The organism is Sphingomonas sp. UYP23 (genome assembly GCF_054059235.1).
On sequence record NZ_JBSSBX010000001.1, the window covers coordinates 672,216 to 785,010 of the forward strand.

A 112,795-nucleotide genomic window follows, 5' to 3' on the forward strand; every position below is an offset into this window, starting at 1 on the left:
AAGAGCTTCCAGAGCGGGAGCTGGACGTGGAAGAGCTACACGGCGTGGCCGGCGGCGGGTGCCAGGCCGACCGACCTGTATCTGCGCGCCGACGGCTCGCTCTCCTTCACCGCCCCCGCAACGGGCGAGGCGTGCCGCGATTATGTGTCGGACCCGGCCAACCCTGTGCCGTTCCGCGCGCGGCCGATGTCGGGGACCTATCTCTCGCCCGACTGGGCGTGGTGGGAGGCGGCCGACCAGCGCTTCCTCGGCGGGCGGCCCGACGTGCTGAGCTATAGCAGTGCGCCGTTAGAGAAGGATCTGACCGTGACGGGGCATGTGCTGGCGCAGCTCGCCGCCTCGACCAGCGGGACCGACAGCGACTTCGTCGTCAAGCTGATCGACGTCTATCCCGACACGCAGGTGCAGAACGCGGAATCGCCCAAGCCCGGCGACTATGCCAAGTCGCTCAACGGCTATCAGCTGCCGATCGCGATGGACGTCCGGCGGGGGCGTTTCCTTGCGAGCGACACCGCGCCGCAGCCGCTCGTACCGGGCAAGGTGACACGCTGGGAGGTGCCGCTGCGCGAGCACGATCACGTGTTTTTGAAGGGACACCGGCTGATGGTACAGGTCCAGTCGAGCTGGTTCCCGGTAATCGACCGCAACCCGCAGACCTTCGTGCCCAATATCGCACGGGCGAAGGCTGCAGATTTCGTCAAGGCGACGCAGAAGGTGTGTGCGGGGTCGAAAATCGTATTGCCGGTGATGCCCTGAAATCCCTCTCCCTTCGGGAGAGGCAGGGAGGCGCGAAGCGACGGAAGGGTGCGGACAGTCTACGCCGCCGCGCCGCACTGCCCTCACCCTTCCCACGCCCTTTGGGCGCGGGCCCCTTCCCTCTCTCAACGGGAGAGGGAGTTTAGTTCTTCATTCGCCAGCCGGTCTTGAAGATCCAGGAAATCGCCCCGAGACACACGACCAGGAACAGCGCCGTCACCCCTAGGCTCAAGCCTACCGACACGTCGCCCTTGTCGAAGAACGCCCAGCGGAAGCCGCTCACCAGATACACGACAGGGTTGAACAGGCTCACCGTCCGCCACGGCTGCGGCAGCATCTCGATCGAGTAGAACGCGCCGCCGAGGAAGGTCAGCGGGGTGATCAGCAGCGCGGGAATGAAGTTCAGCTGTTCGAAGCCGTTCGCCCATACCCCGATGATGAAGCCGAGCAGACTGAAGGTCACGCTCGTCAGCACGAGGAAGGCGAGCATCGCGAACGGGTGGACGATGCCGAGCGGTACGAACAGCGACGCGGTGGCGAGGATGATCAGCCCAAGCACGATCGACTTGGTCGCGGCCGCGCCGACATAGCCGATCACCATCTCCATCGCCGAGACCGGCGCCGAAAGCAGTTCGTACACCGTGCCGGTGAATTTCGGGAAATAGATCCCGATCGAGGCATTCGAGATGCTCTGCGTCAGCAGCGACAGCATGATCAGCCCAGGCACGATGAAGCTGCCATAGCCGACCCCGCCGACCGTGCTGATCTTCGACCCGATCGCCCCGCCGAACACGACGAAATAGAGCGAGGTGGTGATGACGGGGGTGACGAGGCTCTGCCACAAGGTGCGCAAAGCGCGGGCCATCTCGAAGCGATAGATCGCCCAGATGCCGTGAAAGTTGATCGCCGGGGCCTTGGTTGCGCCGCTCATGCCGCGTCCTTCTTCTCGACCAGGTCGACGAAAATGTCCTCGAGCGAGCTCTTGTGCGTCTCGAGGTCCTTGTAGCCAATGCCCTGCGCGCCGAGCGCGGCGAGGAGATCGGGAATACGCTCGTCCTCGGCGTCGAAGGCGTAGATCAGCCGCCCGTCATCGGCGATCTTGAGCGGCCAAGCCGCGAGCGTCGCCGGGACTGCCGACAGCGGATCGGACAAAGTGATCCGCAACTCGCGCTTGCCGAGCTTACGCATCAAGGCGGCCTTCTGTTCGACCAGGATGATCCGCCCCTTGTCGATCACACCGACCCGGTCGGCCATCTCCTCGGCCTCCTCGATGTAATGCGTCGTCAGGATGATCGTGGTGCCGCCGGCGCGCAGCTTGTGGACCAGCTTCCACATGTCGCGGCGCAAGGCCACGTCGACGCCGGCGGTCGGCTCGTCGAGGAACAGGATTTCGGGCTCGTGGCTCAGCGCCTTGGCGATCAGCACGCGGCGCTTCATCCCGCCCGACAGCTCGCGGATCTTGGCATCGCGCTTGTCCCACAGCGACAGGTCGCGCAGCACTTGCTCGATATGCGCGTCGTCGGGGGCCTTGCCGAACAGGCGGCGGCTGAACTTGACCGTGGCGAGCACCGTCTCGAACATGTCGACCGACAATTCCTGCGGCACCAGGCCGATCGCGCGGCGCGCGCTGCGGAAATCGGTCTGCGCGTCATGGCCCAGCACGGTGATCGTGCCGGTCGAGGGCGTGACGATGCCACAGATGATCGAAATGAGCGTCGTCTTGCCCGCGCCATTCGGCCCGAGCAATGCGAAGATCTCGCCCCGCGCGATGTCGAGATCGACCGGCTCGAGCGCGCGATGTCCCGAGGCGTATGTCTTCGACACGCCTGCGACCGATAGAATGGTGTCCATGCTGCCCCCGTTTCTGCTGGCGCAGATAGGGCGGCAGCGCCGAGATAACAACCGGGCGGTATAAAACTGCTGCCGTCACCCCGGCCTTGTGCCGGGGCCCACCGTGATGCGCGTACTGCGGACGAAACTCTCGCGGCACGGTAGGCCCCGGCACAAGGCCGGGGTGACGGAGGGTTACTTCGTCGCCGCCGCGCGCGCCTCGGCGATCGCCTTCTGCAATTCCTCGAGCGGGAGCGCCGAGGAGACGATCTTGTTGCCGATCACCCAGCTCGGCGTCCCCGTCATCCCGAGCGCGCGCGCGATCGTCTCGTTCGAGGTGATCTCGGCCTCGGCGCGCGGCGCATAGGCCGCCGCGCGGGCGGCATCGACCCCGGCGGTCCTTGCTGCCGTCGCGATGCTCTGCACGCTGACCGGGCCGCCGGCGTAGAGCGCGTCGTGGAACGCCTGGAACTTGCCCTGCTCGGCCGCCGCCAGGCTCATCCGCGCGGCATCGACGCTGCTCTGCGCGAGGATCGGGAAGTCGCGATAGACGATGCGCACCTTCGGGTCGCTCTTCAGCAATGCCACGATCGTCGGCAGGCTGGCCCGGCAATACCCGCAATTGTAATCGAAATATTCGACCACGGTTACATCCGGTGTGGCATTCCCCGCCCAGGCGCTGCCGACCGGCGTGTAGATCGCGCTGCGGTTCGCTGCGATCGTCTCGGCATGGCCACGGTCGCGCAACGCGTCCATCGCCGCGGGAAGGATCTCGGGATGCGCCATCAAATAATCGTGCACCACGCTTTCGACCCGCGCGCGCTCACCCCCGCTCGCGGGGATCAGCCGTTCGAGGCTGGCAAAACCGGCCGCGCCGATCAGCCCCGCGACGAGCGCGAGGGTTATGGAATTCCAGGCCGGGCGCATCAGCGTTTCTTCTTATATTTCTTCGGGTTGTCGTCGATCTCGTTCTGCGCGGCGAGTGCGATGTCCTGCGCGCGGATCCAGTCGACGCCGTTGGGCGGCAGCCCCTGCATCGCGCCGCGTGCGCTATAGGCGGCGAGGCGGACCTTGCCTGTCAGGCTCGCTTGCTCGGCGCTGGCGAGCAACGCGCGCGGCTGGTCGCCCATCGCCTCGTAGACGGTGCCCAGTTGATACCAGGCAAAGGGATTCTCGTCGTCGCGGGCCACCGCCTGGCGCAGCACCTTGATCGCCTCGGGGTAATTGGCCTTGTCCTCGGTCGCGATCAGCGCGTGGCCGAAGGTCGTCGCGATCAGCGGCGCGTTGCGCGACAGGTCGGTCGCTTCGCGTAAAGGGGCCAGCGCCTGGAGCGGCTTGCCCGCCTCGAGCAGGATCTGGCCCTGGATCTCGAGGAAATAGGGGTCGTGCGGCGCGGCCTTGATCAGCGCGGCGGCCTCGGCATCGGCCTTCTCGGGATAGGCCGATTTGTGCCAAGCATAGGCGCGCGCATAATGTGCGTAGAGGCTCTGGTCCGAGTCCGGATAGGTGTTGAGCGTGGTCTTGGGGTCGGCGACATAGCCGAGCAGCTTGGCCTTCACGCGCTTGAACTGTTCCTCGAGCCCCTGGTCGGGTTTCTTGCCATAGGCCGGCGAAGCGATGACGTCGGCGGTGAGGCTGGCGATGCGCTCGCCCGACAGCGGGTGGCTTTGCGCGAACGGGTCGATGTTCTTCAGGCCGTACGCATATTCCTCGTTCTGCAGCTTCTTGAAGAAGGTCAACATGCCCTTGCCGGTGACGCCGGCCTCGCGCAGGAATTTCGCGCCGGTGGCATCCGCGGTCGATTCCTGGACGCGGCTGAAGGCAAGGAACTTGCCCTGCGCCGCGGTCGTGCCGGCCGAGAGGATCCCCGCCCCTGCTTCCGGCGCGCCCGCCGCGATCGCCGCGACGCCGAGCACCATGCTGAGGATCGAAGCGCCGAGCGCTGGCCGGACGCCGGCATCCATCAGCACGACGTGCCCGTCGGCGACGTGGCCGAGCTCGTGCGCGATCACGCCCTGCACCTGGTTGGCGTTGTCGGCGGCCTGGATCAGCCCCGAATGGACGTAGATCGTCTGTCCGCCGGCGGTGAAGGCGTTGATCGAATCGTCGTTGATCAGGACGACCTTGACGTTGTTGGGCGAGAGGCCGGCCGCGAGGATCAGCGGGCGCGACATCTCGTTGAACATCGCCTCGGTCTCGGCGTCGCGCAGGATCGACTGCGCTGCCGCCGGTTGCGCCCAGGCGAGAAGGGAGAGCGCGCACGCCGCGAAGAGTCGCTTCATGCGCGTGGTATCGCCGAGATTGACCAACGGGGCAACGGGGATGCGATGCTACGCCATGCCGAACGGGACGACGTGATTGCCCGCATCATGCCCGATCTCGGCGCGGCCAAGATAGCGCACGCCCATCTCGCCGCACCAGCGCGCGATCATTGTCTCGAGGCTCTCGCCCCAGGCCGGGGTATTGGGCTGGACGTCGGTGACATGGCCGAGCCGCACGCCGGCGATCCCCTTCAGCTGCGTCGCCTGCGCCAGGGTGAAGAGCATCCGGTCGATGCGGTAGAGCGGTTCGGACACTTCCTCGATCAGCAGCACGTGATCGGTGAGATCGGGCAGCCATGGCGTGCCGATCAGCGCGGTCAGGATCGCGAGGTTGAACGCGGCGGCGGGGTGGCCGTCGAGCCCGGGCTCGAGCACCGCGCGGTCCTTGTTCGCGAGCCAGCGAAGCCCGCGCGCGAAGGCGAAGCCGCCGTCGCCGCGCTGTGCGTCGGACACCATCGGGCCGTGGACCGGCCGTCCGATCTTGGCGGCGTAAAGCGCGCCGAGCAGGAAGCCCATGTCGGAGAAGCCGAGATAGGTCTTCCGGCGCGCAGCCTCGCCGAGCTGCGGCATCACGGTGTGGAGAATGCGGTTCGAGCCATAGCCGCCACGCGCGAACCAGACCGCGTCGAAAGCGGGATCGTTGGCGACCTCGACGAACGCCGCCGCACGCGCCGCGTCGGGGCCAGCGAAATGGCCGTCGGAGAGGAAGCATTGCGGATGGAAGACGAGATCGACCGTCGGCATCGCCACCGCCGCCAGACCGAGCGCACGCGCCGCGAGCGCTTCATCGATCCCCTTGGCGGGGGCCACGATCCCAATTCGCATGCTCAGCTCCGTTGCGCTCCGTCGCCACCCGCGATAGCCCGCTGCGATGAACAACGGCAAATCATACTTCTTCGTAGGGATAGGCGGCAGCGGCATGATGCCGCTCGCGATGATCCTGGCCGGACGCGGTGCGACCGTCGCAGGGTCGGACCGTTCGCTTGACCGCGGCGCTTTGCCCGCCAAGTTCGCCGACCTCGCCGCCAAGGGCGTGACGCTGTTCCCGCAGGACGGGTCGGGCGTGACGTCGGCCGAGCAGATCGTCGTCGCTTCGGCGGCGGTGGAAGCGTCGGTGGCGGACATCGTCGCTGCCGATCGGGTGGGCGCGCAGCGTCTAAGTCGTCCCGAATTGCTCGCATCGCTGTTCAATGCGAGCGCGCTGCCGATCGGCGTGGCGGGGACGAGCGGCAAATCGACCGTGACGGGGATGATCGGCTGGATCCTCCACGCCTGTGGCCGCGACCCGACCGTGATGAACGGCGCGGTGATGAAGAACTTTGCCAGCCCCGATGCGCCGTTCGCGAGCGCGCTGGTCGGCGCGGGCGAGGCGTTCGTCAGCGAAGTCGACGAGAGCGACGGGTCGATCGCGCTCTATGCGCCAAAGATCGCGGTGCTCAACAATGTCAGCCTCGACCACAAGTCGCTCGAGGAATTGCGCGCGCTGTTCGGCGATTTTGCAGCCAAGGCGCAGGCGACCGTGCTCAACATCGGCGATGCCGAAACCGCCGCTTTGGCGGAAACGCTTGATCAGACAAAGCTGATAACCTTCGCCATCGATGCCGACGCCGACCTGAGCTCCCGCAATCTCGCCCCAGCGCCGTTCGCGATCGGCTTCGATCTCATCGCTGGTGGCCAGACCCACGCCGTCCACCTCGCCGTGCCGGGGCGGCACAACGTTTCGAACGCGCTTGCCGCCCTCGGCGCGGCACGCGCAGCAGGCGTGCCGCTAACCGAGGCGATCGCCGCGATTGCGGGCTTTACCGGCCTCAAGCGCCGCTTCGAACGCGTTGGCGAGGCTGCCGGCGTCAGCGTGATCGACGATTTCGGGCACAACCCCGACAAGATCGCCGCGACGCTGGCGACGCTGCACGCCTTTCCCGGGCGGCTGCTCGTGCTGTTCCAGCCGCACGGCTACGGGCCGCTCAAGGTGATGCGGCGCGAGCTCGTCGCGATGTTCCGCGAAGCGCTCGGCGCCGACGACCACCTCGTCCTGCCCGATCCGGTCTATCAGGGCGGCACCGTCGCACGCGAGGTGACCAGCGCCGACATCGTCGCCGACATCGGCGCGCGGGCGCACCACATCGCCGATCGCGCCGATGCCGCCGCGTGGATCGTCGAGCAGGCGCGACCTGGCGACCGGATCGTGGTAATGGGGGCGCGAGACGATACGCTGAGCCAGCTTGCCGCCGACATGTTGCCACAGATCGCGTCCAGACTGGCCTGAACACCCTGACCATTAGGAGACGCCCATGTTTCGCCGCCTCTTCCTCGATCACCCCGCCTCGGTCGGCGAGACCTTTGGCGAGCATTTCCTCGTCGCCTCGCGCTTTGGCATGACGATGATCGCCGGCGGGCTCGCCGGTGTGGTGCATGCGTTCCTGCCGTTTGCGTTCAAGACGACCGGCAGCCGCACGGTGATGCGGCTCAATGCGCAGATCGTCGCGAAGCGCGCCGCGGCGAGCGCGGATGAATTGCAGCGGCGTACGGTCGAGTACGTGATCTGACGCCCTAATCCTCCCCCGGGGAACCGGGGGGGGAACCCTGAGCATTCAGCGAAGGGTGGAAGGGGTGACCTCTCCGCGGGCGCTGCACTTGCGGTGAGGCCCCCTCCACCCCTCGGCTGAAGGAGCCGAGCGGTTCCACTCCCCCGCTGCGCGAGGGAGGATTAAGGGCGGCAGTTCCCGAACGCGCCCTTCCCCGCTACAGCAGCGCGATGCTCCGCATCACCGAACTCAAGCTCCCGCTGCACCATGCCGACGAGGAACTGACCGCCGCGATCCGCAACCGGTTGCGCATCACCCCGCGCGATCTCGTCCGCTTCTCGATCGCGCGCCGCGCGCACGATGCGCGGATCAAGAGCGACATCCAGCTCGTCTATTCGGTCGATGTCACGCTGCGCAACGAAGCCCCGGTGCTCGCGCGCTTCAAGAAGGACCGCCACGTCCAGCCGACGCCGAACACGAGCTACAAATTCGTCGCCCAGGCCCCCGTCGACTATGCCGGCCCGCGCCCGGTGGTGATCGGCACCGGCCCGTGCGGCCTGTTCGCCGGGCTGATCCTCGCGCAGATGGGCTACAAGCCGATCATCGTCGATCGCGGCAAGGTCGTGCGCGAACGCACCAAGGACACCTGGGGCCTGTGGCGCAAAAGCGTGCTCAACCCCGAATCGAACGTCCAGTTCGGCGAGGGTGGCGCTGGCACCTTTTCCGACGGCAAGCTCTACAGCCGGATCAAGGACGCGCTGCATCTCGACCGCAAGGTGCTGATCGAATTCGTCAAGGCTGGCGCCCCGCCGGAAATCCTGACCGAAGCGCATCCGCACATCGGCACCTTCCGCCTCGTCACGATGGTCGAGAGCATGCGCGCGACGATCGAGGCGCTCGGCGGCGAGTATCGCTTCGAGACGCGGGTCGACGGGATCGACGTCGCGACGGCCGCCGACGGCACGCGCAAGGTGCGTGGGCTGCAGCTCCACACCGGGGAGTATCTCGAGGCCGAACAGGTCGTGCTGGCGGTCGGCCACAGCGCGCGCGATACGTTCGCGATGCTCCACGCCGAGGGCGTATACCTGGAAGCCAAGCCCTTCTCGCTCGGCGTGCGGATCGAGCATCCGCAATCGTGGATCGACGATGCGCGCTTCGGCCCCAATGCCGGCAACCCGATCCTCGGCGCGGCCGATTACGCGCTGTCGCACCACGCCAAGAACGGCCGCACCGCCTACAGCTTCTGCATGTGCCCCGGCGGCACGGTGGTCGCGGCGACCTCGGAAGAAGGCCGCGTCGCGACCAACGGGATGAGCCAATATTCGCGCAACGAGCGCAACGCCAATTCGGGGCTCGTCGTCGGGATCGACCCGGCGCGCGACTATCCGGGCGATCCGCTCGCCGGCATCGCACTGCAACGCCATTGGGAATCGCGCGCTTTCGTCGCGGGTGGATCGACCTATGCCGCGCCGGCGCAGTTGCTCGGCGATTTCCTCGCCGGCCGCGCGTCGACCAAACTTGGCAGCGTCGTGCCGTCGTACAAGCCCGGCGTGTACATGACCGATCTCGCGGAATGCCTGCCCGAGTTCGCGGTGACCGCGATGCGCGAGGCGCTCGTCCAGTTCGGCCGCGAGATCCCCGGCTACGACCATCCCGACGCGGTGCTGACCGGCGTCGAGACGCGCACCTCTTCGCCGGTCCGCATCACGCGCGGCGACGATTTCCAGAGCATCAACACCGCCGGGCTGTTCCCGGCGGGCGAAGGGGCTGGGTATGCCGGGGGGATTTTGTCGGCCGCGGTCGACGGGATCAAGGTCGCCGAGGCGGTCGCGCGGTCGATGGCGCCCTAGCCCGACGCTATCAAGCTCGCTTGACAGACAAGCGACCTTGACTGTAAAGCTTCCTTCACAAATGTGAAAGCGAGCTTTCCATGTCGCGCACCGTTGCCGCCCGCCGCTATCAAGTCCGCACGATCTGGCTGGCGCTGCTCTACGCCGCCGCGTTGCTCGGCGCGGTCTATGCCTTCAAGCATCAGCTCGTTGCCGGCCCCGGCGCCTGGATCGTCGCGGTGCTGCCGGCACTGCCGATCATCGGCGTGTTCGTCGCGATCGGGCGCTATCTGGTCGAGGAGCAGGACGAATATCTGCGCATGCTGATGGTCCGCCAGACACTGTGGGCAAGCGGCTTCGCGCTGAGCGCGGCGACGCTGTGGGGGTTTCTCGAGGCGTTCGACCTCGTCGGCCATGTCGAACCCTATTATGTCGCATTGCTGTGGTTCGGCGGACTGGGTCTGGGCAACTGCGCCGATCGCCTCACGGGCGCGGACGCCGCGCTGTGAGCCGCCGGATCGACCCCGCCGACCGCGCCTATCTGCGTCGTTTCGTCCCCGCGATGGCGCTCTATGTCGTGCTGGTCTGGGTATCGCCCTTCCTGATCCGCGCGTTGCACGCCGAGGGACCACTCCTGTGGCTGATCGCTTTGCTCCCCGCCTTCCCGCTGAGCGCGGTGTTCTGGATCATCGGGCGCTATCTCGTCGACCTGCGAGACGAATATCGGCGCATGCTCGAAGTGCGCAAAGCGCTGGTCGCAACGGGCTTTGCGATGACGCTGGCGACCGGCTGGGGGGTCCTCGAAGTCTACGCACACGCCCCGCACGTGCCGCTGTTCTTCGTGCCGATCGCGTGGTTCGCCGGGCTCGGACTCGGCTCGGCGGTCAACGCCGTGATCGAGCGGCGCGGCGGCGACGCGGCATGATCAACCGCCTCAAGGTGCTCCGCGCCGAACGCGGCTGGAGCCAGGGCGATCTCGCCGAGCGGCTCGACGTGTCGCGGCAGAGTGTCAACGCGATCGAGACCGGGCGCTACGATCCCTCGCTCCCGCTCGCCTTCCGCATCGCCGAACTGTTCGAGCTTCCGATCGAAGCGATATTCGTCAGCCCCTCCAAAGGAGATGCATCGTGAAGCCTGCCTTCAAAGCCTGGCTGATCGCCGCGCTGGCACTGCTCCCCGCCACGCCCGCGCTCTCGGCACCGGTCGCGGCGACGGCTGAAGTGCGACTGCCGCATATTTCGATCGTGACGATGGGCACGGGCAGCCCGGTAATCCTGATCCCCGGCCTCGCCTCGCCGCGCGCGGTGTGGGACGGCGTCGCCCCCACGCTTGCGGCGGAGCACCGCGTCATCGTGGTGCAGGTCAACGGGTTTGGCGGCGACGATCCGGGGGCCAATCTCAAGCCCGACGTGCTCGATGGGATCGTCGCCGATCTCGATGGCTATATCGCGGCCGAGAAGCTGAAGGACGTGCTGGTCGTCGGCCATTCGATGGGCGGGCTGGTCGGGATGATGCTGGCAAAGGCGCATCCGACCGACCTGTCGCGGCTGATGATCGTCGACTCGCTCCCCTTCTTCGCAGTGGTGATGGCGCCGCCGGGGATCCATGTCACCCCGGCGATGGTCGCGCCACAGGCCGCGAAGATGCGCGACGGAATCATCGCCAGCTATGGCAAGCCGCTCAGCGACGCGATGGCGGCGGCGCAGACGCGCGGGCTCGCGCTCAAGCCGGAAAGCATCGTCACGATGACGCGCTGGGCGAAAGCGGCCGACCCGCGCGTCACCGGCGAGGCGATGTACGAGGATCTGACGACCGACCTGCGGCCTTCGCTCGCCGCGATCGCCACGCCGATCACGATGCTGTACCCCTGGACCGCCGCGACCCGCCCAAAGGCGCTGACCGACGCCTTTTATCGCAAGCAATACGCCGATGCGCCACATATCGGGTTCGTCGATATCGAGGACAGTGGGCATATGGTGATGCTCGACCAGCCAGACGCGTTCAAGGCCGCGGTGGTCGCGTTCGTGGAGGCGAAGTAACAGGCCCACTCGTCCCTGTTCCCCGGCGAAGGCCGGGACCCAGTAGCGAGGCGCGAGCCGGCCGAGCGCAGTGCTTACCTGGAGCGGCCCGCGACTGGGCCCCGGCCTTCGCCGGGGAACGGGAGGCTGAGAAAGACGCGATTTCCCCTCCCGCGTTCTTGCGCTAAGCCCCGGCGCCATGACCGACACGCTCCCCACCACCCCCGCCCGCCCCGCGCTCGCCTATCATCTGACCGAGGGCACCGGCCCGACGATCGTCTTCCTGCCGGGCTATGGCTCGGACATGGAGGGCAGCAAGGCGCTCGCGCTCGAGGCGTGGGCGAAGCGCACCGGCCGCGCCTATCTGCGCTTCGATTATGGCGGCTGCGGCAGCAGCGAGGGCGATTTCGAGGAGCAGACGCTCGCCGGCTGGCGCGACGACGTGGTGGCGATGCTCGACGCAGCCGCAGGCGGGCCCGCGGTGCTGGTCGGGTCGTCGATGGGTGGCTGGCTGATGCTGCTCGTCGCGCGCGATCATCCCGAGAAGGTGGCGGCATTGGTCGGGATCGCCGCGGCGCCCGATTTCACCGACTGGGGCTTCACCGTCGAACAGAAGCTCGCGATCCTGTCCGAAGGTCGGCTCGAAAAGGTTGGGCGCTATGCCGACCTGCCGATGGTCTATACCCGCGCCTTCTGGCAGTCGGGCGAGGCCAATCGCGTGCTGTTCGCAGGTCTCGCGATCGATGTGCCGGTGCGCCTGCTCCACGGCATGGCCGATACCGAGGTGCCCGCCAACCGCTCGATCCACCTGGTCGAGCAGCTCCGTTCAGCCGATGTGCAGCTTACTTTGGTGAAGGGAGGCGACCACCGCCTGTCGCGCGACGCCGACCTCGCGTTGCTCGAGGCGACGCTCGAAAGTGTGATGGCTGATCTATGACCCTGTTGCTGCTCGCTCCGCTGTTGTTCGCGCAGGCCACCGCGCCGGTCGGCTCGCCCGCGCCGCCACCGTCGCAGCGCTACGAAAAGTGCCTCGATTTGGCGACAAACAACCCGACCCTGGCGGAAGCCGAAGCCGGGCAGTGGCAGCTCGCCGGCGGCGGGTTCCTCGCGGGGCAATGCCTCGGCATGGCCTATGCCAATGAGCAGCGCTGGCCCGCCGCCGCGACCGCCTTCGACGCCGCCGCACGGGCGGCCGAGAAGGCCGGAGACGGTCGCGCGGTCAATTACTGGGCGCAAGCGGGCAATGCCTGGCTCGCTTCGGGCGATGCGCCCAAGGCGCGCGCCGCGCTCGATGCCGCGCTGGCCGGCGGGTCGCTGACCGGCCTGCCACTCGGCGAGGCGCATCTCGACCGCGCGCGCGCGATGGTCGCGGGCCACGATCTCGACGGCGCGCGCGACGACCTCGACCGCGCGCTCGCCGAGGCGCCTGAGGATCCGCTCGCCTGGCTGCTCTCGGCGACACTCGCGCGACGCCAGCGCCAGATCGTCCGCGCCCAGCACGATATCGCCGAGGCGCTGCGGCTGGGCAGCGACGATCCTGCGGTGCAGCTCGAAGCAGGCAATATCGCGGCGTTCGCCAAGGACGAGGCGGGAGCCCGCGCCGCCTGGCAGCAGGCGGTTACGCTGCGCCCCGAGAGCGCGGCAGGTAAATCCGCCGCCGCCGCGTTGCTGCAGTTCAACGCCAAGCCCTGACGCTTTTTCGGGGCGCGACAGGGTGGCGTAGCCCCTTGCGCGCCCCTATCTCGGCGCAAAGCACAATGGAGCGCGCCGATGAAATATCTCCACACCATGATCCGCGTCAGCGATCCCGACGCGACGATCGCGTTCTTCAACCTGCTCGGGCTCGAGGAAGTGCGACGCATGGACAGCGAGAAGGGCCGTTTCACGCTGATCTTCCTCGCCGCCCCCGGCGATCATGACGCGCAGGTCGAACTGACGCACAATTGGGATCCCGAGCCGTATACCGGCGGTCGCAATTTCGGGCATCTCGCCTACCGCGTCGAGAATATCTACGAGACCTGCCAGCGGCTCCATGATGGCGGCGTGACGATCAACCGCCCGCCGCGCGACGGCCACATGGCGTTCGTCCGCACGCCCGACAACATCTCGATCGAACTGCTCCAGGAAGGCGGCGCGCTGGCGCCGGCCGAGCCGTGGGCGTCGATGCCCAACACCGGCGAATGGTGATGGTAGGCGCGCTCGAGATCGTTCGTATCCCGGCGCTCAGCGACAATTATGTGTGGCTGATGCACGATCCCGTCTCCGACGAAACCGTGGTGGTCGATCCGAGCGACGCCGCCCCCGTGCTGGCCGCCGCCACGGCGCGCGATTGGACGATCTCGCAAATCTGGAACACGCACTGGCATCCCGATCACACCGGCGGCAATGCCGAGATCAAGGCGCTCGGCGCAGTGGTCAGTGGCCCGGCGGCCGAGGCCGGCAAGATCCCGACGCTCGATTACGGCCTTCGTGACGGGGATTCAGTCCGCATCGGTGCGCATGTCGCGCGGGTGATCGAGACGCCGGGGCATACCGCCGGCCACATCGTCTTCTACATGGCCGACGACGCTGCGCTGTTCAGCGGCGACACCCTGTTCGCGATGGGTTGCGGGCGCCTGTTCGAGGGCGATGCCGCGCAAATGTATGGCAACATGCAGCGCCTCGCCGCGCTCCCCCCTGAGACGACCGTCTATTGCGCACACGAATATACGCAGTCGAACGGCCGCTATGCCGCCACCGCAGAGCCCGACAACAGCGCGATTCGCGAGCGGATGGTCACGGTCGATGCGCAGCGCGCTGCCGGCGAGCCGACCGTCCCTACGACGATCGCGCTCGAGCTGGCGACCAACCCGTTTCTGCGCGCGAGCTCGGCTTCACAATTGGCGGACCGGCGTGCGGCCAAGGATGCTTTTCGCGCGTAACTGACGTATAAGACCGCCTGGGGGCGCAGCGTTTTGAAAAGGGCCAATCGCATGTTCCGCTTCATTCTTCCGCTCGTCGTCCTCGCTGGTGCGAGCGCGGCGCTTTCCGCCGACTCCAAAGAATATCGCGCACGCGAGGCGGCGCGCGATCAGGTCGAGCTCGACAAGCAGCTTGCCGGGCTTGTGCCGGGCAAGCCGCAGAGCTGCATCGACACCTTCCGGTACCGCGATTCGACGCGCGTCGGCGACAAGATCCTCTACAAGAATGGCCGCAACGACGTGATGGTCAACGATACCGGCGGAGGCTGTTTCGGGCTGCGGCGTGGCGACGCGATCATCACCAAGACCTATGCCAGCCAGTTCTGCCGCGGTGATATCGTCCGCACTGCCGATCTCGTAACCAGCACGCCAAGCGGCAGCTGCAGCTTCGGCGACTTCGTTCCCTATCGCAAACCGTGATCCGCGGGCTTCTCGTCGTCGCCGCGCTTGGCGGCGTGATCGGCGCTGACGATGACAAGGACCTCGCCAAGGCGCTGGCCGGACGCGTGCCGGGCAAGGCCGAAACCTGCGTTTCGCCCAGCCGCGTCGGCAGTCCGCAGATTTTTGGGGATCGCGTCCTGCTGTACCGCGACGGCGCGCGCGTGTGGCGGAACGACTTGCCCGAGGCCTGCCCCGGCCTCGATGCCGACCCCGTCGTCGTCACCGAGGTGTATGGGAGCCAGGTGTGCCGCAACGATCAATTCTATACGCTCCAGCGCGGTGGCAGCAGCATCCCGGGCCCGCGGTGCCGGCTGGGCAATTTCGTGCCCTGGACTAAGGCGCAGTAAGACCGCGAGCGACCCGGCGCGCTGCCCAAACCGCCGCGCGCCCCTCGGCAGTCACCCCAGGGCCTCAAATCCTGCCCGCCGGAGCACGTCGGAAGACGGTGCCTCGATACGAAGCCGCGGTGACCGGGTCAGGGTAAGATCAAGCCGTACCCCCCGGCGCTACAGTACGAACCGGCTAAGGTCGGTATTGCGCGCGATGCTCGCCAGATGCGTCTCGACATAGGCGGCATCGACCACCACCGTCTCGCCACCGCGGTCCTCGGCGTTGAAGCTGACGTCCTCGAGCAGCTTTTCCATCACCGTCTGCAATCGCCGCGCGCCGATATTCTCGATCTCGCCATTCACCTCGGCCGCGATCCGCGCCACCGCGCGAATACCGTCCGCGGTAAACTCGACCCCAACGCCCTCGGTCGCGATCAGCGCGACATATTGCTGCGTCAGCGACGCCTTGGTGTCGGACAGGATCGCGACGAAATCGTCCTCGGTCAGCGCCTTCAATTCGACGCGGATCGGCAGGCGCCCCTGCAACTCGGGCAGCAGGTCGGACGGCTTGGCGACGTGGAATGCCCCGCTCGCGATGAAGAGCACATGGTCGGTCTTCATCGGCCCGTATTTGGTCGCGACGGTCGTTCCCTCGATCAGCGGCAGCAGATCGCGCTGGACGCCTTCGCGGCTGACCGAGCCGCCGCGCACGTCGCTCACCGCGATCTTGTCGATCTCGTCGAGAAAGACGATACCGTTCGCCTCGGCGTCGGCAATCGCCGCACGACTCAGCTCGTCCTGGTCGAGGCGTTTGTCGGCTTCTTCCTCGACGAGCTTGTCCCATGCGGCCGGCACGCTCAGCTTGCGGCGCTTGAGCTGGCCGCCGCCGAACGCCTTGCCCATCATCTCGGACAGGTTGATCATCTGCGCGCCGCCGCCGGGCACATCGAACGGCATTGCGGGCGCCGCCTCGAGTTCGATCTCGATCTCGGTGTCGCGCAGATGGCCGTCGTGGAGGCGTTGCCGGAAGGCTTCGCGCGTCGCCTCGCTCGCACCCTTGCCGGTCAGCGCGTCGAGCAGGCGCGCCATCGCGGCTTCCTCGGCCTTGTCCTTGACGGCGCCACGACGACGCTCCTTCTCGAGCCGGATCGCTTCCTCGACCAGGTCGCGCGCGATCTGCTCGACGTCGCGGCCGACATAGCCGACTTCGGTGAACTTGGTCGCCTCGACCTTGATGAACGGCGCGTCGGCAAGCTTGGCCAGCCGCCGGCTGATCTCGGTCTTGCCGCAGCCGGTCGGCCCGATCATCAGGATGTTCTTGGGGCTGACCTCGTCGCGAAGATCGGGTGCGAGCTGCTGGCGGCGCCAGCGGTTGCGCATCGCGACCGCGACCGCGCGCTTGGCGTCGGCCTGGCCGATGATGTGGGCGTCGAGCGCCGCGACGATGGCTTTGGGGGTGAGGTCCTGGTTCATCTTGTCTCTTCTTCTCTCCTCCCGCTCGCGGGAGGGGTCGGGGGAGGGCATGTCGCGGACGGCGCTCGGGAGGACAGCCCCTCCCCTAACCCCTCCCGCAAGCGGGAGGGGGATCAGGCCGCGCTCGTGTCGAGCCCTTCGACGGTCAGCCGGTCGTTGGTGTAGACGCAGAGCTCGCCCGCGATCGCCATCGCCTTGCGCGCGATCGTCTCGGCATCGGCCTCGTAATCCGCGAGCGCGCGCGCCGCGGCGAGCGCGAAATTGCCGCCCGATCCGATCCCGGCGATCCCCGCCTCTGGCTCGAGCACGTCGCCATTGCCGGTGAGGATCAGCGTCACGTCCTTGTCGGCGACGATCATCATCGCCTCGAGGTTGCGCAGATATTTGTCGGTCCGCCAGTCCTTGGCGAGCTCGACCGCGCTGCGCAGCAACTGCCCGTGATGCTGTTCGAGCTTGCGCTCGAGCCGCTCGAACAGCGTGAAGGCGTCGGCGGTCGCGCCGGCGAAACCGCCGATCACCGATCCGTCGCCAAGCCGCCGCACCTTCTTGGCATTGGGTTTCATCACCGTCTGGCCCTGCGTCACCTGGCCGTCTCCAGCGACGATGACGCGACCATTCTTGCGCACGGAAAGGATCGTGGTGCCGTGCCACACAACTTTGTTCTCGCTCATGCTGGGCGATATGGGATGCGGGATCGCGCTGTGCAATCCGGCTTGCGTGCGTGCGGCGTACTCGGCGATACGGGTGCCAGGGGGAATGTACGCCTATGAGTGACCAGCACGGCCATGCAGGGCCCGATCACCCGCTCGAGCGGCTGATCTTCTTTTCGGACGCGGTGTTCGCGATCGCGATCACGCTGCTGATCATCGAGGTCCATCCGCCGCACCTGCCGCACGGCGCGCCGTGGCAGGCCTATACCACCGCCCTGCTCGACCTCACGCCGGCCTTTTTCGGCTTCTTCGTCAGCTTTTTCGTGATCGGCGCCTTCTGGTCGGGGCATCACCGCGCGTTCGGGCTCGCCGGGCACTATTCCGACCGACTCGTCGCGCCCAATCTGCAGATGCTTTGCGCGATTGTGTTCATGCCGTTCGCCACCGCGTTCATGAGCGCGAACCTCGGGACGCTCGTCCCGTCGCTGCTCTACGCGCTGACGCTGATCGTGACGGGGTTCCTCAGCATGCGGCTGACACGGCTGACCACCAGCCCCGGCATCGTGCGCGCCGACGCGCCAGCGGCCGACATCGCGCTTGCCCGCGCACGCGGCGGCGGCGTGGTGCTCGGTGCGCTCGTCGCGCTGGGGATGGCCTTCATCATCCCGCCGCTCAGCCAGATGGGGCTGATCACCATCCCGCTGTGGCAATGGCTGCTGCGGCGGCGGGTCCTGCGGCGCCTCGCCCGCACGCCGGCCTGAACCGACCTGCGGGCGACGCGTCGCGCGGCGGTCAGTTCGCCGGCGCGGTCATCGCATTCATCGACCCGTTCGACGCGGTGATCGACGGCTTGCCGACCGGCGGGCGCAGCGCCTCGCGCTCGGCGGCGGTCATCACCGCATCCATGTCGGGCCGGAAATCGGCGACCGCGCGGTCATCGGCGTTGCGGGTGGGATCGAGCAGGTCGGTCGGGACATGCCCCTCGGCGGTCCCCGACGCTTTGGCGAGCGCACTCGCGATCCGCCCGCGCGTCAGGAACGCGGCGAGCCCGGCACCCGCCGCGACGACGACAGCGCCGATCGACCAAGCGGTGGTAGCGCTGATCGCCGACTTGGTGTTCGCTGCCGTGTGCGCAGGGCCGTTCTTGGCGGGCGGACGCTTGGCAGGGGCTTTGGGGTCGGGGGTCTTGGCCATGTCGAATCTCATTCTTCAAAATCGGGCGCGCGACGACCCGGGTCGCCGCGCGCGAGAGTATTAGCGGCAGCGCGCGTCGCGCGTGCTGTCCTTGTCGATCGCCTGGCCGGCCAGCGCGCCGCCGGCCGCACCGAGCAGCGCACCGAGCACGCCCGAGCCACCCGGCGCAATCGCCGCACCAAGCGCACCGCCCGCGATCCCGCCGACGACAAGGCCGGTCGTGCCATCGCTGTGGCGGCAATAATAACGCCCGTCGCTGCCACGATAGACGCGGTCGTTGTTGCTGAGGCGGCGCTCCGAATAGCGGCGGTTGTCGTCGCGATAGTAACGCGACGCATCGTAGCCGTTATACGCCGGATCGGGGCGATCGTAATCATATTGCGAATAGCCGCCGCCATAGCCGCGGCGCGGACCGTCGCCATATTCGTCACAGCCAGCGATGAGCGTCGTCGCGGCCAGTAAGCCGAGCGTAAGTGCGCGCATGAGGATCCTCCTGTTATGGTATCCTGGGGAAATGCACGGGCAGCGATAAGGTTGCTGTCGAGCCGCTGGCTGCCCCTGCCCCCCGTAGTTTCCGAAGGTCCGCCCCCCACGCCTCGACCAGACTGCCGGCGGCGGCGCTCGCGGCCTCGTCGCGCCGCGGCCGCGATCATCGTGCCGCGCGCGCGATCCGGACATTGCATCGCGGGGCACAATGCGCCGATAGTGGCGCCGCGCCGCCGGGAGCGGGGGCGCCGGACACGGGACGCGACGGGGGCCGCGAGCCCAGCGTCGGCACGGCAAGCCGGGGGGCCACAGCCATGAGTCCATTCGAGTTGGTGTTCGCGATGTTCGGCCTGCTGCTCGGTCTCGCGTTGGCCGAAGTGCTCGGCGGCTTTTCGCGCGCGCTGAAACTGAAGCGCGGCACGCGGCCGGTGCGGGTCGGCTGGCTGACGCCGTTGCTCGGGCTCGCGGTGATGCTCGATCTGACGAGCTTCTGGCTGCTCGCCTTCGACGCGCGCGCGCAGATCGGCGCGAATTACGTCACGCTGGTCGGGGTGCTGGCGATGGTCGGCGTCTATTATCTGGCGGCGACGCTGATCTTTCCCGACCGGCCCGAGGACTGGCCCGATTTCGACGAATGGTACGACAAGCAGAACCGGCTGGTGATCGGCGGGCTGCTCGCCGCCAATGTCGCGAGCTGGCTCGGCTCGATCGCGCTCGACGCGGCGCACCCGCTGCCCGAGGTGGCGGCGCCGGTGGGGAATGGATGGCTCGTGCTGGTGTATCTGGCGAGCGGGTTCGGGGTGCTGGGGCTGTTGATCGCGCTGCTGCTGGTGAGCGGGCGGCGGGCGAATGTGGCGATGCTGGCGGGGGTTTGTGCGTTGTTGCTGGTGAGTGGGGTGGTCGAGCCGTGGGTGTAGCCGCGCGGCCAAGGCTTTAGCGAAGCTAAAGCCGAGCGCTCAGGCGCGGCTCGGCCGGCGGCGCTACAGCGCCGACCGACGGCCGGGTCCCCACAAAGTATGACTTTGTGGGGTGCCCGACGCGGCTTTGCCGCGGCGCTCCTCGCATAGTCAGCGCTTGACGGAACCGTACCGCTAAAACACTCTCGCGACCAATGGCACAAAACTTCATAGAGCCCAGAGGCTTGCGGCACACGGTCGAGACGATCGACGGGGTCGAGCGCTTGCGCATCCCGATCCGACGGCAATGGTTCATGGTCCTCTTCCTGCCGTTATGGCTGGTCGGCTGGGGCTTCGGCTGGTTTTCGGCGGCTATGCAGATTTCGCAGCATTTCGACACCTTCCTTGCCGTGTGGCTGTGCGCCTGGACCGTCGGCGGAATTTTCGCAGGCGGGATCCTGTTCGGCCAGCTTTTCGGCGCCGAACTGGTCAGCGTCGTCGGTCGCGACCTGCAGGTGCAGGTTGGCGTGGGCCCACTGAAACGCATCTGGCGCTATCGCGGCGACCGGATCGAACATCTGATCGGCTGGACCGCGGTCGAAGACATGTTCGGGATGCGATCGATGCAGCGCCCATTCTGGCTGCGGCCCAAGTCAGGCGCGGTGAAATTCGATTATGGCGCCGACAGCGTGTTTCTGGCGCCCGGCGTGGACGAACCCGAAGGGCGCGTGATCGCGGCGTGGCTGGCCAAGCGTCTGCCGCGGAGCGCGAGTGCGATGCCGGAGTGAGGGCGATCTCGGCATCGCCGCCCGCGAGCGCCGCCGCTGCTGAGCGCGGCGTGGCGAAGCGTCAAGTGACGCTGCGGCTCGACCCCGACGTGATCGACCGCTCCCGCGGGCTTTGTTGCAAAACTGATGGCGGGGATTCACGCAGGGAATCGAGCGGTATAGATAGGCGTAATGCCCAAACCTGCCGCACCTGTGTATCGTACGACGAACTGGCCTGAGTATAATGCGGCGCTGAAGCGGCGTGGGTCGCTGGAAATATGGTTTGATCCGGAGATGCACTGGCTTTCGAAGCCGTGTGGTCGCCCTGGTCGCCCGATGCGGTTTTCAGACAGCGCGATAGAGCTGTGCCTGACGCTGAAGACGCTGTTCAACCTGCCTTTGCGGCAAGTGACGGGGTTGGTTTCGAGCCTGATCAAAATGGCGGGGCTGGATTGGTCGGTGCCGGATTATACGACGCTGTGCCGACGGCAGAAGACGTTGAAGGTCAACCTCGGCGGGCGGATCAGCTCGGGCGGACTGCACCTGCTGGTCGACAGCACCGGGATCAAAATGACGGGAGAAGGCGAGTGGAAGACGCGCAAACACGGACCGTCCTACCGTCGCCAGTGGCGCAAGGTGCATCTCGGGATTGATGCTGGGACGCTGGATATCCGGGCCATTGAGGTCACGACGAATGCCATTGGTGACGCACCGACGCTGCCCGTTCTCCTGGCGCAAATTCCCGGAGACGAGCGGATACTCAGCGTCGGCGGAGATGGCGCTTATGATACCAGGGACTGCCATGCCGCTATTGCCGGGCGCGGTGCCGATGCGGTCATCCCGGTCCGCCGCAACGGGCAACCATGGGCAGAAGGCGGTCCCGGCGTCGATGCACGCAGTGGAGCGCTACGCGCGACAAAGCGGCTTGGTCGCGCAATCTGGAAAAAGTGGAGCGGCTATCATCGCCGCAGTCTGGTCGAGACCAAAATGCACTGCTTCAAACTCCTGGGCCAGCGCGTTGTCGCCCGCACCTTCGATCGTCAGATTACCGAGCTCAAAGTCCGTGCTGCAATTCTCAATCGGTTCTCCGAAATAGGAACGCCGGTGACCGTCCGCATCCAATAACATCTTCAAGTAAAACGTCGGTCATGCTCTCGCGTAATTATGCAACAAAGCCGTTTAAAACACAGTCTTTTTTTACGCGAACTCGGGAAGCTTGCGAACACAAACTTCGCAAAAGGATTAGAGAGAACAAAGGCGTCAGATCCCCAAATTTTCTTTCAATGTTCCTACCCTTGGGAATAGATGAAAACACTTTAGACGATCAATTTCTCACGGACCTAAGCACCTTCGGGTCGCAACGTGGCGAGGTAGTCCACAAAGCATTACGATCAATAATAAACCTGCCCGATCCAAAAGAGGAAAAGGATCTCGTGGAGCGCATCATACGTGGTTTGAATGCATTTGAGATAGCACTGTCCAGTGTAGTGCACCACGAATAGTCTGTATATACCTGCTATTTGTCATTCACGGAAGATCGGACTAACAACGGCGCCAAATAATTCCCAGTAAACGACCCCTTCGCCTTCGCCACAACCTCAGGCGTCCCCTGCGCGACGATCTCGCCGCCCTTCACGCCCCCCTCAGGCCCAAGGTCGAGCACCCAATCCGCGGTCTTGATGACGTCGAGGTTATGCTCGATCACCACGACCGTATTCCCCTGCTCGACCAACTGGTGGAGCACTTCGAGCAGCTTGCGCACGTCCTCGAAATGCAGCCCCGTCGTCGGCTCATCCAGAATATACAGCGTCTGCCCGGTGGCGCGGCGCGACAGTTCCTTGGCGAGCTTGACGCGCTGCGCCTCGCCGCCCGAGAGCGTCGTCGCCTGCTGGCCGACCTTGACGTAGCCGAGGCCGACTTCCTGCAGCATCGCCATCTTGTCGCGGATCGGCGGGACGGCCTTGAAGAATTCGACCGCATCCTCGACCGTCATGTCGAGCACGTCGGCGATGCTCTTGCCCTTAAACTTCACCTCGAGCGTCTCGCGATTGTAGCGCTCGCCGTGGCAGACGTCGCACGTCACATAGACGTCGGGGAGGAAGTGCATCTCGATCTTGAGCAGCCCGTCGCCCTGGCACGCCTCGCAGCGGCCGCCCTTGACGTTGAAGCTGAAGCGCCCGGGCTTGTAGCCACGGGCGAGGCTTTCGGGGAGGCCGGCGAACCAGTCGCGGATCTGGGTGAAGCTGCCGGTATAGGTCGCCGGGTTGCTGCGCGGGGTGCGGCCGATCGGCGACTGATCGATGTCGATGACCTTGTCGAGATATTGCAGGCCGGTGATCTTGTCGTGCTTGCCCTGGACGATGCGCGCGCCGTTGAGCGTGCGCGAGGCGGCGGCGAACAGCGTGTCGATCGTGAAGCTCGACTTGCCCGACCCCGAGACGCCGGTGATGCAGGTGAAGGTGCCGAGCGGGAGGCTCGCGGTGACCCCTTTCAAATTGTTGGCGGTGGCGTTGTGGACGGTGATCTTCTTGCCGTTGCCTTTCCGACGCGTCTTGGGGACGGCGACTTCGCGGCGGCCCGAAAGATAGTCGGCGGTGATGCTGTTCTCGTTGGCGAGCACTTCCTCGAAGGTGCCCTGCGCAACGATATGGCCGCCGTGGACGCCGGCGCCCGGCCCCATGTCGATGACATAGTCGGCGGTGCGGATCGCGTCCTCGTCATGCTCGACGACGAGCACGGTGTTGCCGAGATCGCGTAAGCGCCGCAGCGTCTTGAGCAGCATGTCGTTGTCGCGCTGGTGCAGGCCGATCGAGGGCTCGTCGAGCACGTAGAGCACGCCCGACAGGCCGCTGCCGATCTGCGACGCGAGGCGGATGCGTTGTGACTCGCCGCCGGACAGGGTGCCGGAGGTGCGGTCGAGGTTGAGGTAATCGAGCCCGACATTGTTTAGGAAGCCGATCCGCTCGAGGATTTCCTTGAGGATGCGCTCGGCGATCGCGTTCTGCTGGTCGCCGAGCTGGCTCGGGACCTGTTCGAACCAGGCGAGCGCGTCGACCACCGACAGGCGCGTGACGCTCGAGATGTCGCGCATGCCGATCTTGACCGCGAGCGCCTCGGGCTTGAGGCGCGCGCCCTTGCAGACCTCGCACGCGGCGGAGGATTGATACTTGCTCAGTTCCTCGCGCATCCACGCGCTCTCGGTCGAGAGCATGCGGCGGTTGAGGTTGCCGATCACGCCCTCGAACGGCTTCTTGACGTCGTACGACTTCTTGCCGTCGATGAAGGTCAGCGTGACCGCCTTGCCCTTGGTGCCGTAGAGGATCGTGTCGCGCGCGGTTTCGGGCAGGTCTTCCCACGGCGTGTCGAGCTCGAACTTATACTCGCGCGCGAGGCTGCCGAGCACCTGCATGTAGTACGGCGATGGCGGGTTGGACTTGGCCCAGGGCACGACCGCGCCCTTCTTGATGCTGAGCGCGTGGTTGGGGACGACGAGCTCCTCGTCGAACAGCATCTTTTCGCCGAGGCCATCGCACGCCGGGCACGCACCCTGCGGCGCGTTGAAGCTGAACAGGCGGGGCTCGATCTCGGCGATGGTGAAGCCGGAGACCGGGCAGGCGAATTTCTCGCTGAACACGATGCGGCCGGGGGGCGCGTTGTCGCCGAGCACTTCGTTCTTGGGGGTGTGCGGCTCGACCGGATCGGCCGGGTCGACATAAGCGAGCCCGTCGGCGAGCTTCAGCGCGGCCTCGAAGCTTTCGGCGAGGCGCGTCGCGATGTCGGGGCCGATGACGAGGCGGTCGACCACCACCTCGAGGTCATGCTTGTACTTCTTGTCGATCGCGGGGGCTTCGTCGATCTCGTGGATCTCGCCATCGATGCGGACGCGGGTGAAGCCCGCTTTCTGCCATTCGAGCAGTTCCTTCTTATACTCGCCCTTGCGGCCGCGCACGACGGGGGCGAGCAGATAGAGCCGCGTGCCCTCGGGCAGCGCCATCACGCGGTCGACCATCTGGCTGACGGTCTGCGCGGCGATCGGCTCGCCGGTCGCGGGCGAGTATGGGATGCCGACGCGCGCCCAGAGCAGGCGCATGTAATCGTAGATTTCGGTGACGGTCGCGACGGTCGAGCGCGGGTTGCGGCTGGTGGTCTTCTGCTCGATCGAGATTGCGGGGCTGAGGCCCTCGATATGGTCGACATCGGGCTTCTGCATCAGCTCAAGGAACTGGCGGGCATAGGCCGACAGGGATTCTACATAGCGCCGCTGGCCTTCTGCATAGATCGTGTCGAACGCGAGGCTCGACTTGCCGCTGCCCGACAAGCCGGTGATGACCGTCAGCGTGTCGCGCGGGATGTCGACCGAGACGTCCTTGAGGTTGTGCTCGCGCGCGCCGCGCACGGAAATATGAGTCAGCATGGGAGCAGTCTGTTCCAGATTTGTTCGGGTGGCGCAAGCGACCGGTTGCAGAGGCGAGATGGGGCGTTAAACCCGCAACGACAAGGTTTGGGGGCAAGCGATGACCATGATGCTAGCTGCGGCGCTGCTCACGGTAAGTGCAGCGTCCCCGCCGATCGCGCCGTTGCAGCCGACCGCCAAATGGGCGGTCGACTATGCCGACACGCAGTGCGTCCTGTCCCGGCCTTATGAGACCGGCGCCGGACCGTTGACCTTCGGTGTTCGCACTTGGCCTGTCTCCGGCTGGATCGACATCATCCTGATCGAGCCGCACCCCAGCTCTGCCAATACGCAATCGGGCCGGGCCAAGTTCGTCATGGGTCCGACCGTTGCCGCAATCGACACGTCCTACACCAGCGCCGTCGCCGCTAAAGACCAGCCGCGGATAACGACACTCACCATTCCGGAAGAGGCGCTCGCCACGCTTGCCGATGCGCCTTCGGTCGATCTCGTTTTCTCGGGCAAAGCCCGCGTTTCAGTCGCCTTGCTGCTTATGAAGCCCGCGTTGCACGCGCTCTCGACATGCAACGCCGATCTGCTGCGCACATGGCATATCGATCCCGCCGAGCGGACGTTGGCCGTTACCAAGGCCAAAGCGATCGGCCCTGAGCGATGGATCACGAACGCCGACGTTCCATCGCAGGTGCTCGACCCGACACCACAAGGCGCGGTCATGCTCGTTTGGCTGATCGACACGGACGGCCGCGTGAAGAACTGCAGCGTGGTGATACCCAGCGGCGAGCCGTCCGCCGATGCTGCCGCTTGCGCCGCGATCACCCAGCACGGCCGGTATCGCCCCGCGCTGGACAAGGACGGCACCCCCCTTGCGACCCACTCCGGCCGCCGAATCTTCTGGAATGATGTCCGTTAAGACCTGCCATAGGCCGGCAATGCCAGCCGCCACCGGATCGCCGCCGCCCGCAGCGCAAAACCAGCGCTTGCGGCAATCGGCGCGGCGAACGCCGAAGGCAGGCCCGCGCTGACCAGTACAACATATGATCCCGACGCCAGCGCCGCCGCGGTCACATACAATTCCGGTCGCATCAGGATCGACGGCTCGCCCGCGAGCACGTCGCGGATGACCCCGCCGATGCATGCCGTCACCACGCCCATCAGCGCGGTCGGCACGGGCGGAATGCCGAACGCGAGCGCCTTGGCCGCGCCGAACACGGCGTAGGCGGCAAGGCCGACCGCATCGAGCCAGTCGAGCGCAGTCCCTTTCCACCACCGCTCGGGCGTCGTCCACACCAGCACCGCGACCGCAAGGCAGGTGCCCGCGACGAAACGGTCGTGCACCCAGAACACCGGCGCGCCGATCAGCAGATCGCGGACCGACCCGCCCCCAACGCCGGTGACCAGCGCGAAGAAGGTGGCGGTGACGAGCGTCTGGCGGTGGCGGATCGCGGCGAGCGCGCCGGTGATCGCGAACACGGCGATCCCGAACAGATCGAGCCAGGGCAGCGCGGAGCCGAATTGCCAGGGGAATTGCGAGGGCATTCCCGCGCTCTACCCGGCGAATGCGCGCGAGGGAATGCGGCGCGCGACACGGGGCCGCGCGCCGGGGAAATCAGCGGACCGCCGCTGCGTCGTTGGCGACGACTTCGCCGCGCTGTTCGGGCGTCATCGCGCTCGCGTCGACATCGGCGGCGCGGATCGCGTCGGCGCGGTCTTCGCCGGTCTTGCGCTCGGCCTTGGCCTGCGCCTCGAGGTCCTTGGCATTGGCCTCCATCGCGTCGGCACGGTTGTCGGCGGCCTTCTCGACCTGCTTGGCGAGCTTGCCGTCGCCATTGCCGCCGCACGCGGCAAGCGGGAGGGCGACCAACGCCAGCGCCGCGATCATTGTCTTCTTCATCGGTAACCCCTGTTGGACACGTACCGTCCTGGTACGCGCGAGAAAACCGCCGTGCGCGTCGATCGTTCCGCCTGCGCAGCGAGCCCGACGCTGGCATCGCCGCGACGCATCGGGCATGATCGCGCGATGCGACAGTATCAGCGCTCCACCCTCCTCTTCGCGGCGTGCCTCACCGGGCTGGCGGGGTTCGTCGATGCGCTGGCCTATTCGAGCATGGGCGGCTTTTTCGCCTCGTTCATGAGCGGCAACACGACGCGGCTCGGCGTTTCGCTCGCGACGGGGGCGAGCAGCGATGCGCGGATCGGCGCCGGACTGATCCTGAGCTTCGTCAGCGGCGTGATCGCGGCGACGATCGTGGCGCGGGCGCGTCCGCGCCACCAGCGCGTCGCGGTTATGGCGCTGGTCACCCTGCTGCTTGGTGGGGCGGCGCTGTTCGCGCCCTATCATCCTGCGATCGTCCCGCTCCTGCTGCTCGCGACCGCGATGGGGGCGGAGAATGGCGTGTTCACGCGCGACGGTGCAGTCAGCATCGGGCTGACCTATATGACGGGCGCGCTGGTGCGGATCGGCCAGGGGCTGGCGGGCGCGCTGATGGGCGATGGACCCCGCTGGGAATGGGCACGGCATCTGGCGCTGTGGGTGGGGTTCGGCGCCGGGGTGATTGCTGGCGCACGGTGTTATGGGGCTTATGGGATTGGCGCGCTATGGATCGCGGCCGGCGCGGCGGCGGTGCTGACGGTGGCGGCGCGCGCGACGCAGCGCGATCCGGCTTAGGGGCGGCACCCCTACCGAGCAGATGTAACCGAGCAGATCCCCGGCGAAGGCTGGGGCCCAGTCGTGCTGGCGGTGCCGATCAAGCGACACCGCTCGCTTATATCCGCCCTTGCTACTGGCCCCGGCCTTTCGCCGGGGAACGGGGTGTGGTCTGTTGGCTTCCTTGCGGGCAGCGGCGTGGCAAAGCCACGCCGTCGGTCGGCGCTTTGAGCGCCACCGGCCGGTCTGATCGCGGCGGGGCCTCGCCGTAGCTTGCGCTACGGCTTGGCGCGATCAGACGTGGATCGCCTTCCCGCGCACCGCCATCGCGGCCTCCTTCATCGCCTCGCTATGCGTCGGGTGCGCATGGCAGGTGTAGGCGATGTCCTCGCTCGTCGCGCCCATCTCCATGCCCAAAGCGGCCTCGGCGATCATCGTGCCCGCGGGCACTGCGATCGCCCAGACTCCGAGCACGCGGTCGGACTTGGCATCGGCGATGATCTTCACGAAGCCGTCGGGCTCGTGGTTGGTCTTGGCGCGGCTGTTGCCCGCCATCGGGAACTTGCCGACCTTGATCTCGCCGCCGTTCTTGGTGGCCTGCTCGCGCGCGACTTCCTCGGTGAGGCCGACGCCGGCGATTTCGGGCCAGGTGTAGACGACGCTCGGGATGACCGCGTGGTTCACGATGCCGGTCTGGCCGGCGATGTTCTCGGCAACCGCGATGCCTTCGTCCTCGGCCTTGTGCGCGAGCATCGGGCCGGGGATGACGTCGCCGATCGCCCACACGCCGGGGACAGCCGTCTGGAAGCGATGGTCGGTGTCGATCTGCCCGCGCGCGTTGGTCGCGAGACCGGCCTTTTCAAGCGCGAGACCGTCGGTGTTGGGACGACGGCCGATCGACACGAGCACGCAATCCGCCTCGATCGTCTCGGCTGGGCCGCCTGCCGACGGCTCGACCGTCAGCGTGGCATTGTCGCCGTTGACGGTGACGCCCGTCACCTTGGTCGAGAGCTTGAATTCGATGCCCTGCTTCTTGAAGATCTTGTTCGATTCCTTGCGGATATCGCCGTCGAAGCCGGGGAGGATCTGGTCAAGATATTCGACGCAGGTGACCTTGGCGCCGAGCCGGCGCCACACGCTGCCGAGCTCGAGCCCGATCACGCCGCCGCCGATCACGACCATATGCTCTGGCACCTTGTCGAGCTCGAGCGCGCCGGTCGAATCGACGACGACCTTCTGGTCGACGGTGACACCGGGGAGCGGGGTGACCGACGAGCCCGTCGCGATCACGATATCCTTGGCGGTGACGGTCTGCTCGCCGACCTGAACGGTGTGCGCATCGACGAACGCGCCGCGGCCCTTGAGCCAGGTCACCTTGTTCTTCTTGAACAGGAAGGCAATGCCGCCGGTCAGCTGGTTGATCGCGTCGATGCGCTGCGCGTGCATCTGCGGCAGGTCGAGCTCGGGCGTGACCTTGATACCCAGCTTGGCCATCGTGCCGTTGGCGGCAGCGTCGAAATATTCCGACGCGTGGAGCAGCGCCTTGGACGGGATGCAGCCGACGTTGAGGCAGGTGCCGCCGAGCGTCTCGCGCGATTCGACGCAGGCGGTGCGCAGGCCGAGCTGGGCTGCACGGATGGCGGCGACATAGCCGCCGGGGCCCGAACCGATGATGAGGACGTCGTAATCGTAGTCAGCCATGTGTCACTCCGTTCGCCCCGAGCTTGCCGAGGGGCTGCCTTCTCTTCCGTCCGACAGACAAGGACAGTGCTTCGGCAAGCTCAGCACGAACGGAATATGGGTAGATGCGATCCGATATTACAGGTCGATCAGGATCCGGGTCGGATCTTCGATCGCATTTTTCAGCGCGACGAGGAACGTCACCGCTTCGCGACCGTCGATCAGGCGGTGATCGTAGCTGAGCGCCAGATACATCATCGGGCGGATCACGATCTGGCCGTTGACCACCACCGCGCGGTCCTCGATGCGGTGCAGGCCGAGCACGGCGGCCTGCGGCGGGTTGATGATCGGGGTCGACATCAGCGAGCCGAACACGCCGCCGTTCGAGATGGTGAAGGTACCGCCCTTCATCTCGTCCATCTTGAGCGTGCCGTCCTTGGCGCGCTTGCCGAAATCGCCGATCGTCTTTTCGACCTGCGCGACCGACATCTGGTCGGCATCGCGCACCACCGGCACGACGAGACCGCCCGGCGACGACACCGCGACCGAGATATCGGCATAATCGTGATAGACGATCTCATCGCCCTCAATCGAGGCGTTGACGCTCGGGATGTCCTTGAGCGCGAGGCACGCGGCCTTCACGAAGAAGCCCATGAAGCCGAGGCGGACGCCGTGCTTCTTCTCGAACAGGTCCTTGTACTTGGCGCGTGCTTCGATGACCGCGGTCATGTCGACGTCGTTGAAGGTCGTCAGCAGCGCGGCGGTATTCTGCGCTTCCTTGAGGCGCTTGGCGATCGTCTGGCGCAGGCGCGTCATGCGGACGCGCTCTTCCTTCCGGCCCGAGGCGGCGGCAACCGAAGCGGCGACCGGGATCGGCGCTGCTGCGGGTGCAGGTGCCGGCGCGGGGGTCGAGGCGGCAGCGGCCGCGACGTCGTCCTTGGTCAGGCGGCCGTCCTTGCCGGTGCCCTTGACGGTCGCGGGGTCGACACCGTGCTCGAGCACCGCGCGGCGGACCGACGGCGAGAGCGCGGCGGGCGTGTCGCGCGGGTCTGAGGCAGGCGCCTGCTGGCCGGCGGTCGTGGCGGGCGATGCCTGCGCCTCAGCAGCTGGCGACTGGAGCACGGCGGGCTGCGGCGCGGCGGCGGCGGCGGGAGCGCCCTCACCTGCATCGATCGTCGCGATCATGGCGCCGACAAGCACGGTGTCACCGACCTGCACCGCGTGCTGCCCCATCACGCCGGCGACCGGCGACGGGACTTCGACCGAGACCTTGTCGGTCTCGAGGCTCGCGATCGGCTCGTCGACCGCGACCTTGTCGCCAGGCTGCTTGAGCCATTCGCCGAGCGTCGCTTCGGTGATCGATTCACCGAGTACCGGGACTGTTACTTCGGTTGCCATATCCGCCTCTTTTTCTCTTCCCCGGCGGAAGCCGGGGCCCAGGTGCGCAGCGTCTGCTGATCAGCCGCTCCGCGAAGTTACACAGGCCCGGCTGCTCGCGCAGCCGGGGTAAACATCAAACCTTGCGCGTACGGCGAATTTCTTCGCGAACGCTGTGGCCGAGCGCATCGGCGACGAGTGCCGCCTGCTCGGTCTGGTGCCGCTTCATCAGGCCGGTCGCTGGCGATGCCGAGGCCGCACGGCCGGCATAGCGCGCACGCTGCACCGTGCCGCCCGCTTCGACCAGGCAGTCCTCGATGAACGGGTCGACGAAGGTCCACGCGCCGTTGTTCTTCGGCTCTTCCTGCGCCCACACCACCGTCTCGAGGTTGGGCATGCGCTTCAGACGTTCGACCAGCGGCTCGCCCGGGAAGGGATAGAGCTGCTCGACGCGGACGATCGACGTGTTCTGGTCGCCAGCGGCATCGCGCGCTTCCATCAGGTCGTAGGCGACCTTGCCGGTGCACAGCACGAGGCGCTTCACGTCCGCATCGGCCGGGGCCGAAGGATCGCTCAGCATCCGCTGGAAGTGGCTGTCGCCGGTGAAGTCGGCGGTTTTCGAGACGGCCAGCTTGTGCCGCAGCAGCGACTTGGGCGTGAAGATCACCAGCGGCTTGCGGAACGAGCGGTGCATCTGCCGGCGCAGCAGGTGGAAGTAATTGGCCGGCGTGGTGCAGTTTGCGACCTGGATATTGTCCTGCGCGCAGAGCTGCAAGAAGCGCTCGACGCGGGCCGACGAATGCTCCGGCCCCTGCCCTTCATAGCCGTGCGGCAGCAGCATCACGAGGCCGTTGGCGCGCAGCCACTTGGCCTCGCCCGACGCGATGAACTGGTCGATCATGATCTGCGCGCCGTTCATGAAGTCGCCGAACTGCGCCTCCCACAGCACCAGCGTCTTCGGATCGGCAAGCGCGTAGCCATATTCGAAACCGAGCACGCCGTACTCGCTGAGCGGCGAATCGAGCACTTCGAAACGGCCATGCTCGACGGTCGAGAGCGGGCGATACTTGTGCTCGTCGGTCTGATCGACCCACACCGCGTGACGCTGCGAGAAGGTGCCGCGACCCGAATCCTGGCCCGACAGACGGACGCCATAGCCTTCCGAGAGCAGCGAGCCGAACGCCAGCGCTTCGCCGGTCGCCCAGTCGAAATTCTCGCCGGTCTTGAACATCTGCCGCTTGGCGTCGAGCACGCGGTTGAGCGTCTTGTGGACGGTCAGCCCCTCGGGGATCGTCGTCAGCGTGCGGCCGAGCGAGTCGAACAGCTTCTGCTCGATGCTCGTCTCGACGTTGCGGCGTGCGCTCTCCGAATCGGCGGGCGAATGCAGCCCCGACCAACGCCCGGCAAACCAGTCGGCCTTGTTGGGCTTGTAGGTCGCGCCGGCCTCGAACTCGCCCTCGAGCAAGGTCGTGAACTGCGTGATGTTGGCGTCGATCCAGGCGCGGTCGATCACCTTCTGCTCGATCAGCTTCTGGCCGTAGACCTCGCTGACCGGCGGATGCTTGCGGATGATGTCGTACATCAGCGGCTGCGTGAAGGAGGGCTCGTCGCCCTCGTTGTGACCGTTGCGGCGATAGCACCACATGTCGATCACCACGTCGCGGTGGAACTTCTGGCGGTATTCGATCGCCATCTTGGTGGCGAAGGTCACGGCCTCGGGATCATCACCGTTGACGTGGAAGATCGGCGCCTGGACGCCCTTGGCGACGTCCGACGGGTAAGGCGACGAGCGCGCGAACTGCGGCGACGTCGTGAAGCCGACCTGGTTGTTGATGATGAAGTGGACGCAGCCCCCGGTGTTGTAGCCGCGGATGCCCGAGAAGCCGAGGCACTCCCAGACGATCCCCTGCCCCGCGAACGCCGCGTCGCCGTGGATCAGCACGGGGAGCGACGCCTTATGCTCGTCGAGATCGCCCGCGATCGTCTGGATCGCGCGGGTCTTGCCGAGCACGACCGGGTCTTCCGCCTCGAGGTGCGACGGGTTGGCGACCAGCGACATATGGACGCTGATCCCGTCGAACTCACGGTCGGTCGAGGTGCCGAGGTGATACTTCACGTCGCCCGAACCCGCGACGTCGTCGGGATTGTCCGATCCGCCGCCGAATTCGTGGAAGATGATGCGGAAGGGCTTGGCCATCACGTTGGTGAGGACGTTGAGGCGGCCACGATGCGCCATGCCGAAGACGATCTCGTTGACGCCGAGCGACCCGCCATACTTGATGACCGACTCGAGCGCCGGGATCATGCTCTCGCCGCCGTCGAGGCCGAAGCGCTTGGTGCCGACGTACTTCTTGCCGCAGAATCGCTCCCACTGCTCGGCTTCGATCACCTTGTTGAGGATCGCCTTCTTGCCGAGGTCGGTGAACTCGATCGCCTTGTCCTTGCCTTCCATGCGCTCCTGCAGGAAGCGACGCTCTTCGACGTCGGCGATGTGCATATATTCGAGGCCGACATTGCCGCAGTAGTTTGCACGCAGGATGTCGACGACTTCGCGGATCGTCGCCCATTGCAGGCCCATCGTGCCGCCGAGGTACACCTTGCGGTCGATGTCGGCGTCGGAGAAGCCGTGATATTCGGTCTTGAGATCGTCGGGCATCTCGCGCTGCGACAGGCCGAGCGGATCGAGATTGGCGGCGAGATGGCCGCGGACGCGATAGGTGCGGATGAGCAGCATCGCGCGGATCGAGTCGCTCGCGGCGCGGAGGATGTCGTCCTGCGAGGGGGCCGGAGCAGCCGGCGCTGCGGGAGCAGGCTTGGCGCCGCCGCACGCGGGCTTGGGCGCGGGCTCCATCTGGGTCGGGTCGAGCGCCGAGGTGAGATCGTCGGTCGACGAGAGCGGCCAGTTCGCCTGCTGCCACGACGCGCCTTCGGTCGAGCCTTCGAGGCCTTCGAACCAGTCGCGCCACGATGGCTCGATGCTCTCGGGCGACGCCTTGAAGCGTGCGTAGAGCGACTCGATGAAGGCGGGGCTTACGCTGCCCGCAACATCCGCGAAATCCTGGCCTTCAATGCCCATGTGCCTTCACCTCTACTTCCCCTCTCCCAGCGGGAGAGGGAGGGGCCCACCCGCGACAGCGGGTGGGAGGGTGAGGGCAGCCCAATCTGCTAGCCTGCCCTCATCCGGCCCTGACGGGCCACCTTCTCCCACAGGGAGAAGGATTTGTCGTTCAACCGTTCAGCACTGCCAGCAAGGTCGTGCCCAGTTCCGAGGGGCTATCCGCAACGCGGATACCCGCAGCTTCCATCGCCGCGATCTTGTCCTCGGCGCCGCCCTGGCCGCCCGAGACGATCGCCCCTGCGTGGCCCATGCGACGCCCCGGAGGTGCCGTGCGCCCCGCGATGAAGCCGGCCATCGGCTTGCTGCGACCGCGCTTGGCTTCGTCGCGCAGGAACTGCGCCGCTTCCTCTTCGGCCGACCCGCCGATTTCACCGATCATGATGATCGACTTGGTCTCGTCGTCGGCGAGGAACAGCTCGAGCACGTCGATGAAGTTCGTGCCGTTGACCGGATCGCCACCGATGCCGACCGCGGTCGTCTGACCGAGGCCCGCGTTCGACGTCTGGAACACCGCCTCATAGGTGAGCGTGCCTGAACGGCTGACAACGCCGACCGAACCCTTGCGGAAGATGCTGCCGGGCATGATGCCGATCTTGCACTCGCCGGGCGTCAGCACGCCTGGGCAGTTCGGGCCAATGAGGCGCGACTTCGAACCCGACAGCGCGCGCTTGACGCGGACCATGTCGAGCACCGGAATGCCCTCAGTGATCGTGACGATCAGCGGAACCTGCGCGTCGATCGCCTCGAGGATCGAGTCGGCCGCGAAGGGGGGCGGAACGTAGATGACGCTTGCGGTCGCGCCGGTCTTGGCGACGGCCTCGGCGACGGTGTCGTACACCGGGAGATCGAGGTGGGTGGTGCCGCCCTTGCCGGGCGTCACGCCGCCAACCATCTGCGTGCCGTATTCCAGCGCCGCTTTGGTGTGGAAGCTGCCGGTCTCACCGGTCATGCCCTGGGTGATGACCTTGGTGTTCTTGTCGACGAGAATGCTCATGCAGCGTTCTTCCTGTTGGGAGAAAGCGGTGGTGCGATCAGCGCACCACCGGCAGAAAAATCAGTTGAGCGACCCGTCGATCGCCTTGCACGCGACCAGCAGTTCCTTGACCGCGTCGACCGAGACCGAGAGGTTGCCCTTGGCTTCGTCGTCGAGTGCGATCTCGACGATCTGCTCGACGCCGCCCGCACCGATCACCACCGGCACGCCGACATAGAGATTGTCGATGCCGTACTGGCCGGTGAGGTGCGCCGCTGCCGGCAGGACGCGCTTCTGGTCGTAGAGATAGGCTTCGGCCATCGCGATGCCGCTGGTGGCGGGCGCATAGTAAGCCGAACCGGTCTTGAGCAGAGCGACGATCTCGCCGCCGCCGCCGCGCGTGCGCTTAACGATCGCGTCGATCTTCTCCTGGGTCGAACGACCCATCGCGATCAGATCGGGGACCGGGATGCCCGAGACGGTCGAATACTGGATCACCGGGACCATCGTGTCGCCATGTCCGCCGAGCACGAAGCTGGTGACGTCCTTGACCGAGACCTCGAATTCCTCGGCGAGGAAGTGGCTGAAGCGCGCCGAATCGAGCACTCCGGCCATGCCGACCACCATGTGATGCGGCAGCCCCGAGAATTCGCGCAGCGCCCACACCATCGCGTCGAGCGGGTTGGTGATGCAGATCACGAACGCGTCGGGCGCGTTGGCGGCGATGCCCTCGCCGACGGCCTTCATGACCTTGAGGTTGATGCCGAGCAGATCGTCGCGGCTCATGCCGGGCTTGCGCGCGACCCCTGCCGTGACGATGATCACGTCGGCGCCGGCGATGTCCTTGTAATCGTTGGTGCCGGTGACCTTGGCGTCGAAGCCCTCGACCGGCGAGCACTGGCTGAGATCGAGCGCCTTGCCCTGCGGTACGCCGTCGACCACGTCGAACAGCACGACATCGCCAAGGCCCTTGAGCGCTGCGAGGTGCGCGAGCGTGCCACCGATGTTACCGGCGCCGATCAGCGCGATCTTCTTGCGAGCCATCTGGGATCCTTCCGACTATCGCCCGTACCGGGCGTTGTGATTGGGGCCGCGGACGCGCGGCGGGGCAGATGGCGCGCGGCTTAGGCCGGTTTGCGAGTCGGGGCAACCGTAAAGGCAACGACGTTAACAACCAGTATTGCGAATAATTCGCAAGTGCAATTAGGAAAGGTAGCGCCCGTGTGCTACCGCAACGCCGCGGCGCTCACTCGGTGCCATGCCCTTGCGCAAGATACGCTTCGGAACGCATTTCTTCCAGTCGGCTGATCGTCCGCTCGAACTCGAATCGGCCATCGCCCGCCTCATACAGCTGCGCGGGCTCGGCATCGGCGGCGGCAAGCAGTTTGACCTTATGTTCGTACAGCGCGTCGATCAACGCGACGAATCGCGCCGCTTCGTTGCGCATGTCGGGGCCGAGCTTGGGGATGCCGACGAGGATCACGGTATGGAAACGCCGCGCGATCGCGATGTAATCGGCCGCCCCCCTCGCCTCGCCGCAGAGCCGCTTGAAGCTGAACACCGCGACACCCTTGATCGCCTTGGGCACGTGGAGCGTGCGGCCCTGGACGATCATCTCCTCGGACGGCACGTGCGCGCGGTCCTCGACCGGGAAATCGGTGAGGCGGAAGAAGTCGCCCGACAGCATCGCGGTCGCCTGCGGGCCGTTGGGGACGAGCCAGGTGTCGACCTGCCCGAGGCGATCGCGGCGATAATCGGTCGGGCCGTTGAGCGCGAGCACGTCCAGTTTTTGCTCGATCAGCGCGATGAACGGCAGGAAGTGCTCGCGGTTGAGCCCGTTCTTGTAGAGATCGGCGGGCGGGCGGTTCGACGTCGTCACCACCGTCACACCCTCGTCGAGCAGATGCGTGAACAGCCGCGACAGGATCATCGCGTCGGGGCTGTTGGTGACCATCATCTCGTCGAACGCGAGCAGCCGCGTTTCCTCGGCAAAGGCCTTGGCGAGCGGCGGGATCGGGTCGCCCAATTCCTTGGCGCGTTCGGCGGCGAGGCGCTGGTGCACCTCGAGCATGAATTCGGCAAAATGGACGCGGCGCTTGCGGCGGATGTCGAGCGAGTCGAAGAACAGGTCCATCAGCATCGACTTGCCGCGCCCCACCCCGCCCCAGATGTAGAGCCCGCGGGGCGGCTCAGGCTTGCGGCCGAGCACGCGCCAGAGCGTCGAGCCGCGCTTGGGGGTGGCTTGCAGCGCGGCGGCAAGGTGCGCGAGGCGCTGCGCGGCGGCGGCTTGCTCGGGATCGGATTTCAACTCGCCCGAAGCGAGCAGCGCGGCGTAGCGCTTGAGGATATCGGTCATTCCGTAACGCACCTCACATGGATAGCCACGGAGTTGCCGTTACCGCGAGGCGATCCCTCAAATCCTTCTCCCTGTGGGAGACTGTGGCGCGAAGCGCCGGATGAGGGAGATGCGCACGCGCGCCTATGTCCACCCTCACCCATCCCACGCCTGTGGCGCAGGGCCCTTCCCTCTCCCCGTGGGAGCGGGAGATCCATCAAACGACGCGTTCGACTTCCATCTTCTTGATCTCGGCGATCGCCTTGGCCGGGTTCAGCCCCTTGGGGCAGACGTTGGCGCAGTTCATGATCGTGTGGCAGCGATACAGGCGGAACGGATCCTCGAGCTCGTCCAAGCGCTCGCCGGTCATCTCGTCGCGGCTGTCGGCGAGCCAGCGATAGGCTTGCAACAGGATCGCCGGGCCGAGGAACTTGTCCGAATTCCACCAATAGCTCGGGCACGCGGTCGAACAGCAGGCGCAGAGAATGCACTCGTACAGCCCATCGAGCTTCTCGCGCTCGGCGGGCGACTGGAGCCGCTCCTTGCCCGAGGGCGGCGGGGTAACGGTCTGCAGCCACGGCTTGATCGAGCTGTACTGCGCGTAGAAGTGCGTGAAATCGGGGACGAGATCCTTGATCACTTCCATGTGCGGCAGCGGCGTGATGCGCACCTCGCCCTTCACGTCCTCGATCGCCTTGGTGCAGGCGAGCGTGTTGGTGCCGTCGATGTTCATCGCGCACGAGCCGCAAATGCCCTCGCGGCACGAGCGGCGGAAGGTGAGCGACGAATCCTGCTCGGACTTCATCTTGATCAGCGCGTCGAGCACCATCGGGCCGCACGAGTCGAGATCGACCTCGAACGTGTCGTAATGCGGGTTCTGGCCGGCATCAGGATCGTAACGATAGATCTTGAAGTTCTTGATCCGCGTGGCTTCCGGCGCCGCTTTATGGACCGTGCCGCTCTTCTTGATCTTCGAATTGGCGGGAAGGGAGAATTCGGCCATCGCTGTCTCGTTTCCGTGATGCGTAGCGCCCAAGAGCGCCGGGTTTGCGACCGCTCGTACACAGACTGAGCGCGCCCCGCAAACCCTAGCTCTGCATTGCAGCATGCAATCTGCGGCGGGTAGGCAATTTGTCGAGGCCGTGGCGTAGCACATCCCCTCCCTGAAAGGGAGGGGAGGACCATCAGATCACGTCGAGAACCAAGCCCAGGTCGCGCGCTTCCTCAGCCTCGATATACCAATTGGCCGGCGCCTTCTCGCGCAGCTCCTCGAAGTCGACGCTGCTGTCCTTGACGATCGCGCGAAAGCCCTCTTCCTCGATTTCGATCGAATGCTCGACTTCGTGCAGCGCCGCCTTGATCGAGGCGACCACCATCCGCAGCGGGCCGTCGAGCGTGATCGTCTTCGAGATCTTGCGCTCGTGGATCATCAGCCGCGTGTGCCGCGTCAGGAACCGGCGCCCCACGGGGAACGCCGCCATGAAGGTTGCGCCGGCCGAATAGACCGCGACCTTGCCGAGGAACAGGATCTCGCGCCCGTCATGCTCCTCGAGCAAGCGGATATCGTCCGCCATCGTCCGCGCGACCTCGGGATCGCCGCCGAGCGTCGTCAGCGCGATCACGATCGCGCCTTCGGCCGGGCAGTTTTCGAGCTGCTGGCGGAAATTGGTGTACATCAGCTGGTCGACCGGACCCGACAGGCGGATGTGCGGATTGGCGAGCAAGGGGTAACGTGTGGCTGTCATGCCCGCGCTAACCGGCGAAGCGGCGGCTGGTTCCGAGGCCAGGCGGAATGTTCGCGGCGGATCTCAAATCTTCGCCTTGATCCCCGCCTGCTTCAGGATCGCATCAGCGGTGAAGCGTTTGCGCACACCCGCGTCGACGGTACAGGTCAGCTCGGTAATTGGGCTAAACATATCTCGTGATCGCCTTGCCGTTGCGCACGAAACGACACCCATGCGCCCGCAAAATGCGCTTGAGGTCGCGCCCGTAAGAGCTGACCGTCAGGCCGCGACTGATATGGTGCTTTCGGGAAACGCTACGAGTCTGAGACCGTGCGGACCATTCCGCCGGTCGGGATCAATCAGACGAGCATTCTCTAGGATCAATTCGGGCATGACCGCCGCAGCGCGGTCCCGCAGCTGTTCAAGCGTATCACCCTCGGTGATCAGGCCGGGCACATCGCAGTCGAGCGTTTACCACACCTGTGCTTCCGGGTCGTATCCAGCGTGACGAGTCCACAGCGCCATCGGTGCCTCCATCGCCGTTAGGATACGAATTGCACCGTTGAGGGGCAAGGTCGCCCTTGCCCCTCCGTCCGATCAGTAAACGCGCTTCTTCGGCTTGATGTACTCGGCCTCTTCGGTGAGCGTATAGTCGTGGACCGGGCGATAGCCGATCTCGACCTTGCCGCCGACGCCGCCCCAGCCGGTGAAGGTCGCGGTGGTGTGCTTCATCCAGTTCGCGTCGTCGCGATCGGGATGATCCTCATTGACGTGCGCGCCGCGCGATTCCTTGCGGTTCTCGGCCGACTGCATCGTCACCATCGCCTGCGCGAGCAGATTGTCGAGCTCGAGCGTCTCGACCAGATCGGTGTTCCAGATCAGCGAGCGGTCCTTGACCGCGACATCCGCCAGCTTGGCGTAGGTCGCCTTGATCTGCGCGACGCCCTCGGTCAGCAGTTCGTTGTCGCGGAACACCGCGCAGTTCTTCTGCATCGTGCGCTGCATCTCGACACGGATCTCCGCGGTCGGGATCGTGCCGGTCGCATTGCGGAACCGGTCGAGCCGCGCAAGCGACAGCTCTTCCGAACCCTTGGGCAGCGGCTGGTGCGGCGTGTTGGGCTTCAACGTGTCCTTGATGCGCAGGCCGGTCGCGCGGCCGAACACCACGAGATCGATCAGCGAGTTCGAGCCGAGGCGGTTCGCGCCGTGGACCGAGACGCACGCCGCCTCACCGACCGCGAACAGGCCGGGGACGACCGCATCGGGGTTGCCGTCCTTCAGATGAACGACTTCGCCGTGATAGTTCGTCGGGATACCGCCCATGTTGTAATGCACCGTCGGGGTGACCGGCAGCGGCTGACGCGTCAGGTCGACGCCGGCGAAGATCTTGCCGGTCTCGGTGATGCCCGGCAGGCGCTCGGCGAGCACCTTGGGGTCGATATGGTCGAGATGGAGCCAGATATGGTCGCCATTCTTGCCGACGCCGCGGCCCTCGCGCATTTCGAGCGCCATCGAGCGCGACACGACGTCCCGCGACGCCAGATCCTTCGCCGACGGAGCGTAGCGCTCCATGAAGCGCTCGCCCTCGGAATTGGTCAGATATCCGCCTTCGCCGCGCGCGCCCTCGGTGATGAGCACGCCAGCACCATAGATGCCGGTCGGGTGGAACTGAACGAACTCCATGTCCTGCAACGGCAGACCCGCACGCAGCACCATCGCATTGCCGTCACCGGTGCAGGTGTGCGCCGAGGTCGCCGAATAATAGGTCCGGCCATAGCCACCCGTCGCGAGCACGACGTTGTGCGCGCGGAAGCGGTGGATCGAGCCGTCGTCCATGCACAGCGCGATCACGCCGCGGCAGACGCCGTTCTCCATGATCAGATCGAGCGCGAAATATTCGATGTAGAAGTCCGCGTCATACTTCAGGCTCTGCTGATAGAGCGCGTGAAGCATCGCGTGGCCGGTACGATCGGCCGCAGCGGCGGTGCGCTGGACCGGAGGCCCCTCGCCCATGTTCTGCATGTGGCCGCCGAACGGACGCTGGTAGATCGTGCCGTTCTCGTTGCGGCTGAACGGCACGCCGGCATGCTCGAGCTCGTAGACCGCCGCCGGGGCTTCGCGCACCATATATTCGATCGCGTCCTGGTCGCCGAGCCAGTCCGACCCCTTGACGGTGTCGAACATGTGCCACGTCCAATGGTCGGGCGAATTGTTGCCGAGCGACGCGGCGATGCCGCCCTGTGCGGCAACGGTGTGCGAGCGCGTCGGGAACACCTTGGTGATGCACGCGGTCTTGAGACCCGTTTCGGCGATCCCCATCGTGGCGCGGAGCCCCGAGCCGCCGGCACCCACGACGACAGCGTCATAGGTATGGTCGATGATCTTATATGCCTCAGACATGCGGCACTCCGGTGGTGGCGGTGAAGGCGACCTTGAGGATCGCGAAAAGGGCGATGGCGCCGCTGCCGAAGGTGAAGAAGTTGAGCAGCAGCATCAAGGCGACCCGGCTGGCGCCGTGCTGATAATCCTCGATCAGCACCTGCAGCCCGAGCCGGAAGTGATAGAAGACCGAAAGGACCAGCAGCACGAGCGGGATCGCCGCCCAGGGCGAGCCGAGCCAGGTGTGGACCGTGTCGTAATCATAGGCCGGCAGGCGGACGAGCGCGACGAAGAACCAGAGCGTGAGAAACAGGTTCGATCCGGCGGTGACGCGTTGCGCCCACCAGTGATGCGCGCCTTCCTTGGCGCTGCCGAGACCACGGACGCGGCCGAGTTCGGTTCCGTTACCCATCTTACTTGACCCCCAGGATATAGGCCCAGACGAGCAGCGTCGCCACCACTGCGAAGACCATCGTCGCGATCGATCCCGCGCGGTTGACCTTCAACTCGTAACCGGCGCCGGCATCGAGGAAGAAATGGCGGATGCCGGTCGCCATGTGCTGGAAGAAGCACAGCGTCATGCCGATCCCGAACAGATAGCCGAGCGCCCCGCCGGCGACTTCGCCGAACACATAATAGAAGGTGTGATAGCTCTCGCGACCCGCCGCGATCGCGGCGAGCCACCAGACCAGCACGACCGTGCCGACGGTCGCCATACCGTCGCCGGTGATGCGGTGCAGGATCGAGACCACCATGTGCGGACCGGGTTTCCAGATCGACAGATGCGGACTGAGCGGTCGGGCGCGGGGTGTTGGGCTGGCCAAGGCTAGAACGTCCTCGTCATATTGGGTTGTGGCTCCTTTAGTCGGCAAGCCGCGCGATGCAAGGTTTCTGGCATGCCACGCAGCTGCAGCAATTGCAGCTGGGCACTTTGCCCCAGGGGCTATTTAGGACTTACTGGGCGTTAACCAAATGGCGGTAAGCCATCCGATGACCGCCGGCCCGTAGCGTACAGCCCTTGGCCGCGGCAGATTCGGAGCTTCGCCTTGAACGCCACTGCAATGCCTGCGCCCGGTACGGTCGCCGCGACCATCGATATCCGGGCGCGCCTGCGCGCCTTCGATTTCGACAATACGCTGGAAGCCGCCGCCCGCACTGTTTGGACCGTGCTCGAACCCGACGCCGCCGAGATCGCGCTCGCCTTCTGGGCGCAATGGCGCCGCGCGAGCCCCGGCGAGAAGAGCTGGCAGCCGCACGAAGAGGCCAAGATGATCGAGCTCGGCGTCACCTATCTGCGTAACCGCTTCTGCGATGTTTCGGGTCGGGCCTGGATCGAGTCGATGGAGCGCTCGGTCGCTTCTGGCTACAAGGAAGGCGTCTCGACGATGGCGTTGCTGTCGATGACCTGCGCGAGCGACCGCGCGGCGCTCGACATCCTGTTCAAGCGCGTCAAGGGCGACGATCCGCGGCTGCCGACGTTCATCGACACGCTGATGCGGCTCACCGGGCTCGAGGCGGAAATCACGGTAGAGATCTACAACGCCTTCCGTCTCAACAGCGCGCAGGGCGAGCGCGACCGCCTCGCCACCGAATTCCGCGAGCGGATCGCCGCGACGGTCGAGGAAGCGACGCAGGAATCCGGAGTGCTGCGCGGCCAGTCGGTCCGCACCTCGACCTCGGCGCGGGGCATGCTTGGCAAAACGAGCGAAGTCGCTGCCGCCGCCGAACAGTCGGCGATGGCGATGCGCGAGGCGGCACAGACCGCCGCCGGGCTGATCCGCGCGATCGAGGATGCGCGCAGCGAGGTCGAAGCCGCCGCCGAAATCGCGACGCGCGCCTCGACCCAGGCGAGCACCGCGGTCGGCATGTCGGAGACGCTGAGCGACCACGCCAAATCGATCGAATCGATCCTCGGCCTCATTCGCGACATCGCCGGGCAGACCAATCTGCTCGCGCTCAACGCGACGATCGAGGCGGCGCGTGCCGGCGATTCGGGCCGCGGCTTCGCGGTCGTCGCGCAGGAAGTGAAGAGCCTCGCCAACCAGACCGCGCGCGCGACCGACGACATCGCCGCCAAGATCGCCGCGATCCAGTCGGCAACGCGCTCGACCGTGGCGACCAATGCCTCGATCAAATCGACCGTCGCCGAGGTGCAGGAAAGCGCCAACCGCATCCGCTATGCGATGGAAGCGCAGGCCCACACCGTCACCGCGATCACCGCCGCCGTCGACGAGACCGCGCTCGCCGCCGATTCGATGTCGAACACCATCACCGCGATCCGCGAGGACACCGAATCGGTCGCCTCCGAGATCGACAGCGTCGGGCGCGGATTCGATTCGCTCGACCACAAACTGGGTACTTTAAAGAACCGTGCGAGCGACTTTGTCGCAAAAGTTGCGGCGTAAACCGGGAACGAGGATATGAAATGGCAGTAAGCGACGCGCTTGTGAGCGCGATCCCGGGTGGGTGGAGCGGCGAATACCGCAGCGCCGCCGCCCGCGTCGCCGACTATGATTGGGACGGCAGCATTCGCGCGTGCGCGGCGGAGATCACGCAGGCGATTGCCGGGTACGAAGCCGAAATATCGCGCGCCTTCTGGGAGCATTATCTGTCGCTGCCGGTGACCGCCCACATCGGCCCGCAATTCACCGCGGACTATCTCGACACGCGAGTCGCCAACAGCGCGCGCTACACCCGCGTCAAATATGCCGCGCCATACGAAGACGACTGGATGCGAATGGCGACGCGCCATGCCGCCTCCTCGCAAAAGGCGGGTGTGCCGTTGCAGGCGCTGCTCTCGTCGCTGAGCTTTGCGCATACCCGCACGCTGGCCGCGATCGAAGCCAAGCTCGGCAACGGTTCGCCGCGCATCGGCGCGCTCGCCGATTGCGTCCAGCGGCTCGCCTTGGTCGAGGCCGACGTGATGGCATCGTATCTCGGCGCGCATGATGCCGAACGCGCGCGGGCTGAACGCCGCAGCCGCTCGGCCGATTTCAGCGCAACGATCGCCAGTTCGATCGAGGGCGCAGCCGCGCTCGGCAACCGGATCCGCGTCCAGGCGCAAGGCGCGTCGCGCGCGGCGCGCGGGATGCTCGGTCAGACGAGCGAAGTCGCCGCCGCCGCCGAACAGTCGGCGATGGCGATGCGCGAGGCGGCGCAGACCGCCGCCGGTCTGATCCGCGCGATCGAGGGCGCGCGCAGCGAAGTCGAAGCGGCCGCCGAAATCGCAACGCGCGCCTCGACTCAGGCGAGCACCGCGGTCGGCATGTCGGAAACGCTGAGCGACCATGCCAAATCGATCGAATCGATCCTCGGGCTGATCCGCGATATTGCCGGACAGACCAACCTGCTCGCGCTCAATGCGACGATCGAGGCGGCACGCGCGGGCGATGCCGGGCGCGGTTTCGCGGTCGTGGCGCAGGAAGTGAAGTCGCTCGCCAACCAGACCGCGCGTGCGACCGACGACATCGCCGCCAAGATCGCGGCGATCCAGTCGGCGACGCGCTCGACCGTGGAAACCAACGCCTCGATCAAGGCGACCGTCGCCGAGGTGCAGGAAAGCGCCAACCGGATCCGCTATGCGATGCAGGCGCAGGCACAGACGGTCACCGCGATCACCGCCGCGGTCGATGAAACCGCGCTTGCCGCCGATTCGATGTCGGGCACGATCACCGCGATCCGCGCGGGCACCGAACATGTCGCGGGCGAGATCGACACGCTCGAACGCAATTTCGGCGATGTCGACGATCAGCTGAACGAGCTTAAAGGCGCCGCCGACACCTTCTCGGCGAGCGTCGCCGCCTGACCCACCCCTCAATCCCCTCCTTTCCAGGGGGGGGAGGCCCGTAGCGCTAGCGGAAACGTCCCGCTAAACACCGACCATGACCAACATCCTCCTCACCGGTTCATCGCGCGGGATCGGTGCCGCCACGCTCACCGCGCTCGAAGCCGCCGGCGCCAGCGTCACCGGCCACGGCACCCGCTCGGGCATCCCCGCCGACTTCGCCGACCCGGCCGCGCCCCGCGCTTTGTGGGACGCCGCGCTCGAGCGGTGCGACGGGCGGATCGACGTGCTGATCAACAATGCCGGCGTGTTCGAGGCCAATCCGATCGATTCCGACGATGCGGCCTGGGTCGAGCAATGGGAGCGCACGCTGCGGATCAACCTGACCGCGTCGGCCGAACTGTGCCGCTTCGCGGTGCGCCACTGGCAGGAGCGCGGGACCGGCGGCCGGATCGTCAACATCGCCAGCCGCGCGGCATATCGCGGCGATTCGCCGGCGCACTGGCACTATGCAGCGTCGAAGGCCGGGATGGTCGCGATGACCAAGTCGATCGCACGCGGCTATGCCCGCGACGGCATCCTGGCGTTCGCGATCTGCCCCGGCTTCACGATGACCGGAATGGCCGAGGACTATCTCGCCAGCCGCGGCGGCGACGCCTTGCTCGCCGACATCCCGTTGGGGCGCGTCGCCGCGCCCGAGGAGGTCGCCGAAGCCGCACGCTTCCTCGCGCTCACCGCCCCGCCCTCGATGACCGGCGCGGTGCTCGACATCAACGGCGCGAGCTACGTCCGCTAGCGCAACGTTCGCAGCCGTTCGAGGTCCTCGGGGCGGTCGATGTCGAGCAATTCCGCCTCGGGCGCGATGACGTGGCGGCCGGCGCGGACCATCGCGCGCGCGCCTTCGTCGCCCGCCAGATCGAGCAGCGCCGGAAGCCGCCTCGCGCCGAACAGCGCCGGGGGGCTCGTCTGCACGCCGTTGCTCGAGGCGATCACCGCATCGGCGCCATCGCCCTCGACCGCGTCGGCCAGGCGATAGATGTGCGAGGCCGTCACGCGCGGCATGTCGGCAAGCGCGATCACCGCGCCCGCGCAGCCGAGCGCGATCGCCGCGCGCACCCCGAGCTTGACCGATCCCGCCATGCCATCGCCCGGGTCATCATTCTGCAGCACGGTGTAGCCGCGGCTGGTGAAATCGAGCGCAGTGTTCGAACAGATCGCAAAGCGCGCCTTGAACGGCACGTCCTCGAGCGCGGTGACGACATGGAAGGCGAGCGGGTTGCCGAGAAACGCCTGCTGCAACTTGTCGGCATCGCCGAACCGCTCGGACCGCCCCGCCGCCAGCAGGATCAGAACGCACTCCTCGATCGCGATCATCTCGGGTCTCCGGCTCGGTAAGAAGGGCGTGGTCAGCGCTCAACGCGCGCGCGCACCGCTATGCTCCGCAGCACGCTGCGCTTTCCAGCGCTTTTCCGGTGGCGCGCTATCGTCAAACTGTCATCGTCTTGCCCCATGCGAGCCGAGAGACGCTGCCAAGAGGATTTTTACGACGATGACGCATTCGAGCACCGCCAGGGCGGCCCAGACAGTCGCGGCGCTGTTGCTGTCGCTGGCGTCGGGCGCGGCGATCGCGCAGACTGGTGCGATGCCACAGCCCGTCACCGCCCCCCCTGCCGCGCAGCCGCTCTCCCCGCCGATCGTCATCGCGCATCGCGGCGCGAGCGGGTTGCGGCCCGAACATACCATCGCCTCCTACACGCTCGCGATCGAGCAAGGCGCCGATTTCATCGAGCCCGATCTCGTGCTGACCAAGGACGACGTCTTCGTGGCACGGCACGAGAACGACATCACCGGCACCACCGATGTCGCCAAGCATCCCGAATTCGCCGCGCGCAAGACCACCAAGCTGATCGACGGCGAAAGCCATACCGGCTGGTTCACCGAGGATTTCACGCTCGCCGAATTGAAGACGCTGCGCGCGGTCGAGCGCTTGCCCAAGCTGCGTCCCGACAACGTCCAATATGACGGCCAGTTCGAAGTCCCGACGCTCGCCGAAGTGATCACGCTCGCGAAGCAGCATTCGGTCGGCGGCCGCGTCGTCGGCATCTATCCAGAGACCAAGCATCCGAGCTATTTCGCAAGCATCGGCCACCCGATGGAAGCGCGGCTCGTCGCGCAACTCAAGGCGGCGGGCTGGGACAAGCGCAGCGACCCGGTGTTCATCCAGTCGTTCGAGGTCGACAATCTCAAGCGCATCCACGCGATGACCGGGTTGCGGCTGATCCAGTTGCTCGACGCGAACGGCGGCCCCGCCGACCATGCCGTGCCGAGCTATGCCGCGATGGTGACGCCCGAGGGGCTCAAGGCGGTCGCCAAGTATGCGTATGGCATCGGCCCCGGCCTCGCGATGATCGAGAATGGGGATGCGCCGCCGACGACCCTGGTTGCCGATGCGCATGCCGCCGGGCTGCGGCTCCACCCCTGGACCTTCCGCGCCGAGAACATCTTCCTGCCGCCGAGCCTGCAGAACGGCAAAGATCCCGCGACGCACGGCCGGATCGAAGATGCGATGCAGCGCTATCTCGCGCTCGGAATCGACGGCTTCTTTACCGATTTTCCAGGGATTGGCGTAAAGGTGCGCAACGCCCTAAAGGAAAAATGATGAAGTACCGCCCCCTGATCGCCGTCGCCCTGCTCCCGCTGCTGATGGGGGGCTGTGTCCGCACCGCCGCCAGCATCGTCACCTTCCCCGTCAAGGCCGCAGGCAAGGCGGTCGACTGGACGACCACCAGCCAATCCGAATCGGACCGCAACTACGGCCGCAAGATGCGCAAGCAGGAAGCGCGCGAAGGCGCCGAGCGCCGCCGCTGGGCACAGGAATGCCGCAAGGAACAGCGCCCCGATTGCAATCGCTATGACGGGTATCAGGCCGGGCGCTGAGCCGGACCCCATACTCCCCTTCGTCACCCCGGGCTCGTCCCGGGGTCCACCGCGCCGCGAGTGCTGCGACGGCAACGTGCGCGGCACGGTGGGCCCCGGCACAAGGCCGGGGTGGCGGGCGGTAGCCCCCTTCGCTCAGACCTCGGCGCCGCCCAGCACCTGCGCCACCGCGAGCAACACCGCTGGCCGCACCTGCACGCCGACATGGCTGCTGCGCACCTCGACCGATCGCCCGTCGGCGTCGTGGCAGATCATTCCGTTGACGAGGCCATCGCTGCGGCTCCAGATCGCGGTGCTCGGCACCGGCGGGGCCTGCGCCACCAGGGCGCTGTGCGCGACGATCTCGGGCGCATCGATCCGGTCGCCGGTGAAGAATTCGAACGCGCGCCACACATTGGTCGCACGCGGGCTGCCGGCATAAGGCGAGCTGATCGTCACCACTTCGCGCACCAGTTCGGGCCAGCGATGCGCGGCAAAGCGCGCCATGATCCCGCCGAGACTGACCCCGACCAAGGTCACCGGCTCGCCGCTCGCCGCGGCCAGCGCCGCGATCCGGTCGTGCAGCCGCTCGCCGTCCAAGCCGATCGTCCGCGCGCCGAGATTGCGCCCGAGCCCCCAACCCTCGGCGCGATAGCCGAGCGAGACGAGGTAACGCTGCAGGAACACCCCCGACAGATCGCTGTTGAACAGCCCCGGCAACAGCAGCACCGGCCGCCCATCGCCGCGCGGCCCCTTGGCGAGCACCGCGCGGGCGCCGAGCAGCGACGCCAGCCCCCACGCCCCGCGCGGCACTTCGAGCGCGAGCAGCGCCTTCGACGGCGCCTTCACGTCGCATCTCGCGGATGATCTTGCGGCGGGGCGAACCAGCCGAGCACGGTCACCGGAAACGGCGTCCATGCCCCGACCCGCACCCCGGCGGCACGCAAGGCGTCACCAGTCCAGGCGTTGCACGTTTCGATCGCGTTGTAGCGCCCGCGCGCCTGGTAGAAGGCGTCGTTGCGGCCGTAGCCGGTGCGGTGCCATGCCTGCCGCCCGGCAAAGCTCGCGCGGATAAAGGCCGCGAGCCGGCGATATTCCTCGGGCCGCAGCACGACCTCGCGCGCATCGTCGGCGGCGGCCGGCGACGCGATATGCTCGACATGCAGCACGGTGCGATCGCTGCCGAACGCCGCGCGCAGCACCGTCAGCGGCTTCACGTCGCTCCAGCGCGGCGTCTCGAGATAGAAGGTCCGCTCGCCCCAGCCGATCGCGACGTGATCGAACCCCGCATAGCGCGGATCTGCGAGATCCCTGCCCGGCAACAGGTCGCGCCAATCGACTCCCGCCGCGACCTTGGGCAGCACCAGATCGGTATGCACGCCATTGCTCTCGACCAGGATCCGCACGCCATCGCGCGGCTGGCGCCAGCCGGCATTGCTCGGCACCGCACCGCCCGCCATCCCCGCCGCACCATAAGCCACGAGCAACACGGCGATCGCGCCAAGCACGCTCCCTGCCCGCCCAAGAATTCGTTTCATCCGTAAGCATTCCAGACCCGCAGTGGCTGTGATACCCTGTCGCGATGACCGACGATACGCACGTTCTCGACCGCCCCCCGCCCGGCGCCTCCGCCGATTGGACGATCCCGCAAGATTGGGCGCATTTCAGCCAGGAAGAACACCATGTCTGGGACACCTTGTTCGCGCGCCAGGCAAAACTGCTGCCCGGTCGCGCATCGGACGCCTATTTGCGCGGATTAGATGTACTCAAGCTGTCTAAACCCGGGATTCCCGATTTTGACGAGCTTTCCGAACGGCTGCTGAAGCTCACCGGCTGGCAAGTCGTCGCAGTGCCCGGGCTCGTACCCGACGACGTATTCTTCGACCATATGGCCAACCGCCGCTTCGTCGCGGGCAATTTCATCCGCCGCGCCGACCAGCTCGATTATCTCCAGGAACCCGACGTGTTCCACGACGTGTTCGGCCATGTGCCGATGCTCGCCGATCCGGTTTTCGCGGATTATCTTGCGGCATACGGCCGCGGCGGGCAGCGTGCGCAGGGCCTCGACGCGCTCAAATATCTCGGGCGGCTCTATTGGTACACGGTCGAGTTCGGCCTCGTTGCCGAGCCCGAAGGGCTGCGGCTCTACGGCGCGGGGATCGTGTCGAGCTTCGCCGAAAGCCGCTTCGCGCTCGATGACCCCAGCCCCAACCGGATCGCCTTCGATCTCGAGCGCGTGATGCGCACCGAATATCGGATCGACGATTTTCAGCAGAACTATTTCGTCATTCCGAGCTTCGAGGAATTGCTGCGCGTGACGGTCGAGACCGATTTCGCGCCGCTCTACGCCAAGCTTGCCGAGATGCCCGACGTGCCGGTCGCACAAATCCTGCCCGACGACACGCTGCTGACGCGTGGCACACAGGCCTATGCGCTGGCGAAGGCGCAGTGAGCCGCGCCGAACGCGAGCGCTGGGCGCTCGGTGAAGAAAACTGGCCCAATCTGCAGGCGTTCATGACCGAGCGGCTGCACATCTTCGGCGGCCTCAAGGCGCTCCATGCCGAGATCGCCGAGGTGCTGCCAACCTTCAGCTTCGACCAGCGCGCGACGATGGCGAGCGAATGCCGCGATTTCCTCCAGACGTTCAAGACGCGCTACGACGACCGCGAATTCCTGCGCGACGGGTTCGGCGTGCGCGGCGAGCTGCCGATCGACGATCGCGGTCGCAGCCAGGCCGGGCTGACGCGCGCCAAGGTGATCTACGATTCGTTGCTCGCCTCGCTCCGGCGCGAGAAAGCGGAGTGGCAGCCGACCTGACGCGACGGCTCATCGCACCCGGTAGAGCGCGCTGCTCGCGTCGCGATAGAGCGGCGCGTGCCCCGGCCACAAATCGCTGCGTCCATGCGTGTCGAGCATCCAGACGAAGTCGAAGGCGCGCGGGGTGAGCTGCGCGAGCCGCTCCTGGATTGCCGCGGTCGTCGGTCGCCCCGCGCAATCGAACGCGTCGATCATCTGCGACGGATCATAGCGCAGCGTGTCTGCCACCGGATAGGTGACGCGCAGCAACGGCGCGCCGACGATCGGCCATTCGGCGTTGACGAAGGCATCGCGCCGGACGATCGCGAGCGCGGGCAGATGCGGATAGGCAGTCTTGCGCCAGCCGGCGTGGCAGCCATTGGTGAGGACCATCGCCTCGATCCGGCTGCCGCGCGGCACACGATCGAGCGCGACGAGGTTCGAGCGATACTGCGCGTCGAGCGCATGCCAGCTCCCGGCGATCGCGCCGATGCGGACCGCGAACAGCAACGTTACGGTTAGGGCGAGCCGGGTCGCCTCTGCCGCCGTACCGCGCCAACGCAGCGCGAGCAGCGCGACGATCAGCGCGGCCGGCGCGATCCGCTCGTCGGCGCCCCAGCTGTTGAACACCGTCGATGGCATGACGAGGCAGGCGAGCACGAGCAGCACCGCGCCGTTTCCGATCCGCCAGTCGACACGCCATTTCCCGCGCCACGCGAGCAGCACAACAATTGCGCCGAGCAGCAGCACCATGCCGATATCGAGCACGGGTGATCCGCCGCGGAGCACGACGACCCAGTTCATCAGCTTGCGCGCAAGCAGATCGGGGCCAAATGCGAACGATCCGCCAGCCCCGCCGCTGCGCCACAAGACGGTGAGCACGATCGGCGGTGCCAGCGCCAGCCCGCGCAGCGCGGCGTCGCCGATCGCGGGCAGGAAGGCGGCACGCCTGCGCCACAGCCGCTCGAGCTCGAAGCCGATCGCGAGCAGGACCAGCACGCCCCACCCCATCGCGTGCGCGAGCCACACGAGCACGCCGAGCGGTACGAGCACTACCAGATGCAGCCACCCGGCCCGCTCACGCAGCCCGATCCACGCCGCAAAGGTCAGGAATGCCAGCGCCTGGGCGAGGCAGAAATTGAGAAATCCGAACAGCATCGCATTGCCGAATACGAAACCGCACGCGATGACCACCGCGGGTCCGACACGGCCATAGGCAACCCGCGCCACCGCTGCGATGCCCGCGATCATCAGGGTGGGGAGCAACGCGGCGATCAGCCAGGCGGCGCGCTCGACGCCGAGCCAGGGGCCCAGCCACCAGACGAGCAAATCGACCCTCAGATTGCCGACCAAATGCCAGTCGAACGCATAGAAGGCGTTGAGCAGCGGCGATCGCCCAGCCGCGAGCATCACGTGATAGCGCCCGACATGCCCCGCCCAATCGGTCATCGATGGGATCTGCGCCACCGCGAAGGGAAGTGTCGTGATCAGCGCCATCGCGCCCAGCCAGAACCCGATACGCGGTTCGCGCGCTCCGCTACAGATCGAGCGCCCAGCCATCGCGCCCCTTCGGATCGATCGGCTTGGTCGGCAGATAGCGCGCTCGCCCCGCGGTCAGCCGCAGGATCGTCCAATCGCCGCGCCGGTCGGTCTCCGCCAGCGTGCAGCCGCAGCTCGCAAAAGCCGCGACGACGTCGGCACGCTGCGTTTCGAGCAGTCCGGCGAGCACGATCGTCGCGCCGGGCGCTGCGATCGCAGCAAGCTCGGGCGCCATCGACACGAGCGGGCCTGCCAGGATGTTCGCGATCACCAGATCATAGGGCGCGCGCGCGGTGATCGTATCGTCGAGCGCACCGTCGGCGACGATCAGCGCGATCCCGTCGAGCGCGTTGAGCTCGGCATTCTCGCGCGTGACGATGATCGCACGCGGATCGATATCGGTCGCGACGACCCCGGCCGCCGGCCACAGATGCTGCGCGGCAAAGGCGAGCAGGCCGGTGCCGGTGCCAATGTCGATGATCCGCGCGAACGTCTGGTCGGCGAGGCGATCGAGCATCGCGAGGCAGCCCGATGTGGTCGCGTGGTGCCCGGTGCCGAACGCCTGCCCCGCCTCGATCAGGAAGGCGCGACCGCCGTCGGGCGCGGCAACGGGATGCGCGCTGGTATGGACGACGAAGCGCCCCTCGGCGATCGGCTCGAGCCCGTCCTGGCTGAGCGTCACCCAATCCTCGTCCGGGAGTTCCTCAATGTGCGGCGCGGCATCGCCCGCGCTCGGCGCGAGCAGTCGGATCGCGGCGAGCGCTTCGGGGGTCGGCGCGAGCTCGAGATAGGCGTCGAGCCGCCAATGCTCGCGATCGTCCTCTTCGAGTTCGGTCGTCATCAGCACCATGCCCTCGGTGACATCGTCGGCGGCATCGATCGCCTCGGCCTCGGCGCGAGTGCAGGGGAGCGTCACTTTCCAGCTGGTCATCGCGGCGTCCTGCCCGCGCCGCCCGCCCCGCGCAAGCCGGCATGTTCGTGTCGGCTGCGCGGCTATTCGTGGCGAAGTGCGTCGATCGGGTTGAGCGCGGCGGCACGGCGCGCGGGGAAATAGCCGAAGACGACCCCGATCACCGCCGAGATGCCGAACGCGATCAAATTGATCCGCGGCACGAACAGGAAATCGACCTTCATCACCGGCGCCAATCCAAGGATCGCGAGCTGCGCCACGACGAGCCCGATCAGCCCGCCCAGCATCGACAGCGCGATCGCCTCGACGAGGAACTGCATCAGCACCTCGCTCGCCACCGCGCCGATCGCAAGGCGGATGCCGATCTCGCGCGTGCGTTCGGTCACCGACACCAGCATGATATTCATGATCCCGATCCCGCCGACGATCAGGCTGATCGCCGCCACCGCAGTGACGATCCCGGTCAGCAAGGTCGTCGATTGCGTCAGCGTCGCAGAAATCTGGGCTGTGTCGAAGATGTTGAAATCGTCGTCCTTGCCGCCGGTGATGTTGCGGCGTTCGCGCAGCAGATCCTCGATCGAGGATTGCACTGCGGCGCTCGAATAGGCCTGGTCGACGCCGACCAGCATCAGCTTGAGATCGGTCGTGCCGGTGAAGCGGCGCTGCACCGCCTTCAACGGCATGATGATGACATCGTCCTGATCGCCGCCGAAGCCCGCCTGCCCGCGCTTCGACAGCAGGCCAATCACGTCGCACGAAATCCCGGCGATGCGCAGCCGCGTACCAAGCGGCGAATTGCCGCGGTAGAGATTGTCGTTGACGGTATTGCCGATCATGCAGACCGACTTGCCTGCGGCTTCCTCCGCCGGGGTGAAGGTCCGGCCCTCGGCGAGCGGCCACGGCTGGACCTGGAAATAGGCGTTGGTCGTGCCGTTGACCGTGGTCGACCAGTTCGCGCCTTCGTAGATCGCGGTGCCGGTCGTGCCGGCCTGCGCCGCCACTGCGGTGACGCCCGCGATCTGATCACGGATCGCGGCGGCATCGGCAGGCTTGAAGTCGGGCGGACGCGGTCCGCCGCCGCCGCGGCCGAAGCCCTGACCGGGGCGGACCTGCAGAATGTTGGTGCCGAGCGCGGCGATCGATTTCTGCACCGCGGCGGTGGTCGCCTGGCCGAGCGTCACCATCGTCACCACCGCCGCGACGCCGATGATGATGCCGAGCGTGGTGAGGAACGAACGCAGCTTGTGGCGGGCGATCGAGCGGAGTGCCAGGAGGAGCGTGGTGCCGAACATTATGACTCCCCTCCCGCTCGCGGGAGGGGTTGGGGGAGGGGCGTGCCGGTGGGGCTATCGCTTGAGGCACTGCCCTCCCCTAGCCCCTCCCGCAAGCGGGAGGGGGATTCTTCGGGAACCTCCCCGGGCCGATGCTGCGCCTCGACGCGCTCGACCAGCCCGTCCTTGAAATGCACGATGGTATGCGCGAACGCCGCCATGTCGGGCTCGTGCGTCACCATGATCACGGTGATCCCGCTGTCGCGGTTGAGCCCCGACAGCAGTTCCATGATCTCGACCGAGCGCTCCGAATCCAGGTTCCCGGTCGGCTCGTCCGCGAGCAATACCGCCGGCGACGTGACGATCGCGCGCGCGATCGCGACGCGCTGCTGCTGCCCGCCCGACAGCTCGGCGGGGGTATGGTCCCACCAATCGGCAAGCCCGACCTTGTCGAGCGCCGCCATCGCCGAAGCGCGCCGCTCCTTCTTGGCATCGCCGCGATACAGCAAGGGCAGTTCGACATTCTCGAGCGCAGTCGTGCGCGCGAGCAGATTGAACCCCTGGAACACGAACCCGAGATATTTGCGCCGTAACAGCGCGCGCTGGTCGCGATCGAGCGTCTCGACATGGACTCCCTTGAACAGGAACGTCCCGCCGGTCGGCACGTCGAGACAACCGAGGATGTTCATCGTCGTCGACTTACCCGAGCCCGACGCCCCCATCACCGCGACGAAATCGCCCTGCGCGATGTCGAGATCGATCCCCTTGAGCGCCTGGAACGCGGTCGCGCCCTCGCCATAGGTCTTGATGACCGCGCGCAGCGAGATGATCGGCGCGCCCGCGGCCGGCACATATTGGCCGACGGCGTGCACGGCGGGCGCGTTACTGGCCACCGGCCTGCCCGCCCGACCGCTTGCGCTTGCCAGCGCCAGAGGCGCTAGCGCCCGCTGCCAGCTGCCCGGTGATGACCTGGTCGCCCGGCTTGAGGTCGCCGCCGATCACTTCGGTCATCGATCCGTTGGTCTCGCCGGTGGTGATCTGCACGGGCTGCGGAACACCCTTCGCATCGGCGACATAGACCGTCTGCGATCCGCCGCGCTTGACCGTCTCGCCTTTGCCCGACCCGGCGCCACCGCGCCGCTGCCGGCCCGGGATCAGCGCCCCGGCGATGCCCTTGTTGGCGCTCGCGCCCGAAGCGTCGGTCGGCTTGAAGCGCAGCGCCGCATTGGGGACGAGCAGGACATTGGTCTTGGCGGTCGTGGTGATGTCGGCGGTCGCGGTCATGCCGGGGCGCAATTGCAGGTTGGCATTGCCGACGCTCAGCGTCGCGCTGTACGACACGACCTGACCGGTCGTGCTGGTCGTGGTGGTCGTCGTCGAGCTCGATTGCGCCGACAGGTTCGATCCGAGATCGACGCGCGTGATTGCCGCGGGGAAGGTCTTGCCAGGGAAGGCATCGACCGTGAACACCGCGTTCTGCCCTTCCTTGACCGAGCCGACATCGGCCTCGTCGATCGCGACCTCGAGCTTCATCCGGCTGAGATCCTCGGCAATGACGAACAAGGTCGGCGTGCTGAACGACGCGGCGACGGTCTGTCCCGGTTCAATCTGGCGCGCGAGCACCACACCGTTGACCGGCGAGCGCACCACGGTCTTCACCAGCTGGGTCGCGTTCGACGAGAGCGTCGCGCGCGCCGATGCGACGTTCGCCTGCGCCGCCTTCACGTTCGCGATCGCGCGGTTCTTGTCGGCGATCGCCTGGTCCATCTCGGTCTTGGCGGGAACGCGCCCGCCCGACAGCCGGCTGACCTCCTGATAGCGCGCGAGCGTCGCGTTCGACTGCGCGAGCGTCGCCTGGTTCTGCGCGACCGTCGCGACCGCGGCATCGAGCGCAGCCTGGCTCTGGTTGACCGCATCCTGGAAGCGCGACGGATCGACCAGCGCCAGCGGTTGCCCCTTGGTCACGCGGTCGTTGACGTCGACGACGACCTTGGTGACGAGCCCCGAAAGTTCCGAGCCGACATCGACCTGGTTGGTCGGCGCGAGCTTGCCGGTCGCCGAGACGCTCACGGCGAGCGCGCCGCGTGCGACGGTCTCGGTCGCGTATTCGGCCTTGGCGGTGGCGCCGAAACAGCTCTTGAGCAGAAGCAGCAGCAACAGGATTCCGACCGCGACCACGGCCCATTTCGCCCAGCGGCGCCAGGCGGGAACAGACTTCGCGCCGAGAAATTCGTTGAGGTCGGTGCGCGCGGGATCGGCCATCTATCGTACCTGTGCGGGAGAGATTGGGAGGACGGTCGGATCGGCGGCACTGTTCCAGCCACCCCCGAGCGCGAGATACAGTTGGACGAGCGCGGTCGCCTGGTCGGACTGCGCCTGGCTCAGGCCGTTGCGCGCGCTGAGCAGGCTTGCCTCCGACGTATTGAGCGTGGTGAAATCGGTCAGCCCGGCGCGATACTGCGTGCGCGCCAGGATCGCGCTGTTGTTCGCGGCATCGAGCGCGATCGCGAATTCGGCGGCGCGGCGCTTGGCACTGTCGAGCGCAACGACGGCATTCTCGACATCCTCGAGCCCCGTCAGCACGGTCGATTTGTACGCGGCAAACGAGCCCTCCGCCGCCGCCTCGCTCGCGCGGACCTGCGAGCGCAGCCGTCCGCCGTTGAAGATCGCCTGCGTCAGCCCGGCGAACACCTGGCCCGCGACGCTCTGGAACAGGTCGCCGATATGCGATGCGTCGGTCGAGACGCTGCCACTGATCGCGAGCGCCGGGTAGAGCGCCGCCTTCGATACGCCGATCTGCGCGGTTGCCGCAGCAAGCGACCGTTCGGCCGAGCGCACGTCGGGGCGCTGGCGCAACGTATCGATCGGAATACCGATCGCGACCGACGCGGGCCCGGTCGGGATCGGCCGCGCCGCCGCCAGCTGGGCCTTGAGCGCGCCGGGCGCCTGCCCGGTCAGCACGCCGAGCCGCGAGACCGCGGCGTTGTAATTCTGCTCGATCGTCGGGATCGTCGCCGCGGTCGAGGCGCGCTGCGAACGCGCCTGCTCGGCATCGAGCGAGGAAACCAGCCCGGCCTGGACGCGGAAGCCCGCGATCTGTAGGTTGTCGTCCTGCAAGCGCAACGAGTCGCGCGCATTGGCGAGCTGCGCCTGGTACAGCCGCGCGAGCATGTAGTTGCGCGCGGTCTCGGCCTGGGTCGAAAGCACGACGGTGGCATAATCATAGCCCGACGCCTGATATTGCGCGCGGCTCGCCTCGACGGTGCGGCGGATCTCCCCGAACAGCCCGACCTGATATTGCACGTCGAGCCCGAGCGAGAGCGTGTCGCCCGATCCGCGCCCGGTGATGACGGTGGCGCCGCCGGGCAGCGTGGTGGTGCCGCCGGCGATGCTCTGCGAGCGCGTATAGCCCGCCGACCCGCTGAGCGTCGGCAGCAGCTGCGCGCGCGACTGGACCAGCGATTCGCGCGCCTGACGCAACCGCGCGACGGCTTGTGCGATGTCGAGATTGTTGGTCCGCGCGCGCTCGACGATGCTCGCCAGCAGCGGATCGTTGAACTGCGTCCACCACGCGGTGAGATCGGCGGCGGGGCGGCCGTCGCTCGGCACCGAATACAGATCAGGCATGCCGAGCGTCGCCGGGGTGGCGGGGTGGTAATTGGGGCCAACGGTACACGCCGCCAGCGGTACGGTGACGGCAAGCAGCAGAGAGAGGCGATGGCGCATGGTGTTCCTGTGAACTACCACACCGTGCGAGGTCCACCGATTTATTGTCGCAACCTGTCGCGGATCGGCTCTGATGCGATACGAAATGTCCGTATCGCGGACCGTGGCGGCGTCAGCTTTCGCCGACGCCCGCGGCTATTCCATCTCGAGGATCACCGCATCGACCGCAAGGCTGTCGCCCGGCGCGGCGCTGACCGACTTGACCGTACCGGCCTTCTCTGCGCGCAGGATGTTCTCCATCTTCATCGCCTCGACCACCGCAAGCGGCTGCCCCGCCTCGACCGTGTCGCCGGCCGCCACATCGAGCCGCATCAGCAGGCCCGGCATCGGGCACAACAGGAACTTCGACAGATCGGGCGGGATCTTGGTGATCATGTGCTGCGCGTAGGGCGCGACATGCGCCGGGAGCACGCGCGCGACATGGCTTGCGCCACGCGTGGTGAGCCTGAAGCCGGTGCGGGTGCGCGAGATCTTGACCGTCAGCGGCGCATCGTCGAGCTCGGCGTCGACGGTGCGGTCGCCCGGCGTATATTCGAGCGCAATGTCGAGATCGGCATCATCGACGGTGATCCCATCGGTCGAGATCGACACGAGGTGATCGGTCTCGCCAATCCGCACCGACCATTCCGATGGCGGACGCAACCGCTTGCCGAGCTGCCCGTCGATGCGGCGCGCGCGGTCTGCCTCCGCGGTCGCGGCGAAGGCGGCGATCGCGGCGAGCGCTTCGATCAATTCGGCGTCGGCGGGGGCGCCGTGGAAGCCGTCGGGATATTCCTCGGCGATGAAGCCGGTCGTGATGTTGCCCGAGCGGAAGCGCGGATGCTGCATCAATGCCGAGAGGAAATCCAGATTGTTGCCGGGGCCTTCGATCTCGAACGCATCGAGTGCTGCGATCTGCTCGTCGATCGCTTCCTCACGGGTCGGCGCCCAGGTGATCAGCTTGGCGATCATCGGGTCGTAGAACATCGACACTTCGCCACCCTCGCGCACGCCATCGTCGACGCGGGTGTAGCTTTCCTGAAACCCCTCCCCTTTAGGGGAGGGGCTTAGTTTCGTATACGGCGTCTCGCTGCTCTCGGGCGGATTGTAGCGCACCAAGCGCCCGATGCTCGGCAGGAACCCGCGATACGGATCCTCGGCATACACCCGGTTCTCGATCGCCCAGCCGTTGAGCGTGACGTCTTCCTGCGAGAACCCGAGCGGTTCCCCCGCCGCGACGCGGATCATCAGCTCGACCAGATCGAGCCCGGTCACCGCCTCGGTCACCGGATGCTCGACCTGCAGCCGCGTGTTCATCTCGAGGAAGTAGAAGCCCTCGCCCGTCGTATCGGCGCCCGACACGATCAGCTCGACCGTCCCCGCCGAAAAATATCCGACCGCGCGGGCCAAGGCGACCGCCTGCTCGCCCATCGCCTTGCGCATCTTGGGCGTGACGAACGGCGACGGCGCTTCTTCGACGACCTTCTGGTGGCGCCGCTGGATCGAGCATTCGCGCTCGCCGAGATAGACGATGTTGCCGTGCTGATCGCCCATCACCTGGATCTCGATGTGGCGCGGCGATTCGATGAACTTCTCGATGAACACGCGGTCGTCGCCGAACGACGCGAGCCCCTCGCGCTTGGTCGCCTCGAAGCCCTCGCGGACGTCCTGCTCGGAATATGCGAGGCGCATCCCCTTGCCGCCGCCGCCGGCCGAGGCCTTCATCATCACCGGATAGCCGATGTCGCCCGCGATCCGCACCGCGTCCTCGGTATCGGCGATCTCGCCGAGGAAACCGGGGACCACGTTGACGCCCGCCGCCTTGGCGAGCTTCTTCGATTCGATCTTGTCGCCCATCGCGGCGATGGCCTTGGGCGGCGGCCCGACAAAGGCGATCCCGGCATCGGCACAAGCGCGCGCGAAGCTCTCGCGCTCGGACAGGAAACCGTAGCCCGGATGGATGCAGTCCGCGCCCGTCTCCTTGGCGGCGAGCAGGATCAGGTCGGCGAGCAGATAGCTCTCCCCCGCCGGCGGCGGCCCGAGCCGGACGCTCTCGTCGGCCATCAGCACATGCGGGCTGCGCGCGTCGGCGTCCGAATAGACGGCGACCGTGGCGATCCCCATCTTCTTGGCAGTGCGCATCACGCGGCATGCGATTTCACCACGATTGGCGACCAGGATTTTCTCGAACACGCTAACTTCTCCCCTCCCGCTTGCAGGAGGGGCCGGGGGAGGGCCTGTCCGCAAGAGGTGAAACCTGGAGGGAGGATGGCCCCTCCCCTAACCCCTCCCGCAAGCGGGAGGGGAACTCGTCATCACTGGTACCAGATCATCGACTTCAATTGCGTCGTGCGGGCGCGCGTCAAACCCGTCCGGCAAGCCGCCATTGTCATGCCCTGCGCCGATCCGCCGGCATATTGCCCGCCCTCGATCACGCACTGCGTATCGCGATATTTGAGCCACGCGCGCTGGCTCTCGAGCAAGGAGCCCGCATAGCCGAAGCCGCCGCCTCGCGACGTATCCTGCGCATCGCGGCCCTTCATATAGGCATAGGTCCGCTTCCACTGCGCGGTCATCGCGGCGTCGGCCTGCGCGTAACTCGCGCCGCCCGAGCGGTTCATCGCCGCCTGGGTCTGGATCGGCGCGGCGGTCAGGAGCAGCGCGATCAGCAGCACGTCTTTTCCTTCCGCATCGGCTCTTCGCCGACCATCGGGACGAGGCCGAGCTTGGCCAGCAGCGCGGCGTCCTTGTGTCGTCGCCGGCATTGCCCGTCGTCAGCAGCTTGTCGCCGGTGAAGATCGAGTTGGCACCCGCCATGAAGCAGAGCGCCTGCGTCGCCTCGGACATGCTCTCGCGCCCGGCCGACAGCCGCACCATGCTCAGCGGCATCGTGATCCGCGCGACCGCGACCGTCCGCACGAATTCGATATCGTCGATCGCGGCGAGCGGCGTGTCGGCAAGCATGTTGCCGAGCACGGTACCCTTGACCGGCACCAGCGCATTGACCGGCACGCTCTCCGGGTGCCGCGGCAGCGTGGCCAGCGCATGGACGAAGCCGACGCGGTCGACGCGCGTCTCGCCCATCCCGACGATCCCGCCACAGCACACGTTGATGCCGGCCTCGCGGACGTTCTCGAGCGTGTCGAGCCGGTCCTGGAAGGTGCGCGTGGTGATGACCTCGGCGTATTTTTCCGGCGAGGTGTCGATGTTGTGGTTGTAGTAATCGAGCCCCGCCGCGGCGAGCTGCTCGGCCTGACCCGGCGTCAGCATGCCGAGCGTCATGCAGGTCTCCATCCCCATCTGGCGGACGCCCTGCACCATCTCGATGATCGCGGGCATGTCCTTGTCCTTGGGGTTGCGCCAGGCGGCCCCCATGCAGAAGCGCTGCGATCCGGCGTCGCGCGCCTGGGCGGCGGATTGCAGCACGGCGCGGACGTCCATCAGCTTGGAAGCTTTGAGCTCGGTCTCGGCCGAGGCGGACTGGTTGCAATAGCCGCAATCCTCGGGGCAGCCGCCGGTCTTGATCGACAGGAGCGTGCACAGCTGCACCTCGCCCGCCGCGTGATGCGCGCGGTGCGTGGTCTGCGCGCGGAACATCAGTTCGTCGAACGGGAGATCGAACAACGCGGCGATCTCGGCGCGGGTCCAGTCGTTCCTAGACTCCCCTCCCGCTTGCGGGAGGGGTTGGGGGAGGGGCGTGCCAATGGCGCCATCGCTCGTTGACAGGCCCTCCCCTAGCCCCTCCCGCAAGCGGGAGGGGGACTCGCGTACGTCAGTCATTTCACATCTTCCTCGACCGGCGGCATGTTATGCCCCAGCAATCGCAATACTTCGCCCGCGGCCTCGACCAGGTTGGTCCCGGGCCCGAAAATCCCCTGCACCCCAGCGTCGCGCAGCACCTGATAATCCTGCGCCGGGATCACCCCGCCCGCGATCACCTTGATGTCGCCACGCCCCGCCTCGCGCAGATGGCCGATCAGCTCGGGGATCAATGTCTTGTGCCCTGCGGCGAGCGAGGACGCGCCGACAACGTCGACGTCGCTGTCGATCGCGAGCTTGGCGGCTTCGGACGGCGTCTGGAACAGCGGCCCGGGCACCACATCGAACCCGAGATCACCGAACGCCGACGACACGAGGTTCGCACCGCGGTCATGCCCGTCCTGCCCCATCTTGGCGACGAGCATGCGCGGGCGGCGGCCGTTGCGCGTCTCAAGCGAGACGACGCCTTCCTTCAACCCCTGCCACGCCGCGTCGAATTCGTGCGCGCCGCCGTAAATGCCCGATACCGGCGTCGGCACGGTGTCGTAGCGGCCGAACACATCCTCCATCGCCGAGGAAATCTCGCCGAGCGTCGCACGCTGGCGGGCGCATTGCACGGCGAGCGAGAGCACGTTCGTCGTACCGCGCGCGCCTTCGCGCAACGCGTCGAGCGCCGCCGTGCATTTCGCCTCGTCGCGCCCGGCCTTCGAGCGCGCGATCCGCGCGATCTGCGACTCCCGCACGGCGACATTGTCGACGTCGAGGATGTCGATCGGATCCTGCTCGGCGAGCTTGTACTTGTTGACGCCGACGATGACGTCCTCACCCTTGTCGACCCGCGCCGCGCGACCCGCCGAGGCTTCCTCGATCATCGCCTTGGGCCAGCCCGCGGCGACCGCCTGCGCCATGCCGCCCTCGGCCTCGACGCGCTGGATGATCTCCCACGCCTTGTCGACCAGCTCCTCGGTGAGAGCCTCGATATAATAGCTGCCGCCGAGCGGATCGACGACCTTGGTCATCCCCGTCTCTTCCTGCAGCACGATCTGCGTGTTGCGCGCGATCCGTGCCGAGAAGTCGGTCGGCAGCGCGATCGCCTCGTCGAGCGCATTGGTGTGGAGCGACTGCGTGCCGCCCAACATCGCCGCCATCGCCTCGACCGTGGTGCGGATCACGTTGTTGTACGGATCCTGCTCGGTCAGCGACACGCCCGACGTCTGGCAATGCGTGCGCAGCATCTTCGAGCGCTCATCCTTGGCGCCGAGATCGGTCATTACGCGATGCCACAATTTCCGCGCCGCGCGCAGTTTCGCGACCTCCATGAAGAAGTTCATGCCGATCGCGAAGAAGAACGACAGCCGCCCCGCAAACGCATCGAGATCGAGCCCGCTCGCCATCGCAGCCTTGGCGTACTCGCGCCCATCAGCGATCGTGAACGCCAGCTCCTGCAGCTGCGTCGCGCCCGCTTCCTGCATGTGATAGCCGGAAATCGAGATCGAGTTGAACTTGGGCATATGCGCCGAGGTGTAGGCGATGATGTCCGAGATGATCCGCATGCTCGGCTCGGGCGGGTAGATATAGGTGTTGCGGACCATGAACTCCTTGAGGATGTCGTTCTGGATGGTCCCGTCGAGAAGCGCCTGCGGCACACCCTGCTCCTCGCCCGCGACGATGAAGAAAGCGAGGATCGGGATCACCGCGCCGTTCATCGTCATCGAGACCGACATCTTGTCGAGCGGAATGCCGTCGAACAGGATCTTCATGTCGTCGATCGTGTCGATCGCGACGCCCGCCTTGCCGACATCGCCGGTCACGCGCGGATGGTCGCTGTCATACCCGCGATGCGTCGCGAGATCGAACGCGACCGACAGGCCCTTCTGCCCCGCCGCCAGATTGCGGCGGTAGAAGGCGTTCGAGGCTTCGGCGGTCGAGAAGCCCGCATATTGCCGGATCGTCCACGACCGCCCCGCATACATCGACGCACGCACCCCGCGCGTGAACGGCGCGAAGCCCGGCAGCCCGGGGTCGATCCCCTCGACATCGGCCGCGGTGTAGAGCGGCTTGACCGCGATCCCCTCGGGGGTCTGCCAGGTCAGGTCACGCCCCTTGACCTCCTTGGCAGCGGCGGCCTGCCAGGCATCGAGCGTCGGTTTGTCGGTCATAGCGGGATGTTGTCGTGCTTCTTCCAGGGGTTCTCAAGGCTTTTCCCGCGCAGCTTGCGCAAGCCGAGCGCGATCCGGCGGCGCGTCGAGTGCGGCTGGATCACCTCGTCGATGAAGCCCTTGCTCGCCGCGACGAACGGGTTGGCGAAGCGCGCCTCATATTGCGCGGTCTGCTCGGCGATCTCGGCGGGCGAGCGGCCGCGGAAGATGATCTCGACCGCACCCTTCGCGCCCATCACCGCGATCTCGGCGGTCGGCCAGGCGTAATTGAGGTCGCCGCGCAGATGCTTCGACGCCATCACGTCGTACGCGCCGCCATAGGCTTTCCGCGTGATCACGGTGATCTTCGGCACGGTCGCCTCGGCATACGCGAACAGCAGCTTGGCGCCGTGCTTGATGATGCCGTTCAGCTCCTGCGCGGTGCCCGGCAGGAAGCCCGGCACGTCGACGAAGGTGACGATCGGGATCTCGAACGCGTCGCAGAAGCGGACGAAGCGCGCCGCCTTCTTCGACGAATTGATGTCGAGGCACCCGGCCAGCACCATCGGCTGGTTGGCGACGAAGCCGACGGTCCGCCCCTCGATCCGCCCGAAACCGATGATGATGTTACCGGCATGCGTCGGCTGGACCTCGAAGAAATCGCCCTCGTCGACCGTCTTCCGGATCAGCTCGTGCATGTCGTACGGCTGATTAGCGCTTGCCGGCACCAACTGGTCGAGGCTGTGCTCGATCCGGTCCCACGGGTCCGACGACGGCCGTTCGGGCGACGCTTCGCGGTTAGAAGCGGGAAGGAAGTCCACGAAGTCGCGGGCCGCGAGCAGCGCCTCGATATCGTTCTCGAAGGCCACATCGGCGACCCCCGACTTCGTGGTATGCGTCACCGCTCCACCCAGTTCCTCCTGCGTGACGATCTCGTTTGTAACGGTCTTCACTACATCTGGGCCGGTGACGAACATGTAGGAGCTATCCTTCACCATGAAGATGAAGTCGGTCATCGCCGGGGAATAGACGGCACCCCCGGCGCATGGCCCCATGATGAGAGAAATCTGTGGCACGACACCACTTGCCAAAACGTTGCGCTGGAACACTTCGGCATAGCCGCCGAGCGAAGCGACGCCCTCCTGGATGCGCGCGCCGCCGCTGTCGTTGAGGCCAATCACGGGCGCGCCGACCTTGAGCGCCATGTCCATGATCTTGCAGATCTTCTGCGCATGGCGCTCGCTGAGCGAGCCGCCGAACACGGTGAAATCCTGCGAGAAGACGTACACCAGCCGGCCGTTGATCGTGCCCGATCCCGTGACGACGCCGTCGCCGGGAATGATCTGGTCCTGCATCCCGAAATCGACGCAATTGTGCTCGACATACATGTCGAGCTCTTCGAACGAGCCCTCGTCAAGCAGCACGGTCAAGCGCTCGCGTGCGGTCAGCTTGCCCTTGGCGTGTTGCGCGGCGATGCGCTTTTCACCGCCACCCATGCGGGCGGCTTCGCGCTTGCGGTCCAGTTCGGCGAGGGTCGAAGACATGCGCACTCCCTTAGGTCGCGCTCGTCTTGCCGCTCTGCGCACACTATGCAAATGTGGTTTTGCAAATATGCGTGTGGAAACTTCACAATGCCTGTCCCCCAGTCGCGCCGATCGTTCGACGGCTACCGCGTCCGCGTGGTGCGCAAGCAGCTCGGCCTGAGCCAGGCCGAGATGGCGCGGTCTCTCGCCATCTCGGTGTCGTATCTGTCGCAGATCGAAAGCGGCGACCGGCCGATCACGGGCAACGTGCTGGCAGCGCTCGCGACGCACTATCCGCACGACTGGTCAGCGATCGACCCGAGCGACACCGAGACACTGCTGTCGGACGTGATCGACGCCTGTTCGGACCCGAGCGTCGCCGACGTCGTCGGTGATCTTAGCGATATCGAACGCGTGATCCGCCAGCACCCGCTGATCGCGCGCCGCCTCGCCGCGCTCTATGCGACGCAGCGCGCCAATCTCGCGCAGTTGCGCGCGCTCGACGATCAGGTCGGCGCCGAGGGCAGCGCGCGCCGCCTGCCGTGGGAGGAGGTGCGCGACTGGTTCCACGCGCAGCAGAACTACATCGACGAGATCGACCGCGCCGCCGAGCGGATCGCCGCCGAATTCGCCCCCGGACCGGCGCTGCGGCGGATCGAGGCGCGACTGCGCGATCGCTTCGGCGTACGCGTCGCGCCGATCGCGACCGGCGACAGCGCAATCCGGGCGTTCGATCCGGCGGGTGTGCTCCACGTCGATCCATCGCAACCGCCCGAAAGCATCCTGTTCTCCCTCGCCTATCAGCTCGCCCGGCTCGAATTCGGCGACCTGATCGAAGGCATTGCCGCACGCGGATCGCAGACCAGCGTCGGACAGCAATTGCTCGGCGCCGGTATCACCAATTATGCCGCGGGCGCGTTGCTGATGCCGTATCTCGCCTTCCGCCAGGCGGCGCGTGAGTGTCGCCACGATGTCGATCAGTTGCGGCTCCAGTTCGGCACGAGCTTCGAGCAGACCTGCCACCGCCTCTCGACGCTGCAGCGGCCCGGCGCGCTCGGCATCCCGGTCTTTTTTTGCCGCGTCGACATGGCGGGCAACATCACCAAGCGGCATTCCGCGACTCGCCTCGAATTCGCGCGCTTCGGCGGGGCGTGTCCGCTCTGGGTGGTGCACGAAGCCGTCGCGATCCCCGACCGCATCCTCGTCCAGCTCGCCGAGACGCCTGACAGCGTGCGCTACGTCTCGATGGCGAAGGGCCTCGTCAAACCCTCGAACAGCTATACGCGCGCACCACGCCGCTATGCTGTCGCCTTGGGGTGCGAGGAGCGCTACGCAGCCGCCTTCGTCTATGCCGACGGGCTGCGCACGGACAGCAGCGCAACGCCGATCGGCAGCTCGTGCCGCGTCTGCCCGCGCGCCGATTGCGACCAGCGCGCCTTCCCCCCGGCCGCAAGCGATCTGCACATCGACCCCGACCGGCGCGGGCGGATTCCCTACGAACTCCGCACCACGCCGTAGCGGAGCGGCTACGCCATGCTCTCGAGCACGCCGTCGCGGCGGATCCAGCCATGGAACAGCGCGGCACCGAGATGCGCGAGGAAGGTCGCGAACAACAAGACCGCGAACACCGTGTGCAGCGTCCGCAGCACCGCGAACAGCGCGACATCGTGCGGCAGGATCGCCGGCAGATACACCACGCCGAACACCTGGATCGGGTAGCCGCCGGCCGACAGCATCGCCCAACCGATGATCGGCAGCACGATCATCAAACCGTAGAGCAGCCAGTGCGACACGCTCGCGAGCGCCTTCTGCCAGCCCGGCAGATCGTGCGGCAGCGGCGGCGGCGGGTTGATCGCGCGGTTGACCAGCCGGATCGCGACCAGCACGAGGATCGCGATGCCGATCGAGCGGTGCACCGACAGGAAGCGATAATAATCGGGCCCGGTGGTGCTCACCATGCCGATGCCGATCAGCAGCATCGCCAGCACGAGCACCGCCATCCCCCAATGCAGGATGCGCGAGGCGAGCGGAAAGCGGTCGGTCGAAGCGCTCATGGCCGGGTCCCCGCGGATTGGTTGGCGACCGCGCTCGGCGGCGTGTGTTCGCGCGTGCGGCGGCGGAACGAGGTCGCATAGACGGCCGATCGCGCGAACGGGATCGGGTCGTCCGACGGCAGCATTCCCGCCGGCAGCACGAGCGGATCGAAATTGATGTCGCGGCAATTGCCGGTCGCTTCGCTCTCGACATGGTCGATCACCAATGCACCGAGATCGACCTTGGGCCGGTTTTCCGGCCAGACTTCGGCCGCGCGATTGGGATCGCCCGGCTGCGCGAGCGTCGCGACCAGCCGCCACTTGAGCGGGCCCGTCGTGGCCCGCGCGAGCAGATCCTCGAACATGTAATTGGCCGATCGTCCCGCACGCGTCGCAGGCGTCAGCGTGGCGAACGGCGCCTCGGCCTGCATCGTCCAGCGGACCAGCCGCTGCGTCCCGTCGGGCGCGACGAAGAGGAAGCCGTCGACGCTGTTATAGCTGTCATTGGCGAAGCCCGACGCGAGCGGCTTGGCCTTCATGCGTGCGAGGAACGCCGCCGATTCGGGGTGCTTGGCGAGATAGGCCGTCACCTTCGCCGGATCGGGCTTGCCGGTCTTGGGATCGGGAACCGAGGCGAGCGCGTTTTCGTAAAAGGCCTCGGGCGTCGAGACGTGCAAGCCCGGCGTGTCGTTGATCGCCATCCGCCACTCGTCCCCACCGACCGGCTGCAGCCGCAGCGCCATGCTGCGCACGCCGACCATCGGGTCCTTGGCATACGGGTCGGGCGTCGCCTCGGCGAAGCGGCCCGTGACCGGAACGGGCCGGCCATCGAACACGCTCGCGCTCGACAGGCCGCGCGCCGCGGCGCTGCCGGTGAAGGTCCCGGCGATGCAGATGCCCTTGGCATGCGCGCGGCGGAAGCCGGCATGGGCGCCGCCGCCGGTCGCCTCGAGCGCATTGGCGATCTTGTCGGCGCCGAGCCGGTCGGGGGTCAGGAACCCACCGACATAGGCAAAGCCGCCGACCGTCGCGGCAAGCACGACCGCGATCCCGAGCGCCGCGCCCGAATGCCGCCGCAACAGCGCGAGCGTGCTTTCGCCAGGCGGACGATCCTCCGGGGGGACAGGCGCGACGGGGGGATCTTCGACGTACGGCATGAAAATCTCCGTACCACCCCATCGCCAATGGCAGATACGCGCCGTGGACCGAACCGGTGATAATAATCTCGGTTAGCAGACTATGGTCCGGCGCGCATAGCGCCGTCTATTCGAAGGTCCGCGCCAGATCGGCGGGCACGTCCGCCTTGGGATCGTTGCCGAAGCGGTTGGGGCCCGGCGTGCCGGCGGTGCAATACCAGACGAACACCAGGATGCTGCAGATCAGTGCGGCAAGCCCCGCGACGCCCGCCACGATCATCACGCCCGTGTTGCCCGACGCCGCACTGCCCGCCATGGCGAAGATCGCGACGAACACCGGGACCATCGGCAGCAGGATGTACCAGCCGCTGCGGTTGATGTCGTGCATCCGCCGCACCGCGACCGCGATGTTGGGCAGCAGCACCGCGAGCGAGAAGATGTTGCTGAGGATCCCGCCGCGCAGATTGCCCGCCGCGGCGACGCTGCCCGGCACCGAACTCGTCGCGCCCGTCGCCTGGCCGCCAAGCCCGAGTGCTGCATCGACAAAGCTGAGCACGATGCCGACAAGCACCTGGAACAGGATCCACATCCAATATTCCTTGCGGCGCGAGCGGCCGTTGAACTGCGCGTAGCGCTTCAACGGCAAGATCATCCATTCCATCGCTCGGTCCCCCTATTAGGTGCGTCGCGCGCACGCGTCAGTGTCGCTGGCAAACGTTTCGCTAGCAAGTCGCCGTGCACCAACGCGCTCAAGCGCGCGGTGGTTGCCGACGATAGCTCAGCGCCTCGGCGATATGGAGCCGCGCGACCTGCTCGACCCCGGCGAGATCGGCGATCGTCCGCGCAACGCGCAGCACGCGCGTATAGCCCCGCGCCGATAGCCCCATCGCCGCCGACGCCTGCGCTAGCAATGCCCGGCCAGGATCATCGGGGGTCGCCACCGCGTCGAGCAGGTCGCCATCGACCTCGGCATTGGTCCGCACCGGATGATCGGCATAGCGCCGTGTCTGTACCGCGCGCGCCGCCGCGACGCGCGCGGCGACCTCGGCCGATCCTTCGGCGGGCGGCGGCAGCACGAGATCGGCGGCGCTCACCGCCTGCACCTCGACGTGCAGGTCGATCCGGTCGAGCAGCGGCCCCGACACCTTCGCCTGATAGTCCGCGGCGCAACGCGGCGCGCGCGAACACGCGAGTGCCGCATCGCCGAGATGCCCGCAGCGGCACGGGTTCATCGCCGCGATCAGCTGGACGCGCGCGGGAAAGGTGACGTGCGCATTGGCGCGCGCGACGCTGACCGATCCGGTCTCGAGCGGCTGGCGCAGCGAATCGAGCACCGCGCGCTGAAATTCGGGAAGCTCGTCGAGGAACAGCACACCGAGATGCGCGAGGCTGACCTCGCCCGGCTTGACCTTCAACCCCCCGCCGACCAGCGCCGCCATCGAGGCCGAATGGTGCGGCGCGCGGTACGGCCGCGCCCGCGTGAGGCGTCCACCGCTCAGCGTTCCCGCGACGCTCGCCACCATCGACACTTCCAAGGCCTCGGCTGCGTCGAGCGGTGGCAGGATGCCGGGCAGGCACGACGCCATCAGCGACTTGCCCGAACCCGGTGGCCCGACCATCAACAGATTGTGCGCCCCCGCCGCCGCGATCTCCAGCGCACGCTTGGCGGTCTCCTGCCCCTTGACCTGGCGCAGATCGGGTCCGGCGAGCGGCGGCTCGATCGCGCCCGGTGCAGGCATCGCGAGCAGCCCATGTCCCTTGAAGTGATTGATCAGCGACAGGATGTCGGGCGCGGCGATCACCCCCTGCCCCGCCCAGGCCGCCTCCGCGCCCTGCGCCGCCGGGCAGATCAACCCGAGCGCGCGCTCGGCGGCATGCAACGCCGCGAGCAGCACGCCGGGCGACGGCGCGATCCGCGCGTCGAGGCTGAGCTCGCCGACGACGAGATACTCGCTCAACATCTCGGCATCGACCACCCCCATCGCCGCGAGCAGCCCGAGCGCGATGGGCAGATCGAAATGCGATCCTTCCTTCGGCAAATCGGCGGGCGACAGATTGACGACGATTCGCTTGGGCGGCAGCGCGAGCCCCATCGCCGCGATCGCGCCGCGCACGCGCTCGCGACTCTCGCCGACCGCCTTGTCGCCGAGCCCGACGACGTAGAAACCGGGCAAACCGGGGATCAGTTGCACCTGGACCTCGACCGCACGCGCCTCGAGCCCGAGATACGCCACCGTGGATACGCTCGCGACCATCCCCTCACCCCCCAGTAAGTGCCGACGGTATAACGGAATTAGGAACGTTACGAATACGTGATCCAGACGCGCGACTTGTCTTAGTGATCGTCGTTGCCCACATCGGTCGTCGATGAAGCCGCCGCGCCACCCCATGCTCCGGACCTTGTGGTTCTCGACCGGCGTCGTGCTGGTGATTCTCTCGCCGCTGGTCGGCGCAATTCCGGGTCCGGGCGGGATTTTCGTCTTCGCAGCCGGGCTCGCGCTGATGCTGCAGAACTCGCACCGCGCAAAGCGGGTGTTCGTCGATACCAACCGCCGCTGGCCCAAACTCGGCCATTATGCCGATATGGGGCTACGCCGCCAAAGCGCCGCGCGCCGTCGCGCGCGCGACAAGGTAGTTCGGGCCGATGGTCCGCCGCTGACCTTCCGCCAACGCCTCGCCGAAATTCTCGCACCGCCGCCGAACGATCGTCCGCGTTGACTTTGCCGCCCCTCGCATTTATGCGCAGCCCACCAAAGGCCGTCCTCGTGGCGGCCCTTTTCTATTTAGACGTGCCCCGGGCAGAATTTTAGGGAATGAACGATGAAGCGGACCTTTCAGCCGAGCAATCTGGTGCGCGCACGCCGCCACGGGTTCCGCTCGCGCATGGCGACGCCGGGCGGCCGCAACGTGATTCGCGCACGCCGCAATCGCGGTCGCAAGAAGCTGTCGGCCTAACCAACCTCCAGATTCGCCGCGATTTTCTCGCGGCGAACGCTGGCAAGCGTGCGCCGATGCCGGGCTTCGTCCTGCAGGTGCGCGCGCGCGACGACGGATCGAGCGACATGCGTGTCGGCTTCACCGTCACCAAGAAAATCGGCAATGCCGTGGTGCGGAACCGGATGAAACGCCGGTTGCGCGCTTTGGCGCGTGACGTGCTCCCCGATTCGGGCGTGCGCGGCGCGGACCATGTGCTGATCGGCCGCAATGGCGGGATCGAGCGCGATTACGCCGTGCTCCGCGCCGAGCTGGTCAAGGCGCTGGCCAAGGTGGCGCGGTGATCACGTCGCGCCCCACCGTCACCCCGGCCTCGTGCCGGGGTCCACTCCGCAGACCGCGCAACGCCCGGATCGCCCGTGCTGCGCGCGGTGACGGATGGACCCGTGGTAACGGAGCGCTGCCATGCTGACCCGCCTCCTCGTCCTGCTCGTCCGCGCCTGGCAAGTCGGACCGTCGGCGATCCTCCCGCCCTCCTGCCGCTATCAACCAAGCTGTTCCGCCTATGCAATCACCGCCTTACGCCGCTATGGCGCGGTGAAAGGTGGGTGGTTGGCGGCCAAGCGAATCGCGCGATGCCATCCCTGGGGCGGGTTCGGACCCGATCCTGTGCCCTAAGGACTCCTGCGAGTGACGAACGGATACCGCTAGCGTGAAACAAGATACCCGCAATTTCATCCTGTTCGCGGTGCTCGCCGCGATCATCCTGTTCGGCGGGAATTTCCTGTCGGCGCGCTTCTTCCCGCGCGCGGCGAATCCGCCCGCCACGAAGATGGTCGATGGCAAGAGCCAGGTCGTCAACACCCCGACCGGCCCTGCCGCGACTGGGGCCGCCGCCGTGCGCGATCTGAAGATCGTCCAGGCCGAGAGCCCGCGCGTGCCGATCCGCACCGCCGATCTCCAGGGCTCGATCAATCTCAAGGGTGCGCGGATCGATGATCTGACGCTCACCAACTACAAGCAGACGATCGACAAGAACTCGCCGCCAATCCGCCTGCTGTCCCCGCGCGGCACCAAGGACGCCTATTTCGCGGGCTTCGGCTGGAATGGCGACGGCGTCACCGTCCCCAATGGCGACACGGTCTTCACCGCGAGCGGTGGTGCGCTCACCCCCACGACGCCGGTCACGCTGCGCTGGGCGAACGGCAAGGGCCAAATCTTCGCGCTGACCTTCGCGATCGATTCGAAATACATGTTCACCGTGCGCCAGAGCGTCGGCAATGCCGGTCCCGCGGCCGTAGCGCTGCGCCCCTACGCGCTCGTCTCGCGCTCGGGCGTCGGCACCGAGGCCGACACCTGGACCAACCATATCGGCCCGATCGGCGTGTTCGACAAAGGCGCGACATATGACATCACCTTCGACAATCTGAAGGGCAAGGACGCGACCTTCCTTGGCAAGATCTGGGGCAGCAACGCCAAGGCCGGCGACAATTTCTTCGACGCCAAGGGCGGCTGGCTCGGCTTCGGCGACAAATATTTCCTCGCCGCCGTCATCCCCGACCCCAAGGCGCAGGTCCATGCCGGCTTCCACGCCGCCAATGGCGACACCTTCCAGGGCGACTTCACACAGGCGCCGCGGGTCATCGCACCGGGCAAGGCGCTCGTCTCGACCGCCAAGTTCTTCGCGGGCGCGAAGGAGACCAACACGCTTGACCGCTATGAGGATCGCCTCGGCATCCAGCATTTCGGCAAGGCGATCGACTGGGGCTGGTTCGAGATTCTCGAGAAGCCGATCTTCAAGTACCTCGACTGGCTGTTCCGCATGATCGGCAATTTCGGTGTCGCGATCATCCTGCTCACCGTTACGATCCGCACCGTCATCTTCCCCGTCGCACAGCGCCAGTTCGCCTCGATGGCGGCGATGAAGGCGATCCAGCCGAAGATGAAGGCGATCCAGGAGAAATATAAGGACGACAAGGCGCGCGCGCAGCAGGAGGTGATGGCGCTGTACAAGGCCGAGAAGGTCAACCCGCTTGCGGGCTGCCTGCCGACCTTGATCCAGATCCCGATCATGTATTCGCTCTACAAGGTGCTCATGCTGACGATCGAGATGCGCCATCAGCCGTTCGTCGGCTGGATCCACGATCTGTCGGCGCCCGATCCCGCGACGATCCTCAACCTGTTCGGCTATCTGCCCTACCACCTGCCGCCGTTCCTCGCGATCGGCATCGTGCCGGTGCTGCTTGGCGTGTCGATGTTCTTCCAGTTCAAGTTGAACCCCGCGCCGATGGACGATGCGCAGAAGCAGGTGTTCGCGATCATGCCGTGGGTGCTGATGTTCGTGATGGCGCCGTTCGCGGTCGGCCTGCAGGTCTATTGGATCACCTCGAACCTGTGGACCGTCGCGCAGCAGCGCCTGCTGTACGCGCGGCACCCGGGCCTCAAAGAGCCGGCGGTGAAGAAGTGAGCTTCGAACCAGAAGACATCGAGATCGCGCGGAAACTCTTCGCCGGGCCTATCGCGTTCCTGAAATCCGCCCCGACGCTGGAGTTCATTCCCGAGCCGACGGTCAACGAAGTCGCCTTCGCCGGCCGCTCGAACGTCGGCAAGTCATCGCTGCTCAACGCGCTGACCAACCGCAATTCGCTCGCGCGCACGTCGAACACGCCGGGCCGGACGCAGGAGCTGAACTTCTTCGACGTCGGCAATCCGCTGGCGTTCCGGCTGGTCGACATGCCGGGCTATGGCTATGCCAAGGCGCCGAAGGATCTGGTCAAGAAGTGGCGCTTCATGGTCAACGACTTCCTGCGCGGGCGCGACGTGCTCAAGCGCGCCCTGGTACTGATCGACGCGCGCCACGGCATCAAGGAGGTCGATCGCGACATTCTCGAGATGCTCGACAAGGCGGCGGTGAGCTACCGGATGGTCATTACCAAGGCCGACAAGATCAAGGCGTCGGAGCTGGTCGAGGTCACCGAGGCGACCGCGGTCGAGGCACGCAAGCGCCCCGCGGCGCATCCCGAAATCCTGGTGACGTCGAGCGAGACCGGGCTCGGCATCCCTGAGCTGCGCGCAGCGGTGATCGAGGCGGTGCGCGGAACCTAGACGCGGTATCGGCGCGCCCTTAACTTTCAATCCTCCCCCGTTAGGGGGAGGTGGCACGCGCAGCGTGACGGAGGGGGCGGTCGGCGATGCGGCTCGAAGGGGCGGCGAACGGCAAGCAGAATGCCAAGCGGCTGCGGCAGGAAATGACACCGCCTGAAATCGCGCTCTGGCTGGCGTTGCGCCGGAATGAGGCTGGCCTGCGGTTTCGCAGACAGCACGCGGTCGGCGACTATGTTCTGGATTTCTACTGCGCGCCCCCACGCCTCGCTATCGAGGTCGATGGCGAGGCGCACGCCCGCGGCGATCGGCCGGAGCGAGACGCCAAGCGCGACGCTTGGCTCGCAGCGCGGGGATTGCGAGTCCTTCGCTATCCGGCAATCGATATGCTGACAAATTTCGACGACGTGATGCGCCAGATCCTTGCCGTTGCGATCGAGCGACGGGGAGGAATTGAGAGCTGACCGCCGACCGCCCCCTCCGTCGCCTTCGGCGCCACCTCCCCCTGGCGGGGGAGGATTGTGCGGGGCGCGCCTTCAGACCTCGACGTAGGTCGCCGCGATCTCAACCGGAAAGTTCACCGACCGCGCGATGAAGCAATGCGCATGGATCCGCGCATGGATCGCATCGGCCACCGTCAGGTCACTCCCCGCAGCCACTTCGATCCGCGGCCGCAGGAACGCCTTCACGAAGCGCCCGGTTCCATCCGGTTCGCTCTCCCCCACGCCGATGGGATCATCGGCATAGCCACGCACCACCACCCCCGCGACGCTCGCCAGATGCAGATACCACAGCATATGGCACCCCGCTAAGCTCGCCAGCAGCAGATCCTCGGGATTGGGCAACGCCGGATCGCCGCCGAGCCGCGGGTCGTTCGAGCACGCCACCACTGCCCCACCGGGGGTCGCGATGTCCCAGGTCCGGTCGTAACCGCGATAGCTCTGCGTCCCCGTTCCACGGTTCCCCGTCCAAGCGATCCGCGCGGTAAAATCGTGTCTCTGCGTCACGCCTTGCCCTCCACCAGTGCCACGAACGGCTTGGCGAGCCCGTGATACAGCCGCTCGCGGCAGACCAGCGTGCTCGCCGCATCGGCGATCAGCGCAGTCGCGAACAAGGGCAGGATCAGGCCCGCGCGCCGCGGTCGCCTCCATCACGATGATCACCGCGGTCAGCGGCGCGCGCACCACGCCGACGAAGTAAGCGGTCATCCCCAGCAGCACGACCGCGCCCGCCGGCTGGCCCGCAAACAGTCCGCTCAGCAGATTGCCGAACCCCGCCCCCACCGCGAGCGACGGCGCGAAGATCCCGCCCGGCGCGCCGCTGAGAGTGGTGGCGAGCGCGGCGAGGAACTTGGCCGGCCCGAACCAGTCCGACTGGCCATGTCCCTCGACCAAGGCACGCGTCGCGCCATAGCCGGTGCCCCAGGTGGCCCCGCCCGTCACGATCCCGAGCACCGCCACGACGAGCCCGCACCCGGCGGCAAACGCGATCGGATGCGCTCGCGCCGTCACGATCGGCCGCCACTGCGCCCCCGCAAAGCCCAGCACCAGCCGCGAGAACAGCCCGCCCGCGGCACCGCCAAGCACGCCTGCGACCGGCGTGATGAGCAGCACCGCCGACACCCCCAGCGTCGCATGCATCGCGCCGAAATAGACATAGTCGCCGGCGATCCCGAGGCTGACCAAGCCGGCGATCATCACCGCGCCCATCACCAGCACCGCGACGCGCTGCTCATACGCCGCAGCAAGCTCCTCGATCGCGAACGCAACACCCGCGAGCGGCGTGTTGAACGCCGCCGCGACGCCCGCCGCGCCGCCAGCGATCAGCACGCCCGAGGTGATCGGCACGCGGAAATAGCGATGGACCTTGACCATGATCGCCGCGCTGATCTGCACCGTTGGACCCTCGCGCCCGACCGATGCGCCGCCGAGCAGCATCACGATCGTCAGCACCAGTTTCACGCACGCCGTCCACAGCGAGACGAGCGCGTTGCTCGGCGGCGTGTCAGGCGCGCGGCTTGCGGCGATCACCTGCGGGATCCCCGATCCGCGCGCATAGGGCGCGGTACGCCGCGTCACCCACACGACGAGCGCGAACAGCGCCGGGCTCAGCGCGATCGGCGCATAGGGGAAGCGCGTGACGAACCCGCTGAACAGCGCCTGTGCGCGATCGCTCGCGCCGGCAAAGACCAACGCGATGAGCCCGAGCAGCACCGCGCCGACCCCGGTCGCCAGCCGCCGCCGCAACCGGCCGAGTTGCATCCCCGCCTGCCGCGCACCGCGCCGGCGCCACACAATCGAGACGAGGCGGACGGCATAAGGCGCATTGCGATTCATGCCCGCGCTCATGCGCGATTGCGGCGCCGCGCGCTACCGCGGATGCGGTTGCACGGCGTTCCGCGCTCGCTTAGGCAGGGTGCCATGAAACTGATCATCGGCAACAAGGCCTATTCCTCCTGGTCGCTGCGCGGCTGGCTCGCGTGCAAGCAATCGGGCCTGCTGTTCGAAGAAGCGGTCGTCCCGCTCTACGACGCCGAGTGGGACAGGCGCCGCGAAGGCGACGAGTTCGCCCCCTCCTCGGGCAAGGTGCCGATCCTGTGGGACGGCGATGCGGTGGTGTGGGACAGCCTCGCGATCGTCGAATATCTCGCCGAGAAAACCTCGCGCGATCTGTTCTGGCCGGCCGATGACGCCGCGCGCGCAATGGCACGCTCGATGGCGGCGGAAATGCATTCGAGCTTCACCGCTTTGCGCCGCAAGCACAGCATGAACGTCCGCCAGATCTTCCCGCCCGTCGCCCCCGATGCCGACGTGCTCGCCGATCTCGAGCGGATCATGGAGCTCTGGGCGCAGGCGCGCGCGCGCTTCGGTGGCGAGGGCGATTTCCTGTTCGGCACGTTCGGCGCGGCCGACATCATGTATGCGCCGGTCGTCACGCGGATCGTCACCTACAGCCTGCCGATCGCGCGCTTTGCCGCGCCGTACATGGACGCGGTGCTGCACCATCCCTTCCTGCAGGATTGGATCGCGTCGGCGCAGGAAGAGGAATGGGTGATCGAACAGTTCGAGCAGCCCGCCACCGCGTGATCGCCTACGGCAGGCGCTGGGTCTCGTACGGCGTCCCGTCCTTGCGCTCGTAGCCGCCAGGCAGGAAGCGCATGTCGATATCGGGATACGCTCCGCCCTGCAGCCGCGGCCCGGCACCGATCGCGACGAACACGCAGGCAGCATCGCTGCGGTTCTGTAGATGATGCCCATCCTCGACCCCGGCCGCAAACGTCGCGACGTCGCCCGCGCGCAGCAGCGTTTCGCCGCCGTCTTCGACCAGAACCGCCTCGCCCGACAGCATCACGACCAACTCGTCCTCATCGGCATGCCAGTGCCGCTGTGACGACCATCCGCCGGGCTCGAGCGTGACATGGCTCGCCCCGAAATGCGTCAGCCCGCTCGGTGGCGCGAGCCGGCGGTACCAGCGCCCCTGCACCGGTGCATCGAACGGCGGCGGATAGCCCGTCGCATTGGTTTGCGGGATTGTATCGAGGTCGAGCTTGGGCAATGTCGCCTCCATGGATAGCCCCGCCAACCTGCCCGATTGCATCACCCTCGCCAAGGCGTTGCTCGCTTGCGAGAGCGTGACGCCAGCGCGTGGGACGGTGTTCGACCTGGTCGAGACCGCGCTGGTGCCGCTCGGCTTCACGGTCGATCGCTTCACTGTTGGCGAAGCCCCCGACGGCCCGGTCGAAAATCTGCTCGCGACCCGCGCCGGCACCGGCCCGCACCTCGCCTTTGCCGGGCATCTCGACGTCGTGCCCCCCGGCGAGGGCTGGACGAGCGGCGCGTTCGCGCCCGAGATTCGCGGCGACCTGCTGTACGGACGCGGCGCGGTCGACATGAAGGGTGCGATTGCCGCCTTCATCGCCGCAATCCCCGCCGAAGCCGGTGTCCCGCTCAGCCTTATCCTGACCGGCGACGAGGAAGGCCCCGCCACCTACGGCACGTGCAGCCTGATCGAGCGGATGGCGGAGACGGGCGTGCGGCCCGATTACTGCCTGGTCGGCGAACCGACGTCGTCGGCAAAGCTCGGCGACATGGTCAAGATCGGTCGCCGCGGCTCGGTCAATCTGTGGATCGCGGTGCCGGGCAAGCAGGGCCATGTCGCCTATCCCCAACTTGCCGACAATCCGATCCCGCGGCTGGTCGCGATGCTCGCCGAGATCGACGCGATCGTGCTCGATACGGGTAATGCCTGGTTCCAGCCGTCGAACATCGAGGTCACCGACATCACCGTCGGCAACCCCGCGACCAACGTCATCCCGGCAAAGGCGACGGCACGCCTCAGCATCCGCTTCAACGACGAACAGTCGGGGGCGGCATTGGTCGATCGCATCGAAGCGCTCGTCCACCGACATGATCCCGCCGCGACCGTTATCGCACGGATTTCGGGCGAGGCGTTCCTCACCGAACCGGGACCATTCTCGGCGCTGATCGGCGCCGCGATCGAAGCGCAGACCGGGTTGGTGCCAGCGCTCTCGACCACCGGCGGCACGTCCGACGCGCGCTTTCTCTCGGCGCTATGCCCGACGGTCGAATTCGGTCTGGTCAACGCGACGATGCACAAGCTCGACGAGGCGGTGGCGGTGGCGGACCTGGTCGCGCTCACCGCGATCTACGGCGAGATCATCGCCCGAATCGGCCGGTCCTAACCGATTCCAAAGCATCGGAATTCGGCGCGACTCGTGGAGATTCCTAGCTTTTCATGGACGCGAGTCGGCAGATGCGATACGCATCGGATTAACCTTAACGGTGCGCGGGCATGCCGATCGATCCCTGGTTCCTGATTGCGATCGCATGCAGCTTGGTCGGCTATGGTCTGTACCTGGTCGGCCTGCGTCGCCATCTCGTCCAGCCCAACCGCGCCTCCTGGCTGATCTGGAGCGCCGCCACCGCGGTCGAGGCCGCCACTTATGCCGCGGTCAATCCGAGCGCGCTCCCCGGCTGGGTGTTCGCTCTCTCTGCCTGTGCGTGCGCCGCAGTAACGATCGGCATCTGGCGCCGCTCGGTGTGGAACGCGCCCTCACGCGGCGAGCTGTTCTGCATGGCCGCGTGCCTCGCCGCGCTGACACTGTGGATCGTCTCGCGCAATGCCTTCTGGGCGCACATGCTCGTCGTCGTCGCCGTACCGGTGAGCTTCTGGCCGACGTGGCAGAGCGTGCTGCAGGACCGCACCCGCGAGCGCTCGCCGGCCTGGGGGCTGTGGTCGATCGGCGACCTCGCCACCTTACTCGTGGCGACGCGCAGCGGCGACCAGCATGTCGGCGAATATGCCTATATTCTCGTCGAACTGCTGTGCCATGCGAGCGTATGGTTCATGGTCGGCCTGGCGACGATCAACCCGCTGCGCTCGCTCGGCTTCCGCCAGGGGCGCTTCTACGTGCTCGACGCGTACAGCCCCGCCGCCAATCTGTTCGCGGTCGGCGAGACGCATCTCGGCAAGGCGGTCTATGCCGCGCAGGGCTTTGCCGAGGGCGATGCGATCATCCGCTTCACCGGCCGCCGCTTCCGTGCCGACCAGGTACCCAGCCTGATGCGTGGCTCGAGCGATCGCTTCGTCCAGGTGACGCCGCAGCATTTCATGGGGCCATCGGGGAAGATCGACGACCTCATCAACCATAGCTGCGACCCTAATGCCGGCCTGCGCTTTGCCGGCGGCAGCGTCACGCTGGTCGCGGTGCGCGACATCGCGGCCGGCGAGGAGATCGCCTGGGACTATTCGACCACGCTCGCCGAATCGAACTGGCACATGATCTGCCAGTGCCGCAGCCCCGACTGCCGCCGGGTGATCGGCAATTTCTCGACCTTGTCGCAGGCGCGCCAGGAATGGTTCCGGTCGCGCAACCTCGTCGCGCCCTATCTGCGGCGTCGCGACGCCGTGACGGCGCGCGACCGGGCAGCGTAACGCCTCACCCCCCAAGCATCGCGCGAATCCGCTGCGCCAGCGTTTCCATCGCGAACGGCTTGGCGAGCAACGCCATCCCGGGCTCGAGCGCGCTGTCGCCAACGACGGCATTCTCGGCGAAGCCGGTGATGAACAGGACAGGCAGCGTCGGCCGCGCGACGCGCGCGGCATCGGCGACCTGCCGGCCGTTGAGCCCACCGGGGAGCCCGACATCGGTCACCAGCAGGTCGATCCGCTCGGCCGAGCGCAGCAGTTCGAGCGCTGCCCCTCCCGTCGCCGCCTCGAGCGCGACATAGCCGAGATCGCCCAGCACTTCGCTCACCAGCATCCGGACGCTTGGCTCGTCATCGACGATGAGCACGGTCTCGCCGCGCTGTGCCTCGCCGAGCATGGGGCCCGCCTGGGCAGGCGCGCCGTCACCGACCGCGCCATCATGGCGCGGCAGGTACAGGCACATTGTCGTGCCTTCGCCGAGGGTCGAGTCGATCTGCAGCTGCCCGCCCGATTGCCGAACGAAGCCATAGATCATCGACAAGCCGAGCCCCGTCCCCTGACCGATCGGCTTGGTGGTAAAGAACGGGTCGAACGCGCGGGCGATCACGTCGGCGCTCATTCCCGTTCCCGAATCGGCGACGCAGAGCACGAGATAGGCGCCGGGGGCGAGGTCGCGCAGCGCCGCGGCCGCCGGATCGAAGGTCTCGTTATGGGTCGTGATCCGCACCGTGCCGCCCGCGGGGCTCGCATCGCGCGCATTGATGCACAGATTGAGCACCGCATTTTCGAGCTGATTGGCATCGGCCAGCACCGGCCAACTCGCAGCGTCGATCGCGATCTCGAGGGTGATCGCCGGGCCAAGCGTTCCACGTAGGAGATCCTCGACCCCGGCGATCAGCTGCGGAACGTGGACCGGGCGAGGGTCGAGCGGCTGACGGCGCGAGAAAGCGAGCAGCCGGTGCGTCAATGCAGCAGCCCGCACCGCGCCGGCCTGCGCTGCGGTGAGATAGCGCGGCAGATCGTCGATCCGCCCCTGCCGCACGCGCAGCTGCATCAGCTCGAGTGCGCCCGAAATGCCCATCAGCAGATTGTTGAAATCATGCGCCAGCCCGCCGGTGAGCTGCCCGACCGCTTCCATCTTGTGCGCCTGGCGCAGCCGCTCCTCGAGCTCGCGCTGGCGACTGACATCGACGCCGACGCCGACCACGGTCTCGGGCCGGCCGGCGGCATCGTGCTGGACATGGTTGCGTGCCATCACCCAACGCACGCTGCCATCGGGCAGCAGCAGGCGATATTCGTGCGCCCCGTCCTGACCGGTCTTGCGGGCAAGTTCGATCGCGGCGTCGAGGATCGGCCGATCGTCGGGATGGACCCGCCCCTCCAGATCGGCAAGCGACACACCTGCCTGCATGTGCTCGGCGGTAAAGCCGTACAACTCGGCAAACCCGATCTCGCTGTCGAAACGGTCGCGGGCGACGTCATAGGTCCACACCCCGACTCCCTCCATCGCGTCGAGCACGATCCGGGTCCGCGCGTCGGCGGCACGCACCGCAGCTTCTTGGCGCCGCTCCTCGGTGATGTCGCGCGCATTGCTATAGAGCCGGTCGCCGACCAGCGTCGTCTGCCACGCGAAGGTGCGATAGCCGCCGTCGCGCGTGCGCAGCCGCTTTTCGAGCCGGTGCGTCGTCCCGCTCGCCGCGATCCGCGCGATCTCGGCCGCGTTGCCGCCGACATCGTCGGGATGCCGCAGCCACTGGCTGTCACGCCCGACAATGTCCTCGCTTGCCCAGCCGAGCAGCCGCTCCCATGCCGGATTGACCGAAATCCAGCGCCCGTCCCGCGTCGCGATGCCCAGCAAATCGGTGCTGAATTCCCACAATTGATCGCGCTCGGCGGTGCGCGCGGCGACCTTGCTCGCGAGTTCGACATTGAGCGCGCGCAATTTGGTGACCGCGCGCACCCGCGCGACGGCGTCCCAGCTCAGTTCAGCGACTTCCTCGACCAAAGCGATCTCGCCGCGAGTCCAGGCGCGTGGGTCGGCATGGCTGATATAGAGGGCCGCCTGCAGTGTTCCCCCGCGCACCAGCGGCACACTCATCCCGGCCTTGGTTCCGATCGCGCCGAGCACGGCTTGCGGCGGCGCATCGGGGTCGTCAGGCGCGCTGAACGCCAGCGTATTGCCGAGCTGCACCATCGTGCCGACCATCTTGCCGAACATCACCGTCGGCATGGTGCCGGTCAGCGCTGGCAGCCGCCCGCTGACCCAGCACGCGCCATATTTGAGCAGATCGTCGGCCGTAACCTCGAAAAAGCCGACCCGATCGACCTCGAGAAACTTGCCCAGCACCTCGGCGGTGTGCTGCATGACATCGTCCGGGCCGGGTTGGATGCGCTGTTCCTCGACCAGGGTGAGGATGAAATCGCGCTCGCGTTTGGCCGCGCGCAAGGCCTGCTCGGTCTCGACATGGCCCGTCACCTCGAGGCCCTGGTTGAACAGGCCGCAGACGGTGCCATCCTCGTCCTGGATCGGCGAGATGTTGTAGGTCCAATACGTCAGCGTCGGCACCCCGTCGCGGAGCATCGTGACAGGCTGCGCCGAGAAGGTCGCGCCTTCGCCGGTCTCGAACGTACGACGGAAGTGCGGTTCGATCATCGGCCACAGTTCGGGCCGCGTCTCCGCCACCGGGCGTGCGAGCTTGGACCCGTCAGCATCACCATCGGCAATACCGGTCCACGCGTCGTTATAGATCAGCCAGAAATCGGCGCCCCAATAGACCGCGCTCGGAAAGCGCGCGCGCAGGCAGAGGCTGACGCTGAGCTTGAGCGTGGCGGGCCAATCCGCGGGCGGTCCGAGCGGATGATCGCGCCAGTCGCGCGTCCGCAACAGCGTCGCGACCCGCCCCGCGCCATCAAGAAAGCGCACCTTCGCCGCAATCGATTCCGCAGTCGATCTCGGAACGAGATCGGGCACGGGATGTTCAACGGCCATAGGCTAAGCTCTCGTACACGGGCTCTGCGGCGCCGGACGGCGGCCGCCAAACCGTGTGGGCTCATGGCAACGCTGTCAATACGGCAATAGGCGGCCCTAATAATAAGCGATGTCAGCGCGCTTCACAGCGCGCCGAGATCGATCTCGCCGAACCGGTCGACCGCGGCGTTGGCCTCGGGCATCGGATATTTGAGCCCGGTCGCGCAGTTGAACAGCACGACACGCTCCGCCTCGTCGACTTCGCCGGTGCGCAACGCCTCGCGATAGGCGGCGAGCGTCGCGCCGCCTTCGGGGCAGAGCAGCAGCCCGTCCTTTTTCGCGCAATCGTCGACCGCTTTCAGGATCGCGGGATCGCCGACGCCAAGCGCCTTGCCGCCGCTCGCGCGCACCGCGCGCAGGATCAGGAAGTCGCCGACTGCCTTGGGCACGCGGATGCCGGCGGCGACGGTTGCTGCATCTTCCCAGCGCTCGGCATGTTCCTCGCCCGCCTCGAACGCGCGGACGATCGGCGCGCAGCCGCTCGCCTGAACGGCGTACATGCGCGGGCGTTCCGACCCGATCCAGCCAAGCTTTTCGAGCTCGTCGAACGCCTTCCACATGCCGATCAATCCAGTGCCGCCACCGGTCGGGTAGAAGATCGCATCGGGCAGCTTCCAGCCGAACTGCGCGGCGAGCTCGAGCCCCATCGTCTTCTTGCCCTCGATCCGATACGGCTCCTTCAAGGTCGAGAAGTCGAACCACCGGCCTTCGGCAGCGCCGCGCCCGACGATCGCGCCGCAATCATCGATCTGGCCGTTGACGCGGTAGACGCGCACGCCCTGCGCGGCGATCTCTCGGATATTGACTTCGGGCGTTTCCTGCGGCGCCAGCACGATCGTCTCGATCCCGCAGCGCGTCGCGTACGCGGCGAGCGCGGCGCCGGCATTGCCGTTGGTCGGCATCGCGATCTTGGTGACGCCAAGCTCCTTCGCCATCGCCACCGCCATCACCAGGCCGCGCGCCTTGAAGCTGCCCGTCGGCAGGCGCCCTTCGTCCTTGACCAGCACATTGGCACTCCCCGCGCTCTTGGGGATCGCGACCAGCGGCGTCTCGATCTCGCCGAGGCTGACGATGTTGCCGGTATGGCGCACCGGCAGCAGCTCGCGCCAGCGCCACAGATCGGTCTGCCGCGCTTCGAGCGTAGCCTTGGGCAGCGCGGCTTTCACAGCGTCCAGATCGTAGCGCACCAGCAACGGTCGCCCGACGCGCGACAGGCCGTGAAGCTGGTCGGCTTCGTAGCGCTCGCCGGTCATCGAGCATTCGAGATGCGTGACAAAGGTCTGGCGGTCGGCGGTCAGATTGGCGTTGATCGACATGAAGCATCTCCGACTCGCACGTGTTGCGCGCGGTAAGCCCAAAAAAGGCGAGATAAGGGCGCTGGCATTGGCTCCCGGACGCACAGACCCACGCTTGGCGGCGGGACTGGCAAACCCATACCCGCCGCAGCGCGAAACGGCGCTCAGCCGGCCTTGGCCACGCCCACCAACGCCGGCCGCAGCAAGCGGTCCTTGATCATGTACCCGGCCTGCATCTCCTGCACGACGGTGCCCGGCGTCTGATCACTCGGCAGTTCGAACATCGCCTGATGGAAATTGGGGTCGAGCTTCTCACCGATCGCCACCATCTTCTTGATGCCGTGGCGCTGGAACACCGCCTCGAGCTCGCGACCGGTGGCTTCGAGCCCGGCGACGAGACCCTTCATCTTCTCGTCGGCGCGAAGTTCAGCCGGAATGGCCTCGAGCCCGCGCGAGAGATTGTCAGCCACCGACAGCAGGTCGCGCGCGAAGTTGGTCGAGGCGTAGGCCCGCGCATCGGCGGTCTCTTTCTCGGCGCGGCGACGGACATTCTGCGCCTCGGCGTGCGCGTAGAGCACCGCAGCCTTCGATTCGGCGAGTTCGGCGCGCAGCTTGGCGGTCTCGTCATGCTCGGCAACCTCGGGCGCCGCTGCGGCGGTTTCTTCGCGCAGCTCGGCCGCGTCGTTCGCCACGGTGTTTTCGTCTTCGATCATGTCGTCACTGTTCCATCTAAGCCATCAGCCGCGCGAGTGTCGCGGCGGTATAATCCACCATGGGCACGACGCGCGCATAGTTCAACCGCGTCGGACCAATCACGCCGACCACGCCGACCACGCGACCGTCCAATCCGCGGAACGGTTTTGCGATCACCGACGAGCCCGACAGCGAGAACAATTTGGTCTCGGCGCCGATGAAGATGCGCGTCGCATCGCCCGCGCTGGCATTGTCGAGCAGCCGCGCAATGTCCTGCTTGCCCTCGAGATCGTCGAGCAAATAGCGCACGCGCTCGAGGTCGGCGGCGGCGGCATCGTCGATCAGCCGCGCCTGGCCGCGCACGATCAGCACCGGGCGGCGCTCGCCATCCTCGCTCCAGATCGCGAGGCCGCGTTCGATCAGCGCGCGCGCGGCACCGTCGAGCTCGGCGCGTTCGGCGAGCAGTTCGCGTTCGATCTTGGCCCGCGCCTCGAACAGAGTGAGGCCGCCGAGCATCGCGCTCATATAATTGCCCGCCTCGATCAGCGCCGACAGCGGCAGCCCCGATGGCAGATCAATCACGCGATTCTCGATCGAGCCGTCCTCGCCGACCAGCACCGCAAGCGCCTTGTCGGCCGACAGCGGCACGAAACTCATCTGGCGCAGCACCAGCTCGCGCTTGGCGACCATCACCATCCCCGCGCAGGCCGAAAGGCCCGACAGCGCGGCGGTGGTGGCGGCGATCGCCTCCTCGACCGGGCCGGTCTGGACGAGCTGGCGTTCGATCGCGGCGCGCTCCTCGAGCGAGGGATCGAGCGCCTGCATCATCCCGTCGACGAACAGGCGCAGGCCGATCTCGGTCGGCATCCGGCCCGCGCTGGTATGCGGCGCGGCGAGCAGGCCGAGTTCCTCGAGATCCTGCATCACGTTGCGGATCGAGGCCGGCGACAGGTTGAGCCCCGACAGATGCGCGATGGTGCGCGACCCGATCGGCGCGCCGGTATCGAGATAGCTCTGCACGACGACGCGGAAGACGTCGCGGGCGCGGTCGTTGAGCTCGGTGATCGGGGGCAGCCGCATCCGCCCTATATGGGGGGCACGCGCGAAAGCCTCAACCGGTTGCTTGGGCAGGTTCGGCGGTCAGCGATCGCGCTCCACCGCGCGATCCGGATCGCGCGTTACGGTCCACTCCTGCTCGAACAACGCCGAATCCGCCACCTTGCGCCCGCTCGCATCGCGCGCCGGGCGGAAGCGGACATGCTGTAGCGCGAGCGCACAGGTCGCGGCATCGAGCGCGCGGTTGCCGCTCGACTTCACAACGCGGCAATCGCTCAGCCGTCCGTTGATTTCAATCGTCGCATGATACGTCACCATCCCGGCCGCCTGCGATTCATACACTTCGCGCGGCAGGTCACGGTAGCGCAGCGCATTGCTGACGAGTTCGGCATCGGTCCCGCCGCCCCCGCCATCGCCGTCGCCGCCATCCCCGCTGCCGGTGCCGCTGCCCTGCCCGCCGCTTCCCGTACCCGGCCCAGCGACAGGTGCCGCACCGGTCGAGCGCTCTGCGCCGATGCCCGCGATCGGCGCTACGACGACGGGTGGCGGTTGCTGCAGCACGATCGGCGGCGGCGGCGCGACGATTTCGGTCGCCTTAGACTTGAGATTGGGCGGCGACGCCGCGCCCTCCTTGCGCTTCTCGGCCTTTTTGGGCGCGGGCACCGGATCGGGCTTGGGCGGCGGGGGGGCGGGCAGCACCGAGATGACGGTCAGATCTTCGACGATGCGCCGCTGGAAATCGACGCCAAGCCCCATCACCAGCCCATAGCCGATCAGCCCGACCAGCGCCGCCGCACCGCCCGCCCCGATGATCCGGTCCTGTCGTGTTGCTGCGTAACCCGTCATGTCCGTGCTTTGTCCTCGGCCCAGAATGTGGGCATCCGCCGCCCCCAGCCAAGGGGTGACACCCGCCCAACGCACAGCTAGGGCGACTCGATCATTTCCAGGAGAGTCCCCATGCGCCCAAGCGGCCGCACCCCCGACCAGATGCGCGCGATCACGATCGAGCCGCGCTTCACCAAACATGCGGAAGGGTCGGTGCTGATCGGCTTCGGCGACACCAAGGTGCTGGTGACGGCGTCGATCGAGGAGAAGGTCCCGCCGTTCCTGCGCGGCAAGGGCGAAGGCTGGGTGACGGCCGAGTACGGCATGCTCCCGCGCGCCACGCACACCCGTGGCAGCCGTGAAGCCGCCAAGGGCAAGCAGTCGGGCCGCACGCAGGAAATCCAGCGGCTGATCGGCCGTTCGCTGCGCGCCGTGACCGATCTCAAGCTGCTCGGCGAGCGCCAGATCGTGCTCGATTGCGACGTCATCCAGGCCGATGGCGGCACGCGCACCGCATCGATCTCGGGCGCGTGGGTCGCGCTGCGGCTCGCGATCGACGGGCTGATGGCGAGCGGCAAGCTCACCGCCGACCCGCTGACGCAGAAGATCGCGGCGATTTCGTGCGGCATCTTCAAGGGCAATCCGGTGCTCGACCTCGACTATGACGAGGATTCGAACGCAGACGCCGACGCGAACTTCGTGCTGCTCGAAAACGGCAACATCGCCGAAGTCCAGGCGACCGCCGAGGGCGCGACCTATGACGAGGAGGCGCTGCTCCGCCTGCTGCGGCTCGCGCGGATCGGCTGCACCGACATCTTCGCCGCACAAGCCAAGGCCGTCGCAAAATGAGCCCAAAGGATTCAGAGGGGGAGGTCGTGCCACAGGCGATCCGCAAGCTCGCACCCGGCAAGCTCGTCATCGCCAGCCACAATGCCGGCAAGGTGCGCGAGATCGGCGCCTTGCTCGCCGAGCATGGCATCGAGGCGATCTCTGCGGCCGACCTCGACCTCCCCGAGCCCGAGGAGACCGGCACGACCTTCGTCGCCAACGCCGAATTGAAGGCGTTGCAGGCGGCGGACTTGTCGGGCCTCCCCGCGCTCGCCGACGATAGCGGGCTGTGCGTCGAGGCGCTAAACGGCGATCCCGGCGTCTATACCGCCAATTGGGCGGAGACGCCGAACGGGCGCGACTGGAACCTGGCGATGACCAAGGTCGAGGACGCGCTTGCGACCAAGGGCCCCGATGCGAGCCGTGCCGCGCATTTCGTCTGCGTGCTCGCGCTCGCCTGGCCCGACGGGCATGTGCAATGGTTCGAAGGTCGTGCCGAGGGCACGCTGACCTGGCCGCCGCGCGGCGCGGTCGGGTTTGGCTATGATCCGGTGTTCGTTCCCGCAGGTGGCGACCAGACCTATGCCGAGATGGACCCGGCGCAGAAGCATGCGATCAGCCACCGGGCCGATGCTTTCGCGCAGCTCATTGCGGCGGTGGTGTAACCCCCCTCCCCCCGTCACCCCGGCCTTGTGCCGGGGCCTACCGTGCGGCGCGCGCAGCGCTGAAATGACGCGGCATCCCGGTGGCTTGGTGGGCCCCGGCACAAGGCCGGGGTGACGGTGAAGCCCTGGGGTGGCGCCGCGCTCAGTCCCCCGCGCGCCTTCCCACCACATTCCCAGGCGGCGTGTAGCGGCACACCAGATAATCGTCGCGCACGCTGCTCGCAAGCGCGCAGCCGACCTCGCTGGTGCGGCGCCAGATGATCTGCGTGAAATGCCCGACGTCCTGCCAGCGGCCCGTCGTGCTGATGTCGGGGACCGCGCCTAGGCGATAGCTGCGCCGCTCATCGACCCAGAGCTGCACCATCTCGTCATACCGATACGCCCCGCGCGACCCCATGAAGAGGTTCTCGCCCTCGGGGATCCGCCCGCGCACGCCGGTCGAATGCTTGAATTCGCGCGTCTCCGCGAGAACGGCGGCGTAGCGGGCGGCATCCTGCGCAAGCTCGGCATTCCACACCAGCGGCGGCGCGCTGACCGCGGCGCGCGCGCGATTGTGCCCGTCGAGCATCGCGCGCTGCAGCAGCGATTCGCCGCGCGTGGCGGGCGCGTCGCTCAGCCGCGGCTCAGTGACGCGCGGCGGTTCATCGGGATCGGAGCCGACGCATCCCATCAGCAATGCCAGCGGCACCAAAGCCAGCCAGTGAACGCGCATCTTTCGTAATCTCCCCGAGACGCCCATAGGCTCCCGTTGATGAATGCCCCCGAAACGCCCCTGCTAACGCCGCCGCTCGCGCTTTATGTCCATTGGCCGTTCTGCGTCTCGAAATGCCCCTATTGCGATTTCAACAGCCATGTCCGCGAGAGCGTCGACCAGGCAGCGTGGCGCGATGCGCTGCTTGCCGACCTCGCGTATGAGGCGGCCAACCTGCCCGGGCGGCGGCTCGGCTCGATCTTCTTCGGCGGCGGCACGCCGTCGTTGATGCCCCCCGCCACGGTTGCCGCGATCATCGATGCGGCGACCGGCTATTGGCCGCCCGAGCCCGATATCGAGATCACGCTCGAGGCCAATCCCTCCTCGGTCGAGGCGGCACGCTTCGCCGATATCGCGCGCGCCGGGGTCAATCGCGTCTCGCTCGGGTTGCAGGCGCTCGACGATCAGGCACTGGTCTTCCTCGGCCGCGCACATGGGGTGGAGGAAGGCCTCGCGGCGCTCGCCACCGCGCAAGCCGCGTTCGCGCGCGTCAGCTTCGATCTGATCTATGCACGCCCGGGCCAGACGCTCGCCGCCTGGGACGCCGAACTGACCCGTGCGCTGTCGTTCGGGTCCGAGCATCTCTCGCTCTACCAACTCACGATCGAGCCCGGTACGCGCTTCGCCACCGAGGCAGCAGCGGGGCGGATCGTCATTCCAGATGGCGATTCCGCGGCCGACCTGTTCGAGGCGACGCGCGCGACCACCGCCGCGGCGGGGCTGCCCGCCTATGAGATTTCCAACCATGCCCGGCTGGGGGCGGAGAGCCGCCACAACCTCGTCTATTGGCGGTACCGGGATTATGCCGGGGTCGGCCCCGGCGCGCATGGACGGCGCGGCGGGCTGGCGACGGCGCGGCACAAAAAGCCCGAGAACTGGATCAGCGCAGTCGCGCGCAACGGCCACGGCGCGCAGATCGAGCAGCCGCTGGTGCCGGACGAACGCTCGACCGAGGCGCTGCTGATGGGGCTGCGGCTGCGCGAGGGGGTCGATCTCGCGCGGATCGCGGGGCTTGGCGAAACGACGGTCGATGCGCTGATCGACTGGCCAGCTGCGGCCAAGCTCGAAACACAGGGGCTGCTCGCGCGCGCGGGCAATCGGCTACGCGTCACCGAGGCGGGGATGCTGCTGCTCGACGCGATCCTGCCGCTGATCGTTCTCAGCCCCTCCCCTTCAGGAGAGGGGCTTTAGACAGTCAGAACCCGCCGGGCGCGGGCGACACCGTCACCGTCGTGCCGTGGCGGATCTCCTGCACCTCGAGCGCGCGCTCGGCGACATTGTCGCGGCCGAAGCGGAACGCGCCGTCGATGCCCGAGAAACCGCCACGATCCTTGAGCCGGTCCTCGGGGAACGCCGTCCCCATCGGCCAGTCGCGCATGATGCGGATCGTCAGCAGCACCGAATCATAGCCGAGGCTCGACAGCCGGAACGGCGCGGCGCCGAAGCGCGCGCGGTATTTCGCGGCATATTGGCGGTATAGCCCATCCGACACGCTCGCGAACCATGCGCCTTCGAGCGCAGGCTTGCTGGCGATCGCGGCTTCCGAATTCCACAATTCGGTGCCGAGGATATGCGCCCCGCCCATGCCGTTGCGGCGCAGCACCGGCACGCCCGCCGCCGCCGCATTGCCACCATCGGCAATCAGGATTGCCTGATACGGGGCGCTCTTGGCCATGCGGGTGATCGCCGCGGTCATCGATCCGGGTGCGCGATCATAGGTCTGCAACGCGCCGACACGGCCGCCCGCGGACTCGACCGCGCGCAGGAACGCGGTCGAGGCACGCTCGCCATAGGTGCCGTTGGGGACAAGGCCGCCGAAGCTCGCCACGCCCTGGTCATGGGCGTAATTGACGACACGGATGATCGACTGGGCCGGCACATAGCCCATCAGATACGCGCCATTGCCGGCCGCCGTCGCGTCGTTCGAGAAGCTAACGACAGGGACGCCGGCGCGCCGCGCGATCGGCGTCACCGCGCGGACGTCATCGGCAAGCAGCGGACCGAGGATCAGCTGGTTGCCATCCTCGAGCGCGCGCTGCGCCGCGAGCGCCGCGCCGGCGGCGGTGTCGTAGCTGGTGATGCGGACGCGCTCGTTCTTCGAATCGAGCAGCGCCATCTGCGTCGCATTGGCGAGGCTCTGCCCGACACCGGCATTGGGACCCGACAGTGGGACGAGCAACGCGACGCGGTGCCGCTGGGTATCGGTTGGAATGCCCTGCTCGACCGCCGGTTGCTGGCCCTGCGAGGGTCGCTGCGTCGGCGGACGCCGAGTCGGGCCAGGCCCCGGCACGACCGTCTGGCAGCCCGCGAGCAGCACCGCGCCGACCAGCGCCACCCCGCGCAAAAGCCGCTTAATCCCGATGGGACGTTGCGCGCCCATATCCTGCTCTGCCATGACCGCTCCCGATGAACCCTGATCTTTCGCCCGGCCTCTACATCGTTGCCACCCCGATCGGCAATCTCGGCGATCTCTCGCCGCGTGCGGCGCACATTCTGGCGCATGCCGCGGTGATTGCAGTCGAGGACAGCCGGGTGACCGGCAAATTGCTCAACCATATCGGCGTCAAACGCCCGATGACGCCGTATCACGACCATAACGCCGAGGACGTCCGCCCCGGTCTCATCGCCCGCATGGGGACCGAGGCGGTGGCGTTGGTGTCGGATGCGGGGACGCCGCTGATTTCCGACCCCGGCTACAAGCTCGTCCGCGATGCGCGTGCGGCCGGGCACACGGTTTGGACCATCCCGGGCCCGTGCGCCGCGGTGGCCGCGTTGACGCTTGCCGGGCTGCCGACTGATCGTTTCCTGTTCCTGGGTTTCCTGCCGTCGAAAGCACACGCGCGCGCGGCGGCGATCACCGAGGTCGCGGCGATCCGTGCGACGCTGGTGCTGTACGAATCGGGGCCGCGCCTCGGGGTAATGCTGGCCGCGCTTGCCGAAGGGCTCGGTGATCGCGAGGCGGCGGTGACCCGCGAGATCACCAAGCATTTCGAGGAAGCGGTGACAGGCACGCTGTCTGAGCTCGCCGCGCGCTATGCCGAGACGCCGCCCAAGGGCGAGATCGTCGTCGTGGTGGCAGGCCCAGGCGCACCCGAGGCGGCGAGCGCGGCGGATGCCGACACCGCACTGACCGAGGCACTGACGCGACTGTCGACCGGTCAGGCGGCGAGCGAGGTCGCCAAGGCGCTGGGGCTCGACCGCAAGACGCTCTACGCGCGGGCGCTCGAGCTGAAGGCCTGATGGCCCCCGTCCCCTTTCGTCTCCCCTTCCTCGAAGGGAGGGGTGGAAATGAGGACTCGTCGCGTCCCCTCCCCTAGCCCCTCCCGCAAGCGGGCGGGGAATGCCAAGCGGCAGGCGGCCGAAGCCTCCGGCCGCCGCGGTGAGCGTCTGGCGGGGTGGTGGCTCCGCCTCAAGGGCTGGCAGATCCTCGCGCGCCGCGTGCGCACCCCCGCGGGCGAAGTCGATCTGATCGCCCGCAAAGGCGCGCTCGTCGCGTTCGTCGAAGTCAAACTGCGCGCGACCGCCGGCGAGCTCGATTTCGCGATCGACGAGCGCCGCCTCGCCCGCGTCGCCGCGGCGGCCGAATATCTCATGCCGACCTATGCCGGCCCCGGTGACGACATCCGCGTCGATGTCATCCTGCTCGCGCCGGGCACGCGGCCACGCCACATCGAGAATGCATGGATCGGGTAGGACGATCGGGTGACAGCGCGCCCATCGCCCCCTATCTGCGCTCACGTCATTTGGACGGAGAATATCGATGAGCCTGACAGTCGCCGTCCAGATGGACCCGATCGCGCATATCAACATCGCGGGCGATTCGACCTTCGCGCTGATGCTTACCGCGCAGCAGCGCGGGCATAAGCTGTTCCACTACAGCGCCGAAGATCTGAACTATTCCAACGGCCGCGTCTGGGCCAAGGCCGATCCCGTCACGGTGCAACGCGTCGTCGGAGATCATTACAGCTTCGGCGATCCCGTCAGCCTTGATCTCGGCGATGAGGCCGACGTCGTGCTGATGCGGCAGGACCCGCCGTTCGACCTCGGCTATATCACAGCGACGCACCTGCTCGAGCGGATCGCGCACAAGACGCTGGTGTTCAACGACCCCGTCTCGGTGCGCAACGCCCCCGAAAAGGTGTTCGTGCTCGATTATCCGCAGTTCATGCCGCCGACGCTCATCACGCGCAGCCTCGACGAAGCGCGCGCGTTCCTCACGCAGCACGGCGAAATCGTGATCAAGCCGCTCCACGGCAATGGCGGCAAGGCGATCTTCAAGGTCGGTGCCGACGGCGCGAACCTGTCGGCTTTGATCGAGGTGTTCAACACGATGTGGCGCGAGCCGCACATGGTGCAGGCCTTTCTCCCCGACGTGGCGAAGGGCGACAAGCGGATCGTGCTGGTCGATGGCGAGGTCGCCGGCGCGATCAACCGCTTGCCCGGCGAAGGCGAGATCCGCTCGAACCTCGCGGTCGGCGGCTCGGCGGTGAAGACCGTGCTGACCGAGAAGGAGCGCGAGATCTGCGCGGTGCTCGGGCCGGAACTCAAGAAGCGCGGGTTGCTGTTCGTCGGGATCGACGTGATCGGCGGCGAGTGGCTGACCGAGATCAACGTCACCTCGCCGACCGGCATCGTCGCGATCGAGCGCTTCGATGGCACCGATGTCGCGGGGCTGATCTGGGATGCGATCGAGCGCAAGGTTGTCGAGCGTGGGTGAGGTAGCCGCTTCCTTCTCCCCTCCCGCTTGCGGGAGGGGCTGGGAGTGGGCGCGCGTTATCAGCGAGCGCTAGCGTTGAAAGCGCGGGCCCACCCCCGCCCCCTCCCGCAAGCGGGAGGGGAGCAAGTTCGATGACCGACTTCATCGTCAACCTCACGGCGTGGGGCGGCTATTTCGGCATTTTCCTGCTGATGGTGCTCGAAAACGTCTTCCCGCCGATCCCGTCCGAAGTGATCATGGGCCTCGGCGGGATCGCGGTCGCACGCGGGCAGATGACGCTCGTCCCGCTGATCGTCGCGGGCACGGTGGGGATGGTCGTCGGCAATTATTTCTGGTACGCGATCGGCTATCGGCTCGGCTATCACCGGCTGCGGCCGTTCGTCGATCGCTATGGCCGCTGGCTGACGCTCGACTGGCAGCATGTCGTCCAGCTCGAGCGCTTCTTCCTGTCACGCGGGCAATGGGTGGTGTTCGTCTTCCGCTTCATGCCCGCATTCCGCACGATGGTCTCGCTTCCGGCCGGGATGGCGCGGATGTCGCACTTGCGCTTCCTGCTGTGGACCGCGGCCGGATCGGCGATCTGGAACACCGGGCTGGCGTTTGCGGGCTATTATCTCGGCGCCAATTTCCGCGAGCTCGATCGGTTCATCGGCCCGGCCGCGATCGCGCTGACGGTGGCGATCATTGGCGGGTATCTGTGGCGGCTGCTGCGCTGGAAACCGCGCGTCTAGGCCCGCGGATGCGCGTTGCGGTAGACGTCGAGCAGGTGCGCCGCATCGACCTGCGTGTAGATTTGCGTCGAACTCAGGCTGGCATGCCCGAGCAGTTCCTGCAGCGCGCGCAGATCGGCGCCGCGCCCGAGCAGATGCGTCGCGAACGAATGCCGCAGCGCATGCGGCGTGGTGCGATCAGGCAGGCCGAGCCGCACCCGCGCGCCCTGCACTGCACGCCGCACCAGCCGGGGGGACAGCGGGCCGCCCTTTGCGCCGCGGAAGATCGGCGCGTCGCGCGCGGTGCCATAGGGGCTGAGCGCGACATAGGCCTCGACCGCGTCGCGCACCTGCGGGAGCAGCGGCACGATCCGCGTCTTGTCGCGCTTGCCCGTCACGCTGAGCGTCGCACCGAGCGGCAGCACCGCGCCGGTCAGCGACAGCGCCTCGGCGACGCGCAGTCCCGCGCCGTAAAGCAGCAGCAGCACCGCAAGATCGCGCGCTCCGATCCACGGTTCGCTGGCGTCGTCCGCCACATCGTCGGCGAGCGCGACCGCCTCGTCGGGTGAGATCGGGCGCGGCACGCCCTTCTTCACGCGAGGACCCTTCAGTCGTGGCGTCGTGCCCTCCCCTGTCGCGAAGGCGAGGAAGCCATGCACCGCCGACAGCTCGCGCGCCGCCGAGGCATTGGTCAGGCCCTCGCCACGGCGTTGCGCGAGGAAGGCGCGCAGGTCTGCGGCGTCGGTGTTGGCAAGCGCGGCGCGGTCGATCGCTTCGCCCCAATGCTGGGAGAGGAAGCCGCATAGCCGTGTCGCCGTCGCCTCATAAGCGCGCACGGTGTGGACCGAACGCCGCCGGTCGCGCGCGAGGTGGTCGGCATAGAGGCGCGGGAGCTCGGACATGGCGGGGGTGTAGCGCAGCGCTTGCCACACGTAAGCCCCTCCCCTTCAGGCGAGGGGCTAAGAAATGGGCAACCCTTTGCACCCGCCCCCGCGACCCGCCATATGCGCTCCATGTCCCGCGCCCGCGTCCTCGTCCTCAATTCCGCGCTCGGCCCGCTCGATTACCGCGTGCCGCACGGCATGAGCGTCGAGCCGGGCTCGGTCGTCGTCGCGCCGCTCGGCCCGCGGCAGTTGCTCGCCGTGGTGTGGGAGCCCGAGCGGATGCCATCCGACGCTGAGGTCGGCGACAACCGGCTGCGCAACCTGGTTGGTGTCGTGCCGGTGCCGCCGCTGGCCGCGCCACTCCGCCGGCTGATCGAATGGACCGCGGATTATTACCTTGCCTCGCCCGCCGCGGTCGTGCGGATGGCATTGTCGTCGACCTCGGCGCTCGAGGGCAGCAAGACGATCACCGAATATCGCGCGACGGGCGAAATCCCCGACCGCCTCACCCCGCAGCGTGAACAGGCGCTCGAGAAGATCGGCAGTTTCCAGGGGCTGATCCGCGAGCTCGCCGCGCTCGGCGAAGTGTCCGATGCGGTGATCCGCGGGCTGGTCAAGGTGGGTGCGCTCGAAGCGATCGAGGTCGATATCGACAGCCCCTTCCCCGCCCCCGATCCCGACCACGCGGCGCCGGCGCTTTCGCCCGACCAGCGCGCCGCCGCGGGCACGCTCGTCGCCGATGTCACCGCGCGCGCGTTCGCGCCGACCTTGCTCGACGGCGTCACCGGCTCGGGCAAGACCGAAGTCTATTTCGAGGCGGTCGCCGCCGCGATCCGCGAAAACCGCCAGTGTCTCGTGCTGCTCCCCGAGATCGCGCTGACCGAGCCTTTCCTCAAGCGCTTCGCCGCGCGTTTCGGCGTCCAGCCGGTCGCGTGGCATTCCGGCCTGCGCCAGTCGCAACGGCGGCGCGCGTGGCGCGGCATCGCCAGCGGGCAGGCGCTGGTCACGGTCGGCGCACGCTCGGCCTTGTTCCTGCCCTACGCCAATCTCGGGCTGATCGTCGTCGACGAGGCGCATGAGACGAGCTTCAAGCAGGAAGAAGGCGTGCATTATCACGCGCGCGACGTCGCGGTGATGCGCGGCAAGTTCGAGGAAATTCCGGTGATCCTGGCGTCTGCCACGCCAGCGATCGAGACGCGCCAGCAGGTCGCGCTCGGCCGTTATGCCGAGGTCAAGCTGCCCGGCCGCTGGGGTGCCGCCGAAATGCCCGCGATCGAGGCGATCGACCTGATCGCCGAGCCGCCCGAACGCGGCCGCTGGATCGCGCCGCGGCTTGTGAAAGCGATGGAAGCGACGCTCGAACGGCGCGAACAATCGCTCCTCTTCCTCAACCGCCGCGGTTACGCGCCGCTGACGCTGTGCCGCACCTGCGGCCACCGCTTTCAATGCCCCAATTGCACCGCGTGGATGGTCGAGCACCGCCTCGTCCGCCGCCTCGCGTGCCACCATTGCGGCCATACCGAGCCGGTCCCGAAGATCTGCCCCGAATGCCATAACGAGGACACACTCGCCGCGGTCGGCCCCGGCGTCGAGCGGATTGCCGACGAAGTGACCGCGCTGTTCCCCACCGCCAAGATCGCGGTCGTTACCTCGGACACGATGTGGTCGCCCGCCAAGGCCGCCGAGTTCGTCGCGCGGATGGAAGCGCACGACATCGACATCGTCGTCGGCACGCAGCTCGTCACCAAGGGCTATCACTTCCCCAACCTCACGCTGGTCGGGGTGATCGATGCCGATCTCGGCCTCGACGGTGGCGATCTGCGCGCAAGCGAGCGGACCTTCCAGCAGATCTGCCAGGTCGCCGGGCGCGCCGGGCGCGGCGCCAAGCCGGGGCACGTCTATATCCAGACGCACAGCCCTGATGCCGCGGTGATGAAGGCGCTGGTCTCGGGCGACACGGAGGCGTTTTACAGCGCCGAGACCGAGCATCGCCGCGAGGCCAATGCGCCACCGTTCGGGCGCTTCGCCGGGATCGTGGTGTCGAGCGAGGACCAGCAGGCCGCGCTCGAGACCGCCCGACTGATCGGCCGCGCCGCGCCGCAGCTCGATGCGATGGAGGTCTACGGCCCCGCCCCCGCCCCGCTCGCGATGCTGCGCGGGCGGCACCGCTTCCGTCTGCTGATCCACGCCAAGCGCGGGCTCGCGGTGCAAGACGTTGTGCGCGACTGGCTTGGTGGTCTCGACTGGCCGAGCAAGGTGCGCGTCGTGGTGGATGTGGACCCGTATAGCTTCGTGTAACCTGGCTTGCCGTGCTCGCAACGGGCCGATACGCTGCTCGGCAATATGTGGCGGGGGCTGAACATGTTGCGTAAATGGGTATTTGCTGCGCTCTTGGCGGCCACGTCCAGCGCGGCCGGTGCTACGTGGCGGACGGCGACCTCGACCAATTTCATCGTCTACACCGAAGGCAGCGAGGCGAACGCGCGCGCCCTGGCAGAGCGGCTCGAAAAGTATGAGGTCGTACTGCGGGTCATATCCGGCACCAAGATGACGCCCAACACGACGCCGATTCGCGTGTTCATGATGCCCACCCAATCCGCGGTGCAAGACACGATGCCGTTCCCGAGCGGCGGTGTTGCGGGCTATTATGACGACGACATTCGCGGATCGTACACCGTGATGCCGCGGACGGGCATCGACGGGGATGACGGCTCGTTCGCGCAGGTCGTGCTGTTCCACGAACTCGCGCACCAGTTCATGTTCCATAACTTTTCCGGCGCGTACCCGACCTGGTACATCGAGGGCTTCGCCGATTTTTATGGGACGACGAAGATCGGCGCGAAGGATGTGACGACCGTCGGGATCCCGCTGGAAAACCGCTACAAGTCGCTGAACGACAACGCCTGGATACCGATCTCGCAAGTCCTCTCCGCCCGCCGCTACAGCGATGTGACCGACGTCTATCTGCTCTATGCCGAAGGCTGGCTGCTCGTTCATTATCTGTCGACGACGCAAAAGCGGCCCGGCCAGCTGACCGCTTATCTCAAGGCGATCAACGACGGCAGCAGCTTCGAGGCCGCGGCGACCAAGGCGTTCGGCAACGTCGCGGCGCTCGATGCGGAACTGCGCGACTATGCGGCAGTGCGAAACCACCAGGTGCTCGACCTGCCGTTCAAAAAGCTCGATCCCGGCCCCATCACGACGCAGACCTTGAGCGCCGCGCAAAGCGCGATGGTCCCGTTTCAAATCCGGTTGAGCGCGGGTGTCCCGGCCGCCGGTTTCGCCGATTTCGAACAACGGCTTGCCAGTATCGTGGCATCTTATCCTGACGATCCTTCGGCGCTCGCGGTGCTGACCGATGCGCAAATGCTCGTCCAGCATCACGATGCGGCGCGCGCCACCGTCGCGCATTGGATGAAGATCGCGCCGCAGGATCCGCGGGCGCTGATGTTCCAGGGAATGCTCGATATCGAGGGACTGCGCGTCGCCAAGGTCGCCGATCCGGCCCGCTGGACCGCGGCCCGCCAGTCGATCCTCGCCGCCAACCGGCTTTCGCCGCACACGCCCCGCATCCTCAAGGCCTATTACGAGAGCTTCACCGCACAAGGCGTTCTGCCACCTGCGGGGGCGCAGAACGGCTTGCTCGCAGCATTCGAAACGATGCCGGAGAACGCCGAATTACGCCGGATGGTGGCGTCGGATTTCGAAGCCCGCGACATGCTGGGCGATGCCATCGATACGATTCGGCCGCTGGCCTTCAGGACGCGCGCGAGCGGTGAGCAGAGCGCGAAGGACAAGGCGCGCGACGACAAGATGTCGCTCAAATATCGGCTTGCCGGCGCCGGCGCTAAGGACGAGAGCGCGCGCGAGATGCTCGAGCGACTCGAAAAGAAGCAGGCTTCGCCGGCGAAATCGGAAAAGCCGGAAAAAAGCTGACTCTCATACCGTCGGCATCGCAGCGAGCCGTCACGGCGCGGTGATCGAGGCCTCGTCCCGCCGGGCTCCCCGCGGCTTGGCGACGTTGCGAATCTGGTCGTTCATCCGCGCCAACAGGACCGGATCGATTTCGCCTTGAAATTTCAGGCCCGCCCTGTCGCCATATGCCCAGGCCACGGTCGATGCGACCACCATGTTGCGGATCGTCAGGATCACCGCACCCGCCTCGCCCAATTGGGACGGCAGCCCTCGGATCATCGCACCGTGGGCCGAGATGTCGGTGACGTCCACCGGTGTCGGCGGGACGCCATAGCCGCTCACCATCCCGCCCAAGACAACACCGTAACGCTGCGCAACGCGCCGTTCGCCGCGCGCCACGCGGCGATCGATTTCGGCCATCACGAAATGCGCCAGCGTTTCCAATTGCCGTCGCTCGCGCACGCGAAAATCCGCGCGTGGCGTTGAATCGATCAGGCAGACGGTGCCGATATTGAAGCCGCCCCGTGTGGTCAGCGGCGCGCCGGCATAAAAGCGGATATTGGGCGCGCGGACCACCAGCGCATTGGCGCTGAAGCGCGGGTCGAGCGTCGCATCGGCGACGACCATCGGCGCATCGCGCAGGATCGTACGCGTGCAGAACGCATGCTCGCGCCGCGTCTCGGCAAAGGCTATTCCCAATCGCGCCTTGAACCATTGCCGCTCGGCATCGACGAACGACAGCGCGCTCGATTCGACGCCGAACATGCTTTGCGCAAGCCGCACCACGTCGTTGAACACCGGCTCTGGCGGGGTATCGAGAATCGCATAGCGCGTCAGTTCGGCGAGCCGCAGCGGCTCGTTGTCGGGATCGGGATAGGGCCGGTCTAAAAGCATCGCGGACCGTGGAGCACCTCTCTATCGCCTGGACAGTATCGGTTTCCCCGCGGGCGTATCTTCGGGATATCTACAGTACCGCCCAGGCGCGCCGGTCGCAGGACCGCCTTCTCCTGTATAGACGGCTAACCATGCCGCTCGCGCCGTTAGGTATTTTCCACGCAGTGCGGGCGTGGCCGACCGGCCAACCGTTGCGCGCCTCGGCTGACCCCACCGAAGACACTTTCCCCTGTTCCCCACGGCGCGATCCTGCCAGAATCCCAGCCATGCCAACATCAATCCCGCCGTCCGCCCTGCCGATCGACGCTCGCCCGGCATGGGCGACGCTGATGATCGGCGTGCTCGCGCGGTGCTGGGTCGTCACGCTCGCTACGCTCGGCCTGGCCCTCTTCGCCGCGCCCCCCGCGCGCGCCGACGACATCTCTGCCACTGCGCGCGGCGTGGTGCGCGTGGTGACGATCGCGATCGTCGACGATGAGGTCGTCGGCTTCGGCCACGGCAGTGGATTTGCCGTGGCGCCCAACCGGATCGTCACCAACGCGCATGTCGTCGAATTGCTGTCGCGCTATCCCGGCAATGTCGTGATCGGCATCGTGCCTTCGGAGGGCTCGAAAAGCTATCAGGGCAAGGTCATCGCGCTCGACACCGCACACGACCTCGCGCTGATCGAATTCACCGGCAAGCCGATCCCGACCACCGCGATCTATACCGGGCCGGTCGATGAAGGCAGCCTGGTCACCGCGCTCGGCTATCCCGGCAATGTCGACATGGCGACCGCGAAATCGGCGGTCGATTACATCCACCCGCTCTCGCCGATCCGCTCCGAGGGCGTGTTTTCGGGGCGGCGGCAGATGTCGGGCACCGCGGTGATGCTCCACACTGCGCAGATCGCGCGCGGCAATTCGGGCGGCCCGTTGCTCGATCCGTGCGGGCGCGTGATCGGCGTCAATTCGGCGATCACGCGCGGCGAGGAAGGCGATTCGAGTTTCGGCTTCGCGATCGCCAATAGCGAGCTCACCGCGTTTCTGATCCGCGCCAAGCAAAGCTATGCCGCGGTCGGCACGCCGTGCACCAGCATCGCTGATATCGACAAGGTCGATGCGCAAGCCGAAGCCAAGGCCGCCGCGCTTGCCGACAGTGCGCGGCGCGATGCCGCAGGCAAGGCGCTGGTGGCGCGCGACGCCGCGTGGATTGCAGCGCGCGACGCCGCCGACCGCCACCGCGAGAACGTGATGGCGATCGCCACCCTGCTGCTCGTGCTCGGCGCGATGGCGATCGGCGCGGGCGGGCTGCTCGATGCGCAGGCGCTGCGGCGCGGGGCGATCTGGGCGTGGGGGATCGGCGCGTTGATGATGGTGGGGGCGGTCGTGCTGTTCCTGCTGCGTCCGACCGAAACGCCGATGCTCGCCACACCTACGGAAACCGCAAAGATTGACCCGCCCGTCGCGCCGATGTCGTCGCGCGCGCCGCTCGGCAAGCTGGTGTGCCGTTTCGTGCCCGAGCGCAGCCGCGTCGTCTCGTCGGCGACGACCGACACGACGATCGACTGGGGCCAGGCCGGGTGCATGAACGGCCGAACGCAATATGCCGAGAATGGCAGCAAATGGGACCGCATCCTCGTCCCCGCGCAGGAGCAGACGGTGTCGGTGCTGCAGTTCGATCCGGCGACGCGCAGCTATGTCACGACGCGCTACTTCCTCGGCGCCGACCAGATGGACGAGCTGCGCAAGATCCGGTCGCAGGTCACACTGAAGGCCTGTTCCCCCGACGAAGCCGGGCGCGCCAATCTCGCCTCGCAACAGGCGGCGATCCGCACAAGCCTGCCGGCGCGGCCGAACGAGAAGATCGTCTATCAGTGCGAAGCGGCGCCCGCCGGGGCTATGGCCAGCCCGACGCCGTCAGGCGGCTGAGCCGCGGTCGATCCGCGCGGCGAAGCAGCCCGGCTTGGCATTGTGTGCGTGGAGATAGGCGATGGCGGGGTCGGCGAAGAGGCGCTCGATCGCGGGCACCAGGTCACTGCCCTCGATCACGTCGGCGTCGCGCATCATGCCTGCGGCATCGAAGGCGCGCAGCGACAACAGCCGGATCGACAATAGCTGCGGCACGCGGTCGGCATAGTGCGCGACCTGCGTTTCGCCTTCGCGCACGAAGATCGCGTGGCGTGCGCGGTACGGCGTATCGACCGGCAGATGCTCGTAATTGAGCAGCAAAACCGTTTCGCCGACCGCGAGATCCTCGAGCGAGACGCGGCACGGGAAACCTGGACTGGCATCGACCGTCATCCGCAGCGCGCCGTGCCCGCGCAGCGCCGCATCGGACAAACCGTAGAGCGGGACGAACGGCGCGGGGTCGATCCCGCGAATGACGAAGCCGGTCATTCCACGCCCTCGCGGTCGCGCAGCGCGACCTTGCGGTCGATCCCATAGGCGTAGCCGCCGAGCGTCCCGTCGCTGCGCTGCGCGCGGTGGCATGGCACGACGATCGACACCGGATTGGCGCCGCACGCGCTCCCGGCCGCGCGGACCGCCTTGGGGTTGCCCGCGGCGGCGGCCAGGTCGGAATAGCTGCGCGTCTCGCCCAAGGGGATTTCGCGAAGTGCTTGCCAGATCGCCTCCTGGAAAGCCGTACCGCGGACGTCGAGCGGCAGATCCTGGTCGCGCTCGGGAGATTCGACACTCGCGACGACGCGTGCGGCAAGATCGGCGAGTGCTGCGTCGCCCGGAACGATCTCGGCCTGCGGGAAGCGCGCGCGAAGGGCCGCTTCATCCTCGTCGAACGATACGCGGCACAAACCCTTGTCGGTCGCCGCGACGAGCATCGCACCGAGCGAGGTCTCGGCGAGGATCCAGCGGATCGTCACCCCCTCGCCGCCGTGCTGCCACGCGCTCGGACTCATCCCGAGCCGCTTGGCGCCGCCTTCGTAGAAGCGGCTCGGCGCCGAATAGCCGGCCTCGTACAGGGCCGCGGTCACCGTCCTTTCCTCGGTCAGCGCACGCGCGGCGCGGCCCGCCATCAAGCCGCGCGCATAAGCGGCGGGCGTCACGCCGGTGGCGCGTTTGAACAGGCGGTGGAAGTGATGCGGCGCATAGCCGACCTGCGCGGCGATCGTATCGAGCGCGACCAGTTCGTCGGCCGCCTCGATCAGCGCGATCGCCCGCGCCACCGCGATCCGGTCGCGGCCGACCTCATCGGGGGTGCAGCGCAGGCACGCGCGGAACCCGGCCACGCGGGCTTCCTCCGGCGTGCGATAGAAATCCATATTCTCGCGCTTGGGGCGGCGGGCCGGGCAGCTCGGCTTGCAATAGATGCCGGTGGTCTTCACCGCGCCAACGAAGCGGCCATCGGAATGCCGGTCGCGCGCCTCGAAGGCGCGCCAGGCGGCGTCTGGGTCGAGCGGGAGGCGCGTCGTGGTCATGCGAGCTTTGTAGCCGCAGGACCACGCCGCGCCATCCCGGCGCTTGCGCTCAAAGCGCAGCGTCAGCCTGCGTTGGCGGCGAACAGCTCGAGCGTGCGCGCCCTGGCGAGCTTGGCGCTCTCGGCGTCATAGGCTTCGCGGCGGTCCGAATTGAAGCCGTGGCCCGCTTCGTAGACATAGACCGTTGCGTTCGGCCACGCCTTGGCGATGACCTTCTCGACGCCGTCCATCGGGATGCCCTGATCCTCGCGGCCGAAATGGAGAATGACGGGAACCTTGGGCTCCTCGTCGGCGGCGGCGGGCACCATGCTGCCATAATAGGCCGAGGCCGCCGCGACATTGTGCATCCGCGTCGCCGCGAACCACGCGACCGAACCGCCATAGCAATAGCCGACAACGAACACCGGCCCGTCCTTGGCGAGCGTGTCGACACAGGTTTGCACATCGGCGAGGCTCAGGTCGAACGGGTGGAGCTCGCGCGCGAGCTTGATGCCCTGCGCCATGCCCTCGGCGTCGTGATCGGCCTCGAAGCCGGGATGCTCGCGATCGAAGATCGCGGGCGCGAGCACTTCATAGCCGTCGGCGGCATATGCGTCGCACAGCGCGCGGATATGCGGGGTGACGCCGAAAATCTCCTGGACCAGCACCAGCCCGCCCTTGCGCGCGCCGCTCGGCTGCGCGTGATAGACGCCGATCGCGGCGCCGTCGGACATCGTCATCTGCTGCATCTGGCCGGTCATTTCACTCTCCGTCACTGTCGCCCCCGCGACCGCGCCGCTAGCAACATTGCGGCGTGCACGGAAGCGCGATCAGGCGGCGCGGACGTCGGCCATCAGCTGGTTGATCTGCCCGCGCAGCCGCTCGACGCTGCCCGCGACATCCTCGGCGGTGCGCGTCACGTCGTCCGACGTCTGGCGCGAGCGTTCGGCGCGTTCGCGCAGCGTCTGCATGTTGGCGGCGGCATCGGCAGTACCGTCCTCGACCTCGGCGATGGCATAGGCGATCGCCTGCGTCATTCCGCGCTGCTGGTCGACCGCGTGCGCGACATTGGCCGACGACTGGTCGAGTTCCGCAACCAGCCCGTCGACCGATTCGATCGTGGCGAGCACAGTGTCGCTCGCGGTGCGCACCGCAGCGAGCCGGGCCTCGATCCGCCCCGCTGCGGTCTGCGTCTGGCGCGCGAGCCCCTTCACTTCCTCGGCGACGACCGCGAAGCCGCGCCCCGCCTCGCCCGCGCGCGCCGCCTCGATCGTCGCGTTGAGCGCGAGCAGATTGGTCTGTCCGGCGACCGCCGCGATCATGTCGAGCACCGCGGCGATCTCCGCCACGAGCGCGCCCATCGATTCGGCATGCCCCCGCCCCTCGAGCGTGCGCGCGCGCGCCGTCGCGACGCCCGCGCGCGATTCGTTCGCGGCGCGACTGATCTGTTCGATCGCACCGGCAAGCGCACTCGCCGATTGCGCGATCGTGCGCGCGTTGTTCGCGCTCTGCTCGGTCAGCGCGGCGGTCGCCATCGCGTGCTTCTCGGTCGTCCCCGCCTCGCTCGACATCGCCGCAGCGGTCTCGCGCAAGGCCGGCCCGGTCGAAGCGAGTTGGCGCACCGAAAGCCCGGCCGCGCGTTCGAACACTTCGAACAGCGAATCGAGATACGCGGCGCGCTTGGCGCGTGCGACATCCTCGCGCCGCTCGCTGGCGTAAAGCGCATCGGCGGTGTGGCGGGCTTCCTCGCTCAGCCGGCGCGCCTCGGCCGAGCGTTCCCGCGCATAGGCAAGCGCACGCGCGATGTCGCCAATTTCGTCGCTGCGGTCGAGCGCAGGGATCGGCGCGTCGGCACGCTCGAGCGTTATGTCGCGCGTGGCCTCGGCGATCAGTGCGAGCGGCCGTTCAACGCGCAGGCTCAGCATCCGCATCCCCCAGAATGCGACGAGCACCGCCACCACGGTCACGAAGGCGACGAGCAGATAGACCTCGACGAACCCGGTATCGAGCGCAGCGCTTTCGCGCGTCGCATCGGCGCGCAGATCGGTCATCAAGGTGGTGGTCGAGGCGGTCAACGGATCGATCGCGGCGTAGAGCGGCCCGCTGACGAAGAAATCGAGCTGGTCGAGCCGCCGGGCGCGGAGCAGGTCGAGCAGACGGTCGAGCGCGGCATCGGCCTCGTGCCGCGCCGCCGCGACCTGCGCGACCTGGCCCGCCCGCCGCATATCGAATCCGTGCTGGGTGAACGCCGCCCAGTTCGTTGCGATCTCGGCGCGCGTCGCCTGGATCGTTGCGATCGCGCCGGTCGCCGAGAGATTGCCGCTGCGCACCTTGTGCGCGGTAAGCAATGCGGTTGCGTAGCTGGCGTTGACGCGCTGCAACTCGCCGATCGGATAGAAGCGATCGACCACCAGCACGCTGACGCGGTGGCTTGTCGCCAGGGTCGTGCCGATCAGGGCGAGCGCAAGCAGCGCCTGAATCGCCAGCAAGCTGCCGACGATGCGCCGCAACTGCATCCGCAGATTGCGCCCGCCGGCATCCCAGCGCGCCGCAATACGATCGATCCAGAAGCGAAACAGCGAGACATGCGGAGCGGAAGCGATTCGTTTCATGTCCGACATTATTGTCGGAAAGCTCACAACCAATGGTTAAGCCAATATTACAGTTGCGTGAAAGACGCGCCTTCTTGAGGCGATAGGGCCGCTTTGTGCGCATGGCTTGCAAGCGACCCGAGCCGATGCTAACCGCTCGCCATCCCATCTGAAGGCGCATTCCCCAGCGCCCTCTTTTTGCATGGGGCCACCAATCGTGCCCAAGAGGACCTCAATCGCGTGGAAGCATCCGGCGGTATTCAAGCAAGCTTAAGCGGCCGCTATGCCACCGCTTTGTTCGAGCTCGCGCGTGACACCAAATCGATCGACGCCGTCGAGGCGAGCCTCGGCCGCGTCCGCGCTGCGATCGCGCAGTCGAGCGAGTTCGCGCAGCTGATCGGCAGTCCGGTCGTTTCGCGCCAGCAGGCGGCCAAGGCCGTCGCGTCCGCCGCCGAGATGATCGACGTCGACGACACCACCGCGAAATTCCTCGGCGTGCTCGCCGACAACCGCCGGCTGTCGCAGCTCCCCGCGATCATCCGCGCCTTCCGCGACCTGGCCGCGCGCCACCGCGGCGAGACGACCGCCGAAGTGACTTCGGCGCATCCGCTCACCGAGGAGCAGGTCGAAGCGCTCAAGCAGCAGCTGCGCACCCGCATCGGCACCGATGTCTCGGTCGATCTCTCGGTCGACCCCACCCTCCTCGGCGGTCTGGTCGTCCAGATCGGCTCGCAGCGGATCGACAGCTCGATTCGCACTCGTCTCAATGCTCTCGCGCACGCGATGAAAGGTTAAGTCATGGATATCCGCGCCGCAGAAATCTCGAAGGTCATCAAGGACCAGATCGCCAATTTCGGCACCGAAGCGCAGGTTTCGGAAACCGGCCAGGTGCTCAGCGTCGGTGACGGCATCGCGCGCATCTTCGGGCTCGACAACGTCCAGGCGGGCGAGATGGTCGAATTCTCGAACGGCGTGCAGGGCATGGCGCTCAACCTCGAGGCCGACAATGTCGGCGTCGTGATCTTCGGGTCGGACTCGCAGATCAAGGAAGGTGACGTCGTCAAGCGCACCGGCACGATCGTCGACGTCCCCGTTGGCAAGGCGCTGCTCGGCCGCGTGGTCGACGGCCTCGGCAACCCGATCGACGGCAAGGGCCCGATCGAGACGACGCAGCGTAGCCGCGTCGAAGTCAAGGCACCGGGCATCATCCCGCGCACCTCGGTCAACGAACCCGTCCAGACCGGCCTCAAGGCAATCGACGCGCTCGTTCCCGTCGGCCGTGGCCAGCGCGAGCTGATCATCGGCGACCGCCAGACCGGCAAGTCGGCGGTCGCGATCGACACCTTCATCAACCAGAAGGCAGCGCATCAGGGCGACGACGAGTCGAAGAAGCTCTATTGCATCTACGTCGCGGTCGGCCAGAAGCGCTCGACCGTCGCACAGCTCGTCCGCACGCTGACCGAGCAGGGCGCGATGGACTATTCGATCGTCGTCGCGGCGACCGCGTCGGACCCTGCCCCGCTGCAGTTCCTCGCGCCGTACACCGGTTGCGCGATGGGCGAATATTTCCGCGACAACGGCATGCATGCCGTGATCGTCTATGACGATCTGTCGAAGCAGGCCGTCGCCTACCGCCAGATGTCGCTGCTGCTGCGCCGCCCGCCGGGCCGCGAAGCCTATCCCGGCGACGTGTTCTATCTCCATAGCCGCCTGCTCGAGCGCGCGGCAAAGATGAACGACGCCAACGGGGGCGGCTCGCTCACCGCGCTGCCGATCATCGAGACGCAGGCGGGCGACGTGTCGGCCTACATCCCGACCAACGTGATCTCGATCACCGACGGCCAGATCTTCCTCGAGACCGACCTGTTCTTCGCGGGCATCCGCCCGGCGATCAACGTCGGCCTGTCGGTGTCGCGCGTCGGCTCGGCCGCCCAGACCAAGGCGATGAAGAAGGTCTCGGGCTCGATCAAGCTCGAGCTCGCACAGTATCGCGAAATGGCGGCGTTCGCGCAGTTCGGCTCGGATCTCGACGCCTCGACGCAGAAGCTGCTCAACCGCGGTGCGCGCCTGACCGAGCTGCTCAAGCAGGCGCAGTTCGCGCCGATGCCGTTCGAAGAGCAGACCGTGTCGATCTTCGCTGGCACGAACGGCTTCCTCGACACCGTGCCGGTCAACGCCGTCGTCCGCTACGAGCAGGCGATGCTCGCCGAGATGCGCAGCAGCTACGCCGATCTCCTGACCGACATCCGCGACAAGCGCGACCTGTCGAAGGAGACGACCGAGGCGCTGAAGACCGCGCTCGGTGCGTTTTCGAAGACGTTTGCGTAACGGACGATCGGGTTAAACCGTCATCCCCGCGCAGGCGGGGATCCATAATCTCGAAAGCCCCTTATTTCGAAGTTGGGGAAAATGGATTCCCGCCTTCGCGGGAATGACGAACAGGGAACTAGAATGGCCTCGCTTAAAGCCCTCAAGATCCGCATCGGCTCGGTGAAGTCGACGCAGAAGATCACCAAGGCGATGAAGATGGTCGCCGCCGCCAAGCTGCGCCGTGCGCAGGAAGCGGCGATCGCGGCGCGTCCCTACGCCTTGCGCCTCGAGCAGGTGATGGCGAGCCTCGCATCGAAGGTGACCGTCAGCGAATCGAGCCCCAAGCTGCTCGCCGGCACCGGCAAGGACCAGGTCCATCTGCTGGTCATCGCGACCTCGGAGCGCGGCCTCGCAGGCGCGTTCAACTCGAACATCGTCCGTGCGGCCCGCCGCAAGGCCGAAGAGCTCGAGCGCGCCGGCAAGACGGTGAAGTTCTACATCGCCGGCAAGAAGGGCCGCGTGATCAAGCGTTTCTTCCCGACGCAGATCCTCACCGATCACGAGATGAGCCACATCAAGACCGTCGCCTTCGTCGATGCCAAGGCGATCACCGACGATCTGATCGCACGCTACGAAGCCGGCGAGTTCGACGTCGCGCATCTGTTCTACGCCCGCTTCCAGTCGGCGCTGGTGCAGGAGCCGGTCGGCCGCCAGATCATTCCGGTCGCGCTGCCGTCGGCCGCGAACGACGTTGCCGCATCGTCGGCGACCGCCGCAGTCGAATATGAGCCCGACGAGGAATCGATCCTCGCCGAGCTGCTGCCGCGCAACATCGCGATCCAGATCTTCGGCGCATTGCTCGAAAACGCCGCGTCGGAGCAGGGCAGCCGCATGACCGCGATGGACAATGCGACGCGCAATGCCGGCGACATGATCAATCGCCTGACGATCCAGTACAACCGCAGCCGCCAGGCCGCGATCACCACCGAGCTGGTGGAAATCATCTCCGGCGCCGAAGCGCTCAAGTAGTCGATACGAGGAAAGCATCATGGCAACCGCCCCAGACACACTCGCCCCGGCGCTTACGAACAGCGTTGGCCGTATCAGCCAGGTCATCGGCGCCGTCGTCGACGTGACCTTCGAGCAGGATCGCCTCCCCGCGATTCTCAACGCGCTCGAGACGTCGAACAACGGCAACCGCCTCGTGCTCGAAGTCGCGCAGCATCTCGGTGAGAACACCGTCCGCACGATCGCGATGGACTCGACCGAGGGTCTGACCCGCGGCCAGGAAGTCACCGACACCGGCTCGCAGATCCGCGTCCCCGTCGGCCCGCAGACGCTCGGCCGCATCCTCAACGTCATCGGCGAGCCGATCGACGAGCGCGGCCCGGTCGGCCACACCGAGACGATGCCGATCCACGCCCCGGCCCCCCTCTTCGTCGATCAGTCGACCGAGAGCGCGATTCTGGTCACCGGCATCAAGGTCATCGATCTGCTCGCGCCGTATGCAAAGGGCGGCAAGATCGGCCTGTTCGGCGGCGCCGGCGTCGGCAAGACCGTGCTCATTCAGGAACTGATCAACAACATCGCCAAGGGGCATGGCGGCACCTCGGTGTTCGCCGGCGTCGGCGAGCGTACCCGCGAGGGGAACGATCTGTACCACGAGTTCCTCGACGCAGGCGTCATCGCCAAGGATGCCGACGGCAACCCGACCCCCGAAGGTTCGAAGGTCGCGCTCGTGTTCGGCCAGATGAACGAGCCGCCAGGCGCGCGTGCCCGCGTCGCGCTCTCGGGCCTGACGATCGCCGAATATTTCCGCGATGTCGAAGGCCAGGACGTTCTGTTCTTCGTCGACAACATCTTCCGCTTCACCCAGGCGGGTTCGGAAGTGTCGGCACTGCTCGGTCGTATTCCGTCGGCCGTGGGCTATCAGCCGACGCTGTCGACCGACATGGGCGCGCTGCAAGAGCGCATCACGTCCACGAACAAGGGCTCGATCACCTCGGTGCAGGCGATCTACGTTCCGGCCGACGATCTTACCGATCCGGCGCCGGCAACCTCGTTCGCCCATCTGGACGCGACGACCAACCTCAACCGCGCGATTTCGGAGCTGGGCATCTACCCGGCGGTCGATCCGCTCGACTCGACCAGCCGCGTGCTGACCCCGGCGATCGTCGGCCAGGAGCATTACGACACCGCCCGCCGCGTCCAGGAGACGCTGCAGCGCTACAAGTCGCTGCAGGACATCATCGCGATTCTGGGCATGGACGAGCTGTCGGAAGAAGATAAGTCGACCGTTTCGCGCGCTCGCAAGATCCAGCGCTTCCTCAGCCAGCCGTTCCACGTCGCAGAGGTCTTCACCGGCATCAGCGGCAAGTTCGTCCAGGTCGAAGACACCGTGAAGTCGTTCAAGGCCGTGGTCGACGGCGAGTACGATCACCTGCCCGAGAGCGCCTTCTACATGGTCGGCGGCATCGACGAAGTGATCGCCAAGGCCGAGAAGATGGCCAAGGAAGCCTAATCCTATGCAAGCCCCTCCCCTTCAGGGGAGGGGTTGGGGGTGGGGCGTGTCTCACCGAGACCTGCGCCTGCGTCCCCCACCCCAACCCCTCCCCTAAAGGGGAGGGGCTTAGAGAGACAAGAAATGCTGCACTTCGAACTCGTCACCCCTGAGAAGCTCGTCCGTTCGGAAGAGGTCTATATGGTCGTCGTTCCCGGCACCGAGGGGGATTTCGGCGTGCTCGAGGGCCATGCGCCCGTCATGTCGACGATCCGCGACGGCGCGCTGTCGGTCTATCGCACCGAAAAGGGCGAGCCCGAGCTGATCGCGATCGAAGGCGGTTTCGCCGAGGTCAGCGCGACCGGCCTGACGGTGCTCGCCGAGCGCACCGCTTAAGCTTTCCACGCTACTGCAATCGGGCACTGTCATCATCACGATGACGGTGCCCGTTTTTCGTTTTGGCTGTCTGCGCGGCCCCCGCCACGCGGTTTGGTTAGGAAAATGTCAAACACTCTCCCCTAACGCTTGTCGCCAAGCATGAGGAAACTGTCGGCATGAGTGCATTTGGGCGTCGACCTGGCATGACGGGCGCAGGCGCGAGACCCGCGTTCGGCGTCGCACGCCCGATGCAGGGCGGCGGTTCGCGTCCTGCCGACGGCGAATCGGCGGCCGGCGCGGGCGAGCAGTTCCCCCCGCTCCCGAGCGGTGCAGAACCCGAAGCATTCGGCACGATGCCGGGCATGCAGCAGGACGCGATGCAGCGCCTCGCCGACCGCCAGGCGTTGTCGGGCGAATCGGGCAGCTCGAAGGTCGAAGGCTTCGAAAGCTCGATCCACAAGATCAAGGAGCAGGTGCTCCCGCGCCTGCTCGAACGCGTCGATCCCGAGGCGGCGGCAACGCTCGACAAGGACGAACTCGCCGAGGAATTCCGCCCGATCATCGGCGAAGTGCTCGCCGAACTGAAGCTGACGCTCAACCGCCGCGAACAGTTCGCGCTCGAAAAGGTGTTGGTCGACGAATTGCTCGGGCTCGGGCCGCTCGAGGAATTGCTCGCCGATCCGAACATCACCGACATCATGGTCAACGGCCCCGAGCAGACCTATGTCGAGCGCAAGGGCAAGCTCG

The 112,795-nt window shown here is 67.0% G+C and carries 110 protein-coding genes and 2 pseudogenes (2 of these 112 only partly in view); 54 read left to right on the top strand and 58 right to left on the bottom strand.

Annotation, left to right across the window (positions count from 1 at the left end; genetic code table 11):
* Positions 1–756, top strand: partial view of a CocE/NonD family hydrolase gene (locus ACVWYO_RS03495; protein WP_457348800.1) — the 3' portion only. 1,107 nt of this gene lie to the left of the window's left edge; the window shows 756 of its 1,863 coding nt (coding positions 1,108–1,863); the start codon falls outside the window, past its left edge; its stop codon occupies positions 754–756.
* Positions 757–898: 142 nt separating this feature from the next.
* Here ACVWYO_RS03495 and ACVWYO_RS03500 read toward each other — a convergent pair whose 3' ends face one another.
* The 5 genes from ACVWYO_RS03500 to ACVWYO_RS03520 all read right to left on the bottom strand — a co-directional run bounded on the left by ACVWYO_RS03500 (position 899) and on the right by ACVWYO_RS03520 (position 5,732).
* Positions 899–1,687: an ABC transporter permease gene (locus tag ACVWYO_RS03500; protein WP_457348801.1), complete on the bottom strand. Its 789-nt coding sequence runs from the start codon at positions 1,685–1,687 to the stop codon at positions 899–901.
* Positions 1,684–2,607, bottom strand: coding sequence for an ABC transporter ATP-binding protein (locus tag ACVWYO_RS03505; protein WP_457348802.1), 924 nt, complete (start codon positions 2,605–2,607; stop codon positions 1,684–1,686). The genes ACVWYO_RS03500 and ACVWYO_RS03505 overlap by 4 nt, the downstream gene beginning before the upstream one ends.
* Positions 2,608–2,781: 174 nt before the next feature.
* Positions 2,782–3,513, bottom strand: coding sequence for a DsbA family protein (locus tag ACVWYO_RS03510; protein WP_457348803.1), 732 nt, complete (start codon positions 3,511–3,513; stop codon positions 2,782–2,784).
* Positions 3,513–4,868, bottom strand: a complete 1,356-nt coding sequence (locus ACVWYO_RS03515) for a M48 family metalloprotease (RefSeq protein ID WP_457348804.1) — start codon at positions 4,866–4,868, stop codon at positions 3,513–3,515. Before ACVWYO_RS03515 ends, ACVWYO_RS03510 begins: the two co-directional genes overlap by 1 nt.
* 48 nt (positions 4,869–4,916) lie before the next feature.
* The gene (locus tag ACVWYO_RS03520) at positions 4,917–5,732 is read right to left on the bottom strand and encodes an LD-carboxypeptidase (protein WP_457348805.1); all 816 of its coding nucleotides are present in this window, start codon (positions 5,730–5,732) and stop codon (positions 4,917–4,919) included.
* A 46-nt stretch (positions 5,733–5,778) separates the two neighbouring features.
* On the opposite strand from ACVWYO_RS03520, the gene ACVWYO_RS03525 reads away from it, so the two are divergent.
* From ACVWYO_RS03525 to ACVWYO_RS03585, 13 genes are all read left to right on the top strand, one after another.
* Positions 5,779–7,173 (top strand): glutamate ligase domain-containing protein, encoded by a 1,395-nt coding sequence (locus ACVWYO_RS03525; RefSeq protein WP_457348806.1) that lies wholly within the window; start codon positions 5,779–5,781, stop codon positions 7,171–7,173.
* 25 nt (positions 7,174–7,198) lie between these two features.
* Complete coding sequence (locus ACVWYO_RS03530) at positions 7,199–7,453, top strand: DUF6356 family protein (RefSeq protein ID WP_457348807.1); 255 nt, start codon at positions 7,199–7,201, stop codon at positions 7,451–7,453.
* Positions 7,454–7,662: 209 nt separating this feature from the next.
* Positions 7,663–9,282, top strand: a complete 1,620-nt coding sequence (locus tag ACVWYO_RS03535) for an FAD-dependent protein (RefSeq protein ID WP_457348808.1) — start codon at positions 7,663–7,665, stop codon at positions 9,280–9,282.
* Between the two features lie 80 nt (positions 9,283–9,362).
* Positions 9,363–9,770, top strand: coding sequence for a hypothetical protein (locus ACVWYO_RS03540; protein ID WP_457348809.1), 408 nt, complete (start codon positions 9,363–9,365; stop codon positions 9,768–9,770).
* The gene (locus ACVWYO_RS03545; protein WP_457348810.1) at positions 9,767–10,186 is read left to right on the top strand and encodes a hypothetical protein; all 420 of its coding nucleotides are present in this window, start codon (positions 9,767–9,769) and stop codon (positions 10,184–10,186) included. The genes ACVWYO_RS03540 and ACVWYO_RS03545 overlap by 4 nt, the downstream gene beginning before the upstream one ends.
* Entirely contained in the window at positions 10,183–10,392 is a 210-nt protein-coding gene (locus tag ACVWYO_RS03550) for a helix-turn-helix transcriptional regulator (protein WP_457348811.1), read from the top strand. Before ACVWYO_RS03545 ends, ACVWYO_RS03550 begins: the two co-directional genes overlap by 4 nt.
* Complete coding sequence (locus tag ACVWYO_RS03555; protein ID WP_457348812.1) at positions 10,389–11,300, top strand: alpha/beta fold hydrolase; 912 nt, start codon at positions 10,389–10,391, stop codon at positions 11,298–11,300. Before ACVWYO_RS03550 ends, ACVWYO_RS03555 begins: the two co-directional genes overlap by 4 nt.
* A gap of 178 nt (positions 11,301–11,478) precedes the next feature.
* Complete coding sequence (locus ACVWYO_RS03560) at positions 11,479–12,216, top strand: alpha/beta hydrolase family protein (RefSeq protein WP_457348813.1); 738 nt, start codon at positions 11,479–11,481, stop codon at positions 12,214–12,216.
* Positions 12,213–12,971, top strand: coding sequence for a tetratricopeptide repeat protein (locus ACVWYO_RS03565; protein WP_457348814.1), 759 nt, complete (start codon positions 12,213–12,215; stop codon positions 12,969–12,971). The genes ACVWYO_RS03560 and ACVWYO_RS03565 overlap by 4 nt, the downstream gene beginning before the upstream one ends.
* A 78-nt stretch (positions 12,972–13,049) precedes the next feature.
* The gene (locus ACVWYO_RS03570) at positions 13,050–13,466 is read left to right on the top strand and encodes a VOC family protein (RefSeq protein ID WP_457348815.1); all 417 of its coding nucleotides are present in this window, start codon (positions 13,050–13,052) and stop codon (positions 13,464–13,466) included.
* A complete protein-coding gene (gloB, locus tag ACVWYO_RS03575; RefSeq protein WP_457354847.1) occupies positions 13,466–14,200 on the top strand; it encodes a hydroxyacylglutathione hydrolase in 735 nt (244 codons plus the stop codon). Before ACVWYO_RS03570 ends, gloB begins: the two co-directional genes overlap by 1 nt.
* Positions 14,201–14,251: 51 nt before the next feature.
* Entirely contained in the window at positions 14,252–14,659 is a 408-nt protein-coding gene (locus ACVWYO_RS03580; RefSeq protein ID WP_457348816.1) for a hypothetical protein, read from the top strand.
* Positions 14,656–15,027, top strand: coding sequence for a hypothetical protein (locus ACVWYO_RS03585; RefSeq protein ID WP_457348817.1), 372 nt, complete (start codon positions 14,656–14,658; stop codon positions 15,025–15,027). The genes ACVWYO_RS03580 and ACVWYO_RS03585 overlap by 4 nt, the downstream gene beginning before the upstream one ends.
* 159 nt (positions 15,028–15,186) lie before the next feature.
* On the opposite strand, the gene hslU is transcribed toward ACVWYO_RS03585, so the two are convergent.
* Positions 15,187–16,482, bottom strand: a complete 1,296-nt coding sequence (gene hslU, locus ACVWYO_RS03590) for an ATP-dependent protease ATPase subunit HslU (protein ID WP_457348818.1) — start codon at positions 16,480–16,482, stop codon at positions 15,187–15,189.
* 113 nt (positions 16,483–16,595) lie between these two features.
* Complete coding sequence (hslV, locus tag ACVWYO_RS03595) at positions 16,596–17,153, bottom strand: ATP-dependent protease subunit HslV (protein ID WP_457348819.1); 558 nt, start codon at positions 17,151–17,153, stop codon at positions 16,596–16,598.
* Positions 17,154–17,248: 95 nt separating this feature from the next.
* Here hslV and ACVWYO_RS03600 point away from each other — a divergent pair, with 95 nt between their 5' ends.
* Positions 17,249–17,893: a TMEM175 family protein gene (locus ACVWYO_RS03600; protein ID WP_457348820.1), complete on the top strand. Its 645-nt coding sequence runs from the start codon at positions 17,249–17,251 to the stop codon at positions 17,891–17,893.
* Positions 17,894–17,924: 31 nt separating this feature from the next.
* On the opposite strand, the gene ACVWYO_RS03605 is transcribed toward ACVWYO_RS03600, so the two are convergent.
* Both ACVWYO_RS03605 and ACVWYO_RS03610 read right to left on the bottom strand, forming a co-directional pair.
* Entirely contained in the window at positions 17,925–18,326 is a 402-nt protein-coding gene (locus ACVWYO_RS03605; protein ID WP_457348821.1) for a hypothetical protein, read from the bottom strand.
* A gap of 60 nt (positions 18,327–18,386) precedes the next feature.
* Complete coding sequence (locus ACVWYO_RS03610; RefSeq protein WP_457348822.1) at positions 18,387–18,809, bottom strand: hypothetical protein; 423 nt, start codon at positions 18,807–18,809, stop codon at positions 18,387–18,389.
* Between the two features lie 317 nt (positions 18,810–19,126).
* Between ACVWYO_RS03610 and ACVWYO_RS03615 the strand changes: the two genes are divergently transcribed.
* The 3 genes from ACVWYO_RS03615 to ACVWYO_RS03625 all read left to right on the top strand — a co-directional run bounded on the left by ACVWYO_RS03615 (position 19,127) and on the right by ACVWYO_RS03625 (position 21,600).
* Positions 19,127–19,729, top strand: a complete 603-nt coding sequence (locus tag ACVWYO_RS03615) for a hypothetical protein (protein WP_457348823.1) — start codon at positions 19,127–19,129, stop codon at positions 19,727–19,729.
* Between the two features lie 224 nt (positions 19,730–19,953).
* Positions 19,954–20,496 (top strand): hypothetical protein, encoded by a 543-nt coding sequence (locus tag ACVWYO_RS03620; protein WP_140846612.1) that lies wholly within the window; start codon positions 19,954–19,956, stop codon positions 20,494–20,496.
* Positions 20,497–20,667: 171 nt separating this feature from the next.
* On the top strand, positions 20,668–21,600 hold the full coding sequence (locus ACVWYO_RS03625; RefSeq protein WP_457348824.1) for an IS5 family transposase: 933 nt from the start codon (positions 20,668–20,670) through the stop codon (positions 21,598–21,600).
* Positions 21,601–21,991: 391 nt separating this feature from the next.
* Here the strand turns inward: ACVWYO_RS03625 and uvrA are convergent, their stop codons facing one another.
* Positions 21,992–24,889 (bottom strand): excinuclease ABC subunit UvrA, encoded by a 2,898-nt coding sequence (uvrA, locus tag ACVWYO_RS03630; protein WP_457348825.1) that lies wholly within the window; start codon positions 24,887–24,889, stop codon positions 21,992–21,994.
* A gap of 163 nt (positions 24,890–25,052) precedes the next feature.
* Here uvrA and ACVWYO_RS03635 point away from each other — a divergent pair, with 163 nt between their 5' ends.
* Positions 25,053–25,799: an energy transducer TonB gene (locus tag ACVWYO_RS03635; RefSeq protein WP_457348826.1), complete on the top strand. Its 747-nt coding sequence runs from the start codon at positions 25,053–25,055 to the stop codon at positions 25,797–25,799.
* Here ACVWYO_RS03635 and ACVWYO_RS03640 read toward each other — a convergent pair.
* Both ACVWYO_RS03640 and ACVWYO_RS03645 read right to left on the bottom strand, forming a co-directional pair.
* Entirely contained in the window at positions 25,796–26,425 is a 630-nt protein-coding gene (locus tag ACVWYO_RS03640) for a trimeric intracellular cation channel family protein (protein ID WP_457348827.1), read from the bottom strand. The two genes, ACVWYO_RS03635 and ACVWYO_RS03640, sit on opposite strands and share 4 nt — an antisense overlap.
* 70 nt (positions 26,426–26,495) lie before the next feature.
* A complete protein-coding gene (locus ACVWYO_RS03645; protein ID WP_457348828.1) occupies positions 26,496–26,780 on the bottom strand; it encodes a hypothetical protein in 285 nt (94 codons plus the stop codon).
* A gap of 51 nt (positions 26,781–26,831) precedes the next feature.
* On the opposite strand from ACVWYO_RS03645, the gene ACVWYO_RS03650 reads away from it, so the two are divergent.
* Positions 26,832–27,554 carry a YoaK family protein gene (locus tag ACVWYO_RS03650; protein WP_457348829.1) on the top strand — a complete coding sequence of 241 codons (723 nt, stop codon included), beginning with the start codon at positions 26,832–26,834 and terminating at the stop codon, positions 27,552–27,554.
* A 273-nt stretch (positions 27,555–27,827) separates the two neighbouring features.
* Here the strand turns inward: ACVWYO_RS03650 and lpdA are convergent, their stop codons facing one another.
* From lpdA to sdhC, 12 genes are all read right to left on the bottom strand, one after another.
* On the bottom strand, positions 27,828–29,234 hold the full coding sequence (lpdA, locus tag ACVWYO_RS03655) for a dihydrolipoyl dehydrogenase (RefSeq protein ID WP_457348830.1): 1,407 nt from the start codon (positions 29,232–29,234) through the stop codon (positions 27,828–27,830).
* Between the two features lie 117 nt (positions 29,235–29,351).
* Positions 29,352–30,611, bottom strand: a complete 1,260-nt coding sequence (gene odhB, locus ACVWYO_RS03660) for a 2-oxoglutarate dehydrogenase complex dihydrolipoyllysine-residue succinyltransferase (RefSeq protein WP_457348831.1) — start codon at positions 30,609–30,611, stop codon at positions 29,352–29,354.
* 115 nt (positions 30,612–30,726) lie between these two features.
* The gene (locus tag ACVWYO_RS03665) at positions 30,727–33,666 is read right to left on the bottom strand and encodes a 2-oxoglutarate dehydrogenase E1 component (RefSeq protein ID WP_457348832.1); all 2,940 of its coding nucleotides are present in this window, start codon (positions 33,664–33,666) and stop codon (positions 30,727–30,729) included.
* 151 nt (positions 33,667–33,817) lie between these two features.
* The gene (gene sucD / locus ACVWYO_RS03670; protein WP_010183864.1) at positions 33,818–34,702 is read right to left on the bottom strand and encodes a succinate--CoA ligase subunit alpha; all 885 of its coding nucleotides are present in this window, start codon (positions 34,700–34,702) and stop codon (positions 33,818–33,820) included.
* Between the two features lie 60 nt (positions 34,703–34,762).
* Positions 34,763–35,725 (bottom strand): malate dehydrogenase, encoded by a 963-nt coding sequence (gene mdh / locus ACVWYO_RS03675; RefSeq protein ID WP_457348833.1) that lies wholly within the window; start codon positions 35,723–35,725, stop codon positions 34,763–34,765.
* A gap of 202 nt (positions 35,726–35,927) precedes the next feature.
* Positions 35,928–37,037, bottom strand: coding sequence for a cell division protein ZapE (gene zapE, locus ACVWYO_RS03680; RefSeq protein ID WP_457348834.1), 1,110 nt, complete (start codon positions 37,035–37,037; stop codon positions 35,928–35,930).
* 196 nt (positions 37,038–37,233) lie between these two features.
* On the bottom strand, positions 37,234–38,019 hold the full coding sequence (locus tag ACVWYO_RS03685; RefSeq protein WP_457348835.1) for a succinate dehydrogenase iron-sulfur subunit: 786 nt from the start codon (positions 38,017–38,019) through the stop codon (positions 37,234–37,236).
* A gap of 181 nt (positions 38,020–38,200) precedes the next feature.
* The gene (locus tag ACVWYO_RS03690) at positions 38,201–38,761 is read right to left on the bottom strand and encodes a ClpP family protease (RefSeq protein ID WP_457348836.1); all 561 of its coding nucleotides are present in this window, start codon (positions 38,759–38,761) and stop codon (positions 38,201–38,203) included.
* Between the two features lie 258 nt (positions 38,762–39,019).
* Positions 39,020–39,196 carry a DUF1902 domain-containing protein gene (locus ACVWYO_RS03695; protein ID WP_457348837.1) on the bottom strand — a complete coding sequence of 59 codons (177 nt, stop codon included), beginning with the start codon at positions 39,194–39,196 and terminating at the stop codon, positions 39,020–39,022.
* A gap of 141 nt (positions 39,197–39,337) precedes the next feature.
* A complete protein-coding gene (gene sdhA, locus ACVWYO_RS03700; protein WP_457348838.1) occupies positions 39,338–41,140 on the bottom strand; it encodes a succinate dehydrogenase flavoprotein subunit in 1,803 nt (600 codons plus the stop codon).
* Positions 41,133–41,531, bottom strand: a complete 399-nt coding sequence (sdhD, locus tag ACVWYO_RS03705) for a succinate dehydrogenase, hydrophobic membrane anchor protein (RefSeq protein WP_457348839.1) — start codon at positions 41,529–41,531, stop codon at positions 41,133–41,135. Before sdhD ends, sdhA begins: the two co-directional genes overlap by 8 nt.
* Position 41,532: 1 nt before the next feature.
* Positions 41,533–41,943: a succinate dehydrogenase, cytochrome b556 subunit gene (sdhC, locus tag ACVWYO_RS03710; RefSeq protein WP_457348840.1), complete on the bottom strand. Its 411-nt coding sequence runs from the start codon at positions 41,941–41,943 to the stop codon at positions 41,533–41,535.
* Between the two features lie 237 nt (positions 41,944–42,180).
* On the opposite strand from sdhC, the gene ACVWYO_RS03715 reads away from it, so the two are divergent.
* The 3 genes from ACVWYO_RS03715 (at position 42,181) to ACVWYO_RS03725 (ending at position 45,699) form a co-directional block, all read left to right on the top strand.
* The gene (locus ACVWYO_RS03715) at positions 42,181–43,524 is read left to right on the top strand and encodes a methyl-accepting chemotaxis protein (RefSeq protein ID WP_457354849.1); all 1,344 of its coding nucleotides are present in this window, start codon (positions 42,181–42,183) and stop codon (positions 43,522–43,524) included.
* A gap of 20 nt (positions 43,525–43,544) precedes the next feature.
* Positions 43,545–44,924 carry a methyl-accepting chemotaxis protein gene (locus ACVWYO_RS03720; RefSeq protein ID WP_457348841.1) on the top strand — a complete coding sequence of 460 codons (1,380 nt, stop codon included), beginning with the start codon at positions 43,545–43,547 and terminating at the stop codon, positions 44,922–44,924.
* 76 nt (positions 44,925–45,000) lie between these two features.
* Entirely contained in the window at positions 45,001–45,699 is a 699-nt protein-coding gene (locus tag ACVWYO_RS03725; protein ID WP_457348842.1) for an SDR family NAD(P)-dependent oxidoreductase, read from the top strand.
* Here ACVWYO_RS03725 and ACVWYO_RS03730 read toward each other — a convergent pair.
* Entirely contained in the window at positions 45,696–46,277 is a 582-nt protein-coding gene (locus ACVWYO_RS03730; protein ID WP_457348843.1) for a nucleotidyltransferase family protein, read from the bottom strand. The two genes, ACVWYO_RS03725 and ACVWYO_RS03730, sit on opposite strands and share 4 nt — an antisense overlap.
* 268 nt (positions 46,278–46,545) lie before the next feature.
* Between ACVWYO_RS03730 and ACVWYO_RS03735 the strand changes: the two genes are divergently transcribed.
* Entirely contained in the window at positions 46,546–47,562 is a 1,017-nt protein-coding gene (locus ACVWYO_RS03735) for a glycerophosphodiester phosphodiesterase (protein WP_457354851.1), read from the top strand.
* On the top strand, positions 47,562–47,840 hold the full coding sequence (locus ACVWYO_RS03740) for a hypothetical protein (protein WP_457348844.1): 279 nt from the start codon (positions 47,562–47,564) through the stop codon (positions 47,838–47,840). The genes ACVWYO_RS03735 and ACVWYO_RS03740 overlap by 1 nt, the downstream gene beginning before the upstream one ends.
* A 135-nt stretch (positions 47,841–47,975) precedes the next feature.
* On the opposite strand, the gene ACVWYO_RS03745 is transcribed toward ACVWYO_RS03740, so the two are convergent.
* Entirely contained in the window at positions 47,976–48,668 is a 693-nt protein-coding gene (locus ACVWYO_RS03745) for an esterase/lipase family protein (RefSeq protein ID WP_457348845.1), read from the bottom strand.
* Positions 48,665–49,357 (bottom strand): TIGR02117 family protein, encoded by a 693-nt coding sequence (locus ACVWYO_RS03750; protein WP_457348846.1) that lies wholly within the window; start codon positions 49,355–49,357, stop codon positions 48,665–48,667. The genes ACVWYO_RS03745 and ACVWYO_RS03750 overlap by 4 nt, the downstream gene beginning before the upstream one ends.
* A 44-nt stretch (positions 49,358–49,401) precedes the next feature.
* On the opposite strand from ACVWYO_RS03750, the gene phhA reads away from it, so the two are divergent.
* The gene (gene phhA, locus ACVWYO_RS03755) at positions 49,402–50,271 is read left to right on the top strand and encodes a phenylalanine 4-monooxygenase (protein WP_457348847.1); all 870 of its coding nucleotides are present in this window, start codon (positions 49,402–49,404) and stop codon (positions 50,269–50,271) included.
* The gene (locus ACVWYO_RS03760) at positions 50,268–50,636 is read left to right on the top strand and encodes a hypothetical protein (protein WP_457348848.1); all 369 of its coding nucleotides are present in this window, start codon (positions 50,268–50,270) and stop codon (positions 50,634–50,636) included. The genes phhA and ACVWYO_RS03760 overlap by 4 nt, the downstream gene beginning before the upstream one ends.
* Positions 50,637–50,645: 9 nt before the next feature.
* Here ACVWYO_RS03760 and ACVWYO_RS03765 read toward each other — a convergent pair whose 3' ends face one another.
* The 11 genes and pseudogenes from ACVWYO_RS03765 to ACVWYO_RS03815 all read right to left on the bottom strand — a co-directional run bounded on the left by ACVWYO_RS03765 (position 50,646) and on the right by ACVWYO_RS03815 (position 65,481).
* Positions 50,646–52,175, bottom strand: a complete 1,530-nt coding sequence (locus ACVWYO_RS03765; protein WP_457348849.1) for a hypothetical protein — start codon at positions 52,173–52,175, stop codon at positions 50,646–50,648.
* Entirely contained in the window at positions 52,153–53,085 is a 933-nt protein-coding gene (locus ACVWYO_RS03770; RefSeq protein ID WP_457348850.1) for a 50S ribosomal protein L11 methyltransferase, read from the bottom strand. Before ACVWYO_RS03770 ends, ACVWYO_RS03765 begins: the two co-directional genes overlap by 23 nt.
* 62 nt (positions 53,086–53,147) lie before the next feature.
* The gene (locus ACVWYO_RS03775; RefSeq protein ID WP_457348851.1) at positions 53,148–54,356 is read right to left on the bottom strand and encodes an ABC transporter permease; all 1,209 of its coding nucleotides are present in this window, start codon (positions 54,354–54,356) and stop codon (positions 53,148–53,150) included.
* Positions 54,356–55,207, bottom strand: coding sequence for an ABC transporter ATP-binding protein (locus ACVWYO_RS03780; protein ID WP_457348852.1), 852 nt, complete (start codon positions 55,205–55,207; stop codon positions 54,356–54,358). The genes ACVWYO_RS03775 and ACVWYO_RS03780 overlap by 1 nt, the downstream gene beginning before the upstream one ends.
* A gap of 10 nt (positions 55,208–55,217) precedes the next feature.
* Complete coding sequence (locus tag ACVWYO_RS03785) at positions 55,218–56,597, bottom strand: efflux RND transporter periplasmic adaptor subunit (RefSeq protein WP_457348853.1); 1,380 nt, start codon at positions 56,595–56,597, stop codon at positions 55,218–55,220.
* Positions 56,598–58,061, bottom strand: coding sequence for an efflux transporter outer membrane subunit (locus tag ACVWYO_RS03790; protein WP_457348854.1), 1,464 nt, complete (start codon positions 58,059–58,061; stop codon positions 56,598–56,600).
* Positions 58,062–58,196: 135 nt separating this feature from the next.
* Positions 58,197–60,182 carry an ATP-binding protein gene (locus tag ACVWYO_RS03795; RefSeq protein ID WP_457354853.1) on the bottom strand — a complete coding sequence of 662 codons (1,986 nt, stop codon included), beginning with the start codon at positions 60,180–60,182 and terminating at the stop codon, positions 58,197–58,199.
* Between the two features lie 173 nt (positions 60,183–60,355).
* Entirely contained in the window at positions 60,356–60,661 is a 306-nt protein-coding gene (locus tag ACVWYO_RS03800) for a lysozyme inhibitor LprI family protein (RefSeq protein ID WP_457354855.1), read from the bottom strand.
* A gap of 44 nt (positions 60,662–60,705) precedes the next feature.
* Positions 60,706–61,745, bottom strand: a pseudogene (gene bioB, locus ACVWYO_RS03805) (biotin synthase BioB).
* A 71-nt stretch (positions 61,746–61,816) separates the two neighbouring features.
* Positions 61,817–63,958 carry a methylmalonyl-CoA mutase gene (gene scpA, locus ACVWYO_RS03810; RefSeq protein WP_457348855.1) on the bottom strand — a complete coding sequence of 714 codons (2,142 nt, stop codon included), beginning with the start codon at positions 63,956–63,958 and terminating at the stop codon, positions 61,817–61,819.
* Complete coding sequence (locus ACVWYO_RS03815) at positions 63,955–65,481, bottom strand: acyl-CoA carboxylase subunit beta (RefSeq protein ID WP_457348856.1); 1,527 nt, start codon at positions 65,479–65,481, stop codon at positions 63,955–63,957. Before ACVWYO_RS03815 ends, scpA begins: the two co-directional genes overlap by 4 nt.
* 87 nt (positions 65,482–65,568) lie before the next feature.
* On the opposite strand from ACVWYO_RS03815, the gene ACVWYO_RS03820 reads away from it, so the two are divergent.
* Positions 65,569–66,978, top strand: coding sequence for a helix-turn-helix domain-containing protein (locus tag ACVWYO_RS03820; protein WP_457348857.1), 1,410 nt, complete (start codon positions 65,569–65,571; stop codon positions 66,976–66,978).
* A gap of 8 nt (positions 66,979–66,986) precedes the next feature.
* Here ACVWYO_RS03820 and ACVWYO_RS03825 read toward each other — a convergent pair whose 3' ends face one another.
* From ACVWYO_RS03825 to ACVWYO_RS03840, 4 genes are all read right to left on the bottom strand, one after another.
* Complete coding sequence (locus tag ACVWYO_RS03825) at positions 66,987–67,514, bottom strand: cytochrome b (RefSeq protein WP_457348858.1); 528 nt, start codon at positions 67,512–67,514, stop codon at positions 66,987–66,989.
* Positions 67,511–68,650 (bottom strand): catalase family peroxidase, encoded by a 1,140-nt coding sequence (locus ACVWYO_RS03830; RefSeq protein ID WP_457348859.1) that lies wholly within the window; start codon positions 68,648–68,650, stop codon positions 67,511–67,513. Before ACVWYO_RS03830 ends, ACVWYO_RS03825 begins: the two co-directional genes overlap by 4 nt.
* A 106-nt stretch (positions 68,651–68,756) precedes the next feature.
* Positions 68,757–69,290 carry a DUF805 domain-containing protein gene (locus tag ACVWYO_RS03835; RefSeq protein ID WP_457348860.1) on the bottom strand — a complete coding sequence of 178 codons (534 nt, stop codon included), beginning with the start codon at positions 69,288–69,290 and terminating at the stop codon, positions 68,757–68,759.
* 88 nt (positions 69,291–69,378) lie between these two features.
* Positions 69,379–70,884 (bottom strand): YifB family Mg chelatase-like AAA ATPase, encoded by a 1,506-nt coding sequence (locus ACVWYO_RS03840; RefSeq protein WP_457348861.1) that lies wholly within the window; start codon positions 70,882–70,884, stop codon positions 69,379–69,381.
* Positions 70,885–70,996: 112 nt separating this feature from the next.
* Here ACVWYO_RS03840 and ACVWYO_RS03845 point away from each other — a divergent pair, with 112 nt between their 5' ends.
* From ACVWYO_RS03845 to ACVWYO_RS03875, 7 genes are all read left to right on the top strand, one after another.
* Positions 70,997–71,347 carry a hypothetical protein gene (locus tag ACVWYO_RS03845; protein WP_457348862.1) on the top strand — a complete coding sequence of 117 codons (351 nt, stop codon included), beginning with the start codon at positions 70,997–70,999 and terminating at the stop codon, positions 71,345–71,347.
* Positions 71,348–71,449: 102 nt separating this feature from the next.
* Positions 71,450–71,584 (top strand): 50S ribosomal protein L34, encoded by a 135-nt coding sequence (gene rpmH / locus ACVWYO_RS03850; RefSeq protein ID WP_010162954.1) that lies wholly within the window; start codon positions 71,450–71,452, stop codon positions 71,582–71,584.
* 11 nt (positions 71,585–71,595) lie between these two features.
* Positions 71,596–71,907, top strand: a complete 312-nt coding sequence (gene rnpA / locus ACVWYO_RS03855; protein ID WP_457354856.1) for a ribonuclease P protein component — start codon at positions 71,596–71,598, stop codon at positions 71,905–71,907.
* Positions 71,908–72,028: 121 nt separating this feature from the next.
* Positions 72,029–72,241, top strand: a complete 213-nt coding sequence (yidD, locus tag ACVWYO_RS03860) for a membrane protein insertion efficiency factor YidD (RefSeq protein ID WP_140846697.1) — start codon at positions 72,029–72,031, stop codon at positions 72,239–72,241.
* A 34-nt stretch (positions 72,242–72,275) separates the two neighbouring features.
* A complete protein-coding gene (gene yidC, locus ACVWYO_RS03865; protein WP_457348863.1) occupies positions 72,276–74,030 on the top strand; it encodes a membrane protein insertase YidC in 1,755 nt (584 codons plus the stop codon).
* On the top strand, positions 74,027–74,668 hold the full coding sequence (yihA, locus tag ACVWYO_RS03870; RefSeq protein ID WP_457348864.1) for a ribosome biogenesis GTP-binding protein YihA/YsxC: 642 nt from the start codon (positions 74,027–74,029) through the stop codon (positions 74,666–74,668). The genes yidC and yihA overlap by 4 nt, the downstream gene beginning before the upstream one ends.
* Positions 74,669–74,754: 86 nt before the next feature.
* Entirely contained in the window at positions 74,755–75,129 is a 375-nt protein-coding gene (locus tag ACVWYO_RS03875; RefSeq protein WP_457348865.1) for an endonuclease domain-containing protein, read from the top strand.
* A 72-nt stretch (positions 75,130–75,201) separates the two neighbouring features.
* On the opposite strand, the gene ACVWYO_RS03880 is transcribed toward ACVWYO_RS03875, so the two are convergent.
* Together ACVWYO_RS03880 and ACVWYO_RS03885 are read right to left on the bottom strand one after the other, a co-directional pair.
* A complete protein-coding gene (locus ACVWYO_RS03880) occupies positions 75,202–75,672 on the bottom strand; it encodes an OsmC family protein (protein WP_457348866.1) in 471 nt (156 codons plus the stop codon).
* Positions 75,669–77,013: pseudogene (locus ACVWYO_RS03885) on the bottom strand (chloride channel protein). Before ACVWYO_RS03885 ends, ACVWYO_RS03880 begins: the two are co-directional and overlap by 4 nt.
* Before the next feature lie 72 nt (positions 77,014–77,085).
* On the opposite strand from ACVWYO_RS03885, the gene ACVWYO_RS03890 reads away from it, so the two are divergent.
* Positions 77,086–77,751, top strand: coding sequence for a glutathione S-transferase family protein (locus ACVWYO_RS03890; RefSeq protein WP_457348867.1), 666 nt, complete (start codon positions 77,086–77,088; stop codon positions 77,749–77,751).
* Positions 77,752–77,755: 4 nt separating this feature from the next.
* Here ACVWYO_RS03890 and ACVWYO_RS03895 read toward each other — a convergent pair whose 3' ends face one another.
* Positions 77,756–78,220, bottom strand: coding sequence for a cupin domain-containing protein (locus ACVWYO_RS03895; protein ID WP_457348868.1), 465 nt, complete (start codon positions 78,218–78,220; stop codon positions 77,756–77,758).
* A gap of 10 nt (positions 78,221–78,230) precedes the next feature.
* Here ACVWYO_RS03895 and dapE point away from each other — a divergent pair, with 10 nt between their 5' ends.
* Positions 78,231–79,367, top strand: coding sequence for a succinyl-diaminopimelate desuccinylase (dapE, locus tag ACVWYO_RS03900; RefSeq protein WP_457348869.1), 1,137 nt, complete (start codon positions 78,231–78,233; stop codon positions 79,365–79,367).
* A gap of 110 nt (positions 79,368–79,477) precedes the next feature.
* A complete protein-coding gene (locus ACVWYO_RS03905) occupies positions 79,478–80,620 on the top strand; it encodes an SET domain-containing protein (protein WP_457348870.1) in 1,143 nt (380 codons plus the stop codon).
* A gap of 4 nt (positions 80,621–80,624) precedes the next feature.
* On the opposite strand, the gene ACVWYO_RS03910 is transcribed toward ACVWYO_RS03905, so the two are convergent.
* The 5 genes from ACVWYO_RS03910 to ACVWYO_RS03930 form a co-directional block, all read right to left on the bottom strand.
* Positions 80,625–83,603, bottom strand: a complete 2,979-nt coding sequence (locus ACVWYO_RS03910) for a PAS domain-containing protein (protein ID WP_457348871.1) — start codon at positions 83,601–83,603, stop codon at positions 80,625–80,627.
* A 122-nt stretch (positions 83,604–83,725) separates the two neighbouring features.
* Entirely contained in the window at positions 83,726–84,958 is a 1,233-nt protein-coding gene (locus ACVWYO_RS03915) for a threonine synthase (protein ID WP_457348872.1), read from the bottom strand.
* A gap of 143 nt (positions 84,959–85,101) precedes the next feature.
* Entirely contained in the window at positions 85,102–85,650 is a 549-nt protein-coding gene (gene grpE, locus ACVWYO_RS03920; RefSeq protein WP_457348873.1) for a nucleotide exchange factor GrpE, read from the bottom strand.
* Between the two features lie 16 nt (positions 85,651–85,666).
* Complete coding sequence (gene hrcA / locus ACVWYO_RS03925; RefSeq protein ID WP_457348874.1) at positions 85,667–86,710, bottom strand: heat-inducible transcriptional repressor HrcA; 1,044 nt, start codon at positions 86,708–86,710, stop codon at positions 85,667–85,669.
* 60 nt (positions 86,711–86,770) lie between these two features.
* Complete coding sequence (locus tag ACVWYO_RS03930) at positions 86,771–87,532, bottom strand: energy transducer TonB (RefSeq protein WP_457348875.1); 762 nt, start codon at positions 87,530–87,532, stop codon at positions 86,771–86,773.
* Between the two features lie 111 nt (positions 87,533–87,643).
* Between ACVWYO_RS03930 and rph the strand changes: the two genes are divergently transcribed.
* Positions 87,644–88,360, top strand: a complete 717-nt coding sequence (gene rph / locus ACVWYO_RS03935; protein WP_457348876.1) for a ribonuclease PH — start codon at positions 87,644–87,646, stop codon at positions 88,358–88,360.
* Positions 88,357–89,004, top strand: a complete 648-nt coding sequence (rdgB, locus tag ACVWYO_RS03940; RefSeq protein WP_457348877.1) for an RdgB/HAM1 family non-canonical purine NTP pyrophosphatase — start codon at positions 88,357–88,359, stop codon at positions 89,002–89,004. Before rph ends, rdgB begins: the two co-directional genes overlap by 4 nt.
* A 142-nt stretch (positions 89,005–89,146) precedes the next feature.
* Here the strand turns inward: rdgB and ACVWYO_RS03945 are convergent, their stop codons facing one another.
* A complete protein-coding gene (locus tag ACVWYO_RS03945; protein ID WP_457348878.1) occupies positions 89,147–89,716 on the bottom strand; it encodes a CAP domain-containing protein in 570 nt (189 codons plus the stop codon).
* A gap of 39 nt (positions 89,717–89,755) precedes the next feature.
* Here ACVWYO_RS03945 and hemW point away from each other — a divergent pair, with 39 nt between their 5' ends.
* On the top strand, positions 89,756–90,946 hold the full coding sequence (gene hemW, locus ACVWYO_RS03950) for a radical SAM family heme chaperone HemW (protein WP_457348879.1): 1,191 nt from the start codon (positions 89,756–89,758) through the stop codon (positions 90,944–90,946).
* A 4-nt stretch (positions 90,947–90,950) separates the two neighbouring features.
* On the opposite strand, the gene ACVWYO_RS03955 is transcribed toward hemW, so the two are convergent.
* Positions 90,951–92,150, bottom strand: a complete 1,200-nt coding sequence (locus tag ACVWYO_RS03955; protein ID WP_457348880.1) for a penicillin-binding protein activator — start codon at positions 92,148–92,150, stop codon at positions 90,951–90,953.
* A gap of 11 nt (positions 92,151–92,161) precedes the next feature.
* On the opposite strand from ACVWYO_RS03955, the gene rsmI reads away from it, so the two are divergent.
* The 4 genes from rsmI (at position 92,162) to ACVWYO_RS03975 (ending at position 95,203) form a co-directional block, all read left to right on the top strand.
* A complete protein-coding gene (rsmI, locus tag ACVWYO_RS03960) occupies positions 92,162–92,995 on the top strand; it encodes a 16S rRNA (cytidine(1402)-2'-O)-methyltransferase (RefSeq protein WP_457348881.1) in 834 nt (277 codons plus the stop codon).
* Between the two features lie 48 nt (positions 92,996–93,043).
* Positions 93,044–93,448 (top strand): YraN family protein, encoded by a 405-nt coding sequence (locus ACVWYO_RS03965; RefSeq protein WP_457348882.1) that lies wholly within the window; start codon positions 93,044–93,046, stop codon positions 93,446–93,448.
* 67 nt (positions 93,449–93,515) lie between these two features.
* Positions 93,516–94,472, top strand: a complete 957-nt coding sequence (gene gshB, locus ACVWYO_RS03970) for a glutathione synthase (RefSeq protein WP_457348883.1) — start codon at positions 93,516–93,518, stop codon at positions 94,470–94,472.
* Positions 94,473–94,603: 131 nt separating this feature from the next.
* Positions 94,604–95,203, top strand: coding sequence for a DedA family protein (locus ACVWYO_RS03975; RefSeq protein ID WP_457348884.1), 600 nt, complete (start codon positions 94,604–94,606; stop codon positions 95,201–95,203).
* Here ACVWYO_RS03975 and ACVWYO_RS03980 read toward each other — a convergent pair.
* On the bottom strand, positions 95,200–96,084 hold the full coding sequence (locus tag ACVWYO_RS03980) for a tyrosine recombinase XerC (protein ID WP_457348885.1): 885 nt from the start codon (positions 96,082–96,084) through the stop codon (positions 95,200–95,202). The two genes, ACVWYO_RS03975 and ACVWYO_RS03980, sit on opposite strands and share 4 nt — an antisense overlap.
* Before the next feature lie 102 nt (positions 96,085–96,186).
* On the opposite strand from ACVWYO_RS03980, the gene ACVWYO_RS03985 reads away from it, so the two are divergent.
* Both ACVWYO_RS03985 and ACVWYO_RS03990 read left to right on the top strand, forming a co-directional pair.
* Positions 96,187–98,364, top strand: a complete 2,178-nt coding sequence (locus ACVWYO_RS03985) for a primosomal protein N' (protein WP_457348886.1) — start codon at positions 96,187–96,189, stop codon at positions 98,362–98,364.
* Positions 98,365–98,457: 93 nt separating this feature from the next.
* Positions 98,458–100,002: a peptidase MA family metallohydrolase gene (locus ACVWYO_RS03990; RefSeq protein ID WP_457348887.1), complete on the top strand. Its 1,545-nt coding sequence runs from the start codon at positions 98,458–98,460 to the stop codon at positions 100,000–100,002.
* A 30-nt stretch (positions 100,003–100,032) separates the two neighbouring features.
* Here the strand turns inward: ACVWYO_RS03990 and ACVWYO_RS03995 are convergent, their stop codons facing one another.
* Positions 100,033–100,875, bottom strand: coding sequence for a GAF domain-containing protein (locus ACVWYO_RS03995; protein ID WP_457348888.1), 843 nt, complete (start codon positions 100,873–100,875; stop codon positions 100,033–100,035).
* Positions 100,876–101,141: 266 nt separating this feature from the next.
* On the opposite strand from ACVWYO_RS03995, the gene ACVWYO_RS04000 reads away from it, so the two are divergent.
* Positions 101,142–102,785, top strand: coding sequence for a S1C family serine protease (locus ACVWYO_RS04000; protein WP_457348889.1), 1,644 nt, complete (start codon positions 101,142–101,144; stop codon positions 102,783–102,785).
* On the opposite strand, the gene ACVWYO_RS04005 is transcribed toward ACVWYO_RS04000, so the two are convergent.
* From ACVWYO_RS04005 to ACVWYO_RS04020, 4 genes are all read right to left on the bottom strand, one after another.
* Positions 102,774–103,253 carry a DUF1203 domain-containing protein gene (locus ACVWYO_RS04005; RefSeq protein ID WP_457348890.1) on the bottom strand — a complete coding sequence of 160 codons (480 nt, stop codon included), beginning with the start codon at positions 103,251–103,253 and terminating at the stop codon, positions 102,774–102,776. The two genes, ACVWYO_RS04000 and ACVWYO_RS04005, sit on opposite strands and share 12 nt — an antisense overlap.
* Positions 103,250–104,290, bottom strand: a complete 1,041-nt coding sequence (gene ada / locus ACVWYO_RS04010) for a bifunctional DNA-binding transcriptional regulator/O6-methylguanine-DNA methyltransferase Ada (protein ID WP_457348891.1) — start codon at positions 104,288–104,290, stop codon at positions 103,250–103,252. The genes ACVWYO_RS04005 and ada overlap by 4 nt, the downstream gene beginning before the upstream one ends.
* Positions 104,291–104,352: 62 nt before the next feature.
* On the bottom strand, positions 104,353–105,030 hold the full coding sequence (locus ACVWYO_RS04015) for a dienelactone hydrolase family protein (protein WP_457348892.1): 678 nt from the start codon (positions 105,028–105,030) through the stop codon (positions 104,353–104,355).
* A gap of 69 nt (positions 105,031–105,099) precedes the next feature.
* Positions 105,100–106,881 (bottom strand): methyl-accepting chemotaxis protein, encoded by a 1,782-nt coding sequence (locus tag ACVWYO_RS04020; RefSeq protein WP_457348893.1) that lies wholly within the window; start codon positions 106,879–106,881, stop codon positions 105,100–105,102.
* A 219-nt stretch (positions 106,882–107,100) separates the two neighbouring features.
* Here ACVWYO_RS04020 and ACVWYO_RS04025 point away from each other — a divergent pair, with 219 nt between their 5' ends.
* The 6 genes from ACVWYO_RS04025 to ACVWYO_RS04050 all read left to right on the top strand — a co-directional run.
* The gene (locus tag ACVWYO_RS04025; protein WP_133186361.1) at positions 107,101–107,655 is read left to right on the top strand and encodes a F0F1 ATP synthase subunit delta; all 555 of its coding nucleotides are present in this window, start codon (positions 107,101–107,103) and stop codon (positions 107,653–107,655) included.
* 3 nt (positions 107,656–107,658) lie between these two features.
* Positions 107,659–109,188 (top strand): F0F1 ATP synthase subunit alpha, encoded by a 1,530-nt coding sequence (atpA, locus tag ACVWYO_RS04030; protein WP_457348894.1) that lies wholly within the window; start codon positions 107,659–107,661, stop codon positions 109,186–109,188.
* Between the two features lie 123 nt (positions 109,189–109,311).
* Positions 109,312–110,199 (top strand): F0F1 ATP synthase subunit gamma, encoded by an 888-nt coding sequence (locus ACVWYO_RS04035; protein ID WP_457348895.1) that lies wholly within the window; start codon positions 109,312–109,314, stop codon positions 110,197–110,199.
* A 19-nt stretch (positions 110,200–110,218) separates the two neighbouring features.
* On the top strand, positions 110,219–111,691 hold the full coding sequence (atpD, locus tag ACVWYO_RS04040) for a F0F1 ATP synthase subunit beta (protein ID WP_133186355.1): 1,473 nt from the start codon (positions 110,219–110,221) through the stop codon (positions 111,689–111,691).
* Between the two features lie 123 nt (positions 111,692–111,814).
* Positions 111,815–112,066: an ATP synthase F1 subunit epsilon gene (locus tag ACVWYO_RS04045; RefSeq protein ID WP_426264031.1), complete on the top strand. Its 252-nt coding sequence runs from the start codon at positions 111,815–111,817 to the stop codon at positions 112,064–112,066.
* A 158-nt stretch (positions 112,067–112,224) separates the two neighbouring features.
* On the top strand, positions 112,225–112,795 hold the 5' end (the start) of the coding sequence (locus ACVWYO_RS04050; RefSeq protein ID WP_457348896.1) for a CpaF family protein. The gene runs 956 nt beyond the window's last position; 571 of the gene's 1,527 nt are visible here — the first part of the coding sequence; its start codon is at positions 112,225–112,227; its stop codon lies off the right edge, out of view.

Coding starts and splice junctions, on each gene's coding strand:
- ACVWYO_RS03980 (WP_457348885.1), bottom strand. CDS start 96,084: ATGTCCGAGCTCCCGCGCCTCTATGCCGACCACCTCGCGCGCGACCGG.
- ACVWYO_RS04020 (WP_457348893.1), bottom strand. CDS start 106,881: ATGAAACGAATCGCTTCCGCTCCGCATGTCTCGCTGTTTCGCTTCTGG.
- mdh (WP_457348833.1), bottom strand. CDS start 35,725: ATGGCTCGCAAGAAGATCGCGCTGATCGGCGCCGGTAACATCGGTGGC.
- zapE (WP_457348834.1), bottom strand. CDS start 37,037: ATGACCGATATCCTCAAGCGCTACGCCGCGCTGCTCGCTTCGGGCGAG.
- ACVWYO_RS03605 (WP_457348821.1), bottom strand. CDS start 18,326: ATGGCCAAGACCCCCGACCCCAAAGCCCCTGCCAAGCGTCCGCCCGCC.
- ACVWYO_RS03505 (WP_457348802.1), bottom strand. CDS start 2,607: ATGGACACCATTCTATCGGTCGCAGGCGTGTCGAAGACATACGCCTCG.
- ACVWYO_RS03525 (WP_457348806.1), top strand. CDS start 5,779: ATGAACAACGGCAAATCATACTTCTTCGTAGGGATAGGCGGCAGCGGC.
- ada (WP_457348891.1), bottom strand. CDS start 104,290: ATGACCACGACGCGCCTCCCGCTCGACCCAGACGCCGCCTGGCGCGCC.
- ACVWYO_RS04005 (WP_457348890.1), bottom strand. CDS start 103,253: ATGACCGGCTTCGTCATTCGCGGGATCGACCCCGCGCCGTTCGTCCCG.
- hslV (WP_457348819.1), bottom strand. CDS start 17,153: ATGAGCGAGAACAAAGTTGTGTGGCACGGCACCACGATCCTTTCCGTG.
- ACVWYO_RS03665 (WP_457348832.1), bottom strand. CDS start 33,666: ATGGGCATTGAAGGCCAGGATTTCGCGGATGTTGCGGGCAGCGTAAGC.
- ACVWYO_RS03845 (WP_457348862.1), top strand. CDS start 70,997: ATGAAGCCGCCGCGCCACCCCATGCTCCGGACCTTGTGGTTCTCGACC.
- ACVWYO_RS03965 (WP_457348882.1), top strand. CDS start 93,044: ATGAGGACTCGTCGCGTCCCCTCCCCTAGCCCCTCCCGCAAGCGGGCG.
- ACVWYO_RS03975 (WP_457348884.1), top strand. CDS start 94,604: ATGACCGACTTCATCGTCAACCTCACGGCGTGGGGCGGCTATTTCGGC.
- hemW (WP_457348879.1), top strand. CDS start 89,756: ATGAATGCCCCCGAAACGCCCCTGCTAACGCCGCCGCTCGCGCTTTAT.
- uvrA (WP_457348825.1), bottom strand. CDS start 24,889: ATGCTGACTCATATTTCCGTGCGCGGCGCGCGCGAGCACAACCTCAAG.
- ACVWYO_RS03985 (WP_457348886.1), top strand. CDS start 96,187: ATGCGCTCCATGTCCCGCGCCCGCGTCCTCGTCCTCAATTCCGCGCTC.
- ACVWYO_RS03535 (WP_457348808.1), top strand. CDS start 7,663: ATGCTCCGCATCACCGAACTCAAGCTCCCGCTGCACCATGCCGACGAG.
- ACVWYO_RS04035 (WP_457348895.1), top strand. CDS start 109,312: ATGGCCTCGCTTAAAGCCCTCAAGATCCGCATCGGCTCGGTGAAGTCG.
- sdhD (WP_457348839.1), bottom strand. CDS start 41,531: ATGGGTAACGGAACCGAACTCGGCCGCGTCCGTGGTCTCGGCAGCGCC.
- ACVWYO_RS03840 (WP_457348861.1), bottom strand. CDS start 70,884: ATGGTCGCGAGCGTATCCACGGTGGCGTATCTCGGGCTCGAGGCGCGT.
- rsmI (WP_457348881.1), top strand. CDS start 92,162: ATGAACCCTGATCTTTCGCCCGGCCTCTACATCGTTGCCACCCCGATC.
- yidD (WP_140846697.1), top strand. CDS start 72,029: ATGCTGACCCGCCTCCTCGTCCTGCTCGTCCGCGCCTGGCAAGTCGGA.
- phhA (WP_457348847.1), top strand. CDS start 49,402: ATGACCGACGATACGCACGTTCTCGACCGCCCCCCGCCCGGCGCCTCC.
- ACVWYO_RS03720 (WP_457348841.1), top strand. CDS start 43,545: ATGGCAGTAAGCGACGCGCTTGTGAGCGCGATCCCGGGTGGGTGGAGC.
- ACVWYO_RS03500 (WP_457348801.1), bottom strand. CDS start 1,687: ATGAGCGGCGCAACCAAGGCCCCGGCGATCAACTTTCACGGCATCTGG.
- ACVWYO_RS03800 (WP_457354855.1), bottom strand. CDS start 60,661: ATGAACCGCTCGGGCGGCGCGAGTTACGCGCAGGCCGACGCCGCGATG.
- ACVWYO_RS03735 (WP_457354851.1), top strand. CDS start 46,546: ATGCCACAGCCCGTCACCGCCCCCCCTGCCGCGCAGCCGCTCTCCCCG.
- ACVWYO_RS03600 (WP_457348820.1), top strand. CDS start 17,249: ATGAGTGACCAGCACGGCCATGCAGGGCCCGATCACCCGCTCGAGCGG.
- ACVWYO_RS03640 (WP_457348827.1), bottom strand. CDS start 26,425: ATGCCCTCGCAATTCCCCTGGCAATTCGGCTCCGCGCTGCCCTGGCTC.
- ACVWYO_RS03740 (WP_457348844.1), top strand. CDS start 47,562: ATGAAGTACCGCCCCCTGATCGCCGTCGCCCTGCTCCCGCTGCTGATG.
- ACVWYO_RS03770 (WP_457348850.1), bottom strand. CDS start 53,085: ATGACCAGCTGGAAAGTGACGCTCCCCTGCACTCGCGCCGAGGCCGAG.
- ACVWYO_RS03775 (WP_457348851.1), bottom strand. CDS start 54,356: ATGTTCGGCACCACGCTCCTCCTGGCACTCCGCTCGATCGCCCGCCAC.
- hslU (WP_457348818.1), bottom strand. CDS start 16,482: ATGAACCAGGACCTCACCCCCAAAGCCATCGTCGCGGCGCTCGACGCC.
- rpmH (WP_010162954.1), top strand. CDS start 71,450: ATGAAGCGGACCTTTCAGCCGAGCAATCTGGTGCGCGCACGCCGCCAC.
- ACVWYO_RS03515 (WP_457348804.1), bottom strand. CDS start 4,868: ATGAAGCGACTCTTCGCGGCGTGCGCGCTCTCCCTTCTCGCCTGGGCG.
- grpE (WP_457348873.1), bottom strand. CDS start 85,650: ATGATCGAAGACGAAAACACCGTGGCGAACGACGCGGCCGAGCTGCGC.
- ACVWYO_RS03915 (WP_457348872.1), bottom strand. CDS start 84,958: ATGTCGATCAACGCCAATCTGACCGCCGACCGCCAGACCTTTGTCACG.
- ACVWYO_RS03520 (WP_457348805.1), bottom strand. CDS start 5,732: ATGCGAATTGGGATCGTGGCCCCCGCCAAGGGGATCGATGAAGCGCTC.
- ACVWYO_RS03875 (WP_457348865.1), top strand. CDS start 74,755: ATGCGGCTCGAAGGGGCGGCGAACGGCAAGCAGAATGCCAAGCGGCTG.
- sdhA (WP_457348838.1), bottom strand. CDS start 41,140: ATGTCTGAGGCATATAAGATCATCGACCATACCTATGACGCTGTCGTC.
- ACVWYO_RS04015 (WP_457348892.1), bottom strand. CDS start 105,030: ATGACCGGCCAGATGCAGCAGATGACGATGTCCGACGGCGCCGCGATC.
- lpdA (WP_457348830.1), bottom strand. CDS start 29,234: ATGGCTGACTACGATTACGACGTCCTCATCATCGGTTCGGGCCCCGGC.
- ACVWYO_RS04045 (WP_426264031.1), top strand. CDS start 111,815: ATGCTGCACTTCGAACTCGTCACCCCTGAGAAGCTCGTCCGTTCGGAA.
- ACVWYO_RS03765 (WP_457348849.1), bottom strand. CDS start 52,175: ATGGCTGGGCGCTCGATCTGTAGCGGAGCGCGCGAACCGCGTATCGGG.
- sucD (WP_010183864.1), bottom strand. CDS start 34,702: ATGAGCATTCTCGTCGACAAGAACACCAAGGTCATCACCCAGGGCATG.
- scpA (WP_457348855.1), bottom strand. CDS start 63,958: ATGACCGACAAACCGACGCTCGATGCCTGGCAGGCCGCCGCTGCCAAG.
- ACVWYO_RS03785 (WP_457348853.1), bottom strand. CDS start 56,597: ATGGCCGATCCCGCGCGCACCGACCTCAACGAATTTCTCGGCGCGAAG.
- ACVWYO_RS03835 (WP_457348860.1), bottom strand. CDS start 69,290: ATGGAATGGATGATCTTGCCGTTGAAGCGCTACGCGCAGTTCAACGGC.
- ACVWYO_RS03825 (WP_457348858.1), bottom strand. CDS start 67,514: ATGAGCGCTTCGACCGACCGCTTTCCGCTCGCCTCGCGCATCCTGCAT.
- ACVWYO_RS03530 (WP_457348807.1), top strand. CDS start 7,199: ATGTTTCGCCGCCTCTTCCTCGATCACCCCGCCTCGGTCGGCGAGACC.
- ACVWYO_RS03750 (WP_457348846.1), bottom strand. CDS start 49,357: ATGAAACGAATTCTTGGGCGGGCAGGGAGCGTGCTTGGCGCGATCGCC.
- ACVWYO_RS03565 (WP_457348814.1), top strand. CDS start 12,213: ATGACCCTGTTGCTGCTCGCTCCGCTGTTGTTCGCGCAGGCCACCGCG.
- ACVWYO_RS03790 (WP_457348854.1), bottom strand. CDS start 58,061: ATGCGCCATCGCCTCTCTCTGCTGCTTGCCGTCACCGTACCGCTGGCG.
- ACVWYO_RS03730 (WP_457348843.1), bottom strand. CDS start 46,277: ATGATCGCGATCGAGGAGTGCGTTCTGATCCTGCTGGCGGCGGGGCGG.
- ACVWYO_RS03645 (WP_457348828.1), bottom strand. CDS start 26,780: ATGAAGAAGACAATGATCGCGGCGCTGGCGTTGGTCGCCCTCCCGCTT.
- atpD (WP_133186355.1), top strand. CDS start 110,219: ATGGCAACCGCCCCAGACACACTCGCCCCGGCGCTTACGAACAGCGTT.
- ACVWYO_RS03570 (WP_457348815.1), top strand. CDS start 13,050: ATGAAATATCTCCACACCATGATCCGCGTCAGCGATCCCGACGCGACG.
- hrcA (WP_457348874.1), bottom strand. CDS start 86,710: ATGCGGCTGCCCCCGATCACCGAGCTCAACGACCGCGCCCGCGACGTC.
- ACVWYO_RS03815 (WP_457348856.1), bottom strand. CDS start 65,481: ATGTCTTCGACCCTCGCCGAACTGGACCGCAAGCGCGAAGCCGCCCGC.
- gloB (WP_457354847.1), top strand. CDS start 13,466: ATGGTAGGCGCGCTCGAGATCGTTCGTATCCCGGCGCTCAGCGACAAT.
- ACVWYO_RS03795 (WP_457354853.1), bottom strand. CDS start 60,182: ATGCGCACTGCCAAGAAGATGGGGATCGCCACGGTCGCCGTCTATTCG.
- dapE (WP_457348869.1), top strand. CDS start 78,231: ATGGATAGCCCCGCCAACCTGCCCGATTGCATCACCCTCGCCAAGGCG.
- gshB (WP_457348883.1), top strand. CDS start 93,516: ATGAGCCTGACAGTCGCCGTCCAGATGGACCCGATCGCGCATATCAAC.
- ACVWYO_RS03690 (WP_457348836.1), bottom strand. CDS start 38,761: ATGACAGCCACACGTTACCCCTTGCTCGCCAATCCGCACATCCGCCTG.
- ACVWYO_RS03540 (WP_457348809.1), top strand. CDS start 9,363: ATGTCGCGCACCGTTGCCGCCCGCCGCTATCAAGTCCGCACGATCTGG.
- odhB (WP_457348831.1), bottom strand. CDS start 30,611: ATGGCAACCGAAGTAACAGTCCCGGTACTCGGTGAATCGATCACCGAA.
- atpA (WP_457348894.1), top strand. CDS start 107,659: ATGGATATCCGCGCCGCAGAAATCTCGAAGGTCATCAAGGACCAGATC.
- rph (WP_457348876.1), top strand. CDS start 87,644: ATGCGCCCAAGCGGCCGCACCCCCGACCAGATGCGCGCGATCACGATC.
- ACVWYO_RS03945 (WP_457348878.1), bottom strand. CDS start 89,716: ATGCGCGTTCACTGGCTGGCTTTGGTGCCGCTGGCATTGCTGATGGGA.
- rdgB (WP_457348877.1), top strand. CDS start 88,357: ATGAGCCCAAAGGATTCAGAGGGGGAGGTCGTGCCACAGGCGATCCGC.
- ACVWYO_RS03905 (WP_457348870.1), top strand. CDS start 79,478: ATGCCGATCGATCCCTGGTTCCTGATTGCGATCGCATGCAGCTTGGTC.
- ACVWYO_RS03725 (WP_457348842.1), top strand. CDS start 45,001: ATGACCAACATCCTCCTCACCGGTTCATCGCGCGGGATCGGTGCCGCC.
- ACVWYO_RS03580 (WP_457348816.1), top strand. CDS start 14,252: ATGTTCCGCTTCATTCTTCCGCTCGTCGTCCTCGCTGGTGCGAGCGCG.
- ACVWYO_RS03550 (WP_457348811.1), top strand. CDS start 10,183: ATGATCAACCGCCTCAAGGTGCTCCGCGCCGAACGCGGCTGGAGCCAG.
- ACVWYO_RS03910 (WP_457348871.1), bottom strand. CDS start 83,603: ATGGCCGTTGAACATCCCGTGCCCGATCTCGTTCCGAGATCGACTGCG.
- ACVWYO_RS03615 (WP_457348823.1), top strand. CDS start 19,127: ATGAGTCCATTCGAGTTGGTGTTCGCGATGTTCGGCCTGCTGCTCGGT.
- ACVWYO_RS03610 (WP_457348822.1), bottom strand. CDS start 18,809: ATGCGCGCACTTACGCTCGGCTTACTGGCCGCGACGACGCTCATCGCT.
- ACVWYO_RS03715 (WP_457354849.1), top strand. CDS start 42,181: ATGCCTGCGCCCGGTACGGTCGCCGCGACCATCGATATCCGGGCGCGC.
- ACVWYO_RS03930 (WP_457348875.1), bottom strand. CDS start 87,532: ATGACGGGTTACGCAGCAACACGACAGGACCGGATCATCGGGGCGGGC.
- ACVWYO_RS03625 (WP_457348824.1), top strand. CDS start 20,668: ATGCCCAAACCTGCCGCACCTGTGTATCGTACGACGAACTGGCCTGAG.
- ACVWYO_RS03890 (WP_457348867.1), top strand. CDS start 77,086: ATGAAACTGATCATCGGCAACAAGGCCTATTCCTCCTGGTCGCTGCGC.
- ACVWYO_RS03510 (WP_457348803.1), bottom strand. CDS start 3,513: ATGCGCCCGGCCTGGAATTCCATAACCCTCGCGCTCGTCGCGGGGCTG.
- ACVWYO_RS03560 (WP_457348813.1), top strand. CDS start 11,479: ATGACCGACACGCTCCCCACCACCCCCGCCCGCCCCGCGCTCGCCTAT.
- ACVWYO_RS04000 (WP_457348889.1), top strand. CDS start 101,142: ATGCCAACATCAATCCCGCCGTCCGCCCTGCCGATCGACGCTCGCCCG.
- ACVWYO_RS03685 (WP_457348835.1), bottom strand. CDS start 38,019: ATGGCCGAATTCTCCCTTCCCGCCAATTCGAAGATCAAGAAGAGCGGC.
- ACVWYO_RS03995 (WP_457348888.1), bottom strand. CDS start 100,875: ATGCTTTTAGACCGGCCCTATCCCGATCCCGACAACGAGCCGCTGCGG.
- ACVWYO_RS03830 (WP_457348859.1), bottom strand. CDS start 68,650: ATGCCGTACGTCGAAGATCCCCCCGTCGCGCCTGTCCCCCCGGAGGAT.
- ACVWYO_RS03820 (WP_457348857.1), top strand. CDS start 65,569: ATGCCTGTCCCCCAGTCGCGCCGATCGTTCGACGGCTACCGCGTCCGC.
- ACVWYO_RS03955 (WP_457348880.1), bottom strand. CDS start 92,150: ATGGCAGAGCAGGATATGGGCGCGCAACGTCCCATCGGGATTAAGCGG.